Origin of the sequence: Curtobacterium sp. PhB146, from assembly GCF_004342995.1 — a bacterium.
Classification (GTDB): domain Bacteria; phylum Actinomycetota; class Actinomycetes; order Actinomycetales; family Microbacteriaceae; genus Curtobacterium.
Window position 1 is genome coordinate 337,086 of sequence record NZ_SMBN01000002.1, and the last position, 113,019, is coordinate 450,104.

The following is a 113,019-nucleotide window of genomic DNA, read 5'->3' on the forward strand; positions in this document are numbered from 1 at the left end:
ACGGCCGGCAGCGTGATGGCGAGCGTGAAGAGCAGCAGGGTGGGGAGCAGGAAGGCGAGGAAGAGCGGTTCGATCCGCTTCCGCTTGTGGGTGACGGACTGGAGGCCCGGGGCGGCTCCGCCACGTCGGCGGCGGTCCGCCGTCGTGATGGCTTCGGTGGTGGTGGTTGCCATGGGACGTCTCCTTACGCGGCCGTGCGGAGCGCGAGACGCGCCCAGTCGGCGTCGAGGGTGCGGAGCTGGCGCTGCGGGTCGCCGCCGAAGGCGATCGACTGCGCGTAGTTCGCGACCGGGATCTCGGCGGGGATGAGCTGCGACGCACCGAGGTAGAAGGCGGCGTCGTCGTAGTACGACTGCATGCCGGTCAGCGCCGGGTTCGACGCCGGGGGAGCGTCCTTGCGGACACCGAAGCCGTTGTTGTCGGCGTTGTACTTGTCGTTGACCTTCGACTGCATCAGGAACGTCAGGAACTCGCGGGCGGCCTCCTGCTTCCGGGACGCCTCGGGGATCCAGAGCGCCAGGTCGACGTTCACCCGCACCTTGTTGTCCGCGGCGTCGTCGGTGACGGGCAGCGGGAAGGTGCCGAGGTCCATGTCCTTGTTCGTCTTGGCGATCTCGCCGAGCGCCCACGGCCCCTGCAGGTACATCGCGGCCTTGCCCTGTGCGAACGCGAGGTTGCCGTCGCCGTACCCGCGGCTGGCGGCACCGTCCTGGTGCCATGCGCGCAGCTGGGTCATGCGTTCCATCGGCGTCCGGAGGTCCTTCTCGAACGACACCGACGAGTCCTTGCCGACGCTCGTGCCCTCGCGTCGCAGTGCGTCGAACGTCTTCGGGGTGTCGATCGCACCGCCGACCGTGTAGTCGAACATGCCCTGCGCGATCGTCCAGTTGTCCTTGAACGTCCCGTAGATCGGGGCGATGCCGGCCTGCTGCAGCCGCTTGCAGAGATCGGCGAACTCGCTCCACGTCGTCGGCACCTCGAGCCCCTGCTCGGCGAACAGTGCCTTGTTGTAGATCACCGAGGCGGCGGTCACCGAGTACGGCAGGGCGCTCTTGCGACCCGGGTAGTCGGCGGTCTGCTGCATGAGCGGCCACAGGTCCGGGTTGATCGTGTCGGCCTGCGACAGGTCGGAGAGGTCCGTCAGGGCTCCGTGCTCGACGAACGGCACGACCGAGAAGTTGTAGTTCCAGCAGCCGAGGTCCGGCGGCCGGTTCCGGACGAAGTTCGCGGACATGCTCGAGGTCGAGTCGCGGACGACCCGCACCTTCGACTGGCTGTCGTGGAACTGCGCGATGACGCCGTCGAAGTACCCGATGACCTCGGGCTTCGAGACGTAGAACGTGATGGTCTCCGGCTTGGCGCTCGAGGACCCGATCGGGGCGCACCCGGCGAGCGCGAGGCCCGCTCCGATGCCGCCGGCTCCGAGCAGGAACGAGCGTCGGCTCACCGATGCCGCCGTCCTGGTCGTGGCGTGTGGTTGCACGTCGTCTCCGTCCGTCCGGACCCGGCAGCCCTGCCGTTCCGTCCTGCGATCGGCTCCGATGCCGACCGCGAGACTAAATCTAGCGACAAAATCTAATTACGCAAGGAACTCGTTGCGCGATAAGGTCGCGGCATGCCGCCACCCCGTCGAACGAGCGCCGAGACACTGCTCGCGCACGCCTTCGACGCTGGCGCCTTCACCGCGACCGAAGCCATCGACGCCACCGGCCTGACCCGCTCGACCGTGCTGGCCGCGTGCGAGGAACTCGTCCGGCTCGGCTGGCTCCACGAGCTCGACGACGCCCGTGCCGCCGGGGAGTACCGGATCGGGCGGCCCGCCCGTCGCTACGAACTCGACACCGCCGCCGGGGTCGTCGTCGGCGTGGACGCCGGACAGCACCGGGTCACCGCCATCGTCGCCGACCTGCGCGGCACCGTGCTCGGTCGCGCCGAGGGGGCCCTCGGTGAGTCGGGACTCGAGGTCCCCGTCCGGCTCGCAGTCCTCGCCGACACCGTGGACGACGCGCTCGCCGCCGCCGGAGCCGACCGCTCCCGCGTCCTGGTCACCGTCGTCGGCATCCCCGCGCCGGTCGACGCCGGCGGGGCATCGCCGGACGACGGCGGCTTCTGGGACCGGATGAACCCGGGCTTCGCCGGCGCCGTCCCGCACGGCCGCGTCGTCGTCGAGAACGACGCGAACCTCGCCGCGCTCGCCGAGCGGCCGTCCTCGGGGGACGCCTCGTTCGCCGCACTGCTCTCCGGCGAGCGGTTCGGCAGCGGCCTCGTGGTCGACGGTGTGCTGCTCCGCGGTGCCCACGGCGGCGCGGGGGAGATGCGCGTGCTCGACATCGTCCAGGGGGTCGGGTCGTCGGACGGCATCGGCGCGACGGCGCGGACGCTGGTCGCCGAGGCCGTCGCTGCGGGCGAGGTCCGGCCGGGCAGTCCGCTCGCGGTGGACGCCGGTGCCTCCGCCGTGTTCCGCGCGGCGCAGGACGGCGACACCGTGGCGCTGGCGATCGTCGACCGCCTCGGCGACCGACTGGCCCGCGTCTGCGTCCTGCTCGCCAGCCTGCTCGACATCGACCGCGTGGTGGTCGCCGGTGCGATCGCCCAGCCGGCGGTCGCCGTCATCGACCGTGCCCGCGCGCTGCTCGACGGCTGGCACTTCGACCCCGTGCCCGACCTGGTGGCGTCGACGCTCGGCGGCGACGTCGTCGTCATCGGGGCCGTCGCCCACGCGGTGGACGCGGTCCGTGCCGACCCGCTGTCGTTCCCCCTGGGCGGTACCGACCGGCTCAGTGTCGACGATCGAGCGGCAGTTCCCGCTCCCGATCCCAGTCCTCGGTCCACCCGAGCCGGTCGAACAGCGCATCCAGCAGCATCGCGGTGAACCCCCACACCAGGTGGTCGTCGTCGTGGTCGCCGTGCTCCGCATCGACGGTGAAGCCCGGCCCGCGCCACTCCTGACCACCGCGTCGGATCACCGTGACCCCGCGGTTCGCCGGGTCGAGCAGGTCCGCCACGGGGACCCGGAACACCGCGGCCGACTCGCGCTCGTCGACGACCCGGATCGGAGACGGCTCGCGCCACCACCCCAGCACCGGGCGCACCAGGTGGTTCGAGAACGCCAGCGGCACCGCGGGCAGCGTGCCGAGGACCTCGACGCCCGTCGGGTCCAGCCCGGTCTCCTCGTGTGCTTCGCGGAGGGCTGCGGCGACGGCGTCGGCGTCGCCCGGGTCGATCCGTCCGCCGGGGAACGCGACCTCGCCCGGGTGCGCGCGCAGGGTCGTGGCACGCGCGAGCAGCAGGACGTCCAGGTCGCGCGGGACGTCGGCGGCGACGGCCGGGCGGTCGCTGGGGGTGCGGTCAAGCGCGCCGAAGAGCATCAGGACGGCGGCGTGCCGCGGGGTGGCCGAACCGGTGAGTTCGCCCGCCACGGGCCCGGCATCCGCCCACCCGTTCGCTGCGACGGTCGCGAGTGCCGCCCGTGCTCGCCCCTCGTCGCCCATCACCCGCCCACCCTAGGCGCGCGGCGCTGGTGGCCGTGCGCCGTGTGCCGTGCTTCGTGAGCAGAAATGGTCGGGTCGGGAATCGGCACTCGACCATTCCTGCTCACGAAGTTGCCGGAGGTGCCCGAACGCAGTCAGCCGGACCGGCCCGCTCGCCAGTACCCGGTGAAGGCGATCCGCTCCTTCGGGATGCCCGCGCTGACCCAGTGGCGTCGCGCTCCGCCGGCGAGGGACTGCTCGCCGGCGACCCAGGCAGCGTGGTCGGGGCTCACCGACGATCGGGTGACCGCGTCGAGCGCCGCGGCTCCGGGACGTCGACCGGGTTCGCGGGTGATCCACGTCACGTCGATGCCGGTCGGGGCATCGATGGTCCGCACGTCGGCGTCCGTCGGGACCTCGAGGATCGCGGTGCCCTTGGTCGAACGGGGGAGCGACTCGAGGATCCCGGCTGCAGCGGGCAGGGCGCTCTCGTCCGCGACGATCACGATCGGACGACCGAGGGCGTCCCGGTCGAAGCCGATGCCCTCGTCGATGAGCCCGGCCACGTCGCCGGGCTGTGCGCCGAGTGCCCACCCAGCCGCGGTCGGTCCGGTCGGTGCGTGGTCGTCGCCACTGCCGTGCACCACGAGGTCGACGTCGAGCTCGTCGCCGTGGTGCAGTCGGCGGAGGCTCCGCACGGTGTAGCTGCGGAGGATCGGTCGGCTCGCCTTCGCCATCGTCAGGAACTTCAGGTAGCTCACGGTGTCGAGCTTCTGCGGGGCCCGCGTGAGGTCACCGCCGTCCACCGGCAGGAACAGGCGGAACCACTGGTCGTAGCCCATGTGGGTGAATCGGCTCAGGTCGTCGCCGCCGAACACCACGCGGATGAAGGACGGCGAGATCCGTTCGGTCCGCACGACGTGCAGGGTGAGGAGCTCGACGCGTTCCGGCTTCGTGCGGGTCGCCTGCATGTTCGTCCGTGCCATGTAGGTAAGGCTAACCTAACTAATACTCGAGCGGGAAGGCTCAGCCGACTCCCGGGCACCGTCGGCATGGTGGAGGAACCGAGGACCACTCGAACATTCGACGAGGAGACACCGTGGACCGCTTTCGACGACTCCCGCTGCCGGCACTGCTGCCCATCGTGTTCGTCCTGGTCGGCGGACTGTACTTCGCCATCGGTCTGGCTTCGAACCCCGACGGTGGCAGTCTGGCCGCTCGCGCGATCGGATCGCTCTTCTCCGCCGTCTTGATGACGGTGTTCTTCGGCTTCCTCATCGCCTACCGTCGCCGCCGAGCGGGTGGCACCGAGGGTGCTGCCGCGATCCAGCGAGCGGTGCGCTCCGGAGACCTGCCGGACGACGTCGACCACGTCGTGTGGACCCGCGAGCTCGAGTCGACCCGTAAGCGGTACCGGAACAACCGGGTCATCGTCCCGATCATGGTCGTCGTCTTCGCGGCCTTCTCGGTGTGGGCAGCTCTGACGATCAGCCCGTTCTGGTGGGCGATCCTGGTGCTGTTCATGGGGATGTGCGCGTACTCCGTCTGGGAGACCCGACGGGCACTGCGGAACATCGACCACCTGCTGGCCACCCTGCGCGGAACCTGGACCGTCCAGCAGTCCAGCAGCCCGTGACCCAGCGCGCCCCGAGTCCGGATCGACGCTGGAACCACAACACGCACTTCCACGCCCGGGTGCTCGATGCCGTGCCGGACGGGGCGCACACCGCCCTGGACGTCGGGACCGGCGACGGTCTGCTCGCCCGTGACCTGTACGACGCGGGGCTCGACGTCACGGCGATCGACCTGGATGCGGACGTCCTGCGCGCCACCCGCACCGCGAACGCCGACACCGGGATCCACTGGCTGCACGGTGACGTGATGGGACACGACTTCGGTCAGCAGTTCGACGTGGTGGCCTCGGTCGCGACGGTGCACCACCTGCCGGACCTGTCAGCCGGGCTTGCGCGGCTCGCAGACCTCACGGCGCCAGGTGGCGCCCTGGTGGTCGTCGGACTCGCGAAGCCCACCCGGCTGCGTGATCACGTGCTCGGGGTGGCGGGTGTCGCGCAGCATCGTTGGTCCTCATGGCGGCGCGGTTACTGGGAGCACTCCGCGCCGACGTGCTGGCCGCCACCGCATTCGTACGCCCAGGTCCAGCACATCGCGCATGCGGTCCTGATGGGGTCCGAGTACCGCCGACACCCGCTGTGGCGGTACGTGATCACGTGGCGCCGGCCGCGCTGACGCACGGATGAACTGACGGCGCCGGGACTCACCAGACGTCGCGGTACGAGATCTCCATGTGCTCGGTCGACACGGGTGTCAGTTCGAGATCGAGCCCAGCGGCTCCCACCTGGCGCAACACCTCCGCCGGCACAACGAAGGTGTTCTCCTTGTGGTCGGTGATGAGGGACACTGACAGGCTGACCACGTAGCCCTCCTCGCGCAGACGCGCGAAAAGGTCCGCCGCGTTCTCTGGCAACAGCTGCAGGACCCACTGCACACGCCCCCAAGGGTCCTGCCCGTGGTCGGCGCGGATCTCGTCGATGTGAACGACGCTGAACACGTTCCACATCGATACGTCGAACACGCGGGGCCCCTCACCCTTGTGGTCGCCGATCTCGTACTGCTCGTCGGGCCTGACACCCAGGAGTTGTGTCACGTGCTCCGAAGAGCCCCGCTGGCCATGGATGTTCAGCTCCACCTGGATGTTCTTGATCACTCCGGCAGTGTCCCACTCAGGCTGCGCCGCGATCGCGGCGGGCTCTCCGCCGTGGATGCGCCGGACTTCCACCAGCCGTGGTGTGCACTGAGGATCGGCCAACGGACAGCGCGCACCTACACTCTCCATCGTGAGTAGACGGAGCCCGGGGCCACGCGTCTTCCGACGCCCGAAGCCCTTCGCCGGCGGGGAGGTCTGGATCGTCCAGCACGACGAGTCACCGGACAACACGGTCCTGGGCGTCTTCGCCACAGACGACGAGGCGTACGCCTTCATGGACACGGTCAAGGACGACTACGAGAACGGCGTGATCTGCTCGAGCTTCTCGATCCCGTACCAGTCCACCGATGGCGCAGTTCGTTACCAGTCCGAGGACTGAAGTCGGCCTCCGTCGGCCTGTCGGTCACCCTGCGAGCGAGGACCCAGTGAGCAGAAGACGTCGGGTCCCTGGTGGACCCGACGTCTTCTGCTCACTCTGTGGGCCGAACGCTCACTCCGTGGTGGAGACCCAGTCGATGAGCAGGTTGCCCTGGTCGCCCCAGTTGCCGACCTGGAACATGAAGCGGTGCGGGGTCGTCGGGACGTCGTGGGTGATCGTGTCGAGGACCTTGCCGTCGACGCTGTAGGTGACCGACTGTCCGGGCACCCAGTCCACCGTGTAGGTGTGCCAGTCGCGCCACGAGACGCCGGTGCCGATCTGGACGCGGTCGGCTTCCTTGCCCGGGGTCATCGAGTGGTGGAAGGCCGAGGGGCTGTCCTCGAAGTTGCCCTCGGGGAAGTCGATCTCGCCGTCGGACCAGGTGCCCGACGTCGGCCACAGCATGAACGCCGCGCCGTTGCCGTCGCCACCGGTTGCCTTGGCGCGGACGGAGAACGAGCCGCCGACGTGGTCCCAGGCTCCGGCGGAGGAGCCGAACGTGCCGGCCGCGCCCGCTCCGGTGCCGAGGGCGACGTCCATCACGCCGTCGTGCACCGAGACGGTCTTGCTCGGCGCGTAGATGCCGGAGGTGCCGTCGGGGTAGGGCTGCCACGACTGCGGGTAGAGCCGCGAGACGAGGCCGGTGACGGCGTCGGTGGTGAAGTCCTCGACGAACGAGGCGGCCGGCGCAGCGGAGGTGTCGGCGACCTCGTTCTGCGGTTCGGCCGCGTCGTCGGCGTCCGACTCCGCGGCTTCGGCGTCGTCGGTGGGCGCAGCCGCCTCGGGTTCTGCGGTCGGGGTGGTGTCCTCGATCGGCGCGGCCTCGGCGGTCGGCGCGGGCGTCTCCGTCGGCGTCGTGTCCGACTCCTCGTCGTCGGACGGGGCCGGGGTCGCAGTGTCCGAGGGGGTGGGCGTGGGGGTCACCGGGGCGTGCTGCCCGTGGCGGTGTCCGCCCCAGCCCCACCAGCTGTCAGCGGAGGCGGCGGAGGCGGTGGGGACTCCGAGTGCCAGGCAACCGGCGGTCGCTGCCGCCAGGATCGCGCGACGGCGGCTCATCGGGTGTGCCGTTCGGTGGTGAGGGTGGTGGGCGTGGTGGTCGCGGGGGTCGTGCCGCGCATGGGCGTGCACGTGCTTCGGGTCGAGATGTCGGGCTCCTCGTGGTGCTCGGGCGCAGGATGCGGGGAGGGGACGGCGCGCCAGGGGGCAGGATGCCGAGGGGTTCGGTGACGCGTCCACGGACATCTTGCATCATTTGTGCCCCGTTCGGGGGTAATCGCCCGAATCGGCACTCGAACGCGCGGTGAACGGCGGGCAGCCCGCTGCTCGCCGCCTCAGCCGCGCGGCACCGGCTGCAAGCGCTGCAGCTGCGTCACGTGACCGGGCTCGAGCTCGTCGAGCGACGTGACCCCGAGCAGCCGCATCGTGCGCTCGATCTGCTCCGACAGGATCTGGATCATCCGGTCGACACCGGCCTCGCCGCCCGCCATCAGCCCGTACAGGTACGCCCGACCGACCATGGTGAACTTCGCACCGAGCGCCACGGCGGCGACGATGTCCGCGCCGGACATGATGCCGGTGTCGAGGTGCACCTCGGTGTCCATGCCGACCTCCTTCACCACGGAGGGCAGCAGGTGGAACGGCACGGGTGCCCGGTCGAGCTGGCGTCCGCCGTGGTTCGACAGCGTGATCCCGTCGACGCCCATGTCCGCCAGACGACGGGCGTCGGCCAGGGACTGCACGCCCTTGACGACGACCTTGCCCTTCCACTGGTCGCGGATCCAGGCGAGGTCCTCGTAGGTGACGGTCGGGTCGAACATGTGGTCGAGGAGCTCCCCGACGGTGCCGGACCACCGGTCGAGCGACGCGAACGCCAGCGGCTCGGTGGTCAGGAAGTCGAACCACCACCACGGTCGCGGGATGGCGTTCAGCACGGTCCGGGCGCTCAGCTGCGGCGGGATCGAGAAGCCGTTGCGCTTGTCCCGCAGACGCGCGCCGGCGACGGGCACGTCCACGGTGACGAGCAGCGTGTCGAACCCGGCCTTCTCGGCGCGGGAGACCAGCGCCATCGACTTCTCGCGGTCCTTCCACATGTACAGCTGGAACCAGTTGCGGCCGTTCGGGTTGGCGTCGCGGACGTCCTCGATGGCGGTGGTGCCCATGGTGGAGAGCGAGAACGGGATGCCCGCGCGTCCGGCTGCCCGGGCACCGGCACGCTCACCCTCGGTCTGCATCATGCGCGTGAACCCGGTGGGAGCGATGCCGAACGGGTACGCGACCGGCGCACCCAGCACCGAGCGCGAGGTGTCCACGGACGACACGTCGCGCAGGATCGCGGGTGTGAACTCGATGTCCTCGAACGCCTGGCGGGCGCGCGCGAGCGAGATCTCGGCCTCGGCGGCGCCCTCGGTGTAGTCGAACGCGGCCTTCGGCGTGCGGCGGGCGGCGATGTCGCGCAGGTCCCAGATCGTCAGGGCCTGTTCGAGGCGCTGACGCCGACCCGGCAGCGAAGGCTTCTTGAACTGCATGAGCGGTGCGAGGTCCCGCACGGTCGGCAGCTGCCGCTTGATCGGGGTCCGCCGGGCCGACGGTGCGCCCGGGGTGGCTGCCGGTGCGCCCGTGGCGGGGTCGACGCGGTGCTGGTCGTCGGTCGAGGTCATACAGACATCCTACGTCTCGAGGTGGATTGGCGGAGGGAAGCGTCGGAGGAACGCGGGGTGTACCGGACGGGCTCGACGGTGCGGGCAATCGTTGCGCGCAGGGCCTCGAGCGATGCGCCGCGCAGGCCGCCGAGTCCGGCTGCCCGCGCCTGCACCAGGATGTTGCCGAGTGCTGTCGCCTCGACGGGCCCGGCCAGGACGGGCAGCCCGGTGCGGTCGGCCGTCAGCTGGCAGAGCAGCCGGTTCTGCGATCCGCCGCCGACGATGTGCACCTGTCGGACGTCTTTGCCCGTGATGGTGCTGATCGTCGCAAGTGTCTCCGCGTACGCGGCGGCCAGCGACTCGAGGATCGAGCGCACGAACTCGGCCCGCGACGCGGGCGCGCTCAGCCCGTGGTCGTCGCACCAGGCGGCGATGCGCGCGGGCATGTCGCCGGGCGCCGTGAACGACTCGTCGGCGGGGTCGAAGACGGGGACCGGGGCCGTGACGGCCGCGGCGGAGGCGAGCAGGGCCTCCAGGTCGATGCTCGCGCCGTCACGTTCCCAGGTGCGGACGCTCTCGGACAACAACCACAGTCCGGACACGTTCTTCAGGAACCGGACACGGCCGTCGACCCCGCCCTCGTTGGTGCAGTTCGCGTCGCGCGCCGCGTCCGACAGGACGGGTGCGTCGAGCTCGACGCCGACGAGCGACCAGGTGCCCGACGAGATGTACGCGAAGTCCGGTTCGGTCGCGGGGACCGCGACGACGGCGGAGGCCGTGTCGTGCGAGCCGACGAGCGTGACGGGTGCCTGCCCGCCGACGGCGTCGGCGACGGACGGCAGCAGCGGCCCGAGTCGGTCGCCCGGGTCACGCAGGGTGGGCAGGAGGCCGGCCGGGAGGCCCGCAGCAGCCCGCAACGCCGGGTCCCACCCGCGGGTCGTCGCGTTCAGGACCCCGGTCGTCGACGCGTTCGTGCGCTCGGCCGCCTCGACACCGGTGAGCCAGTAGCCGAGCAGGTCGGGGACGAGCAGCGCCCGCTGCGCGAGCTGCAGCGACGGGTCGGCAGCGAACTGGAACACCGTGTTGAAGGGCAGGTGCTGCAGACCGTTCCGGGCGTACAGCTCGGCCGCGTCCATCCGTCGGTGCACGCGGTCGACGCCGCCCTCGTGCCGCTCGTCGCGGTAGTGGTACGGCAGCCCGAGCAGCCGACCGTCGCGCAGCAGGCCGTAGTCCACCGCCCACGAGTCGATGCCGATGCTCACGATCGCCGGGTGCGTGGCGAACGCCTGACGGAGGCCGTCGGTCACCTGTCGGTGGAGCTCGACGACGTCCCAGTGCAGGGCCTCGCGGTCGTGCTCGTGCAGGGTCACGGGGCCGTTCGGGAACCGGGCGACGTGCTCCATCCGGACGCCGTCGGTGTCGACGTGCCCGAGGATCACCCGGCCGCTGGTGGCCCCGAGGTCGACGGCGGCGACGGTGCCGCTGGTGGACATGCTCTTACCTCTTGTCGGACATCAGCGCAGGAACGCGGCGGCGACACCCGCGTCGACGGGCACGTGCAACCCGGTCGTGTGCGAGAAGTCGTCGGTGCAGATGGCGTAGACGGCGTTCGCGACGTTCTCCGGGACGACCTCGCGCTTGAGGATGGTGCGCTGGGCGTAGAACGCGCCGAGGTCCTGCTCCTCGATGCCGTAGGTCTTCGCGCGGTTCGCTCCCCAGCCGCTCGCGAAGATCCCCGAGCCACGGACGACGCCGTCGGGGTTGATCCCGTTGACGCGGACGCCGTGCTCGCCGAGCTCCGCCGCCAACAACCGGACCTGGTGCGCCTGGTCGGCCTTGGTCGCCGAGTACGCGATGTTGTTCGGACCGGCGAACACCGAGTTCTTCGACGAGATGTAGACGATGTCGCCGCCGAGGCCCTGCTCGATGAGGACCTTCGCTGCCGCCTTGGACACCAGGAACGACCCCTTCGCCATGACGTCGTGCTGCAGGTCCCAGTCCTGTTCGGTGGTCTCGAGCAGGCTCTTGCTGAGCGACAGTCCGGCGTTGTTCACGACGAGGTCGAGGCCGCCGAAGTGCAGCAGCGTCTCTTGGATGGCCTGCTCGATCTCCGCTGCGGACGTCACGTTCGCCGCGACGCCGATGGCCCTGTCCGTGTTCCCGATCTCGGCCGCAGCGTCTTGCGCCTTCGTCAGGTCGAGGTCGGCGATGACGACCGCGGCACCCTCGGCGGCCAGGCGCTTCGCGATCGCCTTGCCGATGCCGCTCGCGGCTCCGGTGACCAGGGCGATGCGGGTGGCGAGCTTCTTGGGGGCCGGCATCCGCTGCAGCTTCGCCTCTTCGAGGGCCCAGTACTCGATGCGGAACTTCTCGGCCTCGTCGATGGGGGCGTAGGTGCTCAGCGACTCGGCGCCGCGCATGACGTTGATCGCGTTGACGTAGAACTCCCCGGCGACGCGGGCGGTCTGGGCGTCCTTGCCGTAGGAGAACATCCCGACGCCGGGCACCAGCACGATGAGGGGGTCGGCGCCGCGGATCGCGGGGGAGTCCGGGTTCGCGTGGCGGTCGTAGTAGGCCTGGTAGTCCGCGCGGTACTGCTCGTGGAGTTCGTGCAGGCGGGCGGTCTGCTCGTCGACGCTCGCGGTGGCGGGCAGGTCGAGGATGAGGGGCTTCACCTTGGTGCGCAGGAAGTGGTCGGGGCAGCTCGTGCCGAGCGCGGCGAGCTCCTCGGCGCGCGACGACGCCAGGAACTCGAGCACGACATCGCTGTCGGTGAAGTGCCCCACCACCGGCTTGTCGTGCCCGGCGATGCCGCGGATCGTCGGTGCGAGGGCGGCGGCGCGTGCGTGGCGTTCCTCGGTCGGCAGCGCCTCGAAGCCTGCTCGGGATCCGCCGAACGGGTCGGCCTTCCCGTGCTCCGCGATGAACTGCTCGGCGGTGTCGATGATCCAGCGCGAGTTCGCCTCGGCCTCCTCGCTCGTCTCGCCCCAAGCCGTGATCCCGTGGCCGCCGAGGATCGTGCCGATCGCCTGGGGGTTGTCCCGCTTGATCGCGGCGATGTCGAGCCCGAGCTGGAACCCGGGTCGGCGCCACGGCACCCACACCACCCTGTCGCCGAAGATCGTCGACGTCAGAGCCGGTCCGTCCGCCGCCGTCGCGATGGCGATGCCGGCGTCCGGGTGCAGGTGGTCGACGTGCGCGGCGTCGACCAGGGCGTGCATCGCCGTGTCGATGGACGGGGCGGCACCGCCCTTGCCGTGCAGCGTGTAGTCGAACGCGGCGACCATCTCGTCCTCGCGCTCCACTCCCGGGCCTGTTTCTGATGCGTACATGTCCTGGAGGGCACGGACGCGGTCGACGCGCAGGACCGCGAGGCCCGCCGGGGTGAGGGTGCCGAGGTCGCCCCCGGAGCCCTTCACCCAGAGCAGCTCCACCGGCTCGCCCGTGACCGGGTCGGTGTCGGTGCCCTTCGCCGAGGTGTTCCCGCCGGCGTAGTTCGTGATCCGCGGATCCGAGCCGAGCGCGTTCGAGCGCGCGATGAGCGCACTGATCGTGGTGTCTGCGTCGGTGCCGTGCGTTGCGGGGTCCACCCGAGCCTCCAGGTCGTTGATCGTCATCTGTCTACGCGCCCCAGCCGGCCTGGACGCCACCGACGCGGTCCTCGGCGATCGACTGCTGGTACCCGGAGTCCAGGTACGCGCGCATCGGGTTCGCCGGCAGACCGCGGGATTCGCGCCACGCGGCGAGGTCCGCCCGGACGTCGGTCTGGTACGCGTCCATGAAGACCTCGTTCGCGCCGAGGACGTCGTGGGCCTCCTGCGCTGCGGTCAGGGCCACGCGGTCGAGGAGCAGTGCCCGGGCCGTCATCTCCTGCACGTTGAGCACGGAGCGGATCTGACCGGGGATCTTGTCCTCGATGTTGTGGCACTGGTCGAGCATGAACGCGACGTCGTGGTTGTCGTAGCCGCCGCCGCGGATGACCTCGACCAGGATGCGGAACAGCTGGAACGGGTCCGCTGCGCCCACGATCAGGTCGTCGTCGGCGTAGAACCGCGAGTTGAAGTCGAAGCTGCCGAGCTTGCCGAGGCGCAGGAGCTGCATCACGATGAACTCGATGTTCGTGCCGGGGGCGTGGTGGCCGGTGTCGAGGCAGACCATCGCCTTGTCGCCGAGCGCGGACGTCTGCACGTAGCTCGTGCCCCAGTCCGGCACGTCGGTGTGGTAGAACGACGGCTCGAAGAACTTGTACTCGAGCACCAGGCGCTGGTCGGCACCGAGGCGGTCGTAGATCGTGCTGAGCGACTCGTGCAGGCGGTCCTGGCGGGAGCGCATGTCCTCCTGCCCGGGGTAGTTCGAGCCCTCGGCGAGCCAGATCTTCAGGTCGCGGCTGCCGGTGGCGTCCATCACGTCGATGCAGCGCAGGTGGTGGTCGATCGCCTTCTGCCGGATCGACTCGTCGACGTGGGTCAGGGCGCCGAACTTGTAGTCGTCGTCCTGGAACGTGTTCGAGTTCACGGTGCCGAGCGACACCCCGTGCTCTTCGGCGTGCCGCTTGAGGTCGCTGAAGTCGTCGACGAGGTCCCACGGGATGTGCAGTGCCACGGTCGGTGCGAGGCCCGTGTACTTGTGCACCTGGGCGGCGTCGGAGATCTTCTCGTACGGGTCGCGCGGGGTGCCAGGCGTGCTGAACACCTTGAAGCGGGTGCCGGAGTTGCCGAAGGCCCAGCTGGGCAGCTCGATCTGCTGTCGTGCGAGCTGGTCGGCGATGCCGGTGAAGGTCGGGGTCGATGTCATCGTGTCACTTCCTCGTGTGCGATTGAATCGTTTCATACAGTACGGGTCGCGGCGGGCTGCCGCAACCGTGTGGGGTGTGTTGCGTCGCGCACCCCGTTGCGGTCTTCGCGCCCCGGAGAGTCGGGGCGCGATGACCGCACGGGGGCGCGACGCGGGACGGGCGCGGGCGCGATGCGCGCACGGGGCGCGGGACGGGCGCGGGCTGCGCGCCCCGTTGCGGTCTTCGCGCCCCGAAGAGTCGGGGCGCGAAGACCGCCCGGGGGCGCGACGCCGGGTGAGCGCCGTCAGGCGTCCCGCGCACCCACCGTGACCAGCCCACCGTCCGCTCCCCGCGCTACGCCGCCGGCACAGCAGCCGGCGCGCGCAGCTCGTGCGACCCGGCGCCGAGCCGCTGCTCCGCAGCACCCGGTAAGCGCACCACTGCGGTGACGCCCTCCGGCACCTGTGCACGGACGAGCAGCTCGCCGTCGACGAGCTCCCACCGCACCGCAATGTGCCCGTGCACGGAGTCGAGCGACGTCGACGCCCACGTCAGGCCACCGCCCGGCTGCGGTGCGATGAGCACGGAGGCGTACCCCGGTTCGAGCGCCGACAGACCGCCCACCACCCGGTGCATCCAGTCCGCCACGGCACCGAGTGCGTAGTGGTTGAACGAGGTCATCTCACCCGGGTTGATGGTGCCGTCCGGCAGCATCGAGTCCCAACGCTCCCAGACCGTCGTCGCACCCATCGTCACCGGGTACAGCCACGACGGGCACTCCGTCTGCAGCAGCAGCCGGTACGCGTCGTCGAGGTGGCCGGTCTGCGTCAGTGCGTCGGTGATGAACGGCGTACCCGCGAAGCCCGTCGAGATCCGGTACCCGGACTGCTCGGCCAGCTCCGCCAGGCGGTCGCCCGCACGGCGCTCGTCGTCCTCGTCGAGGATGCCGAACACGATCGCGAGCGCGTAGACGGTGGTGCAGTCGCTCCGGATGCGGCCGTCGGTCACGTAGTGCTGACGGAACGCGGCCTGGAGGCCCGTGGCCAGCTCCTCGGCTTCCGTCGCCTCCGCCTCGTGGCCCGTCAACCGCGCCGCCTGCGCCACCAGGGTCGCGCTGCGGTACGCGCACGCCGTCGCGACGACGCCCGGGTCGGCCTTCGCCTTGGCGGCGTCCTCCGGCGGGGCGTCCGGGTCGAGCCAGTCGCCGAACTGGAAGACGGTGTCCCACAGGCCCTCGGGTGACAGGTGGCCCTTGATGCGGCGGAGGTGCGCCGTCATCGAGTCGAGCTGCTCCTCGAGCACCGCGGTGTCGCCGTACGCCTGGTACAGGGTCCACGGCACCCACACGCCTGCGTCCGACCAGATGGCGGTGGCGTCCGGGGTGCCGAAGTCCTCGGCGGGGGAGTACTTGAGCACGTCCGGCACCACGAACGGGATGACACCGTCGGCGTGCTGCTGCTCGAGCCACACGTCGCGGAGCCAGTCGCCCAGGAACGCGCGGGTGTCGAACAGGTACGACGCCGTCGGCGCGAACGCCGCGATGTCGCCCGTCCAGCCGAGGCGCTCGTCACGCTGCGGGCAGTCGGTCGGGACGCTCAGGAAGTTGCCCTGCATGCCCCGGATGACGTTGTCGTGGAACGTGTTGAGCAGCTCGTGGCTGGACTCGAACGTGCCCGTCCGGGTCAGGTCGGAGCCGACCTGCACCGCGGTGACGGCCGCGCGGAGTTCGTCGAGCGTGCCGGTCCAGCCGTCGACCTGGGCGTACCGGAAGCCGTGGAAGGTGAAGCGGGGCTCGAAGTGGTCCTCGCCGCCGCTCAAGGTGAAGTGGTCCGTCGCCTTCGCGGTGCGCAGCGGGCGGGTGCCGAGCTCGTCGTGTTCGAGCACCTCGGCGTGCTTCAGGGTCAGCACCGTGCCCGCGGGCCCAGAGGCGACCACGCGGAGCCAGCCCACCAGGTTCACGCCGAAGTCGATCAGCGTCGCGCCGGACGGGCTCGTCCAGACCTCGACGGGGGCGATCTCGGCGAGGGGTCGGACCGGCGGCACGGTGTCGGCGACGAGTTCGCGCTCGCCGATGTCGACGGTGCGCACGGCGCTGGTGCGTCCCTCGTGGCCGTCGACGCTCGGTGTGGTGACCTCGCCGGGCGTCAGGAAGGAGCCGTCGCGGAGTCGGGCGTCGATGTCCTCGCCGTCGTACAGCTGATCGGCGGTGATCGCGCTGGACAGCGCCTGCCAGTCCGTGTCGGTGGCGACGAGCTGTTCGTGGCCGTCGGCGAAGGTGATGCGGAGCTCGGCGAACCCGGCGGGCTCGTCGGCGTACCAGCCGCCGCCACCACCCCACGCGAGGCGCCCGGCGGCCCAGCCCTTGCCGAGGACGAGTGCGAGGACTGCCGCCTCGCCCGAGCCGGTGCCGGTCAGGTGCGCCGTGACGTCGTGCGAGACGACGCGGATGCGCCACTCGTAGCTCGTCCACCCCGGTTCGAGCAGGTGGTCGGAGACGCGTTCGCCACCGAGCCACGCCTCGACGACGCCGAGGGCGCTGACGTCGAGGGTCGCTCCGGTGACGGCGCCGTGGCCGTCGTCGAGGGCGAACTCACGGCGCAGGATCGGTGCGCTCCCGAGGTCGGCGTCGCTCGTGATGAACGGTGCGGTCCAGGCGGTCATGTGGTGTGTCCTTTCACGCGACCGGTCGTCGTCGACCGGTGCGGGGGTCGTGGGGTCAGCCCTTGACGGCGCCGCTGGTCATGCCGGCGACGATCTGGCGGTTGAAGAAGACGTAGAGGATCAGCGGCGGGATCGTGATGAGCAGGACGTCGGTGAACAGCAGGTTGAGCTGGCTGACCGACTGGCTCTGGAACGAGTAGAGCGTCTGCTGCACCGTGGCGTTCTCGGACCCCGGCAGGAAGTACAGCGGGTTCGTGAAGTCGTTGAACACCGTGACGGACTGCACGAGCACGACCGTGATGATGACCGGCTTGAGCAGCGGCAGCACGACGCCGAAGAACAGACGGATCGGTCCGGCGCCGTCGAGGACGGCTGCCTCGTCGAGCTCCTTCGGGATCGTCGCCACGAACGCCCGGAAGAGCAGGATGCAGAACGACAGGCCGAAGGTCGCCTCGATGAGGATCATCCCGCCCATGGTCTTGAACAGGTTGAGCCCCTGGAGCACCCAGATCGTCGGGACGATCGCGGGCGGGACGATGAGGCCCGCCAGGACGAAGAAGTTGATCACGCCGTTCCACTTGCTCGGACGACGCTGCAGCACGTACCCGACCATCGCGGAGAACACGACCATCACGATCACGCTGCCCACGGTCAGGACCGCACTGTTCAGGAACGCGCGGACGATCACGCCGTCACCGGATCCGAACACGGCCTGCAGGTTCTGCCAGAGCTGCCACTCGGTCGGCAGGCTGAAGCCGAGCTGGTTCGCCTCGGCCGGGTTCTTCATGGCCTGCAGCAGGACGAAGACGAACGGCACCAGGAACACCACGAAGCTGACGACGATGGCGATCGAGCCGATGACCCACCGGCGGGTCCGGCCCGGGTGGCGTCCGCGGGGAGCGGCCGGGGTCAGCCGCTGGTCGACGATGGCGGTCACAGGTCCGCCTCCTTGCGGTTCAGGAGCCACGAGATCGGGACCATGATCGCTGTCACGACCACGAACAGGACCACGTTGCCGGCGGTCGACAGGCCGTAGAACCCGGCCTGGTACTGCTTGTAGATGACGCTCGCGATGACGTCACTGGTGAACCCTGGCCCACCGCCGGTCATCGCCCAGATCAGGTCGAAGGACCGCAGCCCGCCGATCAGCGACAGGATGATGACGGTGCCCATCGCGGGACGCGACAGTGGCAGGGTGATGTTCCGGAAGATCGACCACGCGCTCGCGCCGTCGACCCGTGCGGCCTCGAAGTACTCCTGCGGGATCGCCACGATGCCGGCGATGAAGATGAGCGTCGCGATGCCGACGCCCTTCCAGACGTCCACCGCGGCGACGCTCCAGAGGGCGAGGGCCGGGTCGGTCAGCCACCCCGGAGTCGGGAGGCCGACCGAGCCGAGGACGCCGTTGATGATCCCGTGGAACGGGTCCATCAGCGCCTTGAACGTGATGCCGATGCCGATCGTCGACACGAGCACCGGGAAGAACACGACCGCCCGCAGGTAGCCGCGCCCCAGCACGGGCGACGTGAGGAGCAGGGCGAGGGCGAGTCCGATGACCACCTTCGCCGCGCTCGTCACGAAGCCGTACTGGAACGTGTGCACGAACCCGGAGACGAGCTGCGGGTCCTGGAAGAACCGGACGAAGTTGTCGAAACCGATGAAGGTCTGGTCGAACAGCGTCCAGCGGGTGAGGGAGAAGTAGAACCCGGCGAAGGTGGGGACCGCGAAGAACACGACGTACAGCGCGATCGCGGGGATGAAGAACCAGGCGGGGTAGAACGAGCGCATCCGCTTGCGCGCGGGACCGGTCCCGCCGGAGCCCGCTCGGGTCTTCGCCGGCTCGAGTGCCGTCGTGAGTGTCGCGGTCACCGTGTCACCAGCCCTTGATGCCGAGCTGCTGTGCCTGCTGGACGACGTCGTCGTCGTACTGGTCAGCACCCTTGGCCGCGTTGGTGATGCCGGAGCCGACCTGCACGCAGATCTTCTCGAGGTTCGGGCCCTTGATCGGGGACAGGAACTCGAGCGCCGGGCTCGCCTTGCCGTCGTCCAGGTACTTCTGCAGGTCGTCGATCATCGGGGGCACGTCGTCGGGCAGCGAGCAGGTCGAGATGACGTACGGGCCACCGGGGGTTCCGGTGTCGTTCTGCACCTTGCAGCCGTCGGCCGAGTTCGCGAAGGCGATGAACTTCTTCGCGGCGGCGAGCTCGTCACCCTCGGTGGTCTTCGGGATGTACAGGCCGTTCGGCTCCCAGATGGTCAGGTTCGTGTCGTCGGCGTCCTCGGCCGGCAGCGCGAACGCTCCGATGTCCGCGACCGCGTCGGGGCTGTCCTGCTGCAGGGTCGAGATCGCGTTCGTCAGCATCGGGTACTGCGCCCCGGTGCCGTCGGCGAGCATCTTCAGGCCGTTCGCCTGCGTGGCCGAGGCGTAGTCCTCGTTGTAGAGGTCCTTGTCCTTGCCCTCGGCGAGGTGGTCGAAGCCGGCGAGTGCGGGGTCCTTGGCGTAGGACTCCTTGTTCGCGGTGTAGTTCTCCGCCCAGTCCTTGTCCTGCGCCGTGATGTTGGCGAAGTCGCCGAGCACGAACAGCTGGCTGGTCCAGGTGTCGCCGTACGTCTGGATGATCGGGGCGACCTTGCCGGCGTCCTTGATCTTCTCGCTGTTGCTGATGAACTCGTCCCACGTGGTGGGGACGCTGAGTCCGAGGTCGGCGTAGACCTTCTTGTTGTACATGACGCCGCCGCCGAAGCTCGTGCCGAACGGAGCGCCGTAGACGCCCTTGTCGGTGCTGACGACCTTGGTGAACTGCTCGTCGACGTCCTTCGTCCAGCTCTCGTCGGACAGGTCCACCAGGGTGTTGTCCGGGTTCAGGGCCTGCATGAGCGAACCGGAGTTGTAGTTGAAGACGTCGGCCATCTCGCCGGTCGACAGCTGGGTCTTCACCAGGTTGTCGCCGTCGGTGCCCTGCGGGCGGGTGTCGAACTTGACCGTGATGTCGGGGTTGGCCTTCTCGAACGCCTCGATGAGCGGCTTCGCGGTGGCTGCGGTCGCGGGTGAGTTGTCGGCCTGGTAGGTGATCTGCACCTTGCCGCCGCCTTCGTCGGCGGAACCGCCGGACGAACACGCCGCGAGCCCGCCGATCAGGACCGTGGCGCCGCCGATGGCGACGAGCCGTTTGACGACGGCGCGCTTGGTGAGCGTCCTCGTGGTCAGGGAACGAGCTGACATTCCTTACCTCCTCGTAAGGCCCGGGGCGGGGTACCCCGGGTGAAACGGACCCGGATCCCGCGTCGTCGTGGGCTCCGGTTGCTGCTGTTTAGAACGTTTCAATCAGGATGGAACCACGTGGATTGAAGCGTGTCAATCGCTGTGCCGATTTCGTTACGGGAACGCGCATGCCTGGTGCGCGCGGTCCGCGTTGCCCGGCCTGCTTCGCCCGCCCTTCCTCCGCCCCACCCGCGAAAGCGACACTGTGCCGCGAACTGTTCGCGTGGATCTGTCGCTTTGCCGGACCAGACGGCGTCCCGTGCCGCAGGACTGTCGCTTTCGGGCGCTCAGGCCTCGGTGCGGCGCGGGTCGCTCGGCGCCGTGGCCCGCGCGGCCGCTGCACCGGCGCGGCCGAGCGTGCTCTCGCGGGGGACGAGCTCGCTGCCGAGCACCACGGTGCGGTGGACGTGCATCGGGTCGGAGAGCTCCTCGAGCAGCAGGGCCACGGCGGTCGCGCCCATCTCCTCGCCGTGCATGGTGACCGAGGTCAACGGCACCGCGCCACCCCACGCGACCGAGTTGTGGTCGCACCCCGACACCGGGATGTCCTCCGGCACGCGGATGCCGGCGGCTCGGAGCTCGGAGACGACGGCCATCGCGAGCAGGTCCGTGACGCCCAGGACGCCGTCGGGCCGTTCGGCGACCGGCATCGCGGCGATCCGCGCGCCGGCGTCGGTGCCGCCGGGCGGGTCGATGTCACCGGCGTCGACGTCGACGAGTTCGACTCCGGGGTGTTCCGCGATCGCGCGGAGGAGCCCCGCGCGGCGACGGGCCACCGGCTGCAGGTCGGGCCGGGCGCTCACGAAGCCGATGCGTCGGCAGCCCTGCTCGATGAGGTGCTGCGCGGCCACGTACCCGGCCTGCTCGTTGTCGACGACCACCGAGCAGGCGTCCACCTCGGTCGGTTCGTAGTTGACGTAGACGACGGGCAGGCCGTGCTGCTTCGCCGCCTCGACCTGTGCGCGGGACTCCGTCATCGAGGCCAGCAGGATGCCGGACACCCGGGTGCTCTCGAGGAACGCGAGGTGTTCGCCCTGCGCCTCGAGGTCGTTCTCGCTGCTGGCGACGAGCAGGGTGCGCCGGCGTTCGCGGGCGGTCGTGTGCGCGCCGCTCACCACGTCGGTGAACAGCGAGTTGCGGAGCGAGGCGACCACGAGACCGATCGCCCGGGTGCTGCCGGACACCAGTGCCCGGGCGTTGCGGTTCGGCGTGTACCCGAGTTCGGCGATCGCGTCGTGCACGCGTGCGGCCGTGGACTCGGCGACCCGCTCGGGGTGGTTCAGGACGTTCGAGACCGTCGCCAGCGAGACGCCGGCGCGAGCTGCGACGTGGTGCACGCTCGGCGGGCCGTCGCGCCGGGGGACATGCACCATGCTCCGATCGTAGGCCGCGGCGGCGGCCGGTCCGTGCCGCAGAGCCGGGCAGGCTGGTGGGCAGACGCGAGGCGGTCGGCTACGCGTCGGCGACAGAGGACTGCCGGACCACGAGCTCCGGCGTGAACTCGACGTGCTCGAGGTCGATTCCCTGCCCGAGCTCGACCTGCTTCGTCAACAGCTCGATCGCCTGGCGCCCGAGGTCCTGTGCAGGCTGGCGCACCGAGGTCAACGGGACGACGGCTGCCTCGGCGAAGGCGATGTCGTCGTAGCCCACGATCGCGATCTCGTCCGGCACCGCGATCGTGCCGCGCATGATGAACGCCTGTTCGAGGCCGACCGCGAGCAGGTCGTTCGCCGCGAACACCGCGTCCGGCCGTTCGGCGCGGGGGCGTGCCTGGAGTTCTTCGCCGATACGACGCCCTTCGAGCACCGACAGTGACGCGGTCGGCAGGACCTCGAGCTCGATGCCCGCTGCCCGGGCCGCCGACAGTGCGCCGGCGTGCCGGTCGGCAACCTGGCGGATGCTGGACGGGCCACCGACGAACGCGATGCGCGTCCGCCCGATGGCCGCGAGGTGCTCGACCGCGATGCGACCGCCCGCGACGTCGTCCACCGACACCGAGGCGAAGTGCTCGTCGTCGGCGCGGCGGTCGACGAGCACGACGGCGGTGCCCTGGTCGCGCAGGCGGGCGAGGCGGGACAGGTCGTCACCGGCGGGGGAGATGAGCAGGCCGGCGACGCGGCGTTCCTCGAACAGGTCGACGTAGGTGCGCTCGCGGTCGGTGGACTCGTCGGAGTTGCCGATCAGGACGGCCAGGCCCTTGTCCATCGCGGCGTCTTCGGCGCCGCGCGCGACGTCGGTGAAGAACGGGTTGCCGCCGTCGAGCACGATCAGGCCGACGGTGGAGCTGCGGCCGGCCCGGAGCTGGCGTGCGGAGTCGTTGCGGACGAACCCGAGCGCGGCGATGGCGGACTGCACCCGGTCGACGGTGGTCGGGGCCACCTTGTCGGGACGGTTCAGGACGTTCGACACCGTCCCCAGGGACACGCCGGCGAGCGCTGCCACCTCTCGCACACTGACCGCCATGTGGCCATCCTGGCATCGCACCTGCGCTTCCGGGTGGTGCGCGCCGTGATCTGTGGAAAACGGCGGACGGGAGGCGCGGTGCGGGCTGGACCCGGGCCTCCCGTCCGGTGGGTGGGCAGGTCCACCGCACGGTGCGAGATCGTGGGTGCGGCCGCGCCCCGTGCGTGCTCAGCTCCGGCGTCGCACCGTGCGTGCTGCGCCGCCACGTGCGAGGTTGGCCGCTCGGTGCGCGCTTGCAGCGCCGCACGGAGCGGGCAACCTCGCACCGAGTGAGCGACCGCGCACCGTGCGGACGCGGGCGCGCCGCACGCGGACGCGCAAAGCACGGACTTGCCAACGCCCGCCGGGGCGCACTATCGTCTCGCTGTCCCGTTGAAACGATTCACTGGCGAACACGCGAACGGAGGACCAATGGCGGTCCGAATCGGAGCCCGGAGCACCACGGGCTGGAAGGCGACCGTCTCGGTCGCCATGTCGAACTACATCGAGTCGGGGTCGATCATCGCGATCGCCACGAGCCTCAGCCTGTGGCAGGCGCAGTTCCACGTCGGCGACCTCGAGGTCGGTCTGCTGGCGAGCCTGTCGGCGAACGCGTTCGGCGCGGCCGCCGGCGCCATCATCGGCGGACCGCTGTGCGACCGCTACGGCCGGAAGTTCATCTACACCTACGACCTGCTGCTGTACATGCTCGGCATCCTGCTCGCGGTCTTCGCCGGCAGCTACGGCATGCTGTTGGTCGGCTTCATCCTGACCGGCATCGCGGTCGGCGCCGGGGTGCCGGCGAGCTGGACCTACATCGCCGAGCAGGCACCAGCGGACAAGCGTGCGGCCCACGTCGGCACCGCGCAGCTCGCCTGGTCGATCGGCCCGATGGTCGGCTTCGGGTTGGCCATCGCCGCCGCACCCCTCGGGCTGCTCGGCAGCCGGCTCATCTTCGCGCACCTGTTCGTCGTCGCCGCCGTCGTCTGGTGGCTCCGCCGCGGGCTGCCGGAGTCGGCGATCTGGAAGGACGAGCGCGCCGCGACCGGCACCGCGAACTTCTTCCACGGGATCACCCAGCTGTTCAGCCGGCGCCGGAACCTGACCGCGATGCTGTTCCTGTTCGGCGTCTACGCGCTCTGGAACACCGTCGCCGGGCAGGCCGGCATCTTCCAGCCGCGGGTGTACTCGGCCACCGGGGTCACGAGCGTCACCGAGCAGTACGGCCTGCAGATCCTGGTGTGGGGCTGCACCGTCGCCGCGACCTACTTCGGCTTCATGCGCTACGGCGACCGGGTCAGTCGACGGTTGCTGTTCGCCCTCGGCGCGGTGCTCGCGATCGTCGCCTGGGCCGTCCTGATCTACGCGCCGGCGAACCTCGGCACGCTGCTGTTCTTCGCCGTGGCGTGGGGCATCTCGTCGGGCATCGGTGCCCAGGCGTTCTACGGCCTCTGGACGAGCGAGCTCTTCGCCACCCGGTACCGGGCCAGTGCGCAGGGCGTGCTCTTCCTCGCCGCGCGGGTCATGGTCGGTCTGCTGAGCATCTGGTTCCCGCTGCTGCTGTCCGACATCGGACTCCGTGCACTCGGTGGACTCATCCTGGGGCTCCTCGCGATGTCGTTCCTGGTCGGCACCATCTGGGCGCCGCGCACGCAGGGCAAGACGCTCGAGGCGATCGAGGCCGAGCGGTACGGCACCGTGACCACCGTCACCGGTACCGTGCGCACCGCCGACGAGCGCGCCGTGCAGGACGCCGAACAGCGTCGCCGCGCCGAGGCCGACCGATGACCCGCGTCTGCTTCCGACTGCAGGTGCAGGCCGAGCACCTGGACGCCTACCGCGAGCGGCACGCCGCGGTCTGGCCGGCGATGCTCCGGGCGATCGCCACGGCGGGGCGGCGGAACTACTCCCTGTTCCTCGACGACGACGGCCTGCTGATCGGCTACTACGAGACCGACTCGGTGGCCGATGCCGACGCGTCGCTCGCGGCCTCCGAGGTCGCGAGCGCATGGGAGGCGCACATGCAGGACCTGTTCGACGGTGCCGCGGGTCGGGCGGACCAGACCGCGCGGGTGCTGCCCGAGGTGTTCAACCTGGAGGACCAGCTGGCCGCCGCCGCCGAGTGAGGAGCGGGGGAGCGGGGAGCGGGTAGCGTCCGGTCCATGGCCGACGTGACCCACGCCGCGGACCTCGGGATCGACCTGTCCGACGGCAAGCCCCAACAGCTCTACCGGTGGTTCCTCGCCAGCATGCTCTTCGGCCGGCCCATCCGGCAGGAGCAGGCGGCGGAGACCTACCGCGTCCTCATCGACCACGGGTTCACCAGCCCGGGGAAGTTCGCGGGCGCCGGACGCGAGCAGCTGCGCCGGGTCCTGGACGAGGGCGGCTACGCGCGGTTCGACTACCAGATGACCGATGCCCTGCACGAGACGATGCACACGCTCGACGCCGACGAGGGGTCCGTGTCGCACCTGGTGAAGACCGCGGCGTCGCGGAAGGACCTGCGCGACCGACTCGGTGCGCTCAAGGGGGTCGGCCCGAAGACGATCGAGATCTTCCTGCGGGACATCCCGGACGTGGTGCTGCCGGACTAAGCGCGAATGCGTGCCCGGATGACTTCGTGAGCAGAAATGGTCGAGTCTGACGCCCCGACCCGACCATTCCTGCTCACGAAGCGCCCGCCCGCGCTACACGGGAACCGAGGCCTGCCACGTGCCGTGGGCCAGCGGCGTCGCCGGAGCGCCGGGCAGGTCGAGCACCGCGGTCGCGCCGACCGGCACGGTGACCGTGACCGACAGCGTGCCGTCCACGACCTCCCAGTCGATCGCCGCCCGTCCGTGCGGGGTGTCGAGCGCTGCCCCCGCCGAGGTCAACCCACCACCGGGGCGCGGGGCGAACAGGATGTCCCCGTAGCCGGGGGACGCGAGCGCGATGCCGGCCACCACCCGGTGCATGAAGTCCGCGACCGACCCGAGGGCGTAGTGGTTGAACGACGTCATCCCGCCGGAGTTCACACGGCCGTCCGGCAGCAACGAGTCCCAGCGCTCCCAGATCGTCGTCGCGCCCTGCGCCACCGGGTAGAGCCACGACGGGCACTCGTCCTGCAGCAGCATCGCGTAGGCGTCGTCGAGGTGTCCGGCCTGCAGCAGCGCGTCGCAGACCACGGGGGTGCCCGCGAACCCGGTGCCGATCCGGTGTCCGTTCGCGCGCACCAGGGCGGCGAGCCGTTCACCGACCGGCCCCGAGGCGTCGACGAGCCCGAACACGATCGCGAGCGCGCTGGACGCCTGCGAGTCATCGAGCACCTCGCCGGCGTCGGACAGGAACCGTTCGCGCCATGCGTCCCGGATCCGTGAGGCGAGCGCCGCGTAGTGGTCGGACGAGGACTGGTCCCCGAGCACCCCCGCCCACGCCGCCAGCACCGACGTCGATCGGTACGAGTACGCCGTCGCCAGGCAGTACTTGTCGGCCTTCGCAGCCGCGGCGTCCTCCGGCGGGGCGAGCGGGTCGAGCCAGTCGCCGAACTCGAAGCCGTCGACGCGCACCAACGACTCGTCCGAGGTCGCGTGCACCCCGTCGACCCAGGCCTTGGCGGAGGCCCACTGGTCCTCGAGCAGCCCGACGTCGCCGTACGCCCGGTACAGCTCCCAGGGTGTGAGCACCGCCACGTCGCCCCACACGGCGGCGTGGTTGCCCTCGGGGTCGGCGCCCGGCAGCGTCGGCACGTAGTGCGGCACGCCGCCGTCCGGTCGCTGCTCGAGCGCGAGGTCCCGCAGCCACGACCGCAGGACGCCGGCGCAGTCGTACAGGAACGCCGCGGTGGGCGTGAACACCTGCAGGTCGCCGGACCAGCCGAGCCGTTCGTCGCGCTGCGGGCAGTCGGTCGGGATGTCGACGAAGTTGCCGCGCATCGACCAGACGACGTTCTCGTGGAACCGTTCGAGTCGCGGATCCGAGCAGTGGAACCACCCGGTGCGGCGCATGTCCGAGTGCAGGACCTCGGCGACGATGTCCCCGGGCTCGAGCGTCGCGGACGGCCATCCCTCGACCTCGGCGTAGCGGAACCCGTGCACCGTGAACCGCGGGTGCCACGTGCCGGTGCCGTCGTCGGACGGCCCGGAGTAGAAGACGTCGGTGGCCTTCGCGGTGCGCAGTGGCCTGGTGGCGAGCTCGTCGTCCTGCATGACCTCGGCGTGCCGGATCGTGACGCCGAACGGTCCGACCGCGTGGTTCCGGATCCGCAGGCGGCCCGGCAGGTTCTGCCCGAAGTCGAGCTGGATCGCGCCGGCGTCCCAACGCCGTGACCACGTCGGTTCGATCTCCTCGGTCACCCGGACGACGGGGCCGTCGGCGGCGACGAGCGAGGCGGACGGGCGGTCGAGGACCTCGACCGGGTCCCAGTCGGAGTCGTCGAACCCGACGGCCTGCCAACCGTCGGGCTCGACTCCGCCATCCCACTTCTCTCCGTCGTAGAGGCCGGAGAGCAGGATCCCGGCGCGTGCGGCGCGCCAGGAGTCATCGGTGCCGAAGGTCTCGGCCGTGCCGTCCTCGTACTCCACCTCGAGTTGAGCGATGAGTGCGAGGCGGTCGCCGTAGACGTTCCGCATGCGGTCGTCCCAGGTGATCCGGCCGCGGTACCAGCCGTCCGCCAGGCGCGCGCCGAGGACGACGTCGCCGCCCTGCGACAGGTGTCCGGTGACGTCGTGCACGAGGTACCGCACGCGGTGTCCGTACGACGTCCACCCCGGCGCGAGCTCGGCGTCGCCGACGTGCACCCCGTCGATGGTCACCTCGTGCAGGCCGAGGCTCGCGACCGCGAGCCGCGCCCGGCGTACCGGTCCGCGCAGCGGGACCTGTCGCCGGAGCACCGGCGGTGCCTGGTCGACACGGGTGTTCTCCCGCCAGGGCGCGGCGACGAACGAGGCGGTCCAGTCGCTGTCGGCCAGGAGGCCCGCCTCGACCTCCAGGGGCTCGCTCCAGCCCGTCGCGTGCTCGGCTCCGGTGCCGTCGTCGCCCACCACACGGACGCGCCAGACCGCGCGCTCGCGGGACGCCAGCGGTGCGAACGGCCACGCGACGAGGACGCCGGAGCCGTCGACCCGGGCGGAGGAACCGGTGTCGTCGCCCTCCGACCGCGAGACGAGTTCGACGTCGGCTCCGGTCGGGGACCAGCCCGCGGGGGCGTCGGGTACGAGCCACGACAGGCGCGGAGTCGGTGAGCCGATCCCGAGGGGTTCGCGGAGGTGTTCGACGCGGAGCCCCGACGGGGCGACCGTGTCCTGCGGGCCGGTGGCGGGCCTCCCGGTCGGGTGGGAGCCGGCCATACGGCGGGCGGTGGAGGTCGTCGTGTCGGTCATGCGGTTCCTTTCGTCAGTCCTTGATGCCGGACATCGTGATGCCCTGGATGAAGGTCTTCTGGGCGAAGAAGAACAGCACCACGATGGGGATGAGGATGATGGTCGAGACGGCCATGAGGGGGCCGACCGCGGTGTCGCCCTGCGCGCCCTGGAAGAACGTCAGGCCGAGGGACAGGGTGTACTGGCTCGACTTCGTCAGGTACAGGAGCGGGCCGAGCAGGTCGCTCCAGGACGCCAGGAACTGGAAGAGCATCACGGCCGCCAGCGCGGGCTTGCAGAGCGGCAGGATCACCTGGAAGAACACACGCAGCTCGCCGGCGCCGTCGATGCGTGCGGCGTCCGACAGCGCTTCGGGGATGCCGAGGAAGAACTGGCGCATCAGGAAGATGAAGAACGGGATGCCGAAGAACGTCGGCACGATGAGCGGCAGGTACGTGCCCGTCCAGCCGATGTCACGGTAGGCCACGAACAGCGGCACCATCGTGACGTAGAACGGCACCATCATCGTCGCGATCAGGATCGTGAAGATCCCGTTCCGCCACGGCCACCGGATCTTCGAGACGCCGTAGCCGACCATCGCGCTCGACAGTGCGGCGCCGATCATCGAGGGCACGCAGATCACGAGCGTGTTCCAGAAGTACTGCAGCAGCGGGAACGTGGCGAGGCCGTACGAGAAGTTGCCGGTCGTGATGGTGTCCGGGAACCACTTCACCGGGAACGCACCGATGTCCGCCTGGGTCTTGAACGCGCCCGTCACCATCCAGAACAGGGGCATCAGGAAGACGACGCTCAGCACGATCAGGACGGAGTGCTTCGCGATCGACTCGGCGACCTGCGGCCAGGTGCGCTTGCGGTGCTTCCGGACCGGTCGGCTGGGCTCCGCGGTGCCGGGGCGGCCGGGTTGCCCCGGCTCGAGGGCGGCCGCGGCCGCGCCGGTCGGACTGTCGATGGCGGTCATCGTGCCTCACCTCCGTAGTAGACGCGCCGGCCGATGATCCGGTACGCCAGGATCGAGACGGCGGCGATGATCACGAAGAGCACCCAGCCGACCGCGCTCGAGTAGCCGAGTTGGTAGTGGTAGAACGCGGACTGGTACAGGTAGACGCCGGACACCAGGGTCGAGCCGGCTGGATCGCCGTACCCGCCCGTCATCACGAACGCCTGCGTGAAGTACTGGAACCCGGCGATCAGGCCCGTGATGGTCGCGAACAGCAGCTGCGGGCTGATGAACGGCAGCGTCACGTTGCGGAACTGCTGCCAGGTGCCGGCGCCGTCGAGGGACGCCTGCTCGAGCAGGTCCTGCGGCACGCCCTGCAGGCCGGCGAGCAGGATCACCACGAGGTTGCCGACGCCCCACAGCCCGAACAGGATCAGCGCGGGCTTGGACCAGTCCGGGTCCGAGAGCCAACCGGGGCCCTGGATGCCGAACAGGCCGAGCACGTTGTTGATGACGCCGTACTGCGGGTTGAGGACGTACGCCCAGATCACCGCACTGGCGACGATCGGCACGATGGACGGGACGAAGAAGACCACGCGGTAGAAGCCGAGGCCCCGCACCCGCCAGTTCAGCAGCAGTGCCAGGCCGAGCGCGACGGCGATGCCGAGCGGGACGGAGATCACCGTGATGAAGAGCGTGTTGCCGAGCGACAGCCACCACTGGCCGTCGGCGAAGAGCGTGCGGTAGTTGTCCCAGCCGATCCAGTCGCGGCTGCCGCCGAGCAGGTTGGCGTTCGTGAAGCTGTTCACGGCGCTGGTGATGATCGGGCCACCCGTGAAGGCGACGAGGCCGATGATCGCCGGCGCGGTGAAGAAGAGCCCCCACAGGAACGTCTGTCGCTGCGCGCGGGTGCGGGGGATCCAGTGGGTGAGCCAGCTGGACCCCTTGTCGCGCGACCGTGGTCCGCTGGTCGTGATGCTCCGTGTGACGGTCACGGGTGCTCCTTCCGGAACTCGTCGAGGGCGGAGTTGACCTGCGCGGCGACGCTCTTCATGGCGCGCTCGGGGGTCGTCTTGCCGTAGATGGCACTGCTGACGGCGACGTCGAGTGCCGTCGCGTAGGTGCTGGCGACCGGGATCGTCGGTCGGATGTTCCGCGCGGACAGCAGGCCCTCGCGGTAGATCGCGACCGTCGGGTCGTCGCGGAACTCCTGCAGGACCGGGGACTTCGTGTAGCCGGGTAGCAGGGTGCCGTTCGTGAAGTTCGCCTGGGTGCCCTCGTCGGACGTGGTCGCGAACTGCAGGAAGTCCCACGCGGCGTCGTGCTCCTTCGACTCCTTCGGGATGAAGAGGTCGTAGCCGCCGAGCCAGGTGGCACTGCCGGGGGAGCCGAGCCCCTCGGCGTAGGGGAACAGTGCGGCGCCGAGCTCGACCTTGGACGCGTCACCCTGCTTGTAGACGTTCGAGCTGTCGGTCGTGGTCATCGGCGCCATGCCGACGTTGCCGCTCGCGATGGACGGCAGGGTCTGCGACGGAGCGGTGACGGCGAGCTGGCTGGCGCCGCCGACCTTCTTCGCGTAGTCGCACATCCACTGCAGCCCCTGCACGATGTTGTCGTCGTCCGGGGTCGCCACCTGGTTGTCGTCGCTCATGAACTTGCCGCCGAAGGCGAAGCCGAGCGTGAACATCGAGTTGCTGAAGCCGTAGTAGTCCCACGGGATCGTGCCGATGCGGGTGATCCGCCGGCCGTCCTTCCGCAGGATCTTGTCCGAGAACCGGTCGAGCTCGTCGATGGTCGTCGGCGGCGTCTCGGGGTCGAGGCCGGCGTCGGCGAAGACCTTCTTGTTCCAGAACAGCGGGAAGTTGACGTCGACCAGGATCGGGTGCGCGTAGATGCCGTCGGTCGCGGTCATCTGCTTCCACACCGCCGGGGCGTAGTCGGCTTCGCCGAGGCCGGCCTTCGCCATGTAGCCGTCGAGCTTCGTGACGACGCCGTACCCGGCGAACTGCGGGTACTCCTCGGGCGTGCAGAAGGCCAGGTCGGGCGGGGTGCCCGCGGCGATCGCGGTCTGCAGACGGATCTGGGTGTTGCCGGACAGCGGCGCGTACGTGACCCGGACGCCGGTGTGCGACTGCGACTTCTCGTAGAGCTCCCCGAGCAGCACCCAGGCGTTGCCGAGGGTGCCGCCCCAGATGTTGTAGAGCTCGATGACGTGGTCGCGGCCCGGTGCCGGGTCCTTGCTGAGGCGGATGCCCTGCTGGTCGGCGGCGACCGCGCCGCCGCTGATCACGGTGCACCCCGCGAGCCCGATCGTCGCTGTGCCGGCGGCGATCGCTGCGAGGAACGCCCGACGCGACACGTCGCGTGGCGCGGGCCTGGTGGGTGGGTGTGGTGGTCGGCTCGACATCGAGTCCCTCCGGTCATCTTCGTTGACAATCGGCACACCGTCCGGTGGAGGTGAATCGTTTCACCGGGCGGCTGGCGACAAATGTACGACGCTCCGGGCCGGAGCGCCAGCATTAATTCAGATCGATGGATAAATTGAACGAGAATCGGTTTTCGGGCCGGTCCCCGCGGTCCCCGCGGTCTCCTGGTCCCACGTGACATGGACCGCTCCCGCCTCGTACGTGGCGACGGGGTTCGCGAACGGCAGCGGGTGGAGCTGGTCGGCGTCGAGCAGTCGGAGCCCGGGCAGGCCGGCGAGCATTTGCGTGAGCGCCTGCCGGATCTCGAGCCGCGCGAGCTGCTGACCGACGCACCCGTGCGGACCGTGCCCGAACCCGAGGTGCCCGAAGGCGTCCCGCTCGACGTCCAGGCGATCGGGGTCCGGGAACCGTTCCGGATCCCGGTTCGCACCGACGGGCGAGACCGACAGCGTCGTGCCGGCTGGGATGAGCTGGTCGTCGAGCACGACGTCCTCGGTCGCGGTGCGCGGGAAGAGCGTGAGGAACATCGCACCGGTGCGCATGAACTCCTCGATGGCCGGCGCGATGCGGTCCTGGTCGTCGCGGAGCAGGGCCAGCTGGTCGGGGTTCGTGAGCAACGCGACCGTGGCGGTGGCGATCAGGTAGGCGACGGAGTCGTGTCCCGCGCTCATGAGCTGGAACACGAGCCCCTCGACCTCGTACCGCTCGAAGTCCGAGGCGAGCAGGTCGCTCACGACGTCGTCGCCGGGATCGCCCGTCCGTCGGTCGAGGACCGTCCGGATGTGGTCGAACCGCTGCTGGGTGGTGGTCGTCGTCACCTGGTCGACGAACAGTTCCCGGAACTGCGGCACCAGGTCGTCCGGCACCCCGATCACCCGGCAGTGCGTCCGTGCGGCGATCGGCTGGGCGAAGTCGGCGAACACGTCGGCACCGGGGCCGAGCGCCCGGAATGCCTCGAGCTGGCCGGCCACCGTGTCGTGCACCCAGGGCTCGCGACCACGGACCTGCTTCACCGAGAACCGGCTGGTCACACCGCGGCGCATGCGCTGGTGGGCGTCGCCGTCCAGGGCGAGCAGGTTGGCGGCGTCGATCGACCGGCGTGCGGCGTCGTCGAGCGTGTCCGATGGTGGTGCCGTGGTTGCGTGCGCTGCGTCGTGGGCCGGTGCAGCGTCGCTCCGCGGCATGCGGTGGGGCAGCTGGCTGAAGCGCGGGTCGCCGAGCACCGCTCGCGCGGCCTCCCACCGGGTCACCACCATGCCGACGTGGCCGTCCTGGTACTCGAGCGGTACCGCGGCGTCGGATGCGCGCCACGCGGCGATCGTCGGCGACGGGGCGAGCGGCGTGCCGTCCACGGGCAGGGTGCGCGCGTGCGCGAACGGGCAGGCGGCGGGTTCGGTCGAAGTGGTCACGGGGACCTCCAGGTCGGTGCGGTGCGGGTCATCGGGTGGGTGTCGGGATGCCGGCCGCCAGGAGCCGTCGTGCGCGTCGGAAGGACCGCGGTGCTCCCCAGCCGACGACGCCCGTGGTCGCGCGGTCGCGGGCGCCGCCGCGGTCGCCGGTACCACCGTGGTCGCCGGCACTGCCGTGGTCGCCGGAGCGCTGCACGAGGACGGCCGGGTCGTCGTCCCACGGTTCGAGCGGGGCGGCGGGGTCGAAGGTGCCGGCTGCCTGCACGAGCACGCCGTGCACCTCGGACCAGAAGAACGGCACGCGCTCGGTCTGGTCGTCGCGGCCGGTGATGGTCGCGGCGACGGACAGGGCCTGCTCGATCGCGTTGGTCTGGTGCTCGACACGGGGCGGCAGCGACGTGCCGGACGCGGGAGCGGGTGCCGGCAAGACCCCGGGCGCCGCCCACCGCGCCACGTCGCCGATCGCGAAGACGTCGGGAGCCGCGACCCCGCGTGCATCGCAGCAGATGCCGTCGTCGACGACCAGCCCGGAGCCAGCGAGCCAGGCCGTGTTCGGACGTCCGCCGGTCGCGGCCACGACCACGTCGGCCGGCACGCGCCGACCGTCGCCGAGCACGACCGCCGTGCCGCCGCGCCCCGTGCCGCCGCGCCCCGTGCCGTCGGTCCGCGTGGCCTCGACCGCCCGTGCCCCGGCGCTCGGTTCGACCGTGACGCCCGCGGCCCGGTGCAGCGCGGTGAGCCGATCGGACAGCGCGAGCCCGACCGTCCCGAACGACAGCCCGCCACGACGTCCGACCATCGTGACCGCGCGCTCGCTGCCCCGGGCCGCCGAGGCGATCTCGGACGCGAGCACCCCGCTGCCGATGACCACGACCCGCTCGGCGGACGTCCACGCGGCACGCAGCCGCACGGCGTCGTCGAGCGTCCGCAGCAGGTGCACGCGTTCGGCGCCCGGTACTGCGGGTCGGACCGCGGTCGCCCCCGTGGCCACGACGAGCACGTCGTACGCGATCGGGCCGGCATCGGTCAGCAGTCGGTGCGCCGACGGCTCGAGGCCGGTGGCTCGGACACAACTGCGGATCGTGACGTCGAGGGCGTCGAGCTCCGCGGCGGTCCGGAGCGCCGCGCGATCGGCATCCCACGCTCCGGTCAGGACCTGCTTCGAGAGCGGTGGGCGACCGTACGGCACGTGGGGCTCGTCGCCGACCACGGTCACCGGCCCGCTGTGGTCCTCGGCCCGGAGCGCCTCGGCGACCGTCAGACCGGCGACCGAGGCGCCGACGACGACCACGTGCACGGTCAGTCCTGCAGGGTGATCGCGTGTGCGGGGCAGAGCGCCGCCGCTCGTCGGGCTGCTGGTTCGTCGGCGGCGCCCGGGTGCTCGTCGAGCAGCTCCACGATGCCGTCGTCGTCCTGGTCGAAGAGTGCTCCGGCGACCAGGGCGCACTGCCCGGCTCCGACGCAGATGTCCGTGTCCGCGGTGATCCGCATGGTCGTCCTCCTGTCACCGATCGCCGTCGACCGGTGCACCGACGCTACGTTCGGACCAGGTGGCGGCGGCATGGGTTCCGCGGGCAGAACCTGGACGATCCGGTCAACGCTGGTCCACCTGCACCGATGCGTACAGTGTCCGCATGGACGAACGCGCTGCCGCCGGCCCCGTCGTCGTCGCGGCGAACTGGTACCGCTTCCGCCCGGGTGAGCAGATCCACCACCTGTGGGTGCACAGCGTGTGCTGCCTCTGGGTGCTGAGCGGGAGCGGGGTGGTCGAGTCCACCGGGCAGCGGTTCCACCTGACCGCCGGCGACGTCCTCCGGCTGCCGTGGAGCCACGACGTCGCCTACCGCGCCGACGACCGCTCGCCGTTCCGGTTGGGGACGGTGCACGTCGTCCCGCGCCATGCGCACGGTCGGCCGGTCGTGCCGGAGGTCGCGCACGCGCCCGGTGACCAGGTGCTGGACGACTCCGCACGCTTCGACGATCCCGACGGCGTGGACCTCCCGATCCTCTGGCCCGGGCGCAGCAGTGTCGCGCGTCGCCTCGGGTCGCTCGGCCGGTACGTCGTCGAACGGTTCGCCGACGGCCCGTTCGACGAGTCGGTGTTCCGCGCGCTCGGGGCGGTCGTGCTCGCCGAGACCCGCGCCGCACGCGACGACGAACACGAGACGGTTCCGGTCGCGCTCGACCGGATGACGGACTTCGTGCTCCGGAACCTGCAGCGCCCGATGACCGTCGCCGAGATCGCCACCGCTGGCGACTGCAGTGAGTCGACGGCCGGCCGGCTGTTCGCCGCGCACCTCGGGTCGTCGGTGTCGAGCTGGGTGCGCGAGACCCGGATGCGAGAGGCAGCCGAACTGCTGTTGACGAGCGGACTCCGGGTCGGCGAGGTCGCCGCCGCAGTCGGGTTCGCCGACCCGCTGTACTTCTCGCGGGCGTTCCGTGACGCGTTCGGAGTCCCGCCGAGTCGCTACGGCACCGACCGCATCCGACCTTGATGCCGCACGGGTTGACAGCGCCCGGATCGTCCTGAATCGTTTCATCCGACCTTGGAGGTGCGATGGAGCTCCTGGACCACGACGTCGACGGCCAACACGACCCGATCGGGACCGCACAGTGCGGCCTGCGGTTCGCCTGGCGTCCCGACGAGACCCAGACCGCTGCGCAGGTGGTGGTCCGGGACGCCGACCGCGTCGTCTGGGACTCCGGCCGCACGGAGACGCCGACGCCCTGGTTGCGTTCGCCGTCCGACCTGCGGTTCACCGCGTGGACCGAACACGCTTGGGAGGCCCGGGTGGAGTCCGCCACGGGCGTCGCCGTGGTACGTGGCCGGTTCACCCCGGCACCGCTCGCCGCCGCCGAGTGGTCCGGAGCACGCTGGATCGGAGGCCCGGCCAGCGCCGGAGCCGCCGCGCGTGACGCCGTCGACGACGGCCGGAGTCCGCGCGAACGCAGCGCGGACGGCAGCTTCGCCGCACCGGTGCTCTCGATCGGTGTGCCGGCCGGACCGCCGATCGAACGGGTACTGCTCGCCCTCGCCGCCGGGGGCCACGCCGACGTGCGCGTCGACGGGGCGCTCGCCACCGACGAGGTCCTGGCGCCGACCACGACGCACTGGGACCGCCGGGTCCAGGTGGTCGTGCACGACCTGACGGCGGCGCTCGGCGACGGCAACGCGCACGAGGTCGGTCTCGAACTCGGCCGCGGCTTCCACGGCATGACGAACGCGAACGTCTGGGCGTGGGAACGGGCGCCGTGGCACGCGGAGCCCTCGGTCCGTGCGGTGCTCCGGATCGAGCGTGACGGCGGCGCGGTGGAGGTGCTGCCCACCGGACCGGACTGGACCGCGCGGGCCGGCACGATCCTCCTGGACGACCTGTACGGCGGCGAGCTGGCGGACCTGCGCCGTCGCGTCGGCGGGTCGCTGGCAGCGGTCCCGCAACCGGCCACCGTGGTCCCCGGCCCGGCCGGGGCGCTCGAGGCGCGACGTGAGCAGCCGATCCGGATCGTCGAGGAGTTCGCGGCCACCTCGGTCACCGAAGCCGCACCGGGGGAGTGGGTCGTGGCCTTCCCGCGGGTGATCGCCGGTTGGGTCGGTCTGCGGTTGCCGGCCGGTGCCGCGGGGCGGACGGTCCGGATCCGCTCGGGCGAACGGCTGCGCGCTGACGGACTGCCGAACGCCGACGACGACAACCACTACTTCGCCGACGGGGTCCAGACCGACGAGGTCACCCTCGACGACCGTGGCGGGTGGTGGGAGCCGCGATTCTCGTACAAGGGGTTCCGGTTCGTGCAGCTCTCCGGCTGGCCGGACGCGTCCGGTCCCGCTCCGTCCGACGTCGTCGCCCGGGTGGTGCGCACCGACGTCGCACGGCGCGCGGACTTCCGGACCGACGACGCCCTGCTGCAGTGGGTGCACGACGCGACCGTGCACACGATGGAGAACAACCTGCACGGGTACCCGACCGACACCCCGAAGTACGAGAAGAACGGGTGGACCGGCGACGCAGCGGTCGGCGCGGACATGTTCCTGACGAACCTCGACACCGCGGCGGTGCTCACGAAGTGGGTCGGTGACCTCGCGGAGACCGTCGCACCGGGGCACCCACCCGCGCTGATCGCCCCCAACGCCGGCGTGTTCGGCGTCGACACCCGTGCACCCGTGTGGCACGCAGCGCTCGTCACCGTGCCGTGGGACGTGTACCGCCACACGGGCGACCCCGCCGTGCTGGAGCAGCACGTCGACGTCATCGAGCAGTACGCGCGCTTCGAGGCCGAACGGTCGCTCGGGGGGATCGCCGACACGATCCTCGGGGACTGGGTCGCCCCCGGCACGAGCCCCGGCGGCGGAAACCCACCCGAGGACTCCCGCGTGCCGGCCACCGCGTTCCTCGTCCGGATCCTCGACACCGTCGCCGCGATCGACGACGTGCTCGGGCGCGACGGGTCCTGGGCACGAACGGCCGCAGAGGACGTCCGCGCGGCGTTCACCGAGGCGTTCCTGCACGACGGCGCGGTCCGGGGCGAACGCGACGAGGGATTCCGACAGTCCCATCAGGTGCTCGCCCTCGCGTTCGACGTCGTGCGCGCCCCGTCCGACCGGGGAGCCGTGGCCGCGGCGCTCGCCGCCGACGTCCGGGCCCGCGGCGACCACCTGGACACCGGGGCGATCGGGACGAAGTGGCTGCTGCCCGTCCTGACCGACGCCGGCTACGCGGACCTCGCGCTGGCCGTCGCCCGACAGACCTCGCCGCCGTCGTGGGGCGCCTGGCGCGAGGCCGGGGCGACGTCGATGTTCGAGCACTGGGACCTGGCGGCACGGTCGCACGGTCACTACTTCCTCGGGACGGTCGACGACTGGCTCACCGGGTGGGTCGCGGGGATCCGGCCGACCGAGGCCGGGTGGCGGCGGTTCACCGTGGCGCCCGCGGTGTGCGGCCCGGTCGGGTCGGCATCGTGCACGGTGCGGACCCCGTACGGCGACGCCGCGGTGGCGTGGACCGCCGATGACGGCACCGTGTCCCTCACCGTGACGGTGCCGCCCGGTTCCGGCGCGGACGTCGTCCTGCCCGACGGCACGCAGCACGTCGCCGGCCCCGGCACGAGTCACTTCGTGAGCAGAAACGGTCGAGTCTGACGCCCCGACCCGACCATTCCTGCTCACGAAGCGCCCGCCCGCCCCCGACCCGACCCCGCCCCGCCCAGCCCACCCATCGCCCCCGTGGCTACCGTGGACCCCATGCAGCCGCCCGCAGCAGGAACCCTCCGCGTCCTCCACCTCTCCGACACCCACCTGACCGGCGACGGCGCCCTGCACCACGGGTCCGTCGACACCACCGCAGCGCTGGACGGCGTGCTCACCCACGTCGACGGAGTGCCCGGCATCGGCCTCGTCGTCATCTCGGGCGACGTGTCCGAGGACGGCAGCCCCGAGTCCTACGCCGCCGTCCTCGAGCGGGTCGGCGGATGGGCCGAACGCCACGGAGCCGCCCTCGTCGCGGTCCCGGGCAACCACGACCTGCGCGAGGGCTTCCGCCAGGTGCTGTCCAACGGCCACGTCCTCGGCGAGGGCGGCCGCCCCGTCATGCACACGATGGAGTACCACCCGCCGACGGTGCCGGTGTGGGGGCAGTCCCTCGTCGCCGGCCGGAGGATCGTCACGGTCGACACGAGCGTGCCGGGTGCCGGCTACGGCGAGCTCAGCGACGCGAGCCTCGAACGGCTCCGCACCGCGCTCGCCGGGGACCACGCCCCGCACGGCACGGTCGTCGTCCTGCACCACCCGCCCCTGCCGGCCCCGACCGAGCTGCACGAGGCGCTCCGGCTGCAGAACCCCGAGGCGCTCGCCGACGTGATCCGGAGTTCCGACGTCCGCGTGGTCCTGGGCGGGCACTACCACCACCACTTCGCCGGCTCGCTGGCCGGCGTCCCGGTCCTCGTCGCCCCCGGGGTCGCGAACGACACGGACGTCACCGGCGCCTACGACCAGGAATCCGCGTACGCCGACAGCGGCGCCCTCGTCGTGGACGTCGCCGAGGACGGCTCCGTCTGGTCGACGCCGCTGCGCGTCCCACGCCCCGACACCGACCCGCTCGCGTTCCACCTCGACGCCGAGACCGTCGCGTCCGTCATCGCGGCAGCCGGCAAGCACTGAGCGGCAGCCGGCAAGCACTGAGCGGCAGCCGGAAAGCACCGAGCGGCTGGCGTGCAGTGAGCGCGCGACGCGCACCGGGCGCGCGAGGCGTACTGGACGTGCGCGACCGACGGACGGGAGGCCCGTGGCGGCGCCGCCACGGGCCTCCCGTCCGCTCGTCGGTACCGCCCACGGCCGGTACCCCGCCTGCTCGGGCTGCACGCGGGGAAACCGAGTAGGCCGGAGGCACACGCCAGCGAAGGAGCACCCATGCGGAACGGCAAGGCAGTCCAGTACGACCGGTACGGCGACTTCAGCGTGGTCGAGCTCGTCCCGCAGGAGAAGCCGACGGCCGGCCCCGGCGAGATCGTCGTCGAGATCGTCGCCGCCGGGCTGAACCACATCGAGCGCTTCCTGCGCGAGGGGAAGCTCCGGGACCACATCGAGCTCGAGTTCCCGGCACGGCAGGGCGTCGACTTCGCCGGTATCGTCCGGGCGCGGGGTGACGGCGTGAAGGACCTGCGGGTGGGAGACGAGGTCATGGGGCACGCGCCCCAGGGCGGCTCGCACGCGAACTGGATCGTGGTGCCGCGTGGTGCCGTCATCAAGAAGCCCGAGTACGTCGGGTGGGAGGTCGCCGGTGGCCTGTACCTGGCCGGGTGCACGGCGGTGTCGGTGGTGCGATCGCTCCGCCTCGGGCCGGACGACACCGTCGTCATCACCGCTGCAGCGGGCGGTGTCGGCCACATCGAGAGCCAGCTGGCGCACGACGCCGGTGCGACCGTGATCACCCTCGGCAGTGCGCGCAACCACGACTACCTGCGGCAGATCGGCACGCTGCCGGTCGTGTACGGCGAGGGCGAGGAAGACCGCATCCGAGCGATCGCGGACGGCCGGCCGATCACCGCCTTCATCGACAATCACGGCGAGAGCAACGCCGAGCTCCTGGCGGAACGCCTCGGGGTCGGGGACGAGCGCTTCGTGTCGTCGGACGAACGCCGCGACATCGAGCTCCGGTTCCTGCGCGCCCCGGCAGAGGACGAGGAGACCCGTGAACTCCTGACCACGTTGGCGAAGGCCCTGCAGGAGCGCCGCTTCCAGGTGCTCATCTCGGGGTTCTACCCGTTCGAGTACATCGTCGAGGCGTACGAGGACCTCGCCGAGATGAAGTCACGCGGCAAGGTCGTCATCGGGATGCAGACGGTCGAGACCGGAGCACGGCTCGACTGGTACCGCTCCGAGAAGGCCCGCGACCTGCGGGACCGCTACGCGGATGCGCGCGGCTCGGAGGCGGAGACGATGGCGGGCGGCTCAGCGAGCCCGGCGAGCTGACGGCGGTCGGGCTCGGCGGTCGGGCTCAGCTCAGGATGTCCTTCGAGGCGAACCGGCTGTACGCCAGCGCGCCGAACACGACGACGTAGCCGAGCTGCAGCAGTGCGTTCGACCCGAACGAGTCGAACGAGATCGGGTCGCGGAGCAGGTCGCCGAACCCCAGCCACTGGTGCGAGAACAGGTACGGGTGCAGCCAGTCGAGCTGGGGGAGCTGGTCGAGGACCTGGGAGGCCCCGGCCAGCACCACCGTCGCGGCCATCGCCCCGACCGGCACGTTCGTCAGCGTCGACGCGAACATGCCGATCGCCACGAGTCCGAGCATCGACATCGCCACGTACAGGGCGAGGAGCAGTGCCCGACCGGCGTACGACGCTCCGCCGACCTGGGTACCGGACAGCAGGGTGACCGGACCGATCGGGAACAGCACGGCACCGATCGCCGCACCGACGAGCACCACGAGCAACGTGGCCGCCAGGCAGAACGCGACCGCGCCGGCGAACTTGACCAGGATGAACCGCACCCGGCCGGTCGGTGCGACGAGCAGGTAGCGGATGGTGCCGTGGCTGGCCTCGCCCGCGACGGTGTCGCCCGCGACGACGCCGACCGTGAGCGGCAGGAACAGCGGGATCGACACCGTCAACGCGGTGAACGCCACGAACAGGCCGTTGTTGGTGATGTCGCCGAGGAACGCCGGGCCGCCGTCGTCACCGTCGGTCGTCAGCTTCACGGCGACCGCGATCAGGACGGGGACGAGCGCGAGGGCCCCGAGCATCGCCCACGTGCGGCGGCGGCGGAACACCAGCGCGAGTTCGGAGCCGAGCAGGGCGAAGGGACGCTGGCGGCGCGGGGCCTCGGCATCGGCCTCGGCGTCGGGCAGTGCACGGGCAGTGTCAGGCAGCGACATCGAAGCCCTCTCCGGTGAGCGCGACGAACAGGTCCTCGAGCGTGCCGCCGCCCACCGTCAGCCCACGGACGCGGACGTCGGCGCGGACGAGTTCGGCGGTGATGGTCTCGGGCAGCAGCTCGTGCGGCAGGTCGGCGACCAGGACGTCCGCGCCGCCGTCGTGCCGGGGGACGAGCCCGAGCCGGGTCAGCACGCTGCCGGCCTGCCCGATGTCGGGCGTGCGGACGGTCACGGTGCGGGCTCCGGCGGACCGCAGTTCGTCGAGTTCGCCCTGTGCCACGAGCTTGCCGGTGCGCATCACCGCGGCGTGGGTGCAGACCTGCTCGATCTCGGCGAGCAGGTGGCTCGACACGAACACCGTCGTGCCGTCGTCCGCCAGGGACCGGATGAGGTTGCGGACCTCGCGCGTGCCCTGCGGGTCGAGGCCGTTCGTCGGTTCGTCGAGCACCAGCAGGTCGCGCGGGGAGAGCAGTGCGTTCGCCAGGCCCAATCGCTGCTTCATGCCGAGCGAGTACGCGTGCGCCTTCTTGTCCGCCGCGTGCGTCAGGCCGACACGGTCGAGGGCGCTGGCCACGCGGGCCTTGCGGGTGCGCGGGTCCGACGTGGGGTCGGCCGCGTCGAAGCGCTGCAGGTTCGCGCGCCCGGACAGGTACGGGTAGAAGGCCGGACCCTCGACCAGGGCACCGACGCGCGGCAGCACCTGGTGGAGCGCCTTCGGCATCGACTGGCCGAGCACCTCGATCGTGCCGCCGGTCGCGCTCGACAGCCCGAGCAGCATCCGGATCGTCGTCGTCTTGCCGGAGCCGTTCGGCCCGAGGAACCCGAACACCGCGCCGCGCGGCACCGACAGGTCGATGCCGTCGACGGCGCGCTGCTTGCGGAAGACCTTCTGGAGGCCCGTGGTGCGGATCGCGAGGTCGGTGCCCGTGGTCGGACGGGTCGCGTCCACGGCGGCCGGTTCCGTCGTGTGCGCGGGTTCCGGTGTGCTCACTTCGCGGCGGCGACCAGCGACGACACCGGCACGGCGCCGGCGAGGACCCGGCCGTCGTCGGTCAGGTAGACCGACACGAGCGAGGTCTGGACGGCACGGCCGCCGTCGACGGCCTTCGTGAGCTGGCCGAGCAGGCCCGATGCCTCGTCGCCGAGGGACGACTGGTCCACCGTGCCGGCGGGGAGCTCGGCGATCGTGCCCCAGCCCTCGCCCGTGAAGGTCGGCTCGTCACCGTCGTGCGCACCGCGGGCGTGGTCGCCCTTCGCGTGCGCACCGTGCTCGGCGTCGGACAGGTCCTTCTCGGTGACCTTCGCGTTCGACGGGGGTGTGAAGTCGAAGAGCCGCGCGGCCGGTGCGCCGTAGTCGAGGCTCGTGAACCCGACCTGCACCGCGGGGTCGTCCTGCCCGGCGGCCTGGATCGTCGCGCGCAGCGGCAGCCCGGTCTGCTGGTCGACCGCCAGTCGGACGGTGCCGACCAGGGTGTCGGAGGACTTCGGCGTCAGCGTGATCTGCCAGGCGTCGTGACCCGCGACGCTGACCTCGGTCGGCTTCGAGACCGTGGTGCTGGGGGTGATGGCGTCGATGGCCTGCTCGGCGATGTCGGTCGGCGTGGTGGCGCCGTCCTGCAGGTCCTTCGCGGTGTCGGAGGGCAGGGTCACGTGCGTGGCCGTGCGCTCCTTCGAGTCCCAGGTCCAGACCTCGGACCCGTTGCGGACCACGTCCTGCTCGGCGAGCTGCTGCGTCAACTGCACGCGCTGCTTGTCAGCGCCGTCGACGTACACGCGGGCGGTGTGCGACGAGGTGAGCAGCCCGAGCACGTCCGAGGCGTCGCCCTCGAGCGAGGAGCCGCCGGAACCGGTCGGCAGTTCGGGGAGTCCGAGGTCGCTCGACTGCGAGAGCTTGCCGGAGTACTGCGCGTCCGAGGACTTCGCGATGCTGGCGATGACGTCGGCCGCGGTCGGGTTCGTCCCCGCGATCGGGTCGTTCGCCGCGTTCGCGATCATCGGGGCGGCGACGGCGCCGGCGACGACCACCGGCGCGATGACTGCTGGCAGCCAGGCTGACTTCTTCATCGGGTTCCCCTCGTGGAGCATCGGAGTCGTGAGTACGGTACGTCCGGCCCCCGACAGGACGCTGGGCGTCTCGACTGGGGAGAACATGTTGTCCACACTCGTTCATCGGACCCCACCGCGTCGTCAACCTCCGGTATGATCGGACCCATCACGATCAGCCCGTCGCCATTCGGCCCGGGCTGATTTTCTTTTCACCTGGGGGTGTGGTGGTCGAGTACTCGAAGCCCTGGCTCACGCTGGATCAGCAGGTCGAGCAGAGTCGGTTACTACCGCCTGACGGGGCTACCTCCACCCGCTCCGACAGCCGGACTCCGTTGATCGTGGATGCGAAGTCGCGGGGCACATCACGCTGCGTGAGACGTACCGAACCGGAGCGTAGATCGAGCACGCCCGTTCCCTGATGGACTTCGACCGCGCGCTGCGGATCTCGGCGCGCCGGAGAGTTGGGGTCTGGAGTCGATCTGGCGGCCCGCGGAAGGTTCGTAGACTCGGGACGCGACCGACGGCGGTCGCGTGGCGGCGAAGGAGGCGGCATGCGGGCAGTGCTCGGTCTGGACATCGGGACGTCGAGCACGAAGGCGCTGCTGGCCCGGTTCGACGGCACCGTGATCGCCGAGGTGAGCCGTCGGCACGACGTCGACCGTCCTGCCCAGGGCCTGGTCGAGATGGACGCGGCCGTGTGGTGGGACGAGTTCACGACGTTGACGCACGAGCTCCTCGCGCTCGTCCCGGATGCCGACGTGCAGGCCGTGGGCGTGAGCGGCATCGGCCCCTGCGTCCTGCTGACCGACGACGCGGGTGATCCGCTGCGCCCGGCGGTCCTGTACGGCATCGACACCCGGACGGCCGACCTGCTCGACGAGGTCACGGCGGAGCTCGGGGGCGAGGACACGATCCGCGCCCGGTGTGGCTCCGGACTGAGCACCCAGGCCGCCGGCGCGAAGCTCGCGTGGGTCGCCCGCCACGAGCCCGACGTCTGGGAGCGGGCGGTCCGGTTCACGATGCCGGCGTCACGCGTGGTGGAGCTGCTGACGGGGGAGTACGTCCTCGACCACCACTCGGCCAGCCAGACCACCCCGCTCTACGACGTCCACGAGAACACCTGGATCACCGAGTGGTGCGAGCAGCTCGCGCCCGGCCTGCCCCTGCCGCGGCTGCTGTGGTCCGGCGACCAGGCGGGCGTGGTGACGCGCGAGGCGGCCGCGGCCACGGGCCTCCCGGTCGGTATCCCCGTGACGGCCGGCACCATCGACGCATGGGCGGAGGGCGTGAGCGTCGGGGAGTCCGTGCCGGGCCGGATGTTCCTGCAGTACGGCACCACGATGTTCATGATCGCGCCGACCGCCGAGCCGACGCCGGTGCCGGGCATGTGGACGACGGTCGGGACGCACCCGGGACAGCCGAGCGTGTCGGGTGGGATGGCGACCTCCGGGGCGATCACCGACTGGCTGCGTCGGCTGGTCGACGGCGAGTGGCCGACGATGCTCGAAGAGGCTCGGTGTGCGGGCATCGGCGCGAACGGGCTGCTGATGCTGCCGTACTTCGCGGGGGAGCGGACGCCCATCGCCGATCCGGACGCGCGCGGGGTGATCGCCGGGCTGACGGTGCGGCACACGCGTGGGGACATCTACCGGGCGACGCTCGAGGCGACGGCCTACGCGGTCCGGCACAACATCGAGGTACTGCGTGCGGCCGGGGTCGAGGTCCGCGAGCTCGTCGGGGCCGGCGGCGGGTTGCTCGGACGGCTCTGGCCGACGATCGTGAGCGACGTGACCGGGCTGCGGCAGACGGTGCCGTCGGTGACCGTGGGAGCGTCGTACGGGTCGGCGTTCTTGGCGGCGCAGCTCGTGGCCGACGTCGACATCCGGCAGTGGAACCCGCCGGCCACGGTCATCGAGCCGGACCCCGTCGCGACGGCGGCCTACGAGCCCGGGTACCGCGACTACCGCGAGCTCTACGAGGCGACGAAGGCCGTCGTGCACCGGCTAGCCGCGCGCAGCTGACCGTTCGACACCGCGCAACGGACACAGCACCGCGCAGATGCACGGTGCTGTGTCCGGAACCTGGTTCCGCGGGAGTGCCGCCGCGCCTACGCCTGGGCGTCGACGCCGGCGGGCGCGCTGCCGTCGTACTCGCAGATGGCCTGGACCTTCGAGGCGCTCGCGCTCGTCCGGTCGAACTCGTAGCCCAACCACTCCTTCGCCATCCGGCGGGCGACCTCGACGCCGACGACCCGCTGGCCCATGCAGAGGACCTGGGCGTCGTTCGACAGGACCGAACGCTCGACGCTGAACGAGTCGTGCGCGGTGACGGCGCGGATGCCCGGGACCTTGTTCGCCGCGATCGCGACGCCGAGTCCGGTGCCGCAGATCAGGATCGCGCGGTCGGCCTCACCCGACGCGACGAGTCGCGCTGCGTCGACGGCCACGTGCGGGTACGCGGTGTGCCCGTCCGCGTCGACGCCGACGTCGACGACCGACGCCACCCGCGGGTCGGCCTGCAGGTCCTGCTTGATGATCTCCTTGTAGTCGAACCCGGCATCGTCCGAGCCGATCACGAGACGGTACGTCATGCGTGTGTTCCTTCCAGTTCGTTCGCACGGGCAGCGAGGACCTCGCCGACCCGCGTGAGGATCATCCCCATCGAGGTGGCACCCGCGTCGGGTGTCCCCAGGCTCTTCTCCGCCAGCGGCCGGGCACGCCCGACCTTCGGCGTGAGGTCGGCTGTCTTGTCGGCCTCGTCACGAGCGACTTCCGCTGCAGCCTGCCACGCGTCGGTGAGCGAGGAACCAGCCGACACCGAGGTCCGCAGTGCATCCACGAACGGCAGCAGTGCGTCGAGCAGCGTCTTGTCCCCGCGGGACGCCCCGCCCAGGTGGACGATCGAGTCGGCGAAGGCCTGTGCGGCCTCCACGACGTCGGACGCCTCGTACGCGGAGCGGTCGTCGCGCAGCGACCGTCCGAAGGCCTCGAGTGCCGCACCCCACAGGACTCCCGAGGTGCCGCCCGCGAACTCGGCCCACGCGTCACCGGCGCGTCCGAGGACGAAGGCGACCCCTGCCTCCTGGCCGACCCGGTCGACTGCCTTCCGAGCCGCGCCGATCCCCTTGACCATGCCGCGTCCGTGGTCGCCGTCGCCGGCGACGGCGTCGATGCGGCCGAGCTCCTCCTCGTGCTCCCGCAGGAGCGCGTCGATCGCCTCGATCGCGTCGCGTGCCGTCTGCGCGGCCTGCCGGGAGGCATCACTCGCGTCCGGCACGACCGTCGCCTCGTCCTCGGCGTCGCCCACCGCGTCGGCCGGCAGCAACGCTGCGATCGGCGCGGCCGCCTTGCGGTACGCGGGCGTGTAGGTGTCGGCACGCCACAGGGGGTCGAGCTCGTCGTCGAGCCACTGGAGGGTCAGCGAGCAGCCGCCCATGTCGAGGCTCGTGACGAGTTCGCCGACCTCGGGTTCGACGATCTCGAGGCCGGCGTCCCGCAGCAGCGGGAGGACGCGTCCCCAGAGCAGGAACAGTTCCTCGTACTTGGTGTCGCCGAGGCCGTTGAGGATCGGGGCGACCCGGGTGCCCGCGTTCGCCGGTCGGTCGGCGAGGAGTCGTTCGACGAGCAGCGCCGCGAGGTCGGTGGCGCGGAGCAGTGGGACGTCCTCGATGCCGGGTTCACCGTGGATGCCGAGCCCGAGTCCGAGGTGGCCGTCGGGCACGGTGAAGAGCGGCTCGGTGGCGCCGGGCATGGTGCACCCGGAGAACGCGACACCGATCGTGCGGGTGGCGGCGTTCGATGCATTGCCGAGGCGTTCGACCTCGTCGAGGTCCGCGCCCGCGGCGGCTGCGGCACCCATCGCCTTGAAGACCGAGAAGTCCCCGGCGATGCCACGACGCTTCGACTCCTCGTCGGCGCTCGCGATGTCGTCCGTGACCACGACGATCCGGGTGTCGATGCCCTCGGCACGCAGCCGCTCGGCGGCGAGCCCGAAGTTCATCGTGTCACCGGCGTAGTTGCCGAACGACAGGACGACGCCCTTCCCCTGGTCGGCCGCCTTGGCGACCGAGTACACCTGCGCGGTGGACGGCGAGGTGAAGACGTTGCCGACGACGGCGCCGGTGGCGAACCCCGGGCCGACGATCCCGCAGAACGCGGGGTAGTGGCCGGAACCGCCGCCGACGACCACCGCGACCTGGGGGTCGGCGCCGTCGGTGGGCAGGGTGACGACGCCGCCGTGGACGCCGCGGACGCGGTCGGCGTAGAGCGCGAGCCAGCCGGCGAGCTGGTCCTCGGCGAACTCGTCGGGGGCGTCGTGGATCGTGGTCATGCTCGAGTCCTTCAGTGGGAGGTGCGGGTGCCCTGCGGCACCTCGAGGAAGTGGATCATCACGAACGCGCAGGCGTACAGGCCGACGAACGTCCAGGTCGCGGCCTGACCGCCACCGCCGAGCGCGAAGACCGCGGCGACCACACCGGTGCCGAGGAACGCCGCGCCGCCGGCCGCCGTCGTGTACATCGCCATCGCGGCGCCCTTGTGCTCGGGGGCGAGCGCCGGCATGATCGCGCCCATCGGCACGAAGCCGGCGAGCAGGCAGCCGAACACGCAGCCGGCGACGACGGAGAGCACGTAGCCCCAGTCCGACCCGGCGGGGACGAGCTGTGGGACGTACCACCAGGCGATGAGGCCGAGGGCGGACCCGACGATGCCGAACCACTTGACGGTGCGCTGCCAGCCGATCTTGTCGCCGACCCAGCCGAACAGCGCGTTCACCAGGATGTTCGTCGCGTAGACGCACACGGTCATGAGCAGCCAGCGGCTCTGGCCCCACCCGCGCTCGTTCGCGATGACGGCGGGCAGGACGACGAACATGCCGAACTCGGGCGCGGTGTTGATCAGACGGACCAGGAAGCCCATCAGGATCTTCGGCCGGGTGACGGTCAGGCGGATGCCGCTCGTCAGCACCTGCCAGGCGCTCTCGCCGGCCGGGGCGATGCGGGAGAACCCGTTCGGCAGCCGGACGCCGAACAGCATGATGAGGAACCCGATCACGACCAGGCCGATCGAGGCGACCATCGCGCCGGTCTCACCGATCGTGCCGCCGCCGAACACCGGGATGGCGCCGATCGCGAAGAGGGAACCGAGCGTCGGCAGGCCACCCGTGAAGGCGACGTAGAACCAGCCGACCGCCGAACCGTTCCGCTCGACCGGGGTGGTGATGTTCACCCAGACCAGGAACGCGAAGGCGAAGAGCGGGTAGCCGAAGCCCCGGACGGCGTAGGCGACGGCCGCGAACGGCACGCTGCCGATGTTCAGCGCGAGCAGGAAGAGCACCTCGAAGACGACCCAGACGGCGAACCCGAGGATCATCACCCGGCGCGGCCCGATCAGGTCGGAGAGGGCGCCGGAGACGTAGCTGCCGATCAGGGCGGCGAGGCTGTAGAAGGTCACGATCGTCGCGACGGTGGCCTCGGGACTGCCGAGGACCGCGACCATGTGCGGGGTGATGAAGTTCGACTCGACGCCGTTCCCGGTCATGAAGACCAGGACGGCGACGAACCCGAGGGCGAGCGGGCGGGGGATCCCCATCCGGTCGAGGCGGCCCTCGGCGCGAGGGGTCGTGGGCGCACCGGTGGCGCGCTGTGTCGTCGTTGACATGCTTGCTGACTCCAAGGGTCGGCGGGCTCAGGCCTGCAGGGACGGGAGGATCGAGACCTTGACGCTCGCGCCGGCGGAGTCGCCGACCAGGTCGAGGGCCTCTTGGAACCGCTCGAGCGGGAACTGGTGCGTGCAGATCTCCGACATCGGCAGGGTCTCGGCCTCGAGCAGCTTGATCGCCGCCGGCCAGGTGTGCGGGCCGAGGTGGGCGCCCCGGACGTCGAGCTCCTTGTCGTCCGAGATGATCGACCAGTCGACGGAGACGGCGTCCTTGAACACCGAGTACTCGACGAAGGTGCCGAGCTTGCGCAGCAGGTTGAGGCCCTGGGGCACCGCCGACGGGTGGCCGGTCGCCTCGATGTAGACGTCGGCGCCGTAGCCGTCGGTGAGCTCCTTGACCCGGGCGACCGCGTCGTCCTCGGCGATGTTGATCGTCAGGTCCGCGCCGACCTTGCGTGCCAGCTCGAGCTTCGCCTCGACCACGTCGAGCGCGATGATCCGGAGCGGGTTCTTCTGTCGAGCACCGGCGATGGCGGAGAGGCCGATCGGTCCGGCGCCGGCGATCACGACGGTGTCGCCGAACTTGATGTCGCCCCGCTCGACGGCGTGGAACGCGCAGGACAGCGGCTCGGCGAACGCGGCGACCTGACCGGGCAGAGCGCTCGACACGGGGTGGGTCAGGGCCTTGGCGGGGACGAGCACGTACTCGGCCATCGCGCCGTCGTAGCCCTTGAAGCCGAACATGTCGTGGACGTTGCACATCCAGTACGCGCCTTCGAGGCAGTAGCGGCACTCCCAGCACGGCACGATCTGCTCGCACGCGATGCGGTCGCCGAGCGAGACCTTCCGCTTCGCCAGGGTGTCGTCGTCGCCGGACACGATCGTCCCGACGAACTCGTGCCCGGGGATGCGGTCCGTCTCGGCCCAGGCGGCGCGGTTCTCGTCACCCCAGAACTTCGCGGCGCCGTGGTAGCACTTCAGGTCGCTCGCGCAGATGCCGACGGCGTCGGTGCGGAGCAGGAGCTCGCCGGGACCGGGCGTCGGCACGGGGCGTTCCTCGAGCCGGTAGTCGCCCGGGCCGTGGACGACGACGGCTCGCATCGTCGTGGGGATGGTCGTGGTGGCGGTCGTGGCCGCGTTCTCGGTCGTCGTCGACATGCGCTGCTCCTTCGTTGGATGGCTTCGGCGACGACTGTACACCTCGCAGAACGTTTGTCCAGAACACAATTTCTGCTAGGTTCGACCCGACGCAAAGGAGCGAACATGACGACCAGCACCACCACCGACTTCGCCGCAGCCCTGCGCCCGGGCCCGGACACCGTCGACCTGACGAACGACTTCACCGGCCGCACCGCAGTGGTGACCGGCGGCGCCTCCGGCATCGGGCACGCCATCGCCCGGGCACTCGCCGCACGGGGTGCCCGGGTCGCGATCGTCGACGTCCGTGCGGACGGCGCCACGACGGCGGCGGCCGACCTGCCGGCCGCGGGCCTCCATGCCGGGTTCGGCTGCGACGTGACGGACGAGACGTCCGTGGCGCGCACCGTCGCCGACGTCATCGCGCACTTCGGCCGCATCGACGTGCTCGTCAACTGCGCCGGGATCGCCGCACTCGCTCCGGCGGACGAACTGTCCGCCGAGACCTGGTCGAGGACGATCGACGTCAACCTGACCGGCACCTTCCGCGTCGCCCAGGCCGTCGGTCGGCACATGCTCGCCGCCGGGTACGGGCGCGTGGTGAACATCGCCTCGCAGGCCGCGCACGTCGGCATCGACGGGCACGCCGCCTACTGCGCCTCGAAGGCGGGCGTCATCGGACTCACCCGGGTGCTCGCACTCGAGTGGGGCGGGCGGGGCGTCACCGTCAACACCGTGTCGCCGACCGTCGTGCTCACCGACCTCGGCCGTGCCGCGTGGGCGAACGAGAACGGCATCCGGCACCAGGACGAGATCCCCACCGGCCGCTTCGCCACCCCCGACGAGATCGCCGCCGCGGTGCTGTTCCTGGCGGGGGAGTCGAGCGCGATGGTGAACGGCGCCGACCTCCGGGTGGACGGCGGGTTCACGATCCGCTGAGGTGTGCCGGGGATACGATCGGCGCATGTCCGCCGAGAACCCTGCCGCCGAGGGTGCCCGGACCCGGTTCCCGCTCGACACCGTGTACCAGGCGGCGCGGATGTACTACCTCGAGGACGCCACCCAGGTCGAGATCGCCTCGCGCCTGGGTGTCTCGCGTCCGACGGTGTCGCGGCTCGTGGCCGAGGCGCGCAAGGCCGGTCTCGTCCGCATCGAGGTCGTCGACCCGTTCCAGGACGAGACCGTCGCGCTCGCCGAACGGCTGCAGGTCGTGCTCGGCATCCGAGCGGTGCACCTGGCCGCCGTCACGCACACCGCCACGCTCGGCGCCGACCTCGCCGCGCCCCTGGCCGCAGCGGTCGAGGGCATGGGACTCGTCCCCGGCGACGCCGTCCTGATGTCGTCGGGCCGCACGGTGTACGACGTCGCACACGCCGGCATGCCGAGCCTGCCCGGCGTGCAGCTCGTCCCGACGGTGGGCGGGCAGGCCGACCCGATGCCGTGGTTCCAGACGAACGAGATCACCCGGACCGCTGCGGAGCACTCCGGAGCGATCCCCGCCTTCCTGTTCGCGCAGGCGCTGCCGTCGCCCGCGATGCGGTCCTCGCTCGACGAGGACCCGGCCTTCCAGCACGTCGTCGGGCTCTGGGGCCGGGCGAAGGGCGCGATCCTCGGCATCGGGGCGCCGACCCCGACGCGCGACGCCCTGGCGCGGGGCGTCCCCGTCGAGGACGCCGCGTTCGACCACGCTGCTGGTGACGTCTGCCTCAACTTCTACGCCGCGGACGGTTCGCCCATCGAGTTCCCCGGCAGCGACCGGATGGTCCGGACCTCGCGCGAGGTCCTGTCCGGTGTGCCGCACGCCGTCGGCGTCGCCGTCGGCAGTGCCAAGGTCGGCAGCATCGTCGGCGCGGTGCGCGGGGGGCTCGTCAACGAGCTGGTGTCGGACGCCGCGACGGCCCGCGCCCTGCTCGACGCGCTCGCCTGAGCGGTCTGCTCGACGCCTGGCAGGTGCGCGCTCCTTCCCAGAACGGGCGCGATGGAAGGCGCTTTCGGGCATACCTGGTCGTTTCTTCGTGGCAGGTACGCCCGATTCCGGCAGGTACGCCCGATTCCGGCAGGTACGCCCGATTCCGGCAGGTACGCCCGATTCCGGCAGGTACGCCCGATTCGGGCAGGTACGCCCGAACCTAGTGCGTGCGCCGCACGTCCCACAGGTGGTGGACGGGGTCGTGCGCGTAGTAGGTGGCGAGGCTCGCGACGGTGAAGGCGCTGCCGTCCGACCGCAGTCCGGTGCGCTCGAGCTGGTCGTCACGGACCTCGTCGAACGCCCGCGCTGCCCGGTGTGCGGCCTCGCCGAGCTCCCGGACGACGACGGCCGGGTCCTGCTCGCCGTACCGGTCCTGGACCGCGGTGGCGTCCTGGTCCCAGTTCGGGAACGTCGGGGCGTCCTCTGTGAGCATCAGGGCGAGCCGCTCGGTCATCTTCCGGTGCACGTCGCGCACGTGGGCGCCGTACTCGAGTGCCGACCAGGTGTGGTCGTCGGGACGCTCGCGCACGTCATCCCGGCCGAGTTCGGTCGGCCACGCGGTCGTGTTCGCGTCGATGATCCCCGGCACGTCGCGGATCGACACCGTGGTGCCGTCGTAGCCGCACTCGGGGCAGGTGCCCTCGATGACCCAGGTCCAGCTCTTCGTCTCGGGTTCGATCGCCATGCGCCGATGTTATGTCCTCGTTACTCAGCCTTCCGGATCCGCAGGCGCATGCGGATCGGGCCCTCCCCCCGTTCGGGTGACACGCCGCTGCCTGGGAATCACCGGCCAATGACATTTCGGTCGCTCGGTAACGTCGCTCGCTGTTCCTGAGCCGGTCTCCACCGGCCCGAGCCGGTCCCTGCCGGCTCGTCACGATCCTCGAGGAGAGACATGGGCTCCGATCCCAGCCATACCCCGACCCGGCCGCACCGACGTCTGCGCGAGAGCGACGTCACCGTGGTCGACAAGAGCATGATGCGCCGCGCGGTGAGCGGCATGGTCGTCGGCAACACGATGGAGTGGTACGACGTCGGCGTCTACGGCTACCTGGCGGTCACGATGGGGAAGGTCTTCCTGCCGACCGCCGAGCCCGCCGTGCAGATCCTGTTCAGCCTCGGTGTCTTCGCTGCGACGTACATCGCCCGTCCGCTCGGCGGCATCGTCTTCGGCCGTCTCGGCGACCGCATCGGGCGCCAGAAGGTGCTCGCGACGACGCTCATCATGATGGCGGCGTCGACGTTCCTCATCGGAGCGCTGCCCGCCTACGCGACGATCGGGGTGTTCGCACCGATCGTGCTGGTCGTGCTGAAGCTGGCGCAGGGGTTCTCCACCGGCGGTGAGTACGCCGGTGCGACGACCTTCGTGACCGAGTACGCCCCGGACCGTCGCCGCGGGTTCTTCGCGAGCATCCTGGACTTCGGCAGCTACCTGGGCTTCGCGCTCGGAGCGACCGTGGTCTCGGTGCTGCAGATCACCCTCGGCGAGGACGCGATGGTCGCCTACGGCTGGCGCTTCCCGTTCCTGGCGGCCGGTGTGATCGGCGTCGTCGCGATCTGGTTCCGTCTGCGCATCGAGGAGTCGCCGGTGTTCCAGGCGACCCAGGCGGCGCAGGAGGCCGCGTCCGAGACCCGCGCGTCCTTCGACGGAGAGCGTCCCGCGAACGTGCTCGTGATGGTCCGGGACCACTGGCGGCCGATCGTCATCGCGATCATGCTCGTCGCGGCGTCGAACACCGTCGGGTACGCCCTGACCTCGTACATGCCGACCTACCTGACCGACTCGCTCGGGTACTCGCCGCTCGACGGCACACTGCTGACGATCCCGGTGCTCCTGCTGCTGGCGGTCATGCTCCCGCTCACCGGCAAGCTGTCCGACAAGCTCGGTCGACGCGTCGTGATGTGGATCGGTGCCGCGACGACCGTGGTGCTCGTCGTGCCGGCGTTCATGCTGATCGGGCACGGTGCGCAGTGGTCCACGCTGGCCGGACTCGGGCTGCTCGCACTGATGACCGCGCTGTGGGTGTCGAACCAGGCGGCGTCGCTGCCGGCGCTGTTCCCGACCTCGACGCGGTACGGCGGCATGGGTTTCGCCTACAACATCGCCATCGCGGTCTTCGGTGGGACCACGCCTCTGATCGTGCAGGCGCTGCTGACCGTGACCGGGGACGAACTCGCCCCGGCGTACTTCCTGATGGCGATGAGCGTCGTCGGCGCGATCGGCGTCTTCTGCATGAAGGAGTCCTCGCGCCGTCCGCTGCCGGGTTCGATGCCGGCGGTGGAGACCGAGGCTGAGGCGAAGGAACTCGTGCTCACGCAGGACACGAACCCGAACCTGGACCTGGGGGACCTGCCGTTCGCCGCGCAGGACGCTGCCGCCCGGGCCGCGGGCGACGCCGCCGAGGCCGAGGCCGTGCCGGCGCGCTGACACTGGGGGGCGCTCGCGACGCGACCACGGACGGGAGGCGCGGTGCAGGTCCGACCTGCACCGCGCCTCCCGTCTGTGCGTGCGCATGCTGCGACGTTCCACGCGTCGATCGACTCGTGTTCTGTCGGAAGATGCGCACGCACCGGATGCATGCGCATGCTGCGACGATCCACGCGTCGATCGACTCGTGTCCTGTCGGAAGATGCGCACGCACGCACCCGCGCGCACTCGCCTCACTCGTGCCGGTGCTCCGACGCCGGGTCCACCGCCGGCCACACGGGGAACGGGTCCGCCCACCCGCGCCACAGATCCGGCCCGGCCAGCAGCTCCGGCGGCGTGAGCAGCGCCTCGTCGAGGGCACGTTCGATCGCCCGCACGTCGAGCCGCTCGCCGACGAACCACAGCGCCTGCCCGATCGGGGCGTCGGCGTCCCACGACGGGTTCGCGGTGGGGTCGAGCGCGAGCATCGCCCCGAAGCTCGACCACGAGCCGACGTGGTCCGGGCGTGACGCCAGCCGGAAGAACCCCTTCGAGCGGAGCACCCGGCCCGAGCTACCGGCGGCCAGGTCTCGCTCGATCACGGTGGCCAGTCGCCCGGGGTGGAACGGCAGCGGCTCCCGGTAGCGCATCGCGACCAGGTCGTCGCGGGCGTCCCGGCCGGTGTCGGCTCCGCTCGACAGGGCGCGCATCCACCCGGCGCCCGAGGCCAGGACCCGAGCGGCCCCGCCGTTCGACGCGGGCAGGTCGCGCGCGGTCCGGAGTGCGGGCAGCGCCACGATCACGGCCTGCGGTGCGAGCCGGTGCAGCAGTGCGACCAGTGCGCGACGGCGGCGCAGGGACAGTGGCGCGAGACGGTCGAGCGCGATGACGGTCGCGTACTCGACGAGGGACGCCACCCGGTCGGCGGCCACGAACGCGTCGTCGACGTCGGACCACAGCAGGTGGGCGATGTCGTCGGCACGCAGTACCCCGACCACGTGTCGGAGCACCCGGTCGTCGCCGGTCTCGCTCCGGGCGGCGTTCGCGAGCATCATGCCCACGGCGCGGGCGTCGGAGCCGGGTCGCAGGGTGACGACGAGGCCGTGGTCGGCGTCGGGGCCGCAGGCGCGGTCGAGGTGGTCAGCCCGCTCGGCGACCGCGCGGGCCGCTGCGAACGCGCTCCCGTCCACGTGCATCCGGTGCCCGGTGGTGATCCGGGCGGCGACGCGGTCGGCGTCGGCCTCGTGGAGGGCGGTGACGAGGGTGATGGCAGCAGCACGCATGTCGGGTACCCTACCTGAAAACCGTTCTCAACAAGAGAGCGCCGACGGAGGAGAACCATGAAGGTCCGCAACTCGCTCAAGGCACTGAAGAAGATCCCCGGCTCGCAGGTCGTCCGTCGCCGCGGCCGGGCCTACGTCATCAACAAGCAGAACCCCCGCTGGAACACCCGCCAGGGCTGACGTCGGCGGTGGTCCGTAGGGTGGATCCATGCGACTGCTGCTCATCCGCCACGGCCAGACCCCCGCGAACGTGAACGGTGTCCTCGACGCCGTGGTGCCCGGACCCGGACTGACCGAGCTCGGCCAGCAGCAGGCGGATGCCCTGCCGGCAGCCCTGGCCGACCGGGGGATCGAGCGGCTCTTCGCCTCCACCATGGTCCGGACGCAGATCACCGCGGCGCCCCTGGCGGCGTCGCTCGGGCTCGAGCCCGTCGTGCTGCCCGGTCTGCGTGAGATCGAGGCCGGGGACACCCAGGGCAAGAGCGACAAGGTGTCCGTGCAGCTGTACATCTCGACGGTGCACGGCTGGTCCGGCGGGGACCGCACGACCCGGATGCCGGGGGCGGAGAGCGGGCTCGAGTTCTTCGAGCGGTACGACGACGCCGTGCGGCAGATCGAGGCCACCGGCGTCGGCGTGGCGGCGGCGGTGAGTCACGGTGCGGCGATCCGTACCTGGGCGAGCGCGGCCGCCGACAACACCCCGGACCACTTCGGCACCAAGCGCCACCTGGAGAACACCGGCATCGTCGAGCTCGAGGGGTCCTTCGCCGACGGCTGGCACCTGGTCGACTGGGAGGGCGAGCCGATCGGTGGTGACCAGCTCATCGACCGCACCGCGCTGGACCCGACCGGCGAGCGCTACTGACGCACGAGAACGCAACCCCATGACGGACGGGAGGCCCGGTACCAGCTGGTACCGGGCCTCCCGTCCGAATGCGGTCGCGTCGACTACGCGAGCTGCGACGCCGACGCCTGTGCCGTTGCGGACGTCAGCGGCACGATCACGCGGTGCGCCTCGCGCAGCACGTCGAGCGTGCGCTGGACCTCGTCCGCGCGCTCCTCGGGCGTCCAGTCGAGCGCCCCGGCGAGCACGTCGGCCAGCTCGTCGAGCAGATCGATCGTGACACCGCCGACGAACGCGAGGTTCGTGCGGCGCAGCACCACGTCGACCAGGTGGACGGCCTGCTCGTGCTCGGCGAAGTACGCGACCTCGGCGCGGGTGAGCGACGGGTCGGACTCGAGCGCCTCGACGGGGCCGTCGGTCAGGACGTCCACGACCTCGGCGGCACGGGTGCCGTAGCGCTCCAGCAGGCCTTCGACCAGGGACTCGTCCAGACCGTCACGGTGCGAGGTGATCCACAGGGCGCGCTGCGCGTCGGTGGTCGGGAACTCCTTGCCACCGCCGATCGCCATGCCGGTGGTGTCGACCTTGCGGGTCATCCCGAGCTTCGTGGTGGCCTCGGTCGACAGGTGCGCGGCGAGGGCGCGGAACGTCGTCCACTTGCCGCCGACGAGCGACAGCACGGTCGACTTCGGCAGCCCGGCGATCTGGGTGTCCACGATCCGGTAGTCACGCGAGACGAAGCCGGGGGCGGTGTCCTCGTGGCGGGGGAGCGGGCGGATGCCGGAGTAGCTGTAGACGATGTGGTCGCGGGTGACGTCGATCTGCGGGAACACGTGCTTCACGAGCCCGAAGAAGTAGTCGATCTCCTCGTCGGTGGTCGTGACCGGCTTCGAGGGGTCGGCGTCGATGTCGGTCGTGCCGATGAGGACCCGGCCCTTGAGCGGGTAGATGAGGACGATGCGTCCGTCGTCGTTCTCGAAGAACAGCTCGCGGCCCTTGGTGGCCTCGAGCAGCTCGTCGTTCTGGACGACGATGTGCGAGCCCTTCGTGCCGCCCATGAACTTCGTCTCGCCGCCGAACGCCTCGTTCGTCAGGTCGGTCCAGGGGCCGGAGGCGTTGACGACGACCTCGGCGGAGAAGACGAACTCCTCGCCGGTCTCGCGGTCGCGGAGCAGCACGCCGCCGTCGCGGGTGCCGGCGGCCTCGACGTAGTTGGTCGCGCGGGCGGTCGCCGCGGAGCCGGTCCCGGTGCCGGCGGCGATGCCGTCCTTGAGCACGTCGAGGGCCAGGCGCTCGGGCTCGTGCACGCTCGCGTCGTAGTAGGTACCCGTGTACTTGAGGTCCTTGTTGAGTGCGGGCATGTCCTCGAGCGCGGCCTTCTTGGTGCGGAAGACGTGCTTCGGGACGGAGCCGCCGTCGCGCGAGAAGGAGTCGTAGATCGTCATGCCGATCTTGATGAGCATCGCGCCGCGCTCCTTGGTGGAGCGCTGCTTGTGCGTCAGCATGCGCAGCGGGGCGTTCATGATGCCGGAGAACGTCGAGAAGATCGGCATCGTCGTCTGCAGCGGCTTGACGTAGTGCGGGGCGATGCGGATGAGGCCGTTGCGCTCCTGGACGCTCTCGCGCACCAGGCGGAACTCGCCGTTCTCGAGGTAGCGGATGCCGCCGTGGATCATGTGGCTCGACGCGGCGGACGCACCGGAGGCGTAGTCGCCGCGCTCGACCAGGGCGACGTCGACGCCCTGCAGCGCGAGGTCGCGGAACGTGGCGATGCCGTTGATGCCGCCGCCGACGACGAGGACCTGCGCGTTCGGGCGCTCGGTGAGGGCGGTCACCGTGTTCCGGGGCTGTGTCTTCTTCGACATGGTTCGTCGCTTCCTTCGTCTGTTCTCGTGGTCAGGATCGATCGTGCGCCGGTTTGGGAGGTCGGGCAACTTGCGTGCACGAACGTGCAGCACACGTGTCGTGCGCTCCGATCCGGGGGCCGGGAGGCACGACAGGGGTTGCAGAGGCCCTGCACGTCCGTGCATGGTTGCGTTCGACAGATCGGAGCACCATGAGCGATGCGGCTCAGCCCATGCGCACGCAGCAGGCGCTGCGCGCCGCCCACCTGTACTACCTGCAGGACCTGACGATGGACGCCATCGCGGACGAACTCGCGACCTCGCGGTCCTCGGTGTCGCGCCTGCTGAAGTACGCCAGGGACACCGGTCTCGTCGACATCCAGATCCGCTCACCCCTGGACCAGGCGGCCGCGCTGAGCCGCAGCATCCGCTCGCGGTTCGGGGTGCACGCGCACGTCGTCCCGGTGCCGGACCACACGAGCGACGTCGACCGGCTGGAGCGGGTCGCCCTGTCCGCCGCGCGGATCCTGACGCAGTACGTCGAGTCGAACATGGTGATCGGGATCTCGTGGGGCTCGACGGTGAGCGCGGTCAGCCGGTACCTCGTGCCGAAGACCACCCACGGCTCGACGATCGTGCAGATCAACGGCGCCGCGAACACCCGGACCACGGGCATCGTCTACGCCTCGGAGATCCTGCGGCGGTTCGGCGAGGCGTACGGCGCGTTCGTGCAGCAGTTCCCGGTGCCCGCGTTCTTCGACGACCCCGCCACGAAGGAGGCGCTGTTCCGCGAGCGCTCGATCCGCCGTGTGCTCGACCTGCACGAGCGGATGGACCTGGTCGTGTTCGGTGTGGGCGCCCCGCAGGCCCCGGTGCCGTCGCACGTGTACTCCGGCGGCTACCTCGACCCCGCGGACCGCGACGAGCTGACGAAGGCGCAGGTCGTCGGGGACGTCTCGACCGTGTTCTACCGGGCCGACGGGTCGTGGCGGGACATCGGCGTGAACGCGCGCGCCGGCGGGCCGGACCTCGACACCATCAAGCGCGCTCCGCGTCGGGTCTGCGTCGTCGCGGGCCGGTCGAAGGCCGCGTCGTTGCGGGGTGCGCTGGCGTCCGGGCTCGTCACGGACCTGATCCTGGACGAGAGCGTCGGGCAGGCGATCCTGCAGCCCTGAGTCAGGATGTGACCCGGTTCTGTCGGGGGTGCCGGGTACGTTCTCGGCCATGGTGATCTCGATGGACCGACCGGGCGGCCGGTACTCCCGTCGCGTGGTCGGCACGGACGTCGACCAGGCGCTCGCGTTCTTCGGGCGCGACTACGACTTCCGGGCACCCGCGGTCCGGCGCACCCGCCCCACCGCGCACTGGGACTTCGCCGGAGTCGGCGACGACCGGATGTCGCTACGGTCGTCGCGGTTCATGGTCGACCTGCGCAGCGAGAGCCAGGTCGACGACGAGTTCCTGGTGGCCTGGATGCGGAGCGGTTCCAGCCGGATCACCTGCGGCGGCGAGACCTGGGCGCTCGAAGCCGGCGTGCCCGTCGTGCTGCCGTTCGCCGAGCCGTACTCCCTGCACCACCGCGACATCGCGCTGAACCTCGTGCACCTGGACCGCGACTTCGTCCGGGCGCTGGTCGGCGAGGACGACTTCGCCTTCGAGCCGATGCAGCGCCCGACGGCTGCGGGCACGGCCGCGTGGCAGGACGTGGTCCGGACGCACTCGTCGACGTGGCTCGACGTCGACCGCGACCTCGACCCGATCGCGCAGCGCGACATCGCCGAGGCGTTCGCGACCGCTGCGATCCGTGCGTTCCCGCAGCGCGACCGCTGGCGCTCGACCGTGGCCGGCGGCGGTCCGGAGCACGGCCGCGTCCGCCGCGCGCTCGACTTCGTGCACGAGCACGCCCGCGAACCCATCGGCACACCGGAGATCGCCGCGGCGGCGGGGCTCAGCCCGCGCGGGCTGCAGCAGTCCCTGCGACGGCACCTCGACCAGACGCCCGGCGACCTGCTGCGCGAGGTGCGGCTCGACGGTGCGCGGGCGGACCTGCTCGGGGGTGCGCGCGACGAGACCTCGGTCGCCGAGATCGCCCGGTCGTGGGGCTTCGGGCACCTCGGGCGGTTCTCGGCGACGTACCGTGCCCGCTTCGGCGAGCTGCCGAGCGAGTCGCTCCGTACGCGCTGACCGCCGTGGGGGCACCGAGCCGGGGAGTCCACCCGGCGGCGGTAGCGTGACGACATGGACACCGTCGTCACCGAGCTCCGCTCCGCCCTGCACGACCCCGACGGCACCGTCGTCCGGACCGAACCGGGCGTGCTCGACGCCGCGCGGACCGACAAGTCCGGCTGGATCGCACCCGGCGGTCCGGTCGCCGTCGTCGAGGCCCGCACCGTCGAACACGTGCAGGCGACGCTCCGGACCTGCTCGGCCCTGGGCGTCCCCGTCGTCCCGCGCGGCGCCGGCACCGGTCTGGCGGGTGGCGCGAACGGCACCGAGGGCACGGTGGTGCTCAGCGTCGCGCGGATGGACCGCATCGTCGAGGTGTCCGTCGAGGACGAACTCGCCGTCGTCGAACCCGGGGTGCTCAACGGTGCGCTGAACGCCGCCGTCGCCGAGCACGGGCTGCGCTTCGCACCGGACCCCGCGAGTGCGGCGATCGCGAGCGTCGGCGGGAACATCGCCACGAACGCCGGTGGTCTGCGGTGCGTGAAGTACGGCGTCACGCGCGAGGCCGTACTCGGACTCGACGTCGTGCTGGCGGACGGCCGGCTCGTGTCGACCGGCCACCGCACCGTGAAGGGGGTGACCGGCCTCGACCTGACGGCGTTGCTCGTCGGGTCCGAGGGCACGCTCGGCGTCATCGTCGGCGCCACGGTCCGACTCGTCCCGATCCCGGCGGGGGAGCCCGCGACCCTCGGGGCCGTCTACCCGTCCGTGCAGCAGGCGGCGGCCGCGGCAGCGGCCGTCGTGGCGGGAGCGGATCGGCCGTCGACGGTCGAGCTGCTGGACGTCCTCGCCCTCGAGGGGATCGCGGCGTACCTGGGACCCGAGGTGATCGTGGAGACGGTGGGGAGCACCGCGGCGGGCGGGGTCTTCCTGCTCGTGGAGTTCGACGGCCCGGGCGCGACCGAGGCCGCGCTGGGAGCCGTGCCGCGCCTCCAGGCCGAGGGCGGGACCGTGCACCTGGCCGGGTCGGCGGCGGAACGCGAGCGCCTGCTGACGATCCGTCGGTCTTTCCACGCCGCGATGGAGTCGCGAGGCCGGGTGCTCATCGAGGACGTCGCGGTGCCGCGCAGCCGGCTCGCCGAGATGTTCGCCCGTGTCGAGGCCATCGGCCGCGAACACGGCGTCCCGATCCCGACCGTGGCGCACGCCGGTGACGGCAACCTGCACCCGAACTTCGTCTTCGACGGCGACGAGGTGCCGGCTCAGGTCTGGGACGCCGCTGATGCGATGTTCCGTGCCGCGATCGAGTTGGGCGGCACCCTGACGGGCGAGCACGGCGTGGGGGTGTTGAAGCGTCGGTGGATCGGTGACGAGCTCGGGGACGACGTGCTCGAGCTGCAGCGGGGGATCCGACGGGTGTTCGACCCGGCAGGCATCCTGAACCCGGGCAAGGTCTTCTGAGCGGCTGATCGCCGAATCTCATCGCACGGATGCGCCGTGTGTCGTCAGGATCTTCGGCCGTAACGTCACCGCAACGAATCCGGCGCTGAATGGTGTGGACGAGAGCACCACCCACGAAGGAGTCTGCGATGCGCATCGGCGTCCCCACCGAGATCAAGAACAACGAGTACCGCGTGGCGGCCACCCCGGCGGGTGCCGCGGAGCTGGCGCTGCACGGCCACCAGGTCCTGGTGCAGGCCGGCGCCGGCACCGGGTCGGCGTTCCCCGACGACGAGTACCGCACCGCGGGCGCCGAGATCGTCGACACCGCCGCCGAGGTCTGGGCGCGCGCCGAGCTGATCCTGAAGGTCAAGGAGCCGGTGGCGTCCGAGTACCCGCTCATCCGTCCGGGACAGGTGCTCTTCACGTACCTGCACCTGGCGGCCGACCGCCCGCTGACCGATGCACTCATCGACTCCGGGGCCACCGCGATCGCCTACGAGACCGTGCAGCTGCCGGACCGCTCGCTGCCCCTGCTGTCGCCGATGTCCGAGGTCGCCGGACGGCTGTCCGCCCAGGTCGGCGCCTACAACCTGATGCGCACGAACGGCGGACGCGGACTGCTGCTCGGTGGGGTGCCCGGCACGCCGAAGGGCCGCGTCGTCGTGATCGGCGGCGGGGTCGCGGGCGAGCACGCGGCGACGATGGCGCTCGGCATGGGGGCCGACGTGACGGTCTTCGACATCAGCCTGCCCCGGCTGCGCGCGCTCGACGCCCGGTTCGACGGGCGGATCACGACGCTGCGGTCGTCGGCGCACGCCATCGCGGAAGCCCTGCGGGACGCCGACCTGGTGATCGGTTCCGTGCTCATCCCCGGGGCGTCCGCGCCGAAGCTCGTCACCGATGCCATGGTCGCGGACATGCGGCCGGGATCGGTGCTCGTCGACATCGCGATCGACCAGGGCGGCTGCTTCGAGGGCTCGCACCCGACCACCCACGACGACCCGACGTTCGCGGTGCACGACACCGTGTACTACTGCGTGGCGAACATGCCCGGTGCCGTCCCGCGCACGAGCACGATCTCGCTGACGAACGCGACGCTGCCGTACGCCGTCGCGATCGCCGACCGCGGGTGGGAGGCCGCGCTGGCCGCCGACCCGTCGCTCGCCCTCGGCCTGAACGTGCACGCCGGCGAGGTCACGAACGAGGCCGTGGCGTCCGCGCACGGGTTCGTGGCGTCCGCGCGGTAGGCCCCGGCCGCCTGCGGGCCCGGCGCTGGCGCGCGTTGTTTCGCGCTCAGCGACAGTTCACGCAGCCTCGCGGCCGTGAACTGTCGCTGAGCGCGAATGTTGGCTAGGCCGTGCGCGCCGCCAAGCCACGCGCGCCGGACCAACCCGCACGCGCCCGCACGGCGACCGTCACCACCACGACCGCGGCGGCTGCGACCACCGCGGCCACGGCGGTCGGCGTCGACACCAGCGGACCGTCGAGCCGCGCGACCGCCACCCACGCCAGCCCCCAGGCCAGGGAGAGCATCGGCGCCAGGCGACCCCGACCCCACACCGCCAGCAGCAGCCCGACGAGCCCGGCCACCGCTGCGATGAGCACACCCCAGACGTCCTGCCCGAGTTCGAAGCCCCGGAAGCCCGCTGCCGTCAGCACCGCGGCCGTGTTCGCTGCCGTCGCGACGCACACCCACCCGAGGTAGAGGCCGAACGTGCCGTCGGTGACGATCGCCTCGACGACACCGGAGGGCTTCGTCCGCCGCAGGATCGTGAACGTCCAGACCAGCACCGCGAGCAGGGCCACGATGATCGGTTCGCTCGCCCACAGGAACCCGAACTGCACCGACAGGATCCACGCCGCGTTGAGCAGCAGCGACAGGATCGCCGGCACCGCCAGCTTCGCGTGCCGGTCATCGTCCGACGTGCGGAAGAGCTGGCGGATCGCGTAGGCGATGAGGCCGACGTAGACGACGCTCCAGATCGAGAACGCCGGGCCGTCCGGTGCGATGGCGGTCGACGACGCCGACAGTGCTCCGCCGGCAGCGTCCTGGATCGGTGTCCCGCCGGCGGCGCCGGACCCGACGAACGCTCCGACGACCGCCACGACGGCACTCACGGCGACTGCGATGCGCTTCCAGATCCTCTTCATGACCGTTCCCTTCGTCAGCATGCTGATGACCTGCACCGTAGGCGGGCGGTCCTGTCGGGCGCGCAGCGTGCGTTCAGCCTGTGGGGGACGGCGGACTGGAGGCCCGTGGCGGGCCCGCCACGGGCCTCCCGTCCGAAAGCCGGTCACCTGCGTACGGTGGTCGCGTGAGCGTCGAGATGAACACCGTGTACGTCGACCGGATCGCCCCGATGGCGAGTCCGTCGCTGGACGACACCTTCCGGATGCTCGACGAGCAGGGCGCGAGCGCGTGCATCGTGCTGTACCAACCGGACGCGCAGGAGCTCGGCGACGTCGCGGTCGCGCTCGGCCTGCACGAGCTCGCGGTCGAGGACTCCGCCGAGGGGCACCAGCGACCGAAGCTCGAGCGGTACGGCTCGACGCTCTTCGTGGTCCTCAAGCCCGCGCTCTACAACGACGGGCAGGAAGAGGTGGCGTTCGGCGAGGTGCACGCCTTCGTCGGCGAGGACTTCTTCCTCGTCGTGGTGAAGGCCGACCCGCGCGGCAAGCCGACCGTCCCGCGAGCGCTGCAGCGGATGAGCGGCAAGCCCGGCCTGGTGACGGTCGGACCGCAGGCGCAGCTCTGGGCGCTCATGGACACGATCGTCGACGGCTACGTGCCGGTGATCGACGGGCTGGAAGAGGACATCAACCAGATCGAGGACCAGCTGTTCGCGGGCGAGGCCGGGGTCTCGCGGCGCATCTACGAACTGTTCGGCGAGGTCGTCGACTTCCAGCGTGCGGCCCGACCGCTCATCCACGTCATCGAGAACCTGCACCGCGGCGCCGAGAAGTACCACCTGCCGATCGAGATGCAGCGCCGGTTCCGCGACGTCCTCGACCACGCCATCCGCACGGTGGAGCGGCTGGACACGTTCCGGCAGCTGCTGCAGAACGCCCTGACGGTCGACTCGACCCTGGCGGCGCAGAAGCAGAACGACGACACGAAGCGGATCTCCGGCTGGGCGGCGATCCTGTTCGCCCCGACGCTCATCGCCGCCATCTACGGCATGAACTTCACGCACATGCCCGAGCTGACGTGGACCTGGGGCTACCCGCTGTCGATCGTCGGGATGGTCCTGTTCGCCGCGATCCTGTGGGTCGTGTTCAAGGTCAAGCGCTGGTTCTGAGGAAGACTGGGGCCGTGACCTCGTCCGACCTCGTCCACCTGACCGCCGGGGGCGTCTCCCTCGTCCTCGACTGCCGTGACCACGCGCTGCCCGCGGTGGTCCACTGGGGAGCAGCCCTCGGGCCACTCGACGACGACGCGCTCGTCGCACTCGCCGACGCGGACGTCGCCCCCGTGGCCCAGAACGAGATGGACGACCCCGTCCGTGTCGCCGTGCTGCCCGAGCCGAACCGCGGGTGGAGCGGACGACCCGGCCTGGCCGGACACCGCGACGGCCACGACTGGTCGCCGGCGTTCACCGTGCGGGCGCTCGACGTCACCGACACGACCGTCACGGCCGAGGCTGCCGACGACACCGCGGGGCTCGCCGTCCGGCTGACGATCGAGGTGCTCGTCTCCGGACTCGTCCGTGCCCGGGCTGCCGTCACGAACACCGCCGACGGCGTCTACACGGTGGACGACCTGACGGTGGCGATGCCGATCCCGTCCGGTGCGCGCGAGGTCCTGGACTTCGCCGGTCGGTGGGGCAAGGAACGCACCCCGCAACGCCGTGAACTCGTCGTCGGCACCCACCAGCGTGAGAGCCGCAAGGGCCGGACCGGCGCCGACGCCGCGACCGTCCTGACGGTGGGGGAGCCCGGCTTCGGCTTCGCCCGCGGGCAGGTCTGGGGCGTGCACACCGGGTGGAGCGGGAACCACCGGCACCACGCCGAACGCCTGTCGACCGGGCGCCAGGTGATCGGCGGCGGCGAACTGCTGCTGCCGGGCGAGGTCCGGCTCGGCACGGGCGAGACGTACGAGGGGCCGTGGGTGTGGTTCACCCACGGTGACGGGCTCGACGACCAGGCCCGACGCTTCCACCGGTGGCTCCGCAGCCGGCCGCAGCACCCGACGACGCCGCGGCCGATGACGATCAACGTCTGGGAGGCCGTGTACTTCGACCACGACCTCGCCCGGCTGACCGACCTGGCGGAGCGCGCCGCGGCCCTCGGGGTCGAGCGGTACGTGCTCGACGACGGGTGGTTCCGCGGCCGCCGGAACGACCACCTCGGGCTCGGTGACTGGTACGTCGACGAGGACGTCTGGCCCGACGGGCTCGGGCCGATCGTGGACCGTGTCCGGGCCCTCGGCATGGAGTTCGGCCTGTGGTTCGAACCCGAGATGGTGAACGAGGACAGCGACCTCGCCCGCGCCCACCCGGAGTGGATCATGCAGGCGGACGGCCGACTGCCGATGCGGTCCCGCGACCAGCAGGTGCTCGACCTGGCGATCCCCGAGGCGTACGAGTACGTGCTCGAGCGGATGACGGCGATCATCGGCGAGTACGGCATCGAGTACGTCAAGTGGGACCACAACCGCGACCTGGTGGAGGCCGGGTTCCCCGGTGGCGGCGCGGCGGTGCACGAGCAGACCCTGGCGACGTACCGGCTGATGGCGACCCTGAAGGAGCGCTTCCCGACGCTCGAGATCGAGTCGTGCGCGTCGGGCGGCGCCCGGGTCGACCTCGGCGTGATCGAGCACACCGACCGCGTCTGGGTGTCCGACGACATCGACCCCCTCGAGCGGCAGCAGATGCACCGGTGGACGCAGCAGCTCCTGCCCCCGGAACTCCTCGGCGCGCACATCGCGAGCGGCAGGAACCACTCGACGGGCCGCGTCCACGACCTGGCCTTCCGGGCCGGCACCGCGCTCGTCGGGCACCTGGGCATCGAGTGGGACCTCACCGAGGCGACGGCGGAGGAGTCGGCGTCGCTGGCCGAGTGGATCGCGCTGTACAAGGAGCTGCGCGGGCTGCTGCACGGCGGCGACCTGGTGCGCATGGACGAGGTCGACGACTCCCGGCTCGTGTACGGCACGGTCACGCCGGACCGGCAGCAGGCCGTCTTCTTCCTGGCGAGCATCGGGCGGTCTGAGGTGTCCGGCACCGGTCGGGTCACCTTCCGCGACCTCGACCCGGACGTCTCGTACCGCGTCGACCCGATCGTGGTCGGTGACGGGCACGGGATCGTCCGGCCGGACTGGTGGAGCGGCGCACGGGTGTTCAGCGGTCGGGTGCTCGGCACGGTCGGCCTGCACCCGCCGCTCATGCCCGCCGACTGCGTGGTCCCGTTCCGTCTGACGGCCGTCTGACGACAGGCGGGATGACCGGGAGGCCCGGTGCCGGTGATCGGAGCCGCTAGGGTTTCCGACATGCCGCGCTCCGGACACGCGACCCCCGTCTGGGCGCTCAAGCTCGCCGTCGTCACCGCCCTGGTGGGCGTCTCCGGCGGCATCGCCGGCATCGCCGTGTGGCTCGCGCTGCAGCTCATCCAGTTCGTGGCCTTCGGGTACGGCTTCGGTGGGCACCTCGAGGCGGCGGACGCACCGTCGGCGCTGAACCGGTTCCTCGCCCTCGTGGCCGCCGGTGTCCTGACGGGCTTCGCCTGGTGGGCGCTCCGACGCTGGGGGCGTCCGATCGTGTCGGTCACCGCGGCGGTCGGCGGCAAGCGGATGCCCGCACTCGCGACCCTGGCGAACGCCGGCGTGCAGATCCTGGCGGTCGGGCTCGGCGCCTCGATCGGCAAGGAGGTCGCCCCGCGCGAGGTCGGCGCCTGGCTCTCCCAACTCGTCACCCGTCGTGCCGGTCTCACCCCGCGCGAGACGAAGATCCTGGTCGCCTGCGGAGCGGCAGCGGGCCTCGCCGCGGTGTACGACGTCCCGCTCGGCGGTGCGCTGTTCGCCGTCGAGGTCCTGCTCGGCGAGATCAGCTTCGCCACGGCCCTGCCCGCGTTCGCCACGAGTGCCGTCGCCGCGTTCGTCGCCCGGCTCGTGATCCCGGACGAGGTGCTCTACCACGTGCCGGCGATGCACATGTCGCCGTCGCTGCTCGTCTGGGCGATCATCGTCGGGCCCGTCCTCGGCCTGGCGGGCGTCGGGTTCGTGAAGCTCACCAACCGGCTGCAGGGCATCGCGCCCAAGGGCTGGCACCTGCTCGTCGTGCTGCCGGTGGTGTTCGCGATGGTCGGGCTCATCGCGGTGCCGTTCCCCGAGATCCTCGGCAACGGGCGGGCGCTGGGCATCGTCGCGATGAACGCCTCGCTCGACGACGACACCGTCGCCGGCCTGGCGCCGATCGTGCTGCTCCTGCTGCTCGGCGTCGTCCGCACGATCACCACGTCGGCCACGATCGGTGCCGGCGCGGTCGGCGGCACCCTGACACCATCGATCGCGATCGGTTCGGCGATCGGCGGCGGCCTCGGGGGCGCGTGGCTCCTGCTCTGGCCGGCTGACGGCCCGGGCCTGGCGGCCTTCGCGTTCGTCGGCGCCGCGGCGTTCCTGGCGACCACGATGCGGGCCCCGTTCACGGCGCTCGTCCTGGTGGTCGAGTTCACCCAGGAGGGCACCGACATCCTCATCCCGTCGCTGCTCGCGGTGTCCGGGGCGGTCGCGGTCGGGTACGTCCTGGCACGTCGACGCAGCGCCCAGATGGTGTGAACACTTCGTCACGTTCCGGGACAGACGTCGGTTCTGCGGCCTACGATCTGCGGCATGACGGAGCGACGGGCTCCGCACCGAGCTGAGGAGCAGGCCATGGCGGGGTTCGACGACATCACGAAGAAGGCCCAGGACTTCCTGAAGGACAACAAGGTCCAGGACGCCCTGAAGAGCGAGAAGGCCGAGGACATCAGCGACAAGGTCCTCGGGGGCGTCGCCGACGCGGTCAAGAAGGCCACCGGCGGCAAGTACGACGACAAGATCGACGGTGCCCGCGACGCTGCGGACAAGAAGATCGGCAACGAGTAGCCCCACCGTGCGACGGCCCAGGACCCGGCGTGGTCCTGGGCCGTTCCCGTGCCGACTGGACGCCGTCGGGAACAACGGCCACCATTGACGGGTTGCTCCGGACAGCAACACCAGGAGGACGAGACGTGACAGTCGTGGCGCCGAACCAGCCGCTCACCGAGGCCGAGGTCGAGACGATCAAGTCGGACTTCCCGATCCTCGCGCAGGACGTGAACGGGCAACCGTTGGCGTACCTGGACTCCGGGGCGACGGCGGAACGCCCGACCCAGGTCCTCGACGCCGAGCGCCGGTTCCTCGAGCACGACAACGCCGCCGTGCACCGCGGCGCGCACACGCTCGCGGCCCTGAGCACCGATGCCTACGAGGACGCCCGTGCCACCGTCGCCGACTTCATCGGCGCTGCCGGTCCGAGCGAGGTCGTGTGGACCGCGAACGCCACCGACGCCCTCAACCTCGTTGCCTACGGCATCGCGAACGCCAGCCGTGGCCGGGGCGGGGTCGACGCCGCTCGCTTCCGCATCGGACCGGGCGACGAGATCCTGGTCACCGAGGCCGAGCACCACGCGAACCTCGTGCCCTGGCAGGAACTCGCCGCGCTGACCGGTGCGACGCTCCGCTGGGTCCCGGTCGCCGACGACGGCACCTGGACCGCCGAGGATGCCGCGGCCCTGATCACCGACCACACCAAGGTCGTCGCGTTCGCGCACGTCTCGAACGTCACCGGCATGGTCGCCCCCGTCGAGCAGATCGTCGGTCTCGCCCACGCCCGCGGCGCACTGGTCGTCCTCGACGCCTGCCAGTCCGCGCCGCACCGGCCGCTCGACGTGCAGGAGCTCGGCGTCGACTTCGCCGCGTTCTCCGGGCACAAGATGCTCGGCCCGAACGGCATCGGCGTGCTCTGGGGCCGCAGCGAGCTGTTGAACGCGCTGCCTCCGTTCCGCACCGGCGGGTCCATGATCACCACCGTGACCATGGAGGCGTCGGAGTTCATGCCGGCACCCGAGCGGTTCGAGGCCGGCACGCAGCCCGTCTCGCAGGCCGTCGCCCTGGCCGAGGCCGTCCGCTACCTGCAGGGCATCGGCATGGAGCGTGTCCGCGCGCACGAGGAGCACCTCGCCCGGCGCATGCTCGACGGCCTGGCCGCCGTCCCCGGCATCCGCGTGGTCGGTCCGCCGGTCGGCGTCCCGCGATCGGGCCTGGTGTCGTTCGACGTCGACGGTGTGCACGCCCACGACGTGTCGCAGTACCTCGACGCGCAGGGCATCGCCGTCCGCTCGGGGCACCACTGCGCCCAACCCCTGCACCGCCGACTCGGCCTGGTCGCCACCAGCCGCGCGAGCACCTACGTCTACACGACCGAGCACGACGTGGACCGGTTCATCGCGGCCGTCGGCGAGGTCCGCGGCTACTTCGGAGCGACCGTATGAACTCCCTCGACAGCCTGTACCAGCAGGTCATCCTCGACCACGCCAAGGCCCGGCACGGCGACGGCGACCTGCCCGACGCCGACGCCTCGCACTTCGAGCGCAACCCCACGTGCGGCGACGAGATCACCGTCCGCATCCGTCTCGAACCGGGCACCGACCGCATCGCCGGTCTCGCCTGGCAGGGCGACGGCTGCTCGATCTCGATGGCCTCGGCATCGGTCCTCACCGACATGGCCGTGGGCCGCACGGTCCCGGAGCTCCTCGCACTGACCGACGAGTTCCGCACGATGATGCGCTCCCGCGGCATCGGCGAGCCCGACGAGGACGTCCTCGAGGACCTCATCGCCTTCCACGGCGTCTCGAAGTTCGTCATGCGGGTCAAGTGCGGCATGCTCGCCTGGGTCGCGGCGGAAGCCGCTGCGCGTGAGGCGACGGCGTCCCGCTGAGCCGGGTGCGGCTCGCGATCGCGACCACGTGACGGCCAGGAGGCCCGGTGCGGGCCCGCCCCGCGCCTCCCGTCCGTCGCCGGGAGCGTCTCGAGCGTCCGAAGCGACGAACGGAGGACAGCGGTGATCGTCGAGGTGCGCCGCCCCGGAGGGGCGGAGTCCGACCTGATGGTGCGGACGTACCTGACCGAGGTGGCCTCGCGCTGGTACGGGCGCGACGCAACGCCTGCCGAGGTCGATCTCGCACTGGCCGACGAGCCGTACGACGACCTGCAGGGGGACAGCGGCGTGTTCCTGGTGGCGTCCGACGGTGGACGGCCGATCGCGTGTGCCGGCGCCCGGTTCCTCGACGACGTGGCGGAGCTCACCAAGGTGTTCACGCTGCCGAGCCACCGTGGGCAGGGCGTGGGGTCGGCGCTGCTGCGCCGGCTCGAGGCGGAGTGTCGTGCGCGGGGGATCGCGTCCCTGCGACTGGACACCCGGGCTGAGCTCGCCGAGGCGTGCGCGCTCTACGAACGGCTCGGCTTCGTGCGGGTGGCACCGTTCAACGACGACCCGTACTCCGACCGCTGGTACGCGAAGGTGCTGTAGGGCCTGGTCAGGGGCGGTACTCGTCTCGCTCAGACGTGACGATGCGTCATGAAGACGTCGACGTCGTCCTCGGCGTCGACGACGAAACCGTGCCGTTCGTAGAGCCGGCGCGCGGCGCTGCCCTGCAGGACGTTGAGTCGCGCGGGTCCGGCGTGTGGTTCGTCGAGGACGCTCCGGAGCACCACCGAGCCCACGCCTCGGCCCTGGACGTCCGGCGCGAGGTAGAAGTGCTCGATCCACCGGGTGTCGGCGTCCGGCCGCACGGTGATCGAGCCGCGATCACGCCCGTCGACCACGACGACCCGCGTGTGCTCGGGCGCGAAGGCATCACGCATCCGCCCGCGAACCCGGACCGCGTCGAAGCGGCCGAGACGCTCCAGGTCGGCACGGAGGACCTGCGCACGCAGCTCCACGAGCCACTCGATGTCCTCGGGGATGCTGTTCCGCAGGGTGACGTCCACCCGTCGAGCCTAGGAGTCGTCGGCGCCGATCCCGTGACGGGCCCCTGCGCAGCGGCCGTGCTCAGGCCGCTCGACCAGCGGTCGTGGCGGATCGGTCAGCGCGTCCGACGGTGACCCCGAGGGCGATCTGCACGATGCCGAACAGGATCAGGAAGCCCGCGATGGCGACGACGGCCAGCGCTGCCCCGATGGACGGCAGGTTGATGACGAGCACGCCGATGACGATGCTGAGCACCGCGGCGCCGATCGTCAGGGCACGGTTCGTCGGTGTCGGGGCGTAGAGCAGCGTGATGCCCTCGACCAGCCAGGCGAAGCCGATCACGAACGCGATCCACCGCACCCCGACTGGCGGGGCGACGAGCGCCACGATGCCCCCGGCGAGGATCAGCGCACCGAGGACGACCAAGCCGATGCGGCGGCCGGTGCCGATCCCGCGGGCGAACGCACGGACGATCATCGACAGGCCGGACACCAGCAGGTAGATGCCGAACACCCACGCGACCGCGAACAGCGTCGCGTGCGGGAGCACGAGTGAGGCGACACCGACGAGGACCGCCACGATGCCGACGATCAGCAGCGCGGTCCGTAGTCGTCGATCCCCGCCGACGTCGGTGACGACGTCGTCCTGCAGCGCCATGGTGTCCGCCCTTCCCTGAGAGGATCTGGTCCTGCGCGCTTCTGCGTCAGGGCTACTCCTCGGAACCGCCCGTGTCCGGTGCCGATGCGGACGCATCGGTCCGCGCGGGGTCGGTCCGGCCGGGCGGGCGCGCCGGCCACGTGACGAGCAGCAGCACCTCGAGCGGGCCGAACAGCAGCGTCAGGAGGAACCAGGTCCACGCCGATCGGTTCCGGGTCCGCGCGTACCCGCCGGCGAGCGTCGCGACGCTGAGCCAGAGGCTCGACAGGTACAGGCCGGTGAAGTCCTCGTGCACGAACAGTTCCCTTCGAGAGATACATCAATACCGGTCGAAGGGTAGCGCGTCGTCAGACCGTGCCGGCCTCGTCGTCGCTGGTGCGGCGGAGTGAGCGCACCATGCTGCGCAACGCCCCCCGCGCCGCCACCTGCTGCTCGTCCGACAACCCGTCGAGCATCCGGACCTCGACGCCGCGGACAGCCGCGCTCGCGAGCTCGAGGCTCGCCCGGCCGCTCGCCGTCAACCGCGTCGGGAGTGCCTTGCCCACCGGTGCCTCGGTGGCCCGCGTCACGAAGCCGTCCCGTTCCAGGGCCTGCAGCAGCACGTTCATCGACTGCCGCGTGACGAAGGCGCCGCGTGCGAGCTCGGAGTTCGACAGCCCGGGCCGCTGTGCCAGGAGTTCGAGGCACGAGTAGTGCGTCATCGTCATGCCGAGTGGGCGCAGCACGGCCTCCATCGCGGCGCGGAGCGCGCTCGCGGCTTCCTTGAGCAGGTACCCGAGGGACGTCTCGAGGTCGATACCGTCTTGACTCATGTCAGGAGTCTGACATAGATTGCTCCGTGTCAGAAGACTGACATGAACCGAAGGAGCACCACATGCCCGTCACCGGCCCCGACTTCATCTCCCTGCAGACCCGCGACCTGACGGCGTCCCAAGCGTTCTACGAGCAGTACCTCGGTCTCGTCCGCTCGCAGGCCGGCCCGCCGCACGCCGTCGTGTTCGAGACGACGCCGATCGCGTTCGCGCTGCGGGACGTCGTCCCCGGCACCGACCTCGACGCGGTGTCGCAGCCGGGCATCGGCGCGGCGATCTGGCTGCACGCGACCGACGTGCAGGCCATCCACGACGCCCTGGTGACCGACGGCCACACGATCGTCTCGGCACCGATCGACGGCCCGTTCGGCCGGACGTTCACGTTCGCCGACCCGGACGGCTACCAGGTCACGCTCCACGACCGCGCCTGAGCTGCGGCCGTCACGCTTCGTCACGATGGATGACGGACGCAGACCCCGCACGTAGCGTCGCCAAGCGTGACCAGCACTAGCGAACCCCGGCAGATCCGCTTCAACGCGTTCGACATGAACTGCGTCGCGCACCAGTCCTCCGGGCTGTGGCGGCACCCGCGCGACCGATCGCGGGACTACCGCGACCTGACGTACTGGACGGACCTGGCGAAGACGCTCGAGGGCGGCGCGTTCGACGGCATCTTCATCGCCGACGTGCTGGGCACGTACGACGTGTACGGCGACTCGAACGAGGCCGCGCTCCGCACGGGCTCGCAGGTGCCGGTCAACGACCCGATCCTGCTGGTGTCGGCGATGGCGTCGGTGACCGAGCACCTCGGCTTCGGGATCACGGCGGGCACGGCGTACGAGCACCCGTACCCGTTCGCCCGGCGGATCTCCACGCTCGACCACCTGACCAAGGGGCGCGTCGGCTGGAACGTCGTCACCGGGTACCTGCCGAGCGCCGCACGGAACATGGGCCAGACCGACCAGCTGTCGCACGACGACCGCTACGACGTGGCCGACGAGTACCTCGAGGTCCTCTACAAGCTGTGGGAGGGCTCGTGGGAGGACGACGCCGTCGTCGCCGACCGCGCGTCCGGCGTCTTCACCGACCCGGCGAAGGTGCACCCGATCGAGCACCACGGCAAGCACTTCGACGTGCCGGGCATCCACCTGTCCGAGCCGTCGGTGCAGCGATCGCCCGTCATCTACCAGGCGGGCGCGTCGCCGCGCGGCATCCGCTTCGCCGCGGAGAACGCCGAAGCCGTCTTCGTGGGCGCACCGACCGTCGAGCAGCTCGCGTCGACCGTCGCGAAGGTCCGTGACGCCCTGGAGGCAGCTGGTCGCGACCGCTACGCCGCTCGCGTCTACACACTGCTCACCGTGATCACGGACGCCACCGACGAGCTGGCCCAGGCGAAGTACGAGGACTACCTGTCGTACGCGTCGGAGCTCGGTGCGCTGGTGCTCAACTCCGGCTGGATGGGCGTCGACCTGTCGCAGTGGGACCTCGACGAGCCCCTCGGCGATGTCGAGTCGAACGCGATCCAGTCGGCTGCGGCCAACATCGCGGCGGCGACCGGTGAGGACGGCAGCTCGTGGACGATCCGCGACCTCGCCCGGCACACCGCGATCGGCGGGCTCGGGCCGGTCGCCGTCGGCGGGGGAGCGACCATCGCCGACCGCCTGCAGGAGATCCAGGAGCTCACCGACGTCGACGGCTTCAACTTGGCGTACGCGGTGACGCCGGGCACGTGGGAGGACGTCATCGAGTTCGTCATCCCCGAACTCCGGGCGCGCGGGGCGTACCCGACCGGCTACGAGCCCGGTTCGCTGCGGCACAAGCTGCACGGCCGCGGTGACCGGCTGCCCGACGAGCACCGTGGGGCGTCGTTCAGGATCGGCAGCAGCGCGGTCGTAGGCTGACCGGGTGATCGAACCGTCCGTGTCCGTGCGTCCAGCGGCCCCGGACGAAGTGTCGGCGTGTGTCGACCTGTGGGTCGCAGCGGTCGCGGCACGGGACGGCGTGCCGGAATCCGAGGCGGTGCGAGCCCGCGCGGCGTCGAAGTTCGCCGTGCCTCGGGTCGCCCTGCTCGTCGCTGTCGGAGCGGCCGGTGCGATCGACGGCTTCGCGCTCGTGACGGCGCCGGGGTCCGGGCGGTCGACCGACCCGTCCGACGCCGCCTACCTGTCGCTGCTCGCCGTCCGCCCGGACGTGCAGGCGCGGGGTGTCGGGCGTGCGCTCCTGGCCGCGTCGGTCGACGCGGCGTCGGCGGCGGGACACCCCGCGGTGGTCCTGCACGCACTCGCCGGCAACGAGCGAGCGCTGCGGCTCTACGAAGCCGGCGGGTTCCGGGCGAACGGGGTCGAGTTCCCGCACGCCCTGACGGGCGGGCCGACGCGGACGTACATCGCGACGGCCCCGGCGCGCTGAACCGTCAGACGCGCCACTTCGGTCGCGGGGCGTGGTCCTCGTACGACTGCCGACTCGGGTAGGTGATCAGCTCGATCGTCGATCCCCACGGCGTTCCGACGTACACGAACCGGTTGCCGAACCCACCCTCGTTGCCGCCGAGGTCACGCGGGTCGGCGTACCGCTGGCCGCCCGCCGTCTCGATGTGCGACAGCGCGTGGTCGATGTCGTCGACGTAGAACGCCACGTGCTGCCAGCCGAGGTCGCTCGCGCGGACGGCCGGGCGCTGGTCGGGGCCGTGGTACTCGAAGAGCTCGAGTCCCGGCCCGTTCGGCAGCGCGAGCATACGCAGTGCCCCCTGGGCCATGGTCTTCGGGATGCCGAGGCGCCGCTGGACGTCGGGTTCACCGCGGAGCGGTTCGCTCCGGAGGAACCGGTCGTACAGGGGGACGGCGTCGAGTCCCAGGACGAAGAAGTCGGTGGCCTGGTCGATGTCGGGCACGGTGAGGCCGATGTGGTCGATGCCGTGTGCGGTGCTGGGGGTGCCCGTCGGGGTGGTGACGGTTGCAGGACGTGTCGCGGTGGTGCCGGATGGGCGTGGCGCAGTGTGCATGGTGCCGTCTCCCCTGAGTTCGGCTCGGACGTGGATCACCCGAGTAGAACGGCTGTTCGCGGGGGAGGACAAGCGGAGCGCGGGACGCGTGCGGAGAACCGCCGCGATCGTGCGTGATCAGTCGACGGGGGTCCACGCCGGGTAGGTTGCCGAGCGTCCGTCGCCCGAGGACCGCCGGGTGACGCGGCGCTGTACCCAGGGCAGGACGTGCTCGCGGTAGTAGCGGAGTTCCTCGGAGAGTCGGGTGCGGCCGGTCTGTTCGGACGCCGGCTCGATCGGTGCCGGTCCGTCCTCGATCGCGTGCAGGGCGAGGTCCGCGACGCGCTGGTGGCCGGTGTCGTTCATGTGCAGCCGGTCCTCGGACCAGAACTCGGCACGGCGCAGGTGCGGATCACGGGACACGTCGACGAAGGGCAGGTCGTACCGGTCGGCGAGGTCGGCGAGGGCGTCCGCCCAGGCGTCGCCGCGCGCGTTGATGAGGCGTCCGAGGGGGAGTCGTGCGCTCGGGTCGGCGGGGCTCAGCAGCGCCAGCCGGACCCCGCGGCCCAGGACCGTGTCGACCGCCGCTTCGAGTGGTGCGATGAGGGCGTGGGCGTCGAACCGTGGCCGCAGCAGGTCGTTGCCGCCCGCGCAGAACGTGATCAGCGTCGGTGCGGGGTCGAGTGCGAGAGCCGCGTCGAGCTGCTCTCCGAGGACCCCGGCGAGCAGGCGCCCGCGGACCGCGAGGTTGGCGTACCGGACGTCTGCGTCGTGCGCACGGGCCATGCCGCTCGCGAGTCGGCCGGTCCAGCCGGGGAACGGTACGGCGCCGGCGTCGCCGATGCCCTCCGAGAAGCTGTCGCCGATCGCGACGTAACGGATGGTGTCGGGCATGCGGCCATCATCGTGCACATGTCTGTGCACGTTCTGGTGTGGAACGAGCGTTTCAGGACAGCGACCACGACACACGACCGTTACACGAGGGAAACGGCGGGCGCGAAGAGGCTCCCTAACTTCTGTGGTGGAGGCGATCACCGCCTCCCCACCCCACTCCCTCGGAGGACGCCATGGCTACCGATCTCGTGACACCCGTCGCAGCGCCCCACGCCCCCACCACGACCGCCGCACCCGCTGGTGCCGGCGTCGTCAAGCCCGGGTACGACCCGGCGCTCACGAACGAGGACCTCGCCCCGCTGCGCAAGCAGAGCTGGACGAGCTACAACTTCTTCGCCTTCTGGATGTCCGACGTGCACTCGGTCGGCGGCTACGTCACCGCCGGGTCGCTCTTCGCACTGGGCATCGCGAGCTGGCAGGTGCTCATCGCCCTGGTGGTCGGCATCCTGATCGTGCAGGTCTTCGCCAACCTCGTCGCCAAGCCGTCGCAGCGCACTGGCGTGCCCTACCCGGTCATCAACCGTGCGGTGTTCGGGGTGCTCGGGGCGAACGTGCCCGCGATCATCCGCGGGCTGATCGCGATGGCCTGGTACGGCGTGCAGACGTTCCTCGCCGCGCAGTCGCTCAACATCATCTTCCTGAAGTTCATCCCCGCCTCGGCCGGGCTGCTCGACCACTCGTTCCTGGGGCTGTCGGCGCTCGGGTGGATCTCGTACGCGATCCTGTGGGTCGCACAGGGGGCCCTGTTCTGGATGGGCATGGAGGCCATCAAGAAGTTCATCGACTGGGCGGGCCCGGCGGTGTACGTCGTGATGATCGCGCTGGCGATCTACCTCGTCAGCCAGGCCGGCATCGGCAACATCTCGTTCACGCTGTCGGTGGGGGAGCCGCTCTCGTTCGGCGCGTCGATCCCGGTCATGCTCTCCGCGGTCGCCCTGGTGGTCAGCTACTTCTCCGGCCCGATGCTCAACTTCGGTGACTTCTCGCGCTACGGCAAGTCCTTCGCGGCCGTCAAGCGGGGCAACTTCTGGGGCCTGCCGATCAACTTCCTGTTCTTCTCGGTGCTCACCGTGCTGTGTGCGAGTGCGACCGTGCCGGTCTTCGGCAAGCTCATCACCGACCCGATCGAGACCGTGCAGGCGATCGGCGCCCCGTTCGCGATCCTGCTCGGCGGCCTGACCTTCGTCACGGCGACGGTCGGCATCAACATCGTCGCGAACTTCATCAGCCCCGCGTTCGACTTCTCGAACGTCGCTCCACGCAAGATCTCGTGGCGAGCCGGCGGCATGATCGCCGCGGTCGGCTCCGTGCTGCTGACCCCGTGGAACTGGTACGGCAACGACCAGGCAATCCTGTACACGCTCGGGGTGCTCGGCGCCCTCATCGGTCCGCTGTTCGGCATCCTGATCGCCGGGTACTACATCGTCGGGAAGCAGCGCATCGCCGTCGACGACATGTACACGAAGGACACCTCAGCCCGGTACTGGTACCGCGGCGGCTTCAACCCGAACGCCATCGGTACCCTCGTCGTCACCGGGGTGGTCTCGGTCGCCAGTGCGGTCCTGCCGCCCGCGCTCGGGATCCTGCCGGGGCTGAACAACTACAGCTGGTTCATCGGCTGCGGCCTGGGACTCGTGGTCTTCTGGGGCCTCGAGCGGGTCCGGCCGAGCATGCCGGAGCTCGCCTCGGACGACCCGACGGTCGACGACGGCGCCGCCGTCGGACGAGCCTGAGACGCCGCAGCGACACCGCACCACCATCGACACACGCACCACCAGCGACACCCGCACCGCCCGCACCACCGGAAGGACCCCGATGCGCATCCGCGTCGTCAACCCGAACACCACCGCCTCGATGACCCGCTCGATCGGCGTCGCCGCCACCGCGGTCGCCGGCCCGGGCACCATCGTCGAGGCGGTGAACCCCACGATGGGCCCGGCGTCGATCGAGAGCCACTACGAAGAGGCGCTCGCGGTGCCGGGGCTCCTCGAGCAGATCGCGCTCGGGGAGCAGGACGGCGTGGACGCCTACGTCGTCGCCTGCTTCGGCGACCCGGGCCTCGACGCCGCGCGGGAGCTCGCCGCCGGGCCGGTCATCGGGATCGCCGAGGCGGGCTTCCACGCAGCGGCGATGCTCGGGCGCCGGTTCGGCGTCGTGACGACCCTGGCGCGGACGACCGGACGGGCCCACGAGCTCGCCGAGCGCTACGGCTTCGCGTCGCTCGTCACCGAGATCCGGGCGTGCGAGGTCGCGGTGCTCGAGCTCGACGACCCCGCTTCGGGCGCACGCGCCCTGGTGATCGAGGAGTGCCGGGCCGTCATCGCCGGCGGAGCCGACGCGGTCGTGCTCGGCTGCGCGGGGATGGCGGACTTCTGCGCCGAGGTCTCGCGGGCGATCGGGGCACCGGTCGTCGACGGCGTCGCCGCGGCGACCGTGCTCGCCGAGTCGCTCGTGCGGCTCGGGCTCTCGACGGGCAAGCACGGCGAGTACGCCACCCCGCCGACGAAGGCGATGTCGGGTCTGCTGGCGGGCTTCGAACGCCAGCCGGCGGCGGGCGCGACGGTCGGGGCGGGCGCATGACGGGCCTCCCGGCCGACGGCAGCACCGAGTCCCGCACCGACGTCGACACCGACACCGTCGCGGACCTCGTCCTGCGCGCAGATCGCGCCTGGATCGACGGAGGCTTCCGGCCCGCAGCGGTCGTCGTGCGCGACGGCCGCGTCGACGGCGTCCTGCCGGTCGACGCCGAGGTCCGGACGCTCGACGACCGCACCGTGCCGGACGACCAGGTCCTGCTGCCCGGCCTCGTCGACACCCACGTGCACGTCAACGAACCCGGACGCACCGAGTGGGAGGGGTTCGCGTCCGCGACCCGGGCCGCCGCCCTCGGCGGGGTCACGACCATCATCGACATGCCGCTCAACTCGATCCCCGCGACGACGACGGTCGAGGCGCTCGCCGTGAAGCGGGCGAGTGCCGAGGGGCGGGTCGCCGTCGACGTCGGGTTCTGGGGCGGGGCGGTCCCCGACAACGTCGGCTCGCTCGGCGCACTGCACGACGCGGGCGTCTTCGGGTTCAAGTGCTTCACCGCGCCGTCCGGGGTCGACGAGTTCCCGCACCTGGACGCCGACCAACTGCGCGCCGCGATCGAGGAGGTCGCCCGGATCGACGCCCTGCTCATCGTGCACGCCGAGGACCCCGAGTTCCTGGTCGACCACGCCGCGCTCGGCGGCCACTACGAGGACTTCCTCGCCACCCGCCCGGTCGACGCCGAGCGGTCCGCCATCGCGCGGGTCATCGACGGCGCACGGGCCACCGGCGCGCGGGTCCACATCCTGCACCTGTCCGACGCCGGTGCGATCCCGATGATCCGCGCCGCGAAGGACGACGGCGTCCGGATCACGGTCGAGACCTGCCCGCACTACCTGTCGTTCGAAGCGGGGTCCATCCCCGACGGCGCGACCGAGTACAAGTGCTGCCCGCCGATCCGTGACGACGCGAACCGTGACGCCCTGTGGGCCGGCGTGCTCGACGGCACGATCGACATGGTCGTGTCGGACCACTCGCCGTCGACCGCCGACCTCAAGGTCGACGACTGGGGACTCGCCTGGGGCGGGATCGCCGGCCTGCAGGTCGGCTTCCGAGCCGTCTGGACCGAGGCCCTCCGCCGCGGCATCCCGCTCGAGGTGCTGTTGCCGCTGTTCACGACCGGTCCGGCAGCACTCGTCGGCTTCCCCGACCGCGGGGTCATCGCCCCCGGCGCGCTGGCCCACTTCGCCGTGTTCGACCCGTCCGCCACGGCGGTCATCGACGTGGCCGGCCTGGCACACCGCAACCCGGTCTCCGCGTTCGCCGGCCTGGAGGCCCGTGGCCGCGTCACCGAGACCTGGCTGCGCGGGCGCGTGGTGGCGTCCACCGCGTCCGGCGTCACCGCCGTCGAGGGGCAGCTCGTCGCGGCTCCCGTGACCGCGGATGCCCGGGTCACCGAAACACGTCTGTAACGATCGTTCCGGTACGCTCGTGACCGGAACGGAAGGACCAACCATGCACCCCGTGAACCCGCCAGCCCGCCTCCTCATGGGCCCCGGCCCGATCACCGCCGACCCGCGTGTGCTCCGCGCCCTGTCGACCCCGCTCGTCGGGCAGTACGACCCGTGGATGACCTCCGCCATGAACGACACCCAGGAGCTCTACCGCGGTGTGTTCGGCACCACGAACGACGCCACCGTGCTCGTCGACGGCACCTCGCGCGCCGGGATCGAGGCGGTGCTCGTGTCGCTCCTCGCGCCCGGGGATCGCGTGCTCGTGCCGGTGTTCGGCCGGTTCGGGCACCTGCTCGCCGAGATCGCGGGCCGTGCCGGGGCCGAGGTCCACACCATCGAGACCGCGTGGGGTCAGGTGTTCACGCCGTCCGCGATCGAGGACGCCATCGTCCGTGTCCGGCCGAAGGTGCTGGCGATCGTGCAGGGCGACACCTCCACCACGATGAACCAGCCGCTCGACGAACTGGGCGCGATCTGCGAGCGGCACGGCGTGCTGTTCTACACCGACGCCACGGCGACCGTCGGCGGCAACCCGCTCGAGGTCGACGCCTGGGGCATCGACGCCGTCAGTGCCGGCCTCCAGAAGTGCCTCGGCGGGCCGTCCGGCAGCGCGCCGGTCACCGTCTCGCCGCGTGCGACCGCCGTGCTCGACGAGCGCCGCAGTGTCGAGGCGGGCATCCGCGAACCCGGTGACGACGTCGCCGACGAGCCGATCCGCTCGAACTACCTCGACCTCGCCATGATCCTGGACTACTGGGGTCCGCGGCGACTGAACCACCACACCGAGGCCGCGTCGATGCTCTACGCCGCCAACGAGTGCGCCCGCATCCTGCTCGACGAAGGGCGCGAGCAGGCGATCGCACGCCACGAAGTCGCGGGCCGCGCGATGCTGCAGGGCGTCCAGGCGCTCGGGCTCGGGGTGTTCGGTGACGTCGCACACAAGATGCACAACGTCGTCGCGGTGGAGATCCCGTCCGACGTCGTCGGCGACCAGGTCCGTGGTTCGATGCTCGACGACCACGGCATCGAGATCGGCACCTCGTTCGGACCGCTGCACGGCAAGGTCTGGCGCATCGGCACCATGGGCTACAACGCCCGCAAGGACACCGTCGTGACGACCCTCGCCGCCCTCGAGCACGCGCTCCGCCGGGCGGGGCACGCCGTCCCGCACGGCGGTGGGGTCGACGCGGCCCTCGACGTCTTCGCCGGTGCGCCGGTCGGGGTGCTGGCGTGAGCGCGGCCCCGGTCGTGACCGCCACCGCCCTGGGCACCGCCGACGCCGAGCTCGTGGCGCGCTGGTGCGACGAGCTGGCCCTGGTCACCGAGGAGACCGGCCGGATCACCCGCGTGTACCTGTCGCCCGAGCACGCCCGCGTCAACGGGATCGTCGCCGGGTGGATGCAGGACGCCGGACTCACCACCTGGCAGGACGCCGCCGGCAACCTGCACGGACGGGTCCACGGTGCGGCCCCCGACGCCCCCGTGCTGCTGCTCGGCTCGCACCTCGACACCGTGGTGGACGCCGGCCGCTACGACGGGATCGTCGGGGTCCTGATGGCCATCCGCACCGCTGCGCGACTGACCGCCGCGGGACCGCTGCCCGTCGCGCTCGAGGTCATCGCGTTCTCCGACGAAGAGGGGACCCGCTTCGGCAAGGCCCTGCTCGGGTCGTCCGCCGTCGCCGGGGTGTGGGATGAGTCCTGGTGGGACCTGGCGGACGGCGACGGCGTGACCCTGCGCGAGGCCTTCACCCGGTTCGGGCTCGACCCGGCCCGGGTGGGTGACGCGGCGGCCGACCCGAAGACGCTCGCCGGGTACCTCGAGGCGCACATCGAACAGGGCCCGTACCTCGAGCAGGCCGGTCAGGCGCTCGGCGTCGTCACGAGCATCGCGAGCGCCCGACGCTTCTCGGTCGAGGCCGTCGGCGAGGCCCGGCACGCCGGCGGCACGCCGTACGAGCGCCGCCACGACGCGCTGCTCGCCGCGGCCGAGGCCGCCTTGGCCGTCGAGCGGATCTGCCGGGCGTCGCACCACGTCGGCACCGTCGGCACGATGACCGTCGAACCGGGCGCGGTGAACGTGGTCCCCGGCCTCGCACGGTTCTCGGTGGACCTGCGCGGCGAGTTCGACGACGGCCGCGACGCGGTGTGGGACGAGCTCACGAAGGCGTTCTCGCTGATCGGGGAACGACGCGGGGTCAGCGTCACGCCGACCGAGGTGCACCGCGCGCCGGCGGTGTTCTGCGCGCCGCGGCTGATGGACGCCGTCCGCGCCGGCATCGAGTCGACGGGTGAGGCCGCGCCGATGGAGCTGTTCTCGCGGGCCGGACACGACGCCATGTCGCTCGGGCTCGTCACCGACGTCGCGATGCTGTTCCTGCGCAACCCGGACGGCATCAGCCACCACCCGGACGAGTTCGTCTCGACGCCCGACATCGCGCTCGGGCTCGACGCGCTCGCCGTCGCGGTGGAGCGGGTGGCCCGGGCATGAGCACCGCCGGACCGGACGTCCGCGCCCGCATCGACTCCGTCTGGGAGCAGCTCTCGCCCGCCGAACGACGCGTCGCCGCGATGGTCCGGCACGACCCGGAACTCCTGCTCGTCGGGACCTCGGCCGAGCTCGCCGCCGAGTCGGGCACGTCGAAGGCCACGGTGTCCCGGCTCGTCCGGTCGCTCGGGTTCCAGGACGCGGCCGAGGTCCGGCAGAACCTGATGTCCGCACGCGGCTCCGGCCTGCCGTGGGTTGCGGAAGACGCCGCCCACGTCGACCAGCGCGCCGTCGAGGCCCGCAACCTCGACGCGGCGTTCGCCTCGCTGGCCCGTGCCGATCGTCCGCGACTCGCTCGCCGCATCGTCCGCGCTCATCGCGTGCTCGTGTTCGGGGAGCGCGGCGCCTACCCGGTGGCGCTGCAGCTCCGCGCGCAGCTCGCCCAGGTCCGCTCCGACGTCCGGGTCGGTCCGGCACCGGGGCAGCGGCTCGGCGAAGAGGTCGCCGACCTCGACCGCCGTGACCTCGTCGTCCTGGTGACCGTGCGTCGGCACACCGCCGGGGTCGACCGGATCGTGCGGCACTGCGTGTCGACCGGCGCCGACGTCGTCGTGCTGGGCGATCCGACCGCAGCCGTCATCGCGGCACCGGCGAACACCGCGATCCTGTGCCCGGTCGACTCACCGGCGGCGTTCGACTCGATGGCGGCCCTGTTCGCGGTCGTCGCGGCCATCGCGAACGACGTGTACGAAGCCTCGGGACCGGCCGGCCGCGCGCGGGTCGACGCGGTGGCGAGTGCCTACGACGCGCTGGGGGAGCTCGCAGCGCCCTGACCGTCGGGGCTGTCGGGGCCGTCGGCGTGCAGCTCGGTGGCGAGCGACGCGTTGCGCTCACGGATGAGCCGCGGCAGGTAGCGCTCGAGGGCGACGACCTCGGCCAGACGACCGAGCGGGCCGAACGGTGCGCGGAACGTGATGGTGTCGACCATGCGCGTGCTGCCGGCCGACGGCTCGAACCGGTGCTCGTGGTGGAAGCGGGCGAACGGCCCACGCACCTGTTCATCGACGAAGCGGTGCGGAGCCTCCAGAGCAGTGATCCGACTCGTCATCCGCCAGACGATCCCGAAGTGCCGCGCGCGCCAGGTGACGGACTCGCCCAGGCCGATCGTGCCGGACGTCGTGCCGGCGACGGCGCGTTCGTCGGTCGCAGCCATCGACCGCTCGTGCGCGCCGATGTCGAGCGACAGCGCGAACGCGCGCTCCGGCGGTGCCGCGAGCTCGGTCACCACGCGGAACGTCACCGTCACGAGGCTGGCCAGACCGTCGGCGTCGAGCGGTCGTCATCGCGCAGAGCAGCCGCGATGAGCTGGTCGTGGCGTCGTCCGCGGTGGAACACGCCGGACCGGAGCCGTCCCTCGTAGCGGAGCCCGAGCCGCTGCGCGATCGCCGCGGACGGGGCGTTCGCCGCGATCGCCCGCCACTGCACGCGGACGAGCGCGAGTCCGTCGGGCGACGGCGCGAACGCCCACGCCAGGACGGCGGCTGCGGCCTCGGTCACGAAGCCGTGGCCGCGACCGTCCGGGTGCACGGCGTAGCCGACCTCGGCCGCGCCGTCGACGAACCCGAACAGTCCGATCGTCCCGAGGAGTCGGAGGTCGTCGGCCCGCCGGATGCCGAACTCGTAGCGGGAGTCCGTGGACCAGCCAGCGCGCACGACGTCGGTGATCCAGTGGTGCGCCTCGGCGTGGCCGTACGGCACCGGTACCGGCGTGTAGGCGACGACGTCGGGGTCGTTCGCGTACCTGATGACGTCCTCCGCATCGGACGGTTCCGGCAGGGAGAGCACCAGGCGATCGGTCCGGAGGGTGACGGGGTCCACGCACCGAGCCTAGCCACGGGGACGTGCGCGGTAGCGTCGGGGCATGACGTTCGACGCGATCCCGTTCCCGGTCATCGACGGCCACAACGACCTGCCGTGGGAGCGCCGCGAGGCCCACGACTCCGGGGTCGAGGGCATCGACACCGAGGTCGACTCGCTGCACACCGACCTGCCGAAGCTCCGCGCCGGTGGGGTCGTCGGCCAGTTCTGGTCGGTCTTCGTGCCCGTCGACGAACCGGACCCCGTGCGGACGACGCTGCAGCAGATCGACCTGGCGCACCGGATCATCGAGCGGTACCCGGAGTCGCTCGCACTCGCCCGGACGGCGGCCGAGGTGCGGGCGGCGGTCGAGTCCGGTCGGATCGCGTCGCTGCTCGGCGCCGAGGGCGGGCACTCCATCGGCGACGACCTGGCGGTGCTCCGCGTCTTCGCCCGACTCGGCGTCCGCTACATGACGCTCACGCACAACGACGACACCCCCTGGGCCGACTCGGCGACGGGCTCGCGTCCGCACGGCGGGCTGACCGATCGCGGCCGCCAGGTGGTGGCCGAGATGGAGCGGATCGGCATGCTCGTCGACCTGTCGCACACCGCACCGGCCACCATGCGGGACACCCTCGACGTCGCCACGCAGCCCGTCGTCTTCAGCCACTCGTCCACCGTCGCGGTCGACGACCACCCGCGGAACGTACCGGACGACGTGCTCGCCCGGTTGTCGGACAACGGCGGCATCGTGATGATCACGTTCGTGCCGAAGTTCGTCTCACGCGACTGGGCGGACTGGGAGGACGCCGGCTCGGTGGGGGAGCCGCCGCTCGTGACGGTGTCGGACGTGGCGGACCACGTCGAGCGCGCCCGCGACCTCGCCGGCGCAGCGCACATCGGCCTCGGCGGGGACTACGACGGCACCCCGGTGCTGCCGCCGGACCTGCGAGACGTGTCCCGGTACCCGGTGCTCGCCGCCGAGCTGCAGCGGCGCGGGTGGGGAGCGGACGACCTGCGGGCGCTCGCCGGCGGCAACGTGCTGCGGGTGCTCGAAGCGACCGACGAGCGGTTCGCGCGGACGGCGTTCCTGCGCTGAGACATCGTCAATAGGTCCACAAGCTGCGGACCAATCGAGATGGAGCGCCGGAGTCAGCCGTAGGTGGGGTACTGCGGCCAGCCCTGGGGGCTGTCCTCCCAGTCCTGCTGGCGGCCGTACGCGGTGCGGTCCATGATGTGCGCGACGGGCAGGATCGCCTCGGTCCCACGCGATCCGGTGGCGTACGTCAGGTAGGGCACGCCGTCGCGCAGCAGGTAGTACGAGTAGCCCGGCACCGGACCGTCGTAGTCGTCGTGGTGCAGGGTCCAGCCCCAGTCGTCGTGGTAGCTCGTGGCGCCCGACGACACCCACCGGTGCGGCCAGCCGCGCAGCTCTCGCCAGCGCTCGAGCTTCTCGATCGGAGCCTGCGAGACCATGGCGAACGCGATGCCCTCGTCGTCGAGCCGACCCGTGTTCGCCGGCAGGTTGTCCACGGCCCAGGTGCAGCTCGGGCAGCCGTCGTCCCAGTCGGGCGCGAACATCACGTTCTGCACGAGGAGCAGGTAGCGGCCGTCGAACAGCTCGGAGAGCCGGACCGGGCGGTCGGCGCCCTGGAACTCGTAGTCCTCCACCTGGACCATCGGGAGTCGGCGGCGGGCGGCGGACACACGGTCGCCGTGCCGGGTGAGTTCCTTCTCGTCGCGGACCTGGGTGGCGAGTGCCTCGTCGAACGCGGCACGGTCGACCACGGGCGGTGCGACCTCGGGTTGCTGCAGCTTGGACATGGCGACCTCCTCGTCGTTGCCCGGCACCGTACGCCCAGGTGGGCCACACGGCAACGGGGGCCCGACGCCGTGGACAGGACCACCTGGGGTCCGGTCGCTAGGATCGGGCGCACACCGCGCCTCCAGGAAGAGCGATGCGCGACCTGACCCGATGAGGACGGACCGGATGAGCGGCACGATCTACGACAACATCTCCCAGGCGTTCGGCAACACCCCGCTCGTCAAGCTGAACCGGCTGCCGAAGGCGGGCGGCGCCGAGGTGCTGGCCAAGCTCGAGTTCTACAACCCCGGCGCCAGCGTGAAGGACCGCCTCGGCGTCGCGATCATCGACGCGGCCGAGCAGTCCGGCGACCTGCAGCCGGGCGGCACCATCGTCGAGGGGTCGTCGGGCAACACCGGCATCGCCCTCGCGCTCGTCGGTGCGGCCCGCGGGTACAAGGTGATCATCACGATGCCGGAGACGATGAGCGTCGAGCGTCGTGCAGTGATGCGCGCCTACGGTGCCGAGATCGTGCTCACCCCCGGTCCCGAGGGCATGAAGGGCGCGGTCGAACGCGCCGCCGCGATCGTCGACGAGACGCCCGGCGCGATCCTCGCCCACCAGTTCGAGACCGCCGCGAACGCCGCGATCCACCGGAAGACCACCGCTGAGGAGATCCTGCGCGACACCGAGGAGCACGTCGACGTGTTCGTCGCCGGCGTCGGGACCGGTGGCACGATCACGGGTGTCGGCCAGGTGCTCAAGGAGCGCGTGCCCGGCGTGCAGATCGTCGCGGTCGAGCCGAAGGACTCCCCGCTCCTGACCGAGGGCAAGGCCGGACCGCACAAGATCGCGGGCATCGGTGCGAACTTCATCCCCGAGGTCCTCGACCAGTCCGTCATCGACGAGGTGTTCGACGTCGAGCTCGACGACGCCCTGCGTGTGGCGCGGGCGCTCGCGACCGACGAGGGCATCCTCGCCGGCATCTCGTCCGGCGCGATCATCCACGCCGCGCTCGAGATCGCAGCGCGACCCGAGAACGCCGGCAAGCGCGTCGTCGCGATCGTCTGCGACACCGGGGAGCGCTACCTGTCGACGGTGCTCTTCGAGGGACTCACTGCGTGAGTCGTTCCGTCCGACGAGGCGTGCTGCGGACGGTCCGGGAGGACCTGGCCGCAGCACGCCGCGGCGACCCCGCCGCCCGTGGTGACCTCGAGAACGCGATCGTCTACTCCGGGCTGCACGCCATCTGGACCTACCGCGTGACGCACCGGCTCTGGCTCGCCAGGGGCCTGCCCGGATCGCGGTTCGTCGCACGGGTCATCGGCCAGGCAGCACGGTCGGTGACGGGCATCGAGATCCACCCTGGCGCCCGCATCGGCCGTCGGTTCTTCATCGACCACGGCATGGGCGTCGTGATCGGGGAGACCGCGGTGATCGGGGACGACGTCGTGCTGTTCCACGGGGTGACCCTGGGCGGGCGCGGTGGCGACCACGGCCCAGGGGCCCGCCGGCATCCGGTCGTCGGCGACCGCGTCGTGCTCGGCGCGGGATCGTCCCTCATCGGGGCGATCAGCATCGGGCAGGACTCCGTCGTCGGTGCGAACACCGTGGTGACGAAGGACGTCCCCGCGGGGTCGGTCGTCACCGGGGTCGCCGGGACCGCCCGTCCGAGGTCCGGGCACGAGGGCGTGCCGACGCTCTGAACGCCCCGTCGCGGTGACGGGGCGTCCGAGGGCCAGTGCTTCGGCGCGTCGGCGCGTCAGCTCTTCTCGCAGGCGATGCCGTCGGCGTCGCGGTCCATCTTCTTGTTCGCCTTGTACAGGGCGTCGTCCTTCTTCACCGTCCCCTTGAGGGCGCGGTAGGTCACCTTGCCATTCGAAGTGACCTTGTTCTTCGTGACCGACTTCTTCGCGATGCCGCCCGAGTACACCTTGTGCACCGCGGTGCAGTTGGCGTAGGTCTTCGGGGCGGCCTGCGCGGTGGAGGCCCCACCGACGACGACGGTGGTGGCGAGGACTGCGGTTGCGGCGGCGATGCCGAGGGTACGGATGATGCGCACGGGTTCCCCCTGGAACGAGTGGGTGATCGACGGAGCGACCGCCGCGTCGGGTACGCGGCGACCTGATCCTACGATGTGAACGACGCTCATGACATGCCCCCGAACAGGTCCGGTCCGCGAGCCGCGGTGTCGGGCGTCTGGGGCATGCTGGGTGCATGGACGGCGCGCAGTTGCACGAGATCGCGAGTCGCACCGCGATGGGCCTGCCCGCGGTGTTCGAGACCGAGCCCTTCGGCGAGGGCGCCGTCGTCTACAAGGTGGTCGACAAGATGTTCGTGATGACGAGCGAGCTCCGGGGTGTGCCGATCGTCAACCTGAAGTGCGCGCCGCCGCACGGGGCAGCACTCGTTCGCGACCACGCCGAGATCACACCGGGGTGGCACATGAACAAGCGGCACTGGATCACGCTCGCTCCCGGTGACGGCATCGACGAGACCCTGGTCGAGGACCTCGTCGCGAACGCCTACGACCTGGTCGTCGCCGGGTTGCCCCGAGCGAAGCGGCCCCTCGACCCGACGCGCGGCGACTGATCAGGAGCTGGCGGCTGCCGAGGAGCTGGCGGCTGCCGAGGACCGGGCGAGCACCTTCGAGACGTCGCGGACGACCTTCGGCGCGAGTCGCTCCCCGGACTCGAGCACGGCACGGGCACGCTCGGGGGTCAGCCCCGCGAAGACCTCGCCGATCGTCACGCCGTGCTCCGGCCGGTACGTCACGACGACCGGGTCGCCTGCTGCCACCGGGCCAGACTTCACGACCCGCAGGTACGCGCCCGGACGGCCTTCCTCGGTGAACCGCCGGACCCACTTGTCGACGCCCATCCGGCGCGCGAACGTGCCGCACGGGATCCGCGGGATCGTCACCTCGAGCTCCAGCGTCTCGCCGATGCGCCACCGCTCGCCCGTCACGGCCCCGGTGACGTCGACACCCGTCGTCCGCAGGTTCTCGCCGAACAGGCCCGGCGGGATCTCGCGCTCCAGCGACGCGGCGAAGTACGCGGCGTCCTCGTCGGCGTAGGCGTACACGGCCTGGTCCTCGCCACCGTGGTGCTTCCGGTCAGCCTGGACGTCGGCGTACAGCCCGAGCGGTCGGACCCGGACCTTGCCGTCGACCGGACGCTTGTCGATGGCGGTGACGCCGATCGTGCCGGAGTCGGGCAGCAGGCGGTCGACGCGGCAGACGGCGGTGACGAGCGACATGCCACAACTCTGGCGCAAGTGTGACGAGAAGTGTGACGATCCGCCGTCCTCGCGCGTCCCATCAGCGACCGACCTCGTTCCCAGCCCCGACCAGTAGAAGGAAAGCGTGCACCACCAGTCCCTCGCCGAGCTCGACGACGCGGTCCTCGCCGGCCGGTCGTCCGATGGCGACGTCCGGGCCTTCGAGGTCCTGATCCGCCGCTACACACCGCTCCTGCGCGCCTACGCCCGTCGGACGCTGGGATCGACCGACGAACTCGACGACGTCGTGCAGGAGACCTTCATCACCGCGTGGGACCGCCTGGACCGTCTCGAGAACCACGCCAAGGTGAAGTCCTGGCTGATGCGGATCCTCAGCCGGAAGTGCCTGGACCGCATCCGGGCCCGCCGGTTCCACGACGACGTCACCGAACTCGAGGTCGCCGCACCCGCCGACGACGCGCCCGACCGGGTCGCCGAGGCCCGCTCGCGCGAGGAAGCGGCGGAGACGGCGCTCGCTGAACTACCCGAAGCCCAACGACGCTGCTGGATCATGAAGGAGGTGCTCGAGTACAGCTACGACGACATCGCCGCAGAACTCGACCTGCCTCCCTCGACGGTCCGCGGACTCCTGTCCCGAGCGAGGAAGAACATGATCCGACTCATGGAGGGATGGCGATGAGCGACCTCGACGCACTCGAACTCGACGACCTCGACGGCCACTCCATCGACGAGCTCGCCGACTACCTGGACGCCGGCATGCAGCCGCCGGACCCCACCATCGACGGCTCACCCGCGTGCCAGAACGCCCTCGCGGCGATCCTGCGCGTGCGGCACGCGTCGCTCGGCTCCCTCGAGGCCGCCGCCCGCGACGAAGCCCCGGCCGACGAGTCGTGGATCGGCGGCGTGCTCGCCAACATCTCGTTGGAGTCCCGCTCCGGACGGGACGTCCCGCTCCGCGCGCAGTCCGAGTCGGAGCGCCCGGTGATGACCGAGGGAGCCATCCGATCGCTCATCCGCCGGACCGGCGACGGTGTTCCCGGCGTCCTCGTCGCCCGGTGCCGGCTCGAGGGCGACGTCACCGAACTCGCCGCACCGATCCGCGTGGTCGTCGAGGTCGCGATCATGTCCGGCCCGTCGATCGTCGCGACGGCGGACCTGGTCCGCACCGGGGTCGCCCAGGCGCTGGCCGAGCAGACCGACCTGGTCGTCGAGTCGATCGACGTGGTGGTCCGCGACCTGCTCGAACCGCAGCCCGACGCCGACGACCCGCACACCGACACCGACACCGACACCGACATCGACATCGACACCGAGGGGACCCGATGAGCACCACCGACGACACCCTCGCCGCGGTCGAACAGGCCGTGGTCGACGTCCCCGGCGTCACCGACCTCTACCGCGCCCGCCCGACCGTGGCCAGCACGGTCAGTGCCGTCCGCGGCATGGCGTCCAGCGCGACCCCCGCACGTGTCGTGGTCGACGACGGCGTCCTGCGGGTCGTCATCGGCACCGACGGACACCGTCCCGCGCCCGAGGTCGCCCGCGCCGTGCACGACGTCGCCCTGACGACGGCGTCGGCGCACGGCCTGGCGCTCACGCGGGTCGACGTGCGGGTCGCGCGGGTGGGGTGAACCCGGCCCACTGACGGACGGGAGGCCCGTGGCGGCACCGCCACGGGCCTCCCGTCCGACCCCCGGTCGCGTCCTCAGCGCACGCGGCGCGTCCCCGGCCGCCGCTCGGCGACCTCGAGCACCACGACGATCGCGGCGACGAGCAGCGCGGTCGCGACGAGGGAGACGTCGGGCACCACGATCGTCGCGAGGATCGCGACGGCGAGCACGACGACGATCGCGTTCCACCCGGCGGACAGTGACGGCCGGAGTGCGAGCGCCCAGATCGCGAGCACGAACAGCGCGACCGGGACGGCCACGGTCGCAGCCACCGTGGCGTGCGACAGGTCGGCCTCGCCGGCGTCCGCGCTGACCGCGACCTCGATCCCGGCCGGCAGCGCACCCGCGGCGGCGAAGACGAAGTAGTGGCCGTAGCCGAACACGAGCGCGCTCGGCAGGTTCCGGATGTGGTCGTGCTGCTCACGCGAGAAGTAGATCCACCACAGTCCGGCGACGATGACGAGCCCGGCGGCGGCCAGCACGAGCAGCGACGCGAGGTGGTCGGCCTGGGCGATGCCGTCGATGACCGCGTTCGCCGAGGCGACGAGTCCTTCGCCCAGCACGATGAGGGTGAACAGCGCGTACCGCTCGGCGATGTGGTGCGTGTGCCACGGCGTCGTCTCGCCCGTGCCCTCTGCGATCGGTGGGACGAGGACCTCGAGCAGGACGAGGACGGGGAACGCCCACACCGTCGATCCCTGCGGCAGCGCGAGCATGCCGACCCAGAGCACCTGGACGACGACGATGCCCACGGCGTACCGGAGTGCGGTGCGGCGGTACCGCGAGGACGACACGGCGACGCGGAGCCACTGCGCCACCATCGCCAGGCGCATCACCACGTAGCCGATCACCGGCACCGTGAAGTCGCCCTCGGTCATGGCGGCTTGCACCCCGGCGGCGAGCACGAGCACGCCGGCCATCTGCACGAACGTCGTGACGCGGTAGAGCCAGTCGTCGGTGTCGAACGAGGTCGCGAACCAGCTGAAGTTCAGCCACGCCCACCAGATGGCGAAGAACACCATGGCGTACGCCACCACAGCGGAGCTGACGTGCCCCTCGGTCTCGATCTCGTGCAGGTTGGTGGCGGCGAAGCCCACCGCGACGACGAACACCAGGTCGAACAGCAGTTCCAGGGGGCTCGCGGCACGGTGTCCCTCGGCGGGGTCGCGGGGCGCCATCCGGCGCAGTCCGATCGTCGTCACCCGGCATGCCTACAGGACGAACGGCCCCGGGCGGTACCCGGGGCCGTTCGACGTGCAGGTGCGTGGGCCAGCAGGCGGCCGGCCCGCGCCGCTCAGTAGAAGTTGCTCGCTTGCGAGTGCGCCCACGCCGAGCACGGGGTGCCGTACGCGGCGCTGATGTACTGCAGGCCCCACTTGATCTGGGTCGTGGCATTGGTCTGCCAGTCGGAGCCGATGGTCGCCATCTTCGAACCGGGCAGCGCCTGCGGGATGCCGGTCGCCCCGCCGTTGGCGTTGACGGCCTGGTAGTTCCAGCCCGACTCCTTGGTCCACAGGTTGTCGAGGCACTGGAACTGGTCGGAGCCCCAGCCGTACTCGGACGACGCCAGCGAGGTCGCCGTCGCCTTGGCGCCTGCGACGGTGTTGCCCGCCGCCAGCTTCTGCGCGGCCTCCGCTGCTGCTGCGGCGGCCCGCTTCTCGGCGGCGGCCTTCGCGACGGCTGCTGCCTTCGCGTCGACGTCGCGCTTGTCCTGCGTGGCGCTGGCCTGCGCGACGTGCGCGGTCGACTCGACGGTCGACGAGATGCGCGTCGTGAGCGCGGCGCCGGACAGCTCCGGGTAGTCACTGAGCGCGTCGATGTGCTGCTCGAGCGAGGCCGTGTCGGTCTTGGCGTTCGCCGTCGTCATCACGGTCTTCGCGGTCGAGATGGTCGCCGCTGCCTGGGCACGGTCGAGGGCGGTGCCGCGCAGGGCGGGCTGGGCTGTCGCGGTCGCGGTCGCGCTCGCGGTGCCGGTCGGCATGCCGAGCGCTTCGCCGATGGCGGGCTGGGTGCCGATCGTGAGGGCACCGCCGGCGACGGCGAGGACCGCGGCGCCGCCGACGATCAACGTCGCACGGTGTCGGAGCGCACGGTGGCGGAGGGCGCGGCGCACACGCCGGCTGGGGGAGTTCAGGGCCTCACGTCGGGTCGAGGCGGTGGTGGTGGGGAGGTCGGGGGTGTGTCCTGGCATCGGTTCCGGTGGTCGGGCGGTTCGTGGTGCGGGACTCCGGGCTGCGCGGCACGTCGGGGACGGTGAGCGATGCTGCGTGCGTCGAGGTGCGCGCAGCAGGGGAGTCCGGCGAACCGGGGAGGACCGGACGGTGGTGTGGGGCCCGTCCGTCCGCCGCGACCGGCCCTGGGGAGGCCGCCGTCGGGCGAAGCCGACACGATGACTCGTCAGACTGGATGACGCGTCCAGGATCGCTGGCAGAACCGTCCGTCCACCCGTTGGTAACGGTTCGGTAACGGCCGGTTCGGACCTAGAACGTGTGAGGTTCCTGGGTGCGGTCGCCCTGGGCGACGCGTTCGAGGGCGTCGAGCGCTCCGGCGATCGCGGTGACGTCGGACTCGCCGAGCTCGGCGATGAGCTCGGCGACGATCCCGGTGCGGTCCGAGCGTGCTCGTTCGACCGCGGCGATGCCCTCGTCGGTGGCCGAGACCATGAAGGCGCGGCCGTCCCTCGGGTCCGCTTCGCGCTCGATGAAGCCACGCTGTTCGAGCTCGGTCAGGATGCGGGTCATCGTGGGCTTCGTGACCACCTCGATCCGCGACAGGTCGCCCGGGCGCAGGGGTCCTTCGCGCTGGATGGTGGCGAGTGCGGACACGATCCCGTACCCGAGCGAGGCCGAGTCCGTCCGTGCTCGCCGGTTGATCCGTCCGACCGCCGCGGCCAGACGTGCGGCGACCTCGGTACGGTCCGTCGATCGAGGACTCATGTGCTGCTCCGGGTGGGCGATCGGATGGTCGCCAGCGATGCTATCGGCTCGCCGGATCCGCAGTCTGGGAGCGTCGTGCGCGTCGGTCGCGGGCCAGGACGGGGTGTCCGGGAGGCCCGTGGAACGCGGACCGCCCGCCTCGCGTGCGCGAGACGGGCGGGTTCCTGTACGGCGGTACAGCCGGACTCAGTGCTTCTCGCCCGGCAGCTGGTGGATCGCCTCGGTCGCGAGCTCCGCGGCGACGTTGTCGCCGGACTCGGTCGCGGTGCGCAGCCGACGGAAGTCCGCGGTCATGCGGTCCCAGTCGACGAGCTCGTCGAGGTTCGGCAGGCGCAGGCGGAAGGCCAGACCGTCCATGGTGTCGCGGCACACGCGCTGCAGGTTCTCGTTGCCGCACTCGGCGACGTAGAGCGCGAACACGTCGAGCGAGTCGTGGTTGACGGCGGGGACGTCGTGCGACTCGAGCTCGGCGATCGTCTTGTCGAGCTGCGCGAGGATCTTCTTCCGTGCACCCGCGCCGAGGCGCGGGACCGCGAGGCGGACGACACCACCGAACAGCACCCCGAGGGTCTGCATCGCCTCGATGACCTCGGCGGGGTTCGGCGTCGTCACGCGCGTGTACCGGTTCGGCGCCATCTCGATGAGGCCGGCGCGGGAGAGCTGGCTCAGCGCCTCGCGGATCGGGGTGCGGGAGACGCCGAGCCAGGCGATGAGCTCGTCGTCGTTGAGCCGCTCGCCGGGGACGAGCGTGCCGTCCATGATCGCGTCGTGGATCTTGTGCCGGACGGTGTCGCGGAGCAGCTGGTGCTCGGTCGGGGCGCTGCGGGGGACCGGCATGCGTTCTCCTTCGATCGGGGCGCGGTCAGTGCACGCGCACCGATCAACGTACCTGATATGAGACCGGCGTTCCGCTCGGCTCAGCGCGTGTCACGGGGCGGTCGAGGTCGTCCTGGGCGGCATCGTCCGTGGCGTGGTCGCTCACCGCACGACCCCACCCCAGGCGTACCGCACCGTGGTGCCGTCGACGACGAGCAGCGAGTCGGGTGCCCGGTCGAACAGCCCCGGCATGCCGACTGCGTCGGGCAGGTCCCCCTCGAGCCGGTCGAGGTGCGCGGCCCGTACGGTCAGCGGCGGGTGCTGTCGCTGCCAGAACAGCGTCTGGGCCAGGTACCGGGCGTGGACGCCGGCGCGGGTGGTGAGTTCGGCGGCCAGGGGCGTGTCGACGACGTCACCGGCGGTGACCCGGATCGAGGCCGCGTGCCGAGGTCTGGCCGTGCCCGAGGGACGTTCCTGCCGCAGCGACCGCGCCCAGCGCACCGGGTGCAGGGCACGTGCGGGGTGCCGGACCGACCGGTGCGCGACGACCTCGCCGCGGCGGCGCGACCGGGCGTGCGCGAAGGTGTACGGGACGCCGAGCAGCGCGTGTGCGGCCACGATCGCCGGCACGTTCGCGGTGTCCACGGTGCGGTACGCGACCCCACGTCGGCCCTGGTCGTCCACGGTCAGGACCTCGATGGTGACCTCGGTCATGCGGCCGAGGCGGCCGGCGGAGGGGAACGGCGGCACCCGCGTCTCGTGGAAGACGTAGGCCGTCAGTCCCACCCAGGCGCTGCCGTCGACCACGTCGGGACGCGTTCCCCGCGGGACGAGTCGCGCCAGCGAGCCCGGGTCGTGTCGCCAGTGCGCGAAGACGATGTCGTCCCACGCGTGCTGGGTCACCGGCCGGTGCAGCAGTGGTGCGGCCGCACGGGTCCAGGACGGCTGGGTCACCGCTTCGGTGCGTGCCGACCGACGCGCACGGCCCACAGGACGAGCGGGGCCTGCAGCGGGAGCCGCAGCACGGAGACGAGGCGCATCGCCCGGGTCGACCGCGGGCTGTCGAGCAGGTCGTTCGCCATCTTCACGTTCGCGGGGAAGACCGCGGCGAACAGGGCAGCTGCAGCCCACCCCGAGGCCCGGCGAGTGGCCGGGAACGCGAGCCCGGCGGCGATGCCGAGTTCGGCCACGCCGGACGCGACCGTCGTCAGCCGCGGTGGCAGTGTGTCCGGCACGATCCGGTCGTAGTGGCGCGGCTGCAGGAAGTGGGTGACGCCGGCCCCGCCGAGCAGCACCGCGAGCAGTGTGGCAGTCCGGGTGGCTCGTTTGATCCGCTCACGTCGTCGCATGCCCCCATCGTGCTCGCCCGTCCTCGGAATCAGGTCAGTGCGGTCGCGACGAGGTCGAGGACCGCCGCCGCCACCTCGGCCTTCGTGCCCGAGGTCTCGCGGACCACCTCGCCGCCCGGCACCAGGACCTCGATTGCGTTCTCCTCGCGCTCGAACCCGGCCGACCAGCCGACGTGGTTCACGACGAGCAGGTCGGCGGGCTTGCGGGCGATCTTCGCGCGGCCGAGTGCGATGCGGGCGTCGCGGTCGGGTTCGGTCTCGGCGGCGAACCCGACGATGACCTGCCCGGTGCGCCGCGCCGCCACCAGGTCGGCGAGCACGTCGGGGTTCCGCACCAGCTCGAGCGTCATCCGCTCGCCCTGCGCGTCCTTCTTGAGCTTCTCGGCGAGGACCTCGGCCGGCCGGTAGTCGGCGACGGCAGCGGTCATCACGACGACGTCGGCATCGACCGCCGCGGCGTGCACGGCCTCGGCAAGCTCGAGCGCTGACCCCACCGGCACGACGGTCGCGTCGATGCCCGCGGTCAGGCCGGCCTCGACGTTCGCGGCGACGACGGTGACGACGGCGCCGCGCGCCGCTGCGTCGGCGGCGATCGCCAGGCCCTGCCGACCACTCGACCGGTTGCCGACGAACCGCACGGGGTCGAACGGCTCGCGGGTGCCCCCCGCGCTGACGACCACGCGGACACCGGACAGGTCGCCCTGCTCGCCACGGGCCCCGGCGCCGGACTGCGTCCCCCCGTCGGTGCCGGCGCGACGCCCCGCGCCTGCACCGGCCGGGTCGTCCAGCACGGCGAGCGCCGCGGCGACGATGTCCTCGGGTTCCGCCATCCGGCCGATGCCGGCGTCGTCGCCCGTCAAGGCGCCGACCACCGGTCCGACCAGGTGCACACCCCGTTCGCGCAGGACGGCGACGTTGGCCCGGGTCGCGGGGTGTTCCCACATCTGCGGGTGCATCGCCGGAGCGACGACGACCGGGGCGTCGGTGGCGAGCAGCGTCGTGCCGAGCAGGTCGCTCGCCAGGCCGTTCGCCATCCGTGCCAGGGAGTCCGCGGTCGCCGGGGCCACCACGACCAGGTCCGCGCGACGGCCGAGGGCGACGTGGCGGACCTCGGAGACGTCGTCCCAGACGCTCGTGGTGACGGGGTTGCGGCTGAGTGCCTCGAGCGTCGGCAGTCCGACGAAGCGCAGCGCCCCCTCGGTGGGGACGACGTGCACCTCGTGCCCGCGCTTGACGAGGTCGCGGACCACGCCGACGGCCTTGTAGGCGGCGATGCCCCCGGTGATCCCCACGATGACGGTCAGGGTGCGCTCTGCTGCTGCGTTCACGCCGCTCACGCTACCGGGGGCACGTGCGAGGATCGACGGCATGTGCACCGTCGTCGTCCGCGTCGACCCCGGGTCCGCGTGGCCCGTCACCGTGCTCGCCCTGCGGGACGAGTCACCCGAGCGTCCGTGGGACCCGCCTGCTGCGTGGTGGCCCGATCGCGACCCCGGGGTCCGCGGTGTGCGCGACCGTGCTGCCGGCGGTGCGTGGCTCGCCGCCTCGGACCGCGCCGGACTGGCGGTGGTGCTCAACCGCGGCGAACCGGTGCCGAGTGTCGACGGCACGTGGACGACCCGCGGCGTGGTGCCGGTCGACGCCGTCGCCGACGACGTCTTGCCCGGACACGACGGCACGCTGCCGACCACCCGCGCGTTCAACCTGGTGCGGGCGACGGCCGACGGCGCCGCGGTCCTGACCTGGGACGGCACACGGGTCCGCACGACCGAGCTCGGCCCCGGCGTGCACATGGTGACGCACGGCGAGCCGGACGACCCGGCGGCGCCGCGCATCGGGCGGTGGCTCGAGGCCTTCCGCGCCGCGGACGCCCCGGTCGGGCCACCGGTGCTCGGACCCTTCGACGAACTCCGGACGGTGGACGCCGGCGACGACGCCGGAGACGGGTGGAGCGGCTGGTTCGGTGTCCTGGCGGAGTCCGCAGCGCTGCCGAGCGACCACCCCGACGCGATCCTCCGCGACGCGCACGAGGCCGAGGGGCACATGACGACGCTGTCGATCGTCGCCGCGGCGATCGGTCCGGACCGCACCGTCCTGCAGCACGCCCGCCTGACCGAACCCGGTCGGCTGGACGGGTCCGTGGAGCTGCACCGCGCCTGACGCGGGCGGCGCACCGGACGCGCCACGGGCCTCCCGGCCGCGCCCCGCGCCCGCGCACCGTGCGGGGTTCCGTACTCAGTGCGAGCCGCGGTCCGTCGCACCGAGTGCGGAACCTCGCACCAGACCGCAGCGCCCTCGCACCGTGCGAGCGGCGCCCCGCGCTCAGAGGGGCGGACGCGTCCCGGTGAGGTCCTCGGCGACGGCCCAGAGCGAGCGGGCGAGGTCGGCGCTCCGTGCCGACCCGGGGATCGAGACGGCGGTCGTCGGTCCGGTCAGGCCGAAGGGGCCGGCCGGGCCGTAGTAGGCGCCGCCGACCGCGTTCGGGCCGACCGCGGCGTAGAGCAGCGGCTCGGTGCCCTGCTCGACCGCCTGCGTGAAGGGGAGCGCGCGGTTGCTGGGCCGCACCGGCTTCGCGCGTCCGAGCGAGCGCCCGGCCGACTGCAGGTTCGTGCGGGTGTAGCCGGGGTGCGCCGCGGTGCTGACGAGGGGGACGTCCGCCTCGACGGTCAGTCGGTGCAGGTGCAGCGCGAGGAGCAGGTCGGCGAGCTTGGACTGGCCGTAGGCGCGCCAGCCGTTGTACCCGCGTTCCCACTGCAGGTCGCCGAAGCGGATCCGGCCGGGGATCGCGGCGAGGCTCGACATTGTCGCGACCCGCGGTGCCTCGGCACGCAGCAGCGAGGGCAGCAGCAGGTTCGTCAGCGCGAACGGACCGAGGAAGTTCGTGCCGAACTGCAGCTCGAACCCGTCGACCGTCTCGAAGCGCTGCGGCGGCGCCATGACGCCAGCGTTGTTCACCAGGACGTCGATCGGACGGTCCTCGCCGACGATGCCGTCGGCGAAGCGGCGCACGCTCGCCAGGTCCGCGAGGTCGAGTTCGCGCACCTCGACGTCGGCGTTCGGGTGGGCTGCACGGATCTCGGCCGCGGCGGCATCGCCCTTCGCGGTCGTGCGCACGGCGAGCACGACGCTCGCGCCGGCGGCCGCGAGACGGGTCGCGGCTTCCTTCCCGGTGCCACTGTTGGAGCCGGTGACGACGATCCTGCGTCCGGTCTGGTCAGGGAGCTTCGGCATGCGGGCGACCGTACACGCGGGCGCTGGCCGTGCCGGCCCGCAGGCCTGGCCATCACGGCGCGACCGTGCTAGTTTGATGCAAACGCATGGAAGTGCGACCAGGAGGAACCATGAGCAACGCATTCGGCACCGACCGCCCCTCGGACGTCCCGCCGCCCGCACCCGAGCGGATCGGACGCTTGGAGCTCGGCATCGACACCTTCGGCGACGTCACCGAACTCGCCGACGGCAGCCTCAAGTCCGACGCGCAGAGCATCCGCGACGTCGTGGCCCAGGCCGTCCTCGCCGACCAGGTCGGCATCGACTTCATCGGCGTCGGCGAGCACCACCGCGCCGACTTCGTGGTGAGCGCACCCGAGGTCGTCCTCGCCGCGATCGCCGCCTCAACCTCCCGCATCCGGATGGGCTCCGCCGTCACGGTGCTGTCGTCCGACGACCCCGTGCGCGTCTACGAGCGCTTCGCCACCGTCGACGCGATCTCGGACGGCCGTGCCGAGGTCATCCTCGGGCGCGGTTCCTTCACCGAGTCGTTCCCGCTGTTCGGCCACGAGCTCTCCGACTACGAGGTCCTGTTCGAGGAGAAGCTGCAGCTCTGGGCGGCCCTGCGCGGCGGCGACGCCGTCACCTGGTCCGGCACGAAGCGCGCGAGCCTGGTCGACCAGGACGTCTTCCCGAAGCTCGAGCACGGTGCCATCCCCACCTGGATCGGCGTCGGCGGTTCCCCGCAGTCGGTGATCCGTGCGGCGTCGTACGGCCTGCCGCTGTTCCTCGCCATCATCGGCGGGCAGCCGGCGCAGTTCGCCCCGTTCTCGCGGCTGTACCGTCAGGCGCTCGCCCAGCTCGACCTGCCGCAGCAGCCCATCGCGATGCACTCGCCGGGCTTCGTCGCGGCGACCGACGAGGAAGCCGCCGAGCGCTACTGGCCGTACCACAAGGCCGTCACCGACCAGCTCGGCCGGGAGCGCGGCTGGCCGCCCCTCGACGTCGCCGGGTACCACGCGGGCCTGTCCGCCGGTGGCTCGCTGTACGTCGGGTCGCCGGAGACCGTTGCGCGGAAGATCGCCCGGAACATGCGGATCCTCGGTGCCTCGCGGTTCGACATGCGGTACGCGACCGGTCGTCTGCCGCACGAGGACATGCTGCGGTCCATCGAGCTGTACGGCACCCAGGTCGCGCCGCGCGTGCGCGAGCTGCTCGCCGAGCCCGTCCCCGTCCCGTAGGCGGTCGGCCGGGCGGGCCTACCCCGCGAAAGCGACAGATCGTCGCGGAACGTTCGCGGCGATCTGTCGCTTTCGCGCACCCGTCGGCCGGGAGGCGCGGGTCGGTTCCGTCGGCCCGGCTCACGGGCGCGCCGGGTACGGTCCACGGCATGCCGTCACGCCCCAGCACCCCACCCGTCGAGCGCCGGTTCCGCGGCCGGATCATGGGCGTCGGCACCACCTCGGGCGTCCGGATCGTCGTCGGGATGTGGGACCGCTCGCCGTTCGGGGCGTTCACCGACGTGTTCCTCGAGCTACCCGACGGCACCAGCGTGCTGCTCGCGCCGGACGAGATCGTCGCCGCCTACGTCTCCGGCACCTACCGGTTCGACACCGTGTCCGTGGTCGACGTCCGGGCCCGACGGACGGCCCGTGGCCTGGAGCTCGACGCCGGCGCCCTGCAGGTCTCGGTCGACGTCGGCACGATCTCACCGCTCGGCCGGGTGCTGCGCGTCGTGCCGAAGCCGATCGCCCGCGACCCGCGGTGGCTCGCCGCGATCGACCCGATCGCCCGGCTCGTCGCGCCCGGATCCGGCACCGCCGGCTCGGCGGGGAACGGACGCCGCGAGTACTACGGCGTGACCGGCGCGCACGACGTCACCGGCGTGCGCGGGACCTGGGCGGGGGAGCCCCTCGGCACCTTGGTACCGCTCGACCCGCCCGTGGCGTTCGGCTTCGCGTCGATGCCGCGGGTGCCGCAGGTCGTCGACGTCGAGACCACCATCCGCGAGCCCGCCTGACGCGTTCCGTACGGGTGCATCTTCCGACGATCCACCACCGGATCGACTCGTGGACTGTCGCTCGTTGCGCATGCATCCGGTGCGTGTGCATGTTCCGACGATGCACGCGGTGATCGACTGGTGGAGTGTCGCTGTGTGCGGACGCATGGAGCGCGCCGGACCGGGTGCGGGCACTGCGGACCGGCCACCTGCGTGGCCGGACGTGTCCGGGGGAGTCGGCGCGGGCCTCCCGGTCGGGGTGGTGCTGCCGTGTGCCGGACGCGCCCAGCGTCGAGGGGCACACTGGCGGGAACGGTACGGCCCCGCCGGACCCGCGGTCGAACGTCGGGACGGGTGGGGCGCACGACGCAAAGGAGCATCATGACCGACACGCAGACCGACCAGCGCGCCGCCATCTCGGACATCGTCCACGGCGCCCACACGGCCCTGTTGACGACGGTGAGCGAGGACGGCCAGCTGCACGCCCGGCCCCTCGCCGTGCAGGACAAGGCGTTCAACGGGACCCTCCGCTTCCTGGTGCAGGACGGCAGCGAGAAGGTCGACGACATCGCCAGGAACCCGCACGTCAACGTCTCCATCGAGTCGCAGGGCGGCTACCTGTCCATCGCCGGCACCGCCACGGTGACGCAGGACAGTGCCGTGATCGACGAGCTGTGGTCACCGTTCGCCGAGGCCTGGTTCCCGGACGGCCGCGACGACCCCTCGATCCGACTCCTCACCGTGTCGGGCGACTCGGTCGAGTACTGGACGCAGGACACCGGCCCGGTCGGCAGCCTCGTGCAGACGCTCAAGGCCGCACTCGGCAAGCAGAGCCAGCCGGACACCGGGGACCACGGGACCGTCGAGCTGTAGGGGCGGGGCGGGCTCGTCTCGGCTCGAACCGACTCCGAACGACGGGACCGATGTCGTACGACGTCGGTCTCGTCGTTCGGAGTCGGAGCTGTCGTCGGGCCGCTGCCGGCGTCCCCGTCCTCGCTACGGAGGCCCGAGCAGCCAGAGCACCGCGACGAGCACCGGCTGCCCGGCCAGCGCCGCGGTGACGAACGTCCACCGCATCCACGGCTTCGCGACGAGCTCCGGCGAGCCGAACAACGGCGCCAGGGGCATGAGCAGCCGCGGGGTCGAGGCCATCGGCAGCGACACCGCGAAGATGTAGAGCGCGTAGGCGGCCGAGTACAGCACGGTCGTCGACCCGAGCCGCTTCGTCGACCGGCGGAGCAGCCAGATCGGGAACCCGACGAGCAGGAACACCACGATCAGGATCCCGCCGACGCCGAGCCAGCGCCCGGCGATGAGGAACCACGGCGACAAGGGCACGAAGTCCACGCGGCCGATGAAGTTCACCCACCACGACATCTCGGTCTCGAGGTAGGCGTTCGGCGTGCCGGTCACGTGCGACGCGATGACCGGCCACGCGAGGCCCGCCGCCACCATCACGGCACCGGCGGCCACGACCTGCAGCTGCTCGCGGAGCGGGAAGGTGTCGAGCACCCGCCCGGTCTCGCGGCGAGCCCGGACCCACCGCACCAGGGCGATGACCCCGAGCACGAGCGGGACGGCCAACGCACCCGGACGGGTGAAAGCAGCGGCGACCCCGAGCACGGTGAGAAGCCCGTACCGGCGACGCTCCAGGGCGAGCAGTGCGCCGAACGTGAGCGCGAGGAACATGCTCTCCGCGTAGCCGACCTGCAACAGGAACGACAGTGGCCCGCACGTGAAGAAGAACACCGCCCACATCGCGGCGGCGTTGCCCGCACGGTCCCGGACCAGGCGGTGCAGCAGGTAGGTCGCCAGCAGACCGGCCAGCACGGAGATGAGCGGGGCGCCGACGGTGAACGGCAGCCCGGTCGATGCGGTGAGCATCCGGATCGTGAACGGGAACGCCGGCAGGAAGGCCCAGGCGTTCTGTGCCACGTTGCCGACGGCGTCGAGCGGCAGCACGTCGGGGTACCCGTGCAGCGAGATCTGCTCGTAGTACTGGCCGTCCCAGGCGGTGAGGAACGCCGTGAAGCCGTGCCCGTTGCCCCAGATGGCGTTGTCCGGCATCGCCCGTCCGATGAGCGGGTACGCGAGTGCCAGCCACAGCGTCGACACGATCCGGCCGCCGGTCCAGACGAGCAGCACGGCTGCCCACGCCGGCAGGGAGGTCACGGTGTCGAGTGCGCGGCGCCGTCCGGTCGCGGCGGTCCCGGTGACCGCGCCGTCGAGCCGGCTCATGCGCGTGCTCGGCGCGAGCCCGTGCGCGCTCGGCGGCGTTCGGGCAGGGAGGACGGCACCCGGCCAGGGTAGTCGCCCTCCACCTGGGTGGTCGGTGCGGCACCCCGGACGGGAGGCCCGCCCCGCGTTCTGCAATGCGGAATGCGCTGGTCGGGTGGTCGGCTTTCGAAGCGGCCTTCCGCCTAGCCTGGAGCCCCACGACCGACGAACCACAGGAGCAACCGTGCCGAACCCCACCGCGCCGAAGACCGCCATCGTGACCGACAACGCACCGAAGCCCGCCGGGCCCTACAGCCAGGGCATCGTCGCCAACGGCTTCATCTACACCGCCGGGTTCGGCCCGCAGGACCCCGCCACGGGTGCGATCGCCGACGACGTGGCCGGTCAGACCGCGCAGGTGCTGGCCAACGTCGCAGCGGTCCTGGCCGAGCACGGTGCCACCCTCGACGACGTCGTGAAGTCCACGGTGCACCTCGAGCACTCCGACCGCGACTTCCCGGCCTTCAACGAGGAGTACGCGAAGCACTTCTCGCAGCCGTACCCGGTCCGCACCACCGTGCAGTCGCACCTGGCGAACATCCTGGTCGAGATCGACGTCGTGGCGGTGCTGCCGAGCGCTTCGTGACGTCGGCGCAGGCTGTGTGAAGCCTCACCGAGGCGCCTCGCCGCGCTGGGTCACCGACCCCCGGTGCCCGCTGCTCCCTGCCCGTGGTCGATCCGACCCGGGTGGCGCCGCAGCCCGGCACCGGGGGTCGCGTGCGTCAGGGCGCCTTCGGCCAGCACGGGGACGCCGGCGACGAGGACGTCGTCGATGCCCTCGGCCAGGCGCATCGGTTCGTCGTAGGACGACCGCGCCGCGACCCGATCGGGATCCACGACCACCAGGTCGGCGACCGCCCCGACGGTGACTGCGCCCCGTCGACCGAGACCGAGTCGCTCGACCGCAGTGGCGGACAGGTGCCGCGAGGCCTCGAGCCACGTCAGGAGCCCCGTGCGGGCGAAGTCCTGCAGGTAGCGTGCGAACGTGCCGTACGCGCGTGGGTGCGGGTGGGTGCCCACGAAGATGCCGTCGGAACCGGCCGTGTGCCCGGGCAGTCGGAAGAGCGGCGCCAGGTCGTCGGCAGTCCGGGGACGGGGCACGCGCATCACGGCGGTGACCTGCAGTGCCGAGTCGACCAGGACGTCGATGGCCAGGTCCACCGGATCCGTCCCGGTCGCCTCGGCGGCGTCGGCGAGGGTGCGGCCCTGCAGCGCGTGGAACTCGGCGGCGGGCACGTGCGACAGCGTGATCTGCTCCGCCCAGCCAGTGCCGAGGTCGGCGCGGGACAGCACGCGGTCGAGCACGGCCGCCCGGACCGCGGCACGACCCTCGTCGTTGGCGATCGCGTGGGCGAGGTCCTCGGTGCCGGGGCGGGCGAGGGCCGCGGGCAGCAGCAGCATCGACAGGATCGTGCAGCCGCGCGAGTACGGGTAGGCGTCGAACGACATCGGGGCGCCCTCGGCCTCGAGTTCGGCCAGTGCCGTCACCGCGAGGTCGACGGGCGCGTGCAGGTGGGAGACGTGTGCGCGGACGCCCGACGCGCGGACGATGTCGGCGATCTCGTCGAGGCCGGCGCGGGCGTTCCCCTCGTAACCACCGCGCATGTGTGACACGTAGAGGCCGTCGACGGCAGCGACCTCGGTGCAGAGCGCAGCGAGTTCTGCAGTGCCGGCGAACAGGCCGGGGACGTAGTCAAGCCCCGTCGCCAGGCCGACCGCACCGTCCGCGAGGCCGTCGCGCACGAGCTCCCGCATCGCGGCCAGCTGCGCGCTGTCCGCCGGCCCGGGGTCGTCGCCCATGACCTCGTGCCGGACCGTGCCGGCGGGCACGAGCGTCGCGACGTTGATCGGGGTCGTTCCGTCGTAAGTCGTCAGCAGGCCGTCGACCCCGCCACCGCGGTACGTCGGGTGCGGGCCGTCGATGGCGGCGAAGTACGTGTCGGCGTACGAACCGTCACCCGGCGCCGGTCCGACGCCGTCCTGTCCGGTCACGATCGTGGTCACACCCTGGCGCAGGAGCGCGAGCTGCACGCCCTCGTCGAACACGAGCGACCCGGCGTGCGAGTGCGCGTCCACGAAGCCCGGCAGCACCAGGCGTCCGTCGCAGTCGATCACGTGCGCGTCGGCAGGGGCGTCCAGGTCGGCACCGACGGCGCGGATGACGGCGTCGGTGACGAGGACGTCGGCGCGCACCGGGGCCCCGTCCGCACCGAGGACCGACCCGCCGCGCAGCAGGACGACGCCGCCGGCGGACTGCTCGCCGGTGGGCTGCTCGGAGCCCGTCAGGTGCTCGGGATCGCCGGTGGTCATCGGTCGAGCGCCGCGACGAGCCGGCCGGCCCGCTCCCGCAGGGCGTCGAGGTCGCCCGAGGTCAGGGCGTCGCCGACGAGCGGGGACCCGAGTCCGACGGCGACCGCGCCGGCGGCCAGGTAGTCCGGGGCGTCGTCGACACCGATGCCCCCGGTCGGGATGACGTCGACGAAGTCGAGCGGTGCCAGGACCTGCTTCAGGAACGCGGGGCCGCCGAGCTGCGCCGCCGGGAACACCTTCACCGCGCGGGCACCGAGCCGCCACGCGTGGACGATCTCGGTCGGGGTCGCGGCACCGGGGTACCAGCCGAGGCCACGCTCGTGCGCGCGCTCGCCGAGTTCGGCGTCGAGGTGGGGACTGACGGCGAACGAGGCGCCGGCGGCGGCGGCCTCGTCGAGCTGGCGGACGTCGAGCACCGTGCCGACGCCGATGGAGGCCGCGGAACCGTACCGCTCGACCGCCCAGGCGATGCCCTCGCGCCAGCGTGGGGTGTTCGTGGTGATCTCGATCGCCGTCACGCCGGACTCGACCAGGGTGGCGATGACGTCCTCGACGTGGTCGCCGGTGCCGCCGCGGAGGATCGCGATCGCCGGTCCGGCCTGGTGGCGGTGCCGTGCGCCGGCGTGCTGCTCGGTGCTCGTGGTGTCGTTCGTCATGGTGCGCTTCCTCGTGTGGTGGTGTTCGGCGGACACGGTGTCGGCGGACGCGGTGTCAGCGGTCGACGTGGTCGTGCACGGTGTGGTCGGTGTCCGACGGGTCCGGGGCGTGGTGCAACGCGGCCGGGTCCGGTCGGCGCCAGTCGCTCTCGACGGTGCAGGCGAGGGCGCCGGCGTCGGCGGCCCGGTCGAGCGCCTCGGCGGCGTCCGCTCCGCCCATGCTCGCCGCGAGCCAGCCCGCGACGAACGCGTCACCGGCACCGACCGGGTCGACGACGCGCACCGGGGTCGCGGGCCGACGGACGAACACGCCGTCGATCGACGCCACGGCGCCGCGGGAGCCGAGCTTCACGACCGCGCGGCCCCGTGCCAGCGCGGCGAGGTCGTGCGCGAGTGACTCCTCGTCGTCGTCCTGTTCGTCGCGGTCGAGCACGAGTCGGGCCTCGTCGTCGCCGGCGAACACCACGGCGGACCGTGCTGCGACGGCTCGGTACCGGTCTCGTGCAGCGTCGGCGCCGATGAGCTTCGGCCGGTGGTTGACGTCGAACGACACCGGCACACCGGCGGCGGCGGCCCGGTCGAGCGCTGCGGTCACGGTGTCGTGTGCGGACTCGGAGAGCGCGAGGGTGATCCCGGTGACGTGCACGAGCGCAGCGGTCTCGACGACGCTGCGGGGCAGGTCCGTCGCGGCCAACGCCGAGCCGGCCGAACCACGGCGGTGGTAGGTCACCCGGGTGCGGCCGTCGAGCAGCCGCTCCTTCATCATGATGCCGGTGGATCGCTCGGCGTCGGGGACCGCGAGGACGTCGACGCCCTCTCCACCGATGTCGGCGGCGACCCGGTCGCCGGCGGGGTCCGTGCCGACGCGACCGATCCACGTTGCCGGCACCCCGGCGCGGACCAGGCCGATCGCGACGTTGCTCTCGGCGCCGCCGGTGTCCACCCGCATGTGCTCGAGGTCCGGCACCGCGCCGACGTCGCGCCCGGTCAGCAGCAGCATCGTCTCGCCGAACGTCAGCACCGAGCCTGTCACCGGGCACCCCGCGCGAGGGCGAGCTGCGCCGACGAGGACCCGAGCGCGACGGAGATCTCGTGGGCGGTCCGGACGACGCCGTCGCCGAGTTCGCGGACCGCTGCCGCGGGGAACCGCGAGGCCAGCCCGGAGATGCTCATCGCGCCGACCACCTGGTTCGCGTGGTCGAACACCGGGGCGGCGACGCACCGGATGTCCGGCTCGTTCTCGCGGTCGTCGATGCCGTACCCCCGTCCGTGCGTGCGGTCGACCTCGTGCCGCCAGCGGTCGTCGTCGGTGATGGTGTGCTCCGTCATGACCTGGGCCGGTTCGGCGAGCACCCGGTCGAGCAGCTCCGGTTCACCGAACGCGACGATCGCCTTGCCGGACGCCGTGTTCCGCATCGGCAGGCGGTTCCCGATCCGGGAGCCCATGCGGACGGTGCCGCGGGTCTCGACCTTGTCGACGTAGACGATGTCGGTGCCGTCCGGCACGACGAGGTGGCACGTCAGCCCGGTCTGCTCCGCCGTCCGACGCAGGAACGGGGCAGCGGCGGAGCGCAGGTCGATCCCCTCGAGGTAGCTCTGCCCGAGCAGCAGGGCGCCGAGGCCGAGCGTGAACCCGGCGTCCGGGGTGCGGCGCAGCAGGTCGTTCTCGAGCATCGGGGCCGTCAGGCGGAGCACCGTCGACTTCGAGGTGCCGAGCTCGGCGGCCAGCACGGACAGGCTGACGGACACCGCGCCGCTGCGGGTCCGGTCGGCGATGCAGTCGAGCAGGCGGAGCCCGCGACGCAGGGACAGTGCGGCGTTCCGGGCAGGACCGTCGCCGTCCGTCGGCACCGGGGCCGCGGTGGTCGCGCGCATCAGAACCACGTCGCGATCGTCCGGAGCACGGTGTCGTCGTCGGCCAGGACGTGCACCTGCCGCCACTTGTCGAACACCGTGCAGGGGTGCGAGATGCCGAACACGACGACGTCGCCGGGCGTCAGCTCGGGGGCACCGTCCGCCAGCGCGAGGTAGCAGTGCTGGTCGTCGAGGCGGGTGACGGTGACCGCCCCGGGCGGCGGGACGACCTGTGTGGCGCCCGCCGGGCCTCCTGGCAGGGTCGGCCGTACCGACCGCACCGACCGCACCACCGGCAGCCCTTCGTCGAAGGAGATGTCGCGCTTGCCCACGGCGACGAACGCGAGCCCGGGCTCCGGGCAGGACGTCACGCGTCCCCAGACCTCGATCGCGGCGACGAGCGAGCCCTCGGCCGGGTGCCGGCCGAACGGCGTGCGCTCGGCGTAGAAGCCGTCGTCGTGGGTCAGGTACGCACCCGACCGCAGCAGCACGTCGAGGTCGTCGGTGCGGTCTGCCACGGCGTCCACGACGGCGTCGAACCAGGCGCTGCCGCCCATGCTGAGGAGCTCGCGACCGTCGACGAGCCCGCGGACGTCCTCGGCGACGTCGAGCACGCCGGCGACGTACTCGCGTGCAGCGTCGACGCCGGGCAGCCCGCCCTCGTACCCGGAGACACCGCGGAGCACGAGTCCGGCGTCGTGGGCGAGCAGCGCGAGGGCACGCGCGTCGTCGGGGGAGCGGACCCCGGTGCGTCCGCCCGGGAACCCGAGTTCGACCAGGACGTGCAGCTCGCCGGCGACGGTGCCCTGCGCGGCGACGGCGGCGGCGACGCCTGCGGCGGAGTCGACGTAGCAGAGGACGTCGGCGTCCGGGTCGACCGTGCGCCGGGACGCGAGCCACGCGAGGCCGGCGGGGTCGAGGACCTCGTTCGCGACCAGGATCCGGTGCACCCCGTGCTCCCACGCGACCATCGCCTGCTGGACCGACGCGACCGTGACTCCCCATGCCCCGGCGTCGATCTGCCGTGCGGCGAGGTCCGGTGCCATGTGCGTCTTCATGTGCGGCGCGAACAGCAGCCCGTGGCGGTCGACGTAGGCCTGCATGACGGCGGTGTTGTTCGCCAGGGCGGACTCGCGCAGCGTCATCACGGGCAGGTGGGCGTGGTCGAGGACGTGGTGCGGAGTGCCCGCTGCCGGGTCCCAGGCGCCCTTCGTGGTCACGGTCCGGGTCGTCGTGTCGGCGTCGGTCATCGGTGAGCCTCCTGTCGTCGCGCAGCCTCCACGCTCCCGCTCGGCGGACCCGCAGGGCAACGCGCTGGTGCGCATCATTCTGCAATGCACAACACGATCGCGGAACCTCCTGACACGATCCCCCCGCGACCCGGCACCGGGCATAGCCTTTGACGCGACATGGCGACGACGATGACGACACCCAGACGGCGGACGGGCAGCACGGCGGTCGCCGTGCTCGTGGCGGGGACCTTCTTCATGGAGCTCCTCGACGGCACGATCCTGGCGACGGCGGCGCCTGCGATGGGGCGCGACCTCGGCGTCGACTCGGCCGCCGTGGGCGTCGCGATCACCGCGTACCTGGTCACCCTGGCGGTCTTCATCCCCGTGTCCGGCTGGCTCACCGACCGGATCGGGTCCCGCACCGTCTTCGCGGGCGCGATCGCGCTCTTCACGATCGCATCGGCACTCTGCGCGATGTCGACCGGCCTCGTCGACCTGACGCTCTGGCGCATCCTGCAGGGGCTCGGCGGTGCGCTCATGGTGCCCGTCGGCCGGCTCGTGGTGCTCCGGAGCGCCGGCCGCGAGCAGCTCGTCACGGCCATCGCGATCCTCACCTGGCCCGCCCTCGCCGCGCCGATCATCGCCCCGTTCATCGGCGGCGTGCTCGTCGACACCCTGACGTGGCACTGGATCTTCCTGATCAACATCCCGCTCGGCGTCATCGCGTTCGTCGCCGCGCTCGTGCTCGTCCCGCAGGAGCGCGCCGCGCAGCGTGTCCCGTTCGACTGGTTCGGGTCGCTGCTCGCGTGCTTCGGCCTCGGGTCGCTCGTCGTGATGGCGTCGTTGCTCGCGCTCGACGTCATCCCGGTCCTGGCCGTCGTGGTGTCCGGTGTCGTCGGCGCCGTCTGCTGCTGGTTCGCGATCCGGCACTTCCGCCGGGCACCGCACCCGATCATGGGACTCGAGGCGTTCCGGCTCGAGACGTTCCGGGTGTCGCACGCCGGCGGCAGCCTGTTCCGCCTCGCGGTCTCCGCGGTGCCGTTCGTGCTCCCGCTGCTGTTCCAGGACGCCTGGGGCTGGAGCGCCGTGCTCGCCGGGTCCGCCGTGCTGTGGGTCTTCGTCGGCAACCTCGGCATCAAGCCGATGACGACGCCGTTCCTGCGCTGGTTCGGCTACCGCCCGGTGATCATCGTGTCGAGTGCGATCGCGGCGCTGACCGTGGTCGCGATGGCGTTCATGACCGAGGACACCCCGTTCTGGCTGCTCGCGGTCCTGCTCGTCGTCAGCGGTGCCGCCCGCTCCGTCGGCTTCACGGCGTACAACACCATCGCCTTCGCCGACGTCGAGCAGGCCGACATGACCCCGGCGAACACGCTCTCGTCGACGCTGCAGCAGACCGCCGCCGGGTTCGGCGTCGCCGTCGCCGCGGTCGTGATCCGCGCGGCCGGCGGGCTCGGTGGCGACGGCCCGTACTCCGTCGCGTTCTGGGTCATCGCGGCGCTGCTCGCCGTCGCGTGCGTCGAGGGCATCCTGATGAGCCGCACAGCGGGGGACACCGTCCGCCCCGCCCGCCGGGTCCGCGCCTGACCCGGGCGGTTCCACGCAGCCCTGCGCGCGGCCCGCGACTGTCCGTTTCCGTCACGGTCACACGCGCGAAACCCGACAGGCGTTACAGTCTCAGCATCCGTTTGCGAACGCCGAGTACGGTTGCCGCGGCAGGGTGACCCGGACCACCCGGACAGGAAGGCAGCATGGCCGCGCCAGAACAGCAGAGCACGATCGCCACCGACGCAGGCGTGCCGCCCACTGCCCTCCGGGTCGTCAGCTACAACCTCCGGGAACACACTGCGAACGGTGAACTCGCCGCCCTGGCCGAGGCCTCCGACGCCGACGTCCTCTGCGTGCAGGAGTGCGACAGCAACGACCTCGCCCCGTCGATCGGTGGGCTCTCGCTCGCCGCGTCGACCCGCACGAACCGCCTCGGACTCGCCATCTACAAGCGCGACGACCGCTTCGAGGTGCAGGACTTCAGCATCCACTCGCTGCAGAAGTCCCTGCACGACCGGGTCCTCGCACCCGCGCACGAACGGCTCATCGCGATGCACCTGCGCGACACCGAGGCTGATGCCGAGGTCGTCGTCGCCTCGTTCCACGCCTCGCCGCTGACCGCGACGAACTCCCTGCGACGCAAGCAGATCGAGGCGGCGCACCAGTTCCTCCGCGAGCTCGCGAAGGACGTCCCCGCGGTCATGGTCGGTGACTTCA

General features: G+C 71.6%; 110 protein-coding genes (2 of these 110 running past the window's edge). 51 read left to right on the forward strand and 59 right to left on the reverse strand.

What is annotated here, in order from left to right; translation table 11 throughout:
* Positions 1-173: the start of a sugar ABC transporter permease gene (locus tag EDF33_RS10015; RefSeq protein WP_111084432.1), read on the reverse strand. The gene continues 775 nt to the left of window position 1, outside the view; 173 of the gene's 948 nt are visible here — the first part of the coding sequence; it begins with the start codon at positions 171-173; the stop codon falls past the left edge of the window.
* An 11-nt stretch (positions 174-184) separates the two neighbouring features.
* On the reverse strand, positions 185-1,447 hold the full coding sequence (locus EDF33_RS10020) for an extracellular solute-binding protein (RefSeq protein ID WP_243692426.1): 1,263 nt from the start codon (positions 1,445-1,447) through the stop codon (positions 185-187).
* A gap of 168 nt (positions 1,448-1,615) precedes the next feature.
* On the opposite strand from EDF33_RS10020, the gene EDF33_RS10025 reads away from it, so the two are divergent.
* Complete coding sequence (locus EDF33_RS10025; RefSeq protein WP_132099980.1) at positions 1,616-2,872, forward strand: ROK family protein; 1,257 nt, start codon at positions 1,616-1,618, stop codon at positions 2,870-2,872.
* Here the strand turns inward: EDF33_RS10025 and EDF33_RS10030 are convergent.
* Positions 2,778-3,494, reverse strand: coding sequence for a CoA pyrophosphatase (locus EDF33_RS10030; RefSeq protein ID WP_243692427.1), 717 nt, complete (start codon positions 3,492-3,494; stop codon positions 2,778-2,780). The two genes, EDF33_RS10025 and EDF33_RS10030, sit on opposite strands and share 95 nt — an antisense overlap.
* Before the next feature lie 131 nt (positions 3,495-3,625).
* A complete protein-coding gene (locus EDF33_RS10035; protein WP_207906670.1) occupies positions 3,626-4,456 on the reverse strand; it encodes a siderophore-interacting protein in 831 nt (276 codons plus the stop codon).
* Positions 4,457-4,569: 113 nt separating this feature from the next.
* Between EDF33_RS10035 and EDF33_RS10040 the strand changes: the two genes are divergently transcribed.
* Both EDF33_RS10040 and EDF33_RS10045 read left to right on the forward strand, forming a co-directional pair.
* Complete coding sequence (locus EDF33_RS10040) at positions 4,570-5,106, forward strand: hypothetical protein (protein WP_132099981.1); 537 nt, start codon at positions 4,570-4,572, stop codon at positions 5,104-5,106.
* Complete coding sequence (locus EDF33_RS10045; RefSeq protein ID WP_132099982.1) at positions 5,103-5,717, forward strand: class I SAM-dependent methyltransferase; 615 nt, start codon at positions 5,103-5,105, stop codon at positions 5,715-5,717. Before EDF33_RS10040 ends, EDF33_RS10045 begins: the two co-directional genes overlap by 4 nt.
* Before the next feature lie 28 nt (positions 5,718-5,745).
* Here the strand turns inward: EDF33_RS10045 and EDF33_RS20160 are convergent, their stop codons facing one another.
* Complete coding sequence (locus EDF33_RS20160; RefSeq protein ID WP_165918784.1) at positions 5,746-6,195, reverse strand: DUF4279 domain-containing protein; 450 nt, start codon at positions 6,193-6,195, stop codon at positions 5,746-5,748.
* A gap of 130 nt (positions 6,196-6,325) precedes the next feature.
* On the opposite strand from EDF33_RS20160, the gene EDF33_RS10055 reads away from it, so the two are divergent.
* Positions 6,326-6,574: a hypothetical protein gene (locus EDF33_RS10055; RefSeq protein ID WP_243692428.1), complete on the forward strand. Its 249-nt coding sequence runs from the start codon at positions 6,326-6,328 to the stop codon at positions 6,572-6,574.
* Positions 6,575-6,685: 111 nt separating this feature from the next.
* Here EDF33_RS10055 and EDF33_RS10060 read toward each other — a convergent pair whose 3' ends face one another.
* The 11 genes from EDF33_RS10060 to EDF33_RS10110 all read right to left on the reverse strand — a co-directional run bounded on the left by EDF33_RS10060 (position 6,686) and on the right by EDF33_RS10110 (position 22,412).
* Complete coding sequence (locus EDF33_RS10060; protein ID WP_132099984.1) at positions 6,686-7,669, reverse strand: glycoside hydrolase family 16 protein; 984 nt, start codon at positions 7,667-7,669, stop codon at positions 6,686-6,688.
* 275 nt (positions 7,670-7,944) lie between these two features.
* Positions 7,945-9,138 (reverse strand): alpha-hydroxy acid oxidase, encoded by a 1,194-nt coding sequence (locus EDF33_RS10065; protein WP_123672509.1) that lies wholly within the window; start codon positions 9,136-9,138, stop codon positions 7,945-7,947.
* A gap of 128 nt (positions 9,139-9,266) precedes the next feature.
* Positions 9,267-10,745 (reverse strand): rhamnulokinase family protein, encoded by a 1,479-nt coding sequence (locus EDF33_RS10070; RefSeq protein WP_132099985.1) that lies wholly within the window; start codon positions 10,743-10,745, stop codon positions 9,267-9,269.
* A 21-nt stretch (positions 10,746-10,766) separates the two neighbouring features.
* Positions 10,767-12,869, reverse strand: coding sequence for a bifunctional aldolase/short-chain dehydrogenase (locus EDF33_RS10075; protein ID WP_132099986.1), 2,103 nt, complete (start codon positions 12,867-12,869; stop codon positions 10,767-10,769).
* A gap of 4 nt (positions 12,870-12,873) precedes the next feature.
* The gene (gene rhaI, locus EDF33_RS10080; protein WP_132099987.1) at positions 12,874-14,046 is read right to left on the reverse strand and encodes an L-rhamnose isomerase; all 1,173 of its coding nucleotides are present in this window, start codon (positions 14,044-14,046) and stop codon (positions 12,874-12,876) included.
* 334 nt (positions 14,047-14,380) lie between these two features.
* Complete coding sequence (locus EDF33_RS10085) at positions 14,381-16,687, reverse strand: alpha-L-rhamnosidase (RefSeq protein ID WP_132099988.1); 2,307 nt, start codon at positions 16,685-16,687, stop codon at positions 14,381-14,383.
* Between the two features lie 55 nt (positions 16,688-16,742).
* Positions 16,743-17,615 carry a carbohydrate ABC transporter permease gene (locus EDF33_RS10090; RefSeq protein ID WP_243692442.1) on the reverse strand — a complete coding sequence of 291 codons (873 nt, stop codon included), beginning with the start codon at positions 17,613-17,615 and terminating at the stop codon, positions 16,743-16,745.
* Between the two features lie 5 nt (positions 17,616-17,620).
* On the reverse strand, positions 17,621-18,556 hold the full coding sequence (locus tag EDF33_RS10095; protein ID WP_243649937.1) for a sugar ABC transporter permease: 936 nt from the start codon (positions 18,554-18,556) through the stop codon (positions 17,621-17,623).
* A 4-nt stretch (positions 18,557-18,560) separates the two neighbouring features.
* Positions 18,561-19,910 carry an ABC transporter substrate-binding protein gene (locus EDF33_RS10100; protein WP_123938521.1) on the reverse strand — a complete coding sequence of 450 codons (1,350 nt, stop codon included), beginning with the start codon at positions 19,908-19,910 and terminating at the stop codon, positions 18,561-18,563.
* A 326-nt stretch (positions 19,911-20,236) separates the two neighbouring features.
* On the reverse strand, positions 20,237-21,322 hold the full coding sequence (locus EDF33_RS10105; protein ID WP_132099989.1) for a LacI family DNA-binding transcriptional regulator: 1,086 nt from the start codon (positions 21,320-21,322) through the stop codon (positions 20,237-20,239).
* A 79-nt stretch (positions 21,323-21,401) separates the two neighbouring features.
* Positions 21,402-22,412 carry a LacI family DNA-binding transcriptional regulator gene (locus EDF33_RS10110; protein ID WP_132099990.1) on the reverse strand — a complete coding sequence of 337 codons (1,011 nt, stop codon included), beginning with the start codon at positions 22,410-22,412 and terminating at the stop codon, positions 21,402-21,404.
* A gap of 411 nt (positions 22,413-22,823) precedes the next feature.
* On the opposite strand from EDF33_RS10110, the gene EDF33_RS10115 reads away from it, so the two are divergent.
* From EDF33_RS10115 to EDF33_RS10125, 3 genes are read left to right on the forward strand one after another with little or no spacing between them, the layout of a single operon-like run.
* Positions 22,824-24,179, forward strand: a complete 1,356-nt coding sequence (locus EDF33_RS10115) for an MFS transporter (RefSeq protein ID WP_207906672.1) — start codon at positions 22,824-22,826, stop codon at positions 24,177-24,179.
* Entirely contained in the window at positions 24,176-24,517 is a 342-nt protein-coding gene (locus EDF33_RS10120) for an L-rhamnose mutarotase (protein ID WP_131879475.1), read from the forward strand. The genes EDF33_RS10115 and EDF33_RS10120 overlap by 4 nt, the downstream gene beginning before the upstream one ends.
* A 36-nt stretch (positions 24,518-24,553) precedes the next feature.
* Positions 24,554-24,985 (forward strand): DNA methylase, encoded by a 432-nt coding sequence (locus EDF33_RS10125; protein ID WP_111084411.1) that lies wholly within the window; start codon positions 24,554-24,556, stop codon positions 24,983-24,985.
* Positions 24,986-25,078: 93 nt separating this feature from the next.
* Here EDF33_RS10125 and EDF33_RS10130 read toward each other — a convergent pair whose 3' ends face one another.
* From EDF33_RS10130 to EDF33_RS20165, 7 genes are all read right to left on the reverse strand, one after another.
* Entirely contained in the window at positions 25,079-27,748 is a 2,670-nt protein-coding gene (locus tag EDF33_RS10130) for an alpha-L-rhamnosidase (RefSeq protein WP_243692429.1), read from the reverse strand.
* Between the two features lie 13 nt (positions 27,749-27,761).
* The gene (locus tag EDF33_RS10135; protein WP_132099991.1) at positions 27,762-28,706 is read right to left on the reverse strand and encodes a carbohydrate ABC transporter permease; all 945 of its coding nucleotides are present in this window, start codon (positions 28,704-28,706) and stop codon (positions 27,762-27,764) included.
* Positions 28,703-29,680, reverse strand: coding sequence for a sugar ABC transporter permease (locus tag EDF33_RS10140; protein ID WP_207906673.1), 978 nt, complete (start codon positions 29,678-29,680; stop codon positions 28,703-28,705). The genes EDF33_RS10135 and EDF33_RS10140 overlap by 4 nt, the downstream gene beginning before the upstream one ends.
* Positions 29,677-31,044, reverse strand: coding sequence for an extracellular solute-binding protein (locus EDF33_RS10145; protein WP_165918785.1), 1,368 nt, complete (start codon positions 31,042-31,044; stop codon positions 29,677-29,679). The genes EDF33_RS10140 and EDF33_RS10145 overlap by 4 nt, the downstream gene beginning before the upstream one ends.
* Positions 31,045-31,209: 165 nt before the next feature.
* Complete coding sequence (locus tag EDF33_RS10150) at positions 31,210-32,520, reverse strand: cytochrome P450 (RefSeq protein ID WP_132099992.1); 1,311 nt, start codon at positions 32,518-32,520, stop codon at positions 31,210-31,212.
* Positions 32,521-32,548: 28 nt separating this feature from the next.
* On the reverse strand, positions 32,549-33,817 hold the full coding sequence (locus EDF33_RS10155) for an NAD(P)/FAD-dependent oxidoreductase (protein ID WP_165918786.1): 1,269 nt from the start codon (positions 33,815-33,817) through the stop codon (positions 32,549-32,551).
* A gap of 2 nt (positions 33,818-33,819) precedes the next feature.
* On the reverse strand, positions 33,820-34,011 hold the full coding sequence (locus EDF33_RS20165; RefSeq protein ID WP_165918787.1) for a ferredoxin: 192 nt from the start codon (positions 34,009-34,011) through the stop codon (positions 33,820-33,822).
* 143 nt (positions 34,012-34,154) lie between these two features.
* Here EDF33_RS20165 and EDF33_RS20695 point away from each other — a divergent pair, with 143 nt between their 5' ends.
* The 4 genes from EDF33_RS20695 (at position 34,155) to EDF33_RS10180 (ending at position 39,982) form a co-directional block, all read left to right on the forward strand.
* On the forward strand, positions 34,155-35,015 hold the full coding sequence (locus EDF33_RS20695) for an AraC family transcriptional regulator (RefSeq protein ID WP_131879464.1): 861 nt from the start codon (positions 34,155-34,157) through the stop codon (positions 35,013-35,015).
* A gap of 62 nt (positions 35,016-35,077) precedes the next feature.
* Positions 35,078-37,654 carry an alpha-L-rhamnosidase gene (locus EDF33_RS10165; RefSeq protein WP_132099994.1) on the forward strand — a complete coding sequence of 859 codons (2,577 nt, stop codon included), beginning with the start codon at positions 35,078-35,080 and terminating at the stop codon, positions 37,652-37,654.
* A 102-nt stretch (positions 37,655-37,756) separates the two neighbouring features.
* Positions 37,757-38,671 carry a metallophosphoesterase gene (locus EDF33_RS10170; protein ID WP_132099995.1) on the forward strand — a complete coding sequence of 305 codons (915 nt, stop codon included), beginning with the start codon at positions 37,757-37,759 and terminating at the stop codon, positions 38,669-38,671.
* A 249-nt stretch (positions 38,672-38,920) separates the two neighbouring features.
* The gene (locus EDF33_RS10180; RefSeq protein ID WP_132099996.1) at positions 38,921-39,982 is read left to right on the forward strand and encodes an NADP-dependent oxidoreductase; all 1,062 of its coding nucleotides are present in this window, start codon (positions 38,921-38,923) and stop codon (positions 39,980-39,982) included.
* Between the two features lie 25 nt (positions 39,983-40,007).
* Here EDF33_RS10180 and EDF33_RS10185 read toward each other — a convergent pair whose 3' ends face one another.
* Genes EDF33_RS10185 through EDF33_RS10195 form a run of 3 tightly spaced genes read right to left on the reverse strand, consistent with a single transcriptional unit; the run spans position 40,008 to position 42,950 of the window.
* Positions 40,008-40,886 carry an ABC transporter permease gene (locus EDF33_RS10185; RefSeq protein ID WP_173169249.1) on the reverse strand — a complete coding sequence of 293 codons (879 nt, stop codon included), beginning with the start codon at positions 40,884-40,886 and terminating at the stop codon, positions 40,008-40,010.
* On the reverse strand, positions 40,873-41,835 hold the full coding sequence (locus EDF33_RS10190; protein ID WP_123292318.1) for an ABC transporter ATP-binding protein: 963 nt from the start codon (positions 41,833-41,835) through the stop codon (positions 40,873-40,875). Before EDF33_RS10190 ends, EDF33_RS10185 begins: the two co-directional genes overlap by 14 nt.
* Before the next feature lie 38 nt (positions 41,836-41,873).
* Positions 41,874-42,950 carry a sigma-E factor regulatory protein RseB domain-containing protein gene (locus tag EDF33_RS10195; protein ID WP_165918788.1) on the reverse strand — a complete coding sequence of 359 codons (1,077 nt, stop codon included), beginning with the start codon at positions 42,948-42,950 and terminating at the stop codon, positions 41,874-41,876.
* A 533-nt stretch (positions 42,951-43,483) separates the two neighbouring features.
* Here EDF33_RS10195 and EDF33_RS10200 point away from each other — a divergent pair.
* Complete coding sequence (locus EDF33_RS10200; protein WP_131921827.1) at positions 43,484-44,953, forward strand: FGGY family carbohydrate kinase; 1,470 nt, start codon at positions 43,484-43,486, stop codon at positions 44,951-44,953.
* Positions 44,954-45,039: 86 nt separating this feature from the next.
* Here EDF33_RS10200 and EDF33_RS10205 read toward each other — a convergent pair whose 3' ends face one another.
* Genes EDF33_RS10205 through EDF33_RS10220 form a run of 4 tightly spaced genes read right to left on the reverse strand, consistent with a single transcriptional unit; the run spans position 45,040 to position 49,747 of the window.
* Complete coding sequence (locus tag EDF33_RS10205) at positions 45,040-45,522, reverse strand: ribose-5-phosphate isomerase (protein WP_123938530.1); 483 nt, start codon at positions 45,520-45,522, stop codon at positions 45,040-45,042.
* Positions 45,519-47,261 carry a dihydroxyacetone kinase family protein gene (locus tag EDF33_RS10210; protein ID WP_132099998.1) on the reverse strand — a complete coding sequence of 581 codons (1,743 nt, stop codon included), beginning with the start codon at positions 47,259-47,261 and terminating at the stop codon, positions 45,519-45,521. The genes EDF33_RS10205 and EDF33_RS10210 overlap by 4 nt, the downstream gene beginning before the upstream one ends.
* Before the next feature lie 11 nt (positions 47,262-47,272).
* The gene (locus tag EDF33_RS10215; protein WP_207906674.1) at positions 47,273-48,589 is read right to left on the reverse strand and encodes an MFS transporter; all 1,317 of its coding nucleotides are present in this window, start codon (positions 48,587-48,589) and stop codon (positions 47,273-47,275) included.
* A gap of 27 nt (positions 48,590-48,616) precedes the next feature.
* Entirely contained in the window at positions 48,617-49,747 is a 1,131-nt protein-coding gene (locus tag EDF33_RS10220) for a zinc-binding dehydrogenase (protein ID WP_123672438.1), read from the reverse strand.
* A gap of 105 nt (positions 49,748-49,852) precedes the next feature.
* Between EDF33_RS10220 and EDF33_RS10225 the strand changes: the two genes are divergently transcribed.
* Positions 49,853-50,665: a GolD/DthD family dehydrogenase gene (locus EDF33_RS10225; protein ID WP_132099999.1), complete on the forward strand. Its 813-nt coding sequence runs from the start codon at positions 49,853-49,855 to the stop codon at positions 50,663-50,665.
* A 25-nt stretch (positions 50,666-50,690) separates the two neighbouring features.
* Entirely contained in the window at positions 50,691-51,653 is a 963-nt protein-coding gene (locus EDF33_RS10230; RefSeq protein ID WP_111084401.1) for a sugar-binding domain-containing protein, read from the forward strand.
* Positions 51,654-51,855: 202 nt separating this feature from the next.
* On the opposite strand, the gene EDF33_RS10235 is transcribed toward EDF33_RS10230, so the two are convergent.
* Entirely contained in the window at positions 51,856-52,380 is a 525-nt protein-coding gene (locus EDF33_RS10235) for a DinB family protein (RefSeq protein ID WP_132100000.1), read from the reverse strand.
* A 210-nt stretch (positions 52,381-52,590) separates the two neighbouring features.
* Here EDF33_RS10235 and EDF33_RS10240 point away from each other — a divergent pair, with 210 nt between their 5' ends.
* Complete coding sequence (locus tag EDF33_RS10240; RefSeq protein ID WP_123338750.1) at positions 52,591-54,123, forward strand: MFS transporter; 1,533 nt, start codon at positions 52,591-52,593, stop codon at positions 54,121-54,123.
* A 233-nt stretch (positions 54,124-54,356) separates the two neighbouring features.
* On the opposite strand, the gene EDF33_RS10245 is transcribed toward EDF33_RS10240, so the two are convergent.
* Positions 54,357-55,385 carry a GTP-binding protein gene (locus EDF33_RS10245; protein WP_131879440.1) on the reverse strand — a complete coding sequence of 343 codons (1,029 nt, stop codon included), beginning with the start codon at positions 55,383-55,385 and terminating at the stop codon, positions 54,357-54,359.
* A gap of 57 nt (positions 55,386-55,442) precedes the next feature.
* Here EDF33_RS10245 and ykgO point away from each other — a divergent pair, with 57 nt between their 5' ends.
* A complete protein-coding gene (ykgO, locus tag EDF33_RS10250) occupies positions 55,443-55,565 on the forward strand; it encodes a type B 50S ribosomal protein L36 (RefSeq protein WP_131879438.1) in 123 nt (40 codons plus the stop codon).
* 28 nt (positions 55,566-55,593) lie between these two features.
* Positions 55,594-56,250, forward strand: a complete 657-nt coding sequence (locus EDF33_RS10255) for a histidine phosphatase family protein (RefSeq protein ID WP_131879436.1) — start codon at positions 55,594-55,596, stop codon at positions 56,248-56,250.
* A gap of 83 nt (positions 56,251-56,333) precedes the next feature.
* Here EDF33_RS10255 and EDF33_RS10260 read toward each other — a convergent pair whose 3' ends face one another.
* Positions 56,334-58,094, reverse strand: a complete 1,761-nt coding sequence (locus tag EDF33_RS10260) for a glycerol-3-phosphate dehydrogenase/oxidase (protein ID WP_131879434.1) — start codon at positions 58,092-58,094, stop codon at positions 56,334-56,336.
* Between the two features lie 191 nt (positions 58,095-58,285).
* Between EDF33_RS10260 and EDF33_RS10265 the strand changes: the two genes are divergently transcribed.
* The 4 genes from EDF33_RS10265 (at position 58,286) to ald (ending at position 62,929) form a co-directional block, all read left to right on the forward strand.
* A complete protein-coding gene (locus tag EDF33_RS10265; RefSeq protein WP_165901120.1) occupies positions 58,286-59,248 on the forward strand; it encodes a sugar-binding domain-containing protein in 963 nt (320 codons plus the stop codon).
* A gap of 49 nt (positions 59,249-59,297) precedes the next feature.
* Positions 59,298-60,257, forward strand: coding sequence for an AraC family transcriptional regulator (locus tag EDF33_RS10270; protein ID WP_132100001.1), 960 nt, complete (start codon positions 59,298-59,300; stop codon positions 60,255-60,257).
* A 54-nt stretch (positions 60,258-60,311) separates the two neighbouring features.
* Complete coding sequence (locus EDF33_RS10275) at positions 60,312-61,700, forward strand: FAD-linked oxidase C-terminal domain-containing protein (RefSeq protein WP_123291993.1); 1,389 nt, start codon at positions 60,312-60,314, stop codon at positions 61,698-61,700.
* Between the two features lie 128 nt (positions 61,701-61,828).
* Positions 61,829-62,929, forward strand: a complete 1,101-nt coding sequence (gene ald / locus EDF33_RS10280; RefSeq protein ID WP_132100002.1) for an alanine dehydrogenase — start codon at positions 61,829-61,831, stop codon at positions 62,927-62,929.
* 103 nt (positions 62,930-63,032) lie between these two features.
* Here ald and EDF33_RS10285 read toward each other — a convergent pair whose 3' ends face one another.
* Positions 63,033-63,833 carry a tryptophan-rich sensory protein gene (locus EDF33_RS10285; RefSeq protein ID WP_132100003.1) on the reverse strand — a complete coding sequence of 267 codons (801 nt, stop codon included), beginning with the start codon at positions 63,831-63,833 and terminating at the stop codon, positions 63,033-63,035.
* Positions 63,834-63,997: 164 nt separating this feature from the next.
* Between EDF33_RS10285 and EDF33_RS10290 the strand changes: the two genes are divergently transcribed.
* The 7 genes from EDF33_RS10290 to EDF33_RS10320 all read left to right on the forward strand — a co-directional run bounded on the left by EDF33_RS10290 (position 63,998) and on the right by EDF33_RS10320 (position 71,227).
* Positions 63,998-64,981 (forward strand): magnesium and cobalt transport protein CorA, encoded by a 984-nt coding sequence (locus EDF33_RS10290; protein ID WP_243692430.1) that lies wholly within the window; start codon positions 63,998-64,000, stop codon positions 64,979-64,981.
* 14 nt (positions 64,982-64,995) lie between these two features.
* Positions 64,996-67,110, forward strand: coding sequence for an alpha-galactosidase (locus EDF33_RS10295; protein ID WP_132100004.1), 2,115 nt, complete (start codon positions 64,996-64,998; stop codon positions 67,108-67,110).
* A gap of 60 nt (positions 67,111-67,170) precedes the next feature.
* Positions 67,171-68,454, forward strand: coding sequence for a chloride channel protein (locus EDF33_RS10300; RefSeq protein WP_123338757.1), 1,284 nt, complete (start codon positions 67,171-67,173; stop codon positions 68,452-68,454).
* 96 nt (positions 68,455-68,550) lie between these two features.
* Positions 68,551-68,763 carry an antitoxin gene (locus tag EDF33_RS10305; RefSeq protein WP_123292323.1) on the forward strand — a complete coding sequence of 71 codons (213 nt, stop codon included), beginning with the start codon at positions 68,551-68,553 and terminating at the stop codon, positions 68,761-68,763.
* 134 nt (positions 68,764-68,897) lie between these two features.
* Complete coding sequence (locus EDF33_RS10310; RefSeq protein WP_123938764.1) at positions 68,898-70,190, forward strand: SufS family cysteine desulfurase; 1,293 nt, start codon at positions 68,898-68,900, stop codon at positions 70,188-70,190.
* Positions 70,187-70,636: a Fe-S cluster assembly sulfur transfer protein SufU gene (sufU, locus tag EDF33_RS10315; protein WP_123291997.1), complete on the forward strand. Its 450-nt coding sequence runs from the start codon at positions 70,187-70,189 to the stop codon at positions 70,634-70,636. Before EDF33_RS10310 ends, sufU begins: the two co-directional genes overlap by 4 nt.
* A gap of 123 nt (positions 70,637-70,759) precedes the next feature.
* The gene (locus EDF33_RS10320) at positions 70,760-71,227 is read left to right on the forward strand and encodes a GNAT family N-acetyltransferase (protein ID WP_131879426.1); all 468 of its coding nucleotides are present in this window, start codon (positions 70,760-70,762) and stop codon (positions 71,225-71,227) included.
* Positions 71,228-71,256: 29 nt separating this feature from the next.
* Here the strand turns inward: EDF33_RS10320 and EDF33_RS10325 are convergent, their stop codons facing one another.
* The 4 genes from EDF33_RS10325 to EDF33_RS10340 form a co-directional block, all read right to left on the reverse strand.
* Positions 71,257-71,688 carry a GNAT family N-acetyltransferase gene (locus tag EDF33_RS10325; RefSeq protein WP_207906675.1) on the reverse strand — a complete coding sequence of 144 codons (432 nt, stop codon included), beginning with the start codon at positions 71,686-71,688 and terminating at the stop codon, positions 71,257-71,259.
* Positions 71,689-71,749: 61 nt separating this feature from the next.
* A complete protein-coding gene (locus EDF33_RS10330; protein ID WP_165918789.1) occupies positions 71,750-72,325 on the reverse strand; it encodes a DUF308 domain-containing protein in 576 nt (191 codons plus the stop codon).
* A gap of 52 nt (positions 72,326-72,377) precedes the next feature.
* Positions 72,378-72,620, reverse strand: a complete 243-nt coding sequence (locus tag EDF33_RS10335) for a hypothetical protein (protein ID WP_132100005.1) — start codon at positions 72,618-72,620, stop codon at positions 72,378-72,380.
* A 52-nt stretch (positions 72,621-72,672) separates the two neighbouring features.
* Positions 72,673-73,137: a MarR family transcriptional regulator gene (locus EDF33_RS10340; protein WP_132100006.1), complete on the reverse strand. Its 465-nt coding sequence runs from the start codon at positions 73,135-73,137 to the stop codon at positions 72,673-72,675.
* A gap of 62 nt (positions 73,138-73,199) precedes the next feature.
* Here EDF33_RS10340 and EDF33_RS10345 point away from each other — a divergent pair, with 62 nt between their 5' ends.
* From EDF33_RS10345 to EDF33_RS10355, 3 genes are all read left to right on the forward strand, one after another.
* Complete coding sequence (locus tag EDF33_RS10345; RefSeq protein ID WP_131879418.1) at positions 73,200-73,568, forward strand: VOC family protein; 369 nt, start codon at positions 73,200-73,202, stop codon at positions 73,566-73,568.
* 66 nt (positions 73,569-73,634) lie between these two features.
* Positions 73,635-75,038 carry an LLM class flavin-dependent oxidoreductase gene (locus EDF33_RS10350; RefSeq protein ID WP_207906676.1) on the forward strand — a complete coding sequence of 468 codons (1,404 nt, stop codon included), beginning with the start codon at positions 73,635-73,637 and terminating at the stop codon, positions 75,036-75,038.
* Between the two features lie 4 nt (positions 75,039-75,042).
* Positions 75,043-75,546 carry a GNAT family N-acetyltransferase gene (locus EDF33_RS10355; RefSeq protein ID WP_132100007.1) on the forward strand — a complete coding sequence of 168 codons (504 nt, stop codon included), beginning with the start codon at positions 75,043-75,045 and terminating at the stop codon, positions 75,544-75,546.
* 4 nt (positions 75,547-75,550) lie between these two features.
* Here the strand turns inward: EDF33_RS10355 and EDF33_RS10360 are convergent, their stop codons facing one another.
* Positions 75,551-76,138, reverse strand: coding sequence for a VOC family protein (locus tag EDF33_RS10360; protein WP_123292003.1), 588 nt, complete (start codon positions 76,136-76,138; stop codon positions 75,551-75,553).
* A 117-nt stretch (positions 76,139-76,255) separates the two neighbouring features.
* Positions 76,256-77,011, reverse strand: coding sequence for an SGNH/GDSL hydrolase family protein (locus EDF33_RS10365; RefSeq protein WP_200849207.1), 756 nt, complete (start codon positions 77,009-77,011; stop codon positions 76,256-76,258).
* Between the two features lie 173 nt (positions 77,012-77,184).
* Here EDF33_RS10365 and EDF33_RS10370 point away from each other — a divergent pair, with 173 nt between their 5' ends.
* The 6 genes from EDF33_RS10370 to EDF33_RS10395 all read left to right on the forward strand — a co-directional run bounded on the left by EDF33_RS10370 (position 77,185) and on the right by EDF33_RS10395 (position 84,374).
* On the forward strand, positions 77,185-78,744 hold the full coding sequence (locus tag EDF33_RS10370; RefSeq protein ID WP_123292004.1) for an NCS1 family nucleobase:cation symporter-1: 1,560 nt from the start codon (positions 77,185-77,187) through the stop codon (positions 78,742-78,744).
* 82 nt (positions 78,745-78,826) lie between these two features.
* Positions 78,827-79,591 carry an aspartate/glutamate racemase family protein gene (locus tag EDF33_RS10375; protein WP_131879412.1) on the forward strand — a complete coding sequence of 255 codons (765 nt, stop codon included), beginning with the start codon at positions 78,827-78,829 and terminating at the stop codon, positions 79,589-79,591.
* Positions 79,588-81,012 (forward strand): allantoinase AllB, encoded by a 1,425-nt coding sequence (gene allB / locus EDF33_RS10380; protein WP_165918790.1) that lies wholly within the window; start codon positions 79,588-79,590, stop codon positions 81,010-81,012. Before EDF33_RS10375 ends, allB begins: the two co-directional genes overlap by 4 nt.
* 43 nt (positions 81,013-81,055) lie before the next feature.
* Positions 81,056-82,288: an alanine--glyoxylate aminotransferase family protein gene (locus tag EDF33_RS10385; RefSeq protein ID WP_123292007.1), complete on the forward strand. Its 1,233-nt coding sequence runs from the start codon at positions 81,056-81,058 to the stop codon at positions 82,286-82,288.
* Entirely contained in the window at positions 82,285-83,544 is a 1,260-nt protein-coding gene (locus EDF33_RS10390; protein WP_132100008.1) for an allantoate amidohydrolase, read from the forward strand. Before EDF33_RS10385 ends, EDF33_RS10390 begins: the two co-directional genes overlap by 4 nt.
* Complete coding sequence (locus tag EDF33_RS10395; RefSeq protein WP_123292009.1) at positions 83,541-84,374, forward strand: MurR/RpiR family transcriptional regulator; 834 nt, start codon at positions 83,541-83,543, stop codon at positions 84,372-84,374. The genes EDF33_RS10390 and EDF33_RS10395 overlap by 4 nt, the downstream gene beginning before the upstream one ends.
* Here EDF33_RS10395 and EDF33_RS10400 read toward each other — a convergent pair.
* Together EDF33_RS10400 and EDF33_RS10405 are read right to left on the reverse strand one after the other, a co-directional pair.
* Positions 84,341-84,847, reverse strand: coding sequence for an SRPBCC family protein (locus tag EDF33_RS10400; RefSeq protein WP_131879404.1), 507 nt, complete (start codon positions 84,845-84,847; stop codon positions 84,341-84,343). The genes EDF33_RS10395 and EDF33_RS10400 overlap by 34 nt on opposite strands.
* Positions 84,844-85,419, reverse strand: coding sequence for a GNAT family protein (locus tag EDF33_RS10405; protein ID WP_132100009.1), 576 nt, complete (start codon positions 85,417-85,419; stop codon positions 84,844-84,846). The genes EDF33_RS10400 and EDF33_RS10405 overlap by 4 nt, the downstream gene beginning before the upstream one ends.
* 43 nt (positions 85,420-85,462) lie before the next feature.
* Between EDF33_RS10405 and EDF33_RS10410 the strand changes: the two genes are divergently transcribed.
* Complete coding sequence (locus EDF33_RS10410) at positions 85,463-86,500, forward strand: dipeptidase (RefSeq protein ID WP_132100010.1); 1,038 nt, start codon at positions 85,463-85,465, stop codon at positions 86,498-86,500.
* Positions 86,501-86,553: 53 nt separating this feature from the next.
* On the opposite strand, the gene EDF33_RS10415 is transcribed toward EDF33_RS10410, so the two are convergent.
* A complete protein-coding gene (locus EDF33_RS10415) occupies positions 86,554-87,225 on the reverse strand; it encodes a DUF899 family protein (RefSeq protein WP_132100011.1) in 672 nt (223 codons plus the stop codon).
* 166 nt (positions 87,226-87,391) lie between these two features.
* Between EDF33_RS10415 and cysK the strand changes: the two genes are divergently transcribed.
* Together cysK and epsC are read left to right on the forward strand one after the other, a co-directional pair.
* Positions 87,392-88,330: a cysteine synthase A gene (cysK, locus tag EDF33_RS10420; RefSeq protein ID WP_123292013.1), complete on the forward strand. Its 939-nt coding sequence runs from the start codon at positions 87,392-87,394 to the stop codon at positions 88,328-88,330.
* On the forward strand, positions 88,327-88,911 hold the full coding sequence (gene epsC / locus EDF33_RS10425; protein ID WP_243692431.1) for a serine O-acetyltransferase EpsC: 585 nt from the start codon (positions 88,327-88,329) through the stop codon (positions 88,909-88,911). Before cysK ends, epsC begins: the two co-directional genes overlap by 4 nt.
* 56 nt (positions 88,912-88,967) lie before the next feature.
* On the opposite strand, the gene EDF33_RS10430 is transcribed toward epsC, so the two are convergent.
* Entirely contained in the window at positions 88,968-89,267 is a 300-nt protein-coding gene (locus tag EDF33_RS10430; protein ID WP_243649928.1) for an excalibur calcium-binding domain-containing protein, read from the reverse strand.
* Between the two features lie 155 nt (positions 89,268-89,422).
* Here EDF33_RS10430 and EDF33_RS10435 point away from each other — a divergent pair, with 155 nt between their 5' ends.
* Positions 89,423-89,797, forward strand: coding sequence for an MmcQ/YjbR family DNA-binding protein (locus tag EDF33_RS10435; RefSeq protein ID WP_132100013.1), 375 nt, complete (start codon positions 89,423-89,425; stop codon positions 89,795-89,797).
* Here the strand turns inward: EDF33_RS10435 and EDF33_RS10440 are convergent, their stop codons facing one another.
* Positions 89,798-90,463: an MOSC domain-containing protein gene (locus EDF33_RS10440; RefSeq protein WP_123672413.1), complete on the reverse strand. Its 666-nt coding sequence runs from the start codon at positions 90,461-90,463 to the stop codon at positions 89,798-89,800.
* Positions 90,464-90,569: 106 nt separating this feature from the next.
* Here EDF33_RS10440 and EDF33_RS10445 point away from each other — a divergent pair, with 106 nt between their 5' ends.
* Genes EDF33_RS10445 through EDF33_RS10455 form a run of 3 tightly spaced genes read left to right on the forward strand, consistent with a single transcriptional unit; the run spans position 90,570 to position 92,076 of the window.
* Positions 90,570-91,124 carry an RNA polymerase sigma factor gene (locus tag EDF33_RS10445; protein ID WP_132100014.1) on the forward strand — a complete coding sequence of 185 codons (555 nt, stop codon included), beginning with the start codon at positions 90,570-90,572 and terminating at the stop codon, positions 91,122-91,124.
* Positions 91,121-91,771: a hypothetical protein gene (locus EDF33_RS10450; protein WP_132100015.1), complete on the forward strand. Its 651-nt coding sequence runs from the start codon at positions 91,121-91,123 to the stop codon at positions 91,769-91,771. The genes EDF33_RS10445 and EDF33_RS10450 overlap by 4 nt, the downstream gene beginning before the upstream one ends.
* Positions 91,768-92,076: a hypothetical protein gene (locus EDF33_RS10455; RefSeq protein ID WP_132100016.1), complete on the forward strand. Its 309-nt coding sequence runs from the start codon at positions 91,768-91,770 to the stop codon at positions 92,074-92,076. The genes EDF33_RS10450 and EDF33_RS10455 overlap by 4 nt, the downstream gene beginning before the upstream one ends.
* A gap of 74 nt (positions 92,077-92,150) precedes the next feature.
* On the opposite strand, the gene EDF33_RS10460 is transcribed toward EDF33_RS10455, so the two are convergent.
* The 7 genes from EDF33_RS10460 to EDF33_RS10490 form a co-directional block, all read right to left on the reverse strand.
* Positions 92,151-93,317 (reverse strand): low temperature requirement protein A, encoded by a 1,167-nt coding sequence (locus EDF33_RS10460; protein ID WP_132100017.1) that lies wholly within the window; start codon positions 93,315-93,317, stop codon positions 92,151-92,153.
* Between the two features lie 92 nt (positions 93,318-93,409).
* Positions 93,410-94,306, reverse strand: a complete 897-nt coding sequence (locus tag EDF33_RS10465) for a phospholipase (RefSeq protein ID WP_132100018.1) — start codon at positions 94,304-94,306, stop codon at positions 93,410-93,412.
* Positions 94,307-94,595: 289 nt separating this feature from the next.
* Positions 94,596-95,051 carry a MarR family transcriptional regulator gene (locus tag EDF33_RS10470; RefSeq protein ID WP_111084361.1) on the reverse strand — a complete coding sequence of 152 codons (456 nt, stop codon included), beginning with the start codon at positions 95,049-95,051 and terminating at the stop codon, positions 94,596-94,598.
* A gap of 186 nt (positions 95,052-95,237) precedes the next feature.
* A complete protein-coding gene (locus EDF33_RS10475; protein ID WP_131921791.1) occupies positions 95,238-95,888 on the reverse strand; it encodes a GntR family transcriptional regulator in 651 nt (216 codons plus the stop codon).
* Positions 95,889-96,029: 141 nt separating this feature from the next.
* Positions 96,030-96,821: a DUF2071 domain-containing protein gene (locus EDF33_RS10480; protein WP_165918791.1), complete on the reverse strand. Its 792-nt coding sequence runs from the start codon at positions 96,819-96,821 to the stop codon at positions 96,030-96,032.
* Positions 96,818-97,216, reverse strand: a complete 399-nt coding sequence (locus EDF33_RS10485; protein ID WP_123338786.1) for a hypothetical protein — start codon at positions 97,214-97,216, stop codon at positions 96,818-96,820. Before EDF33_RS10485 ends, EDF33_RS10480 begins: the two co-directional genes overlap by 4 nt.
* A 29-nt stretch (positions 97,217-97,245) precedes the next feature.
* Positions 97,246-98,520 (reverse strand): bifunctional phosphopantothenoylcysteine decarboxylase/phosphopantothenate synthase, encoded by a 1,275-nt coding sequence (locus tag EDF33_RS10490; RefSeq protein WP_132100171.1) that lies wholly within the window; start codon positions 98,518-98,520, stop codon positions 97,246-97,248.
* 64 nt (positions 98,521-98,584) lie between these two features.
* Here EDF33_RS10490 and EDF33_RS10495 point away from each other — a divergent pair, with 64 nt between their 5' ends.
* Positions 98,585-99,376: an NRDE family protein gene (locus tag EDF33_RS10495; RefSeq protein WP_165918792.1), complete on the forward strand. Its 792-nt coding sequence runs from the start codon at positions 98,585-98,587 to the stop codon at positions 99,374-99,376.
* A gap of 162 nt (positions 99,377-99,538) precedes the next feature.
* Here the strand turns inward: EDF33_RS10495 and EDF33_RS10500 are convergent, their stop codons facing one another.
* Positions 99,539-100,447: an SDR family oxidoreductase gene (locus tag EDF33_RS10500; protein WP_132100021.1), complete on the reverse strand. Its 909-nt coding sequence runs from the start codon at positions 100,445-100,447 to the stop codon at positions 99,539-99,541.
* A gap of 110 nt (positions 100,448-100,557) precedes the next feature.
* Here EDF33_RS10500 and EDF33_RS10505 point away from each other — a divergent pair, with 110 nt between their 5' ends.
* The 3 genes from EDF33_RS10505 to EDF33_RS10515 all read left to right on the forward strand — a co-directional run bounded on the left by EDF33_RS10505 (position 100,558) and on the right by EDF33_RS10515 (position 103,298).
* Positions 100,558-101,667, forward strand: a complete 1,110-nt coding sequence (locus EDF33_RS10505) for an LLM class flavin-dependent oxidoreductase (RefSeq protein ID WP_243692432.1) — start codon at positions 100,558-100,560, stop codon at positions 101,665-101,667.
* 149 nt (positions 101,668-101,816) lie between these two features.
* A complete protein-coding gene (locus tag EDF33_RS10510) occupies positions 101,817-102,446 on the forward strand; it encodes a hypothetical protein (protein WP_123938566.1) in 630 nt (209 codons plus the stop codon).
* 360 nt (positions 102,447-102,806) lie between these two features.
* On the forward strand, positions 102,807-103,298 hold the full coding sequence (locus EDF33_RS10515) for a pyridoxamine 5'-phosphate oxidase family protein (protein WP_123292028.1): 492 nt from the start codon (positions 102,807-102,809) through the stop codon (positions 103,296-103,298).
* Between the two features lie 123 nt (positions 103,299-103,421).
* On the opposite strand, the gene EDF33_RS10520 is transcribed toward EDF33_RS10515, so the two are convergent.
* Entirely contained in the window at positions 103,422-104,663 is a 1,242-nt protein-coding gene (locus tag EDF33_RS10520) for a hypothetical protein (protein ID WP_132100022.1), read from the reverse strand.
* Positions 104,664-104,886: 223 nt separating this feature from the next.
* On the opposite strand from EDF33_RS10520, the gene EDF33_RS20530 reads away from it, so the two are divergent.
* On the forward strand, positions 104,887-105,288 hold the full coding sequence (locus tag EDF33_RS20530; RefSeq protein WP_235035960.1) for a Rid family hydrolase: 402 nt from the start codon (positions 104,887-104,889) through the stop codon (positions 105,286-105,288).
* Positions 105,289-105,338: 50 nt separating this feature from the next.
* Here EDF33_RS20530 and EDF33_RS10530 read toward each other — a convergent pair whose 3' ends face one another.
* The 5 genes from EDF33_RS10530 to EDF33_RS10550 are packed head-to-tail and all read right to left on the reverse strand — an operon-like array spanning position 105,339 to position 110,772.
* The gene (locus EDF33_RS10530) at positions 105,339-107,012 is read right to left on the reverse strand and encodes an amidohydrolase family protein (protein ID WP_132100023.1); all 1,674 of its coding nucleotides are present in this window, start codon (positions 107,010-107,012) and stop codon (positions 105,339-105,341) included.
* A complete protein-coding gene (locus tag EDF33_RS10535; protein WP_123292032.1) occupies positions 107,009-107,668 on the reverse strand; it encodes a bifunctional 4-hydroxy-2-oxoglutarate aldolase/2-dehydro-3-deoxy-phosphogluconate aldolase in 660 nt (219 codons plus the stop codon). Before EDF33_RS10535 ends, EDF33_RS10530 begins: the two co-directional genes overlap by 4 nt.
* 55 nt (positions 107,669-107,723) lie before the next feature.
* A complete protein-coding gene (locus EDF33_RS10540) occupies positions 107,724-108,701 on the reverse strand; it encodes a sugar kinase (RefSeq protein ID WP_132100024.1) in 978 nt (325 codons plus the stop codon).
* Positions 108,698-109,543: an IclR family transcriptional regulator gene (locus EDF33_RS10545; protein WP_123338793.1), complete on the reverse strand. Its 846-nt coding sequence runs from the start codon at positions 109,541-109,543 to the stop codon at positions 108,698-108,700. The genes EDF33_RS10540 and EDF33_RS10545 overlap by 4 nt, the downstream gene beginning before the upstream one ends.
* Positions 109,543-110,772: an alanine racemase gene (locus tag EDF33_RS10550; protein WP_165918793.1), complete on the reverse strand. Its 1,230-nt coding sequence runs from the start codon at positions 110,770-110,772 to the stop codon at positions 109,543-109,545. Before EDF33_RS10550 ends, EDF33_RS10545 begins: the two co-directional genes overlap by 1 nt.
* A gap of 171 nt (positions 110,773-110,943) precedes the next feature.
* Here EDF33_RS10550 and EDF33_RS10555 point away from each other — a divergent pair, with 171 nt between their 5' ends.
* Together EDF33_RS10555 and EDF33_RS10560 are read left to right on the forward strand one after the other, a co-directional pair.
* Complete coding sequence (locus tag EDF33_RS10555) at positions 110,944-112,341, forward strand: MFS transporter (protein ID WP_123938771.1); 1,398 nt, start codon at positions 110,944-110,946, stop codon at positions 112,339-112,341.
* 164 nt (positions 112,342-112,505) lie between these two features.
* Positions 112,506-113,019, forward strand: partial view of an endonuclease/exonuclease/phosphatase family protein gene (locus EDF33_RS10560; RefSeq protein ID WP_111084345.1) — the 5' portion only. It continues 263 nt past the right edge of the window; the window shows 514 of its 777 coding nt (coding positions 1-514); its start codon is at positions 112,506-112,508; its stop codon lies beyond the right edge, outside the window.

Coding starts and splice junctions, on each gene's coding strand:
- EDF33_RS10025 (WP_132099980.1), top strand. CDS start 1,616: ATGCCGCCACCCCGTCGAACGAGCGCCGAGACACTGCTCGCGCACGCC.
- EDF33_RS10035 (WP_207906670.1), bottom strand. CDS start 4,456: ATGGCACGGACGAACATGCAGGCGACCCGCACGAAGCCGGAACGCGTC.
- EDF33_RS10060 (WP_132099984.1), bottom strand. CDS start 7,669: ATGAGCCGCCGTCGCGCGATCCTGGCGGCAGCGACCGCCGGTTGCCTG.
- EDF33_RS10065 (WP_123672509.1), bottom strand. CDS start 9,138: ATGCAGTTCAAGAAGCCTTCGCTGCCGGGTCGGCGTCAGCGCCTCGAA.
- EDF33_RS10070 (WP_132099985.1), bottom strand. CDS start 10,745: ATGTCCACCAGCGGCACCGTCGCCGCCGTCGACCTCGGGGCCACCAGC.
- EDF33_RS10075 (WP_132099986.1), bottom strand. CDS start 12,869: ATGACGATCAACGACCTGGAGGCTCGGGTGGACCCCGCAACGCACGGC.
- rhaI (WP_132099987.1), bottom strand. CDS start 14,046: ATGACATCGACCCCGACCTTCACCGGCATCGCCGACCAGCTCGCACGA.
- EDF33_RS10085 (WP_132099988.1), bottom strand. CDS start 16,687: ATGACCGCCTGGACCGCACCGTTCATCACGAGCGACGCCGACCTCGGG.
- EDF33_RS10100 (WP_123938521.1), bottom strand. CDS start 19,910: ATGTCAGCTCGTTCCCTGACCACGAGGACGCTCACCAAGCGCGCCGTC.
- EDF33_RS10105 (WP_132099989.1), bottom strand. CDS start 21,322: ATGGTGCATGTCCCCCGGCGCGACGGCCCGCCGAGCGTGCACCACGTC.
- EDF33_RS10110 (WP_132099990.1), bottom strand. CDS start 22,412: ATGGCGGTCAGTGTGCGAGAGGTGGCAGCGCTCGCCGGCGTGTCCCTG.
- EDF33_RS10115 (WP_207906672.1), top strand. CDS start 22,824: ATGGCGGTCCGAATCGGAGCCCGGAGCACCACGGGCTGGAAGGCGACC.
- EDF33_RS10120 (WP_131879475.1), top strand. CDS start 24,176: ATGACCCGCGTCTGCTTCCGACTGCAGGTGCAGGCCGAGCACCTGGAC.
- EDF33_RS10125 (WP_111084411.1), top strand. CDS start 24,554: ATGGCCGACGTGACCCACGCCGCGGACCTCGGGATCGACCTGTCCGAC.
- EDF33_RS10130 (WP_243692429.1), bottom strand. CDS start 27,748: ATGACCGACACGACGACCTCCACCGCCCGCCGTATGGCCGGCTCCCAC.
- EDF33_RS10135 (WP_132099991.1), bottom strand. CDS start 28,706: ATGACCGCCATCGACAGTCCGACCGGCGCGGCCGCGGCCGCCCTCGAG.
- EDF33_RS20165 (WP_165918787.1), bottom strand. CDS start 34,011: ATGCGGATCACCGCGGACACGGACATCTGCGTCGGAGCCGGGCAGTGC.
- EDF33_RS20695 (WP_131879464.1), top strand. CDS start 34,155: ATGGACGAACGCGCTGCCGCCGGCCCCGTCGTCGTCGCGGCGAACTGG.
- EDF33_RS10165 (WP_132099994.1), top strand. CDS start 35,078: ATGGAGCTCCTGGACCACGACGTCGACGGCCAACACGACCCGATCGGG.
- EDF33_RS10170 (WP_132099995.1), top strand. CDS start 37,757: ATGCAGCCGCCCGCAGCAGGAACCCTCCGCGTCCTCCACCTCTCCGAC.
- EDF33_RS10180 (WP_132099996.1), top strand. CDS start 38,921: ATGCGGAACGGCAAGGCAGTCCAGTACGACCGGTACGGCGACTTCAGC.
- EDF33_RS10185 (WP_173169249.1), bottom strand. CDS start 40,886: ATGTCGCTGCCTGACACTGCCCGTGCACTGCCCGACGCCGAGGCCGAT.
- EDF33_RS10195 (WP_165918788.1), bottom strand. CDS start 42,950: ATGAAGAAGTCAGCCTGGCTGCCAGCAGTCATCGCGCCGGTGGTCGTC.
- EDF33_RS10200 (WP_131921827.1), top strand. CDS start 43,484: ATGCGGGCAGTGCTCGGTCTGGACATCGGGACGTCGAGCACGAAGGCG.
- EDF33_RS10205 (WP_123938530.1), bottom strand. CDS start 45,522: ATGACGTACCGTCTCGTGATCGGCTCGGACGATGCCGGGTTCGACTAC.
- EDF33_RS10210 (WP_132099998.1), bottom strand. CDS start 47,261: ATGACCACGATCCACGACGCCCCCGACGAGTTCGCCGAGGACCAGCTC.
- EDF33_RS10215 (WP_207906674.1), bottom strand. CDS start 48,589: ATGTCAACGACGACACAGCGCGCCACCGGTGCGCCCACGACCCCTCGC.
- EDF33_RS10220 (WP_123672438.1), bottom strand. CDS start 49,747: ATGTCGACGACGACCGAGAACGCGGCCACGACCGCCACCACGACCATC.
- EDF33_RS10225 (WP_132099999.1), top strand. CDS start 49,853: ATGACGACCAGCACCACCACCGACTTCGCCGCAGCCCTGCGCCCGGGC.
- EDF33_RS10230 (WP_111084401.1), top strand. CDS start 50,691: ATGTCCGCCGAGAACCCTGCCGCCGAGGGTGCCCGGACCCGGTTCCCG.
- EDF33_RS10235 (WP_132100000.1), bottom strand. CDS start 52,380: ATGGCGATCGAACCCGAGACGAAGAGCTGGACCTGGGTCATCGAGGGC.
- EDF33_RS10240 (WP_123338750.1), top strand. CDS start 52,591: ATGGGCTCCGATCCCAGCCATACCCCGACCCGGCCGCACCGACGTCTG.
- EDF33_RS10245 (WP_131879440.1), bottom strand. CDS start 55,385: ATGCGTGCTGCTGCCATCACCCTCGTCACCGCCCTCCACGAGGCCGAC.
- ykgO (WP_131879438.1), top strand. CDS start 55,443: ATGAAGGTCCGCAACTCGCTCAAGGCACTGAAGAAGATCCCCGGCTCG.
- EDF33_RS10255 (WP_131879436.1), top strand. CDS start 55,594: ATGCGACTGCTGCTCATCCGCCACGGCCAGACCCCCGCGAACGTGAAC.
- EDF33_RS10260 (WP_131879434.1), bottom strand. CDS start 58,094: ATGTCGAAGAAGACACAGCCCCGGAACACGGTGACCGCCCTCACCGAG.
- EDF33_RS10265 (WP_165901120.1), top strand. CDS start 58,286: ATGAGCGATGCGGCTCAGCCCATGCGCACGCAGCAGGCGCTGCGCGCC.
- EDF33_RS10270 (WP_132100001.1), top strand. CDS start 59,298: ATGGTGATCTCGATGGACCGACCGGGCGGCCGGTACTCCCGTCGCGTG.
- EDF33_RS10275 (WP_123291993.1), top strand. CDS start 60,312: ATGGACACCGTCGTCACCGAGCTCCGCTCCGCCCTGCACGACCCCGAC.
- ald (WP_132100002.1), top strand. CDS start 61,829: ATGCGCATCGGCGTCCCCACCGAGATCAAGAACAACGAGTACCGCGTG.
- EDF33_RS10285 (WP_132100003.1), bottom strand. CDS start 63,833: ATGAAGAGGATCTGGAAGCGCATCGCAGTCGCCGTGAGTGCCGTCGTG.
- EDF33_RS10300 (WP_123338757.1), top strand. CDS start 67,171: ATGCCGCGCTCCGGACACGCGACCCCCGTCTGGGCGCTCAAGCTCGCC.
- EDF33_RS10305 (WP_123292323.1), top strand. CDS start 68,551: ATGGCGGGGTTCGACGACATCACGAAGAAGGCCCAGGACTTCCTGAAG.
- sufU (WP_123291997.1), top strand. CDS start 70,187: ATGAACTCCCTCGACAGCCTGTACCAGCAGGTCATCCTCGACCACGCC.
- EDF33_RS10330 (WP_165918789.1), bottom strand. CDS start 72,325: ATGGCGCTGCAGGACGACGTCGTCACCGACGTCGGCGGGGATCGACGA.
- EDF33_RS10340 (WP_132100006.1), bottom strand. CDS start 73,137: ATGAGTCAAGACGGTATCGACCTCGAGACGTCCCTCGGGTACCTGCTC.
- EDF33_RS10345 (WP_131879418.1), top strand. CDS start 73,200: ATGCCCGTCACCGGCCCCGACTTCATCTCCCTGCAGACCCGCGACCTG.
- EDF33_RS10360 (WP_123292003.1), bottom strand. CDS start 76,138: ATGCACACTGCGCCACGCCCATCCGGCACCACCGCGACACGTCCTGCA.
- EDF33_RS10365 (WP_200849207.1), bottom strand. CDS start 77,011: ATGCCCGACACCATCCGTTACGTCGCGATCGGCGACAGCTTCTCGGAG.
- EDF33_RS10370 (WP_123292004.1), top strand. CDS start 77,185: ATGGCTACCGATCTCGTGACACCCGTCGCAGCGCCCCACGCCCCCACC.
- EDF33_RS10375 (WP_131879412.1), top strand. CDS start 78,827: ATGCGCATCCGCGTCGTCAACCCGAACACCACCGCCTCGATGACCCGC.
- allB (WP_165918790.1), top strand. CDS start 79,588: ATGACGGGCCTCCCGGCCGACGGCAGCACCGAGTCCCGCACCGACGTC.
- EDF33_RS10385 (WP_123292007.1), top strand. CDS start 81,056: ATGCACCCCGTGAACCCGCCAGCCCGCCTCCTCATGGGCCCCGGCCCG.
- EDF33_RS10395 (WP_123292009.1), top strand. CDS start 83,541: ATGAGCACCGCCGGACCGGACGTCCGCGCCCGCATCGACTCCGTCTGG.
- EDF33_RS10410 (WP_132100010.1), top strand. CDS start 85,463: ATGACGTTCGACGCGATCCCGTTCCCGGTCATCGACGGCCACAACGAC.
- EDF33_RS10415 (WP_132100011.1), bottom strand. CDS start 87,225: ATGTCCAAGCTGCAGCAACCCGAGGTCGCACCGCCCGTGGTCGACCGT.
- cysK (WP_123292013.1), top strand. CDS start 87,392: ATGAGCGGCACGATCTACGACAACATCTCCCAGGCGTTCGGCAACACC.
- EDF33_RS10435 (WP_132100013.1), top strand. CDS start 89,423: ATGGACGGCGCGCAGTTGCACGAGATCGCGAGTCGCACCGCGATGGGC.
- EDF33_RS10440 (WP_123672413.1), bottom strand. CDS start 90,463: ATGTCGCTCGTCACCGCCGTCTGCCGCGTCGACCGCCTGCTGCCCGAC.
- EDF33_RS10450 (WP_132100015.1), top strand. CDS start 91,121: ATGAGCGACCTCGACGCACTCGAACTCGACGACCTCGACGGCCACTCC.
- EDF33_RS10455 (WP_132100016.1), top strand. CDS start 91,768: ATGAGCACCACCGACGACACCCTCGCCGCGGTCGAACAGGCCGTGGTC.
- EDF33_RS10465 (WP_132100018.1), bottom strand. CDS start 94,306: ATGCCAGGACACACCCCCGACCTCCCCACCACCACCGCCTCGACCCGA.
- EDF33_RS10470 (WP_111084361.1), bottom strand. CDS start 95,051: ATGAGTCCTCGATCGACGGACCGTACCGAGGTCGCCGCACGTCTGGCC.
- EDF33_RS10475 (WP_131921791.1), bottom strand. CDS start 95,888: ATGCCGGTCCCCCGCAGCGCCCCGACCGAGCACCAGCTGCTCCGCGAC.
- EDF33_RS10485 (WP_123338786.1), bottom strand. CDS start 97,216: ATGCGACGACGTGAGCGGATCAAACGAGCCACCCGGACTGCCACACTG.
- EDF33_RS10495 (WP_165918792.1), top strand. CDS start 98,585: ATGTGCACCGTCGTCGTCCGCGTCGACCCCGGGTCCGCGTGGCCCGTC.
- EDF33_RS10500 (WP_132100021.1), bottom strand. CDS start 100,447: ATGCCGAAGCTCCCTGACCAGACCGGACGCAGGATCGTCGTCACCGGC.
- EDF33_RS10505 (WP_243692432.1), top strand. CDS start 100,558: ATGAGCAACGCATTCGGCACCGACCGCCCCTCGGACGTCCCGCCGCCC.
- EDF33_RS10510 (WP_123938566.1), top strand. CDS start 101,817: ATGCCGTCACGCCCCAGCACCCCACCCGTCGAGCGCCGGTTCCGCGGC.
- EDF33_RS10515 (WP_123292028.1), top strand. CDS start 102,807: ATGACCGACACGCAGACCGACCAGCGCGCCGCCATCTCGGACATCGTC.
- EDF33_RS10520 (WP_132100022.1), bottom strand. CDS start 104,663: ATGAGCCGGCTCGACGGCGCGGTCACCGGGACCGCCGCGACCGGACGG.
- EDF33_RS10530 (WP_132100023.1), bottom strand. CDS start 107,012: ATGACCACCGGCGATCCCGAGCACCTGACGGGCTCCGAGCAGCCCACC.
- EDF33_RS10535 (WP_123292032.1), bottom strand. CDS start 107,668: ATGACGAACGACACCACGAGCACCGAGCAGCACGCCGGCGCACGGCAC.
- EDF33_RS10545 (WP_123338793.1), bottom strand. CDS start 109,543: ATGCGCGCGACCACCGCGGCCCCGGTGCCGACGGACGGCGACGGTCCT.
- EDF33_RS10550 (WP_165918793.1), bottom strand. CDS start 110,772: ATGACCGACGCCGACACGACGACCCGGACCGTGACCACGAAGGGCGCC.
- EDF33_RS10555 (WP_123938771.1), top strand. CDS start 110,944: ATGACGACACCCAGACGGCGGACGGGCAGCACGGCGGTCGCCGTGCTC.